The organism is Paenimyroides marinum (genome assembly GCF_900108395.1).
Classification (GTDB): domain Bacteria; phylum Bacteroidota; class Bacteroidia; order Flavobacteriales; family Flavobacteriaceae; genus Flavobacterium; species Flavobacterium marinum.
Genome location: NZ_FNXE01000001.1, coordinates 1 through 115,343, shown reverse-complemented (window position 1 = coordinate 115,343; position 115,343 = coordinate 1). Strand labels below are relative to the sequence as shown.

At 34.6% G+C, this 115,343-nt stretch carries 100 protein-coding genes and 5 tRNA genes (1 of these 105 running past the window's edge); 62 read left to right on the top strand and 43 right to left on the bottom strand.

Annotated elements, in window-relative coordinates; all coding sequences use genetic code 11:
* Positions 1-665, top strand: partial view of a tRNA (adenosine(37)-N6)-threonylcarbamoyltransferase complex dimerization subunit type 1 TsaB gene (gene tsaB, locus BLW20_RS00535; RefSeq protein ID WP_091095236.1) — the 3' portion only. Its footprint begins 1 nt before the window's first position; 665 of the gene's 666 nt are visible here — the last part of the coding sequence; only part of the start codon is in view: it crosses the left edge, with 2 bases visible at positions 1-2; the stop codon is at positions 663-665.
* A gap of 36 nt (positions 666-701) precedes the next feature.
* Here tsaB and BLW20_RS00530 read toward each other — a convergent pair whose 3' ends face one another.
* Genes BLW20_RS00530 through BLW20_RS00520 form a run of 3 tightly spaced genes read right to left on the bottom strand, consistent with a single transcriptional unit; the run spans position 702 to position 4,308 of the window.
* A complete protein-coding gene (locus BLW20_RS00530) occupies positions 702-1,358 on the bottom strand; it encodes a hypothetical protein (RefSeq protein ID WP_091095234.1) in 657 nt (218 codons plus the stop codon).
* A 10-nt stretch (positions 1,359-1,368) separates the two neighbouring features.
* Positions 1,369-3,351 carry a thioredoxin domain-containing protein gene (locus tag BLW20_RS00525; protein ID WP_091095232.1) on the bottom strand — a complete coding sequence of 661 codons (1,983 nt, stop codon included), beginning with the start codon at positions 3,349-3,351 and terminating at the stop codon, positions 1,369-1,371.
* Between the two features lie 54 nt (positions 3,352-3,405).
* On the bottom strand, positions 3,406-4,308 hold the full coding sequence (locus tag BLW20_RS00520) for a NifU family protein (RefSeq protein ID WP_091095230.1): 903 nt from the start codon (positions 4,306-4,308) through the stop codon (positions 3,406-3,408).
* Between the two features lie 183 nt (positions 4,309-4,491).
* On the opposite strand from BLW20_RS00520, the gene BLW20_RS00515 reads away from it, so the two are divergent.
* A complete protein-coding gene (locus BLW20_RS00515) occupies positions 4,492-5,523 on the top strand; it encodes a PorP/SprF family type IX secretion system membrane protein (protein WP_091095228.1) in 1,032 nt (343 codons plus the stop codon).
* Between the two features lie 492 nt (positions 5,524-6,015).
* On the opposite strand, the gene BLW20_RS00510 is transcribed toward BLW20_RS00515, so the two are convergent.
* The 3 genes from BLW20_RS00510 to BLW20_RS00500 all read right to left on the bottom strand — a co-directional run bounded on the left by BLW20_RS00510 (position 6,016) and on the right by BLW20_RS00500 (position 11,635).
* On the bottom strand, positions 6,016-8,229 hold the full coding sequence (locus BLW20_RS00510; RefSeq protein WP_091095226.1) for a redoxin family protein: 2,214 nt from the start codon (positions 8,227-8,229) through the stop codon (positions 6,016-6,018).
* Positions 8,226-9,140: an ABC transporter ATP-binding protein gene (locus BLW20_RS00505; protein WP_091095223.1), complete on the bottom strand. Its 915-nt coding sequence runs from the start codon at positions 9,138-9,140 to the stop codon at positions 8,226-8,228. The genes BLW20_RS00510 and BLW20_RS00505 overlap by 4 nt, the downstream gene beginning before the upstream one ends.
* 86 nt (positions 9,141-9,226) lie before the next feature.
* Positions 9,227-11,635 (bottom strand): TonB-dependent receptor, encoded by a 2,409-nt coding sequence (locus BLW20_RS00500; RefSeq protein ID WP_091095220.1) that lies wholly within the window; start codon positions 11,633-11,635, stop codon positions 9,227-9,229.
* A 192-nt stretch (positions 11,636-11,827) separates the two neighbouring features.
* Here BLW20_RS00500 and argS point away from each other — a divergent pair, with 192 nt between their 5' ends.
* Positions 11,828-13,615 carry an arginine--tRNA ligase gene (argS, locus tag BLW20_RS00495; protein WP_091095218.1) on the top strand — a complete coding sequence of 596 codons (1,788 nt, stop codon included), beginning with the start codon at positions 11,828-11,830 and terminating at the stop codon, positions 13,613-13,615.
* Positions 13,616-13,789: 174 nt separating this feature from the next.
* On the opposite strand, the gene BLW20_RS00490 is transcribed toward argS, so the two are convergent.
* Genes BLW20_RS00490 through BLW20_RS00475 form a run of 4 tightly spaced genes read right to left on the bottom strand, consistent with a single transcriptional unit; the run spans position 13,790 to position 18,183 of the window.
* Positions 13,790-14,677, bottom strand: coding sequence for a DNA-methyltransferase (locus tag BLW20_RS00490; RefSeq protein WP_091095216.1), 888 nt, complete (start codon positions 14,675-14,677; stop codon positions 13,790-13,792).
* A complete protein-coding gene (locus BLW20_RS00485; protein WP_091095214.1) occupies positions 14,670-16,430 on the bottom strand; it encodes an ATP-dependent nuclease in 1,761 nt (586 codons plus the stop codon). Before BLW20_RS00485 ends, BLW20_RS00490 begins: the two co-directional genes overlap by 8 nt.
* A gap of 3 nt (positions 16,431-16,433) precedes the next feature.
* Positions 16,434-17,273, bottom strand: a complete 840-nt coding sequence (locus BLW20_RS00480) for a type II restriction endonuclease (protein WP_091095212.1) — start codon at positions 17,271-17,273, stop codon at positions 16,434-16,436.
* On the bottom strand, positions 17,257-18,183 hold the full coding sequence (locus BLW20_RS00475; protein ID WP_091095211.1) for a DNA adenine methylase: 927 nt from the start codon (positions 18,181-18,183) through the stop codon (positions 17,257-17,259). Before BLW20_RS00475 ends, BLW20_RS00480 begins: the two co-directional genes overlap by 17 nt.
* Positions 18,184-18,480: 297 nt before the next feature.
* Between BLW20_RS00475 and ffh the strand changes: the two genes are divergently transcribed.
* From ffh to BLW20_RS00450, 5 genes are all read left to right on the top strand, one after another.
* A complete protein-coding gene (gene ffh / locus BLW20_RS00470; RefSeq protein WP_091095209.1) occupies positions 18,481-19,824 on the top strand; it encodes a signal recognition particle protein in 1,344 nt (447 codons plus the stop codon).
* A gap of 101 nt (positions 19,825-19,925) precedes the next feature.
* Entirely contained in the window at positions 19,926-20,813 is an 888-nt protein-coding gene (locus tag BLW20_RS00465) for a bifunctional 5,10-methylenetetrahydrofolate dehydrogenase/5,10-methenyltetrahydrofolate cyclohydrolase (protein ID WP_091095207.1), read from the top strand.
* A 225-nt stretch (positions 20,814-21,038) separates the two neighbouring features.
* Positions 21,039-21,374 carry a cytochrome c gene (locus tag BLW20_RS00460; RefSeq protein ID WP_091095205.1) on the top strand — a complete coding sequence of 112 codons (336 nt, stop codon included), beginning with the start codon at positions 21,039-21,041 and terminating at the stop codon, positions 21,372-21,374.
* Between the two features lie 100 nt (positions 21,375-21,474).
* Positions 21,475-23,238 carry a MutS-related protein gene (locus BLW20_RS00455; protein ID WP_091095203.1) on the top strand — a complete coding sequence of 588 codons (1,764 nt, stop codon included), beginning with the start codon at positions 21,475-21,477 and terminating at the stop codon, positions 23,236-23,238.
* Between the two features lies 1 nt (position 23,239).
* Complete coding sequence (locus tag BLW20_RS00450) at positions 23,240-23,785, top strand: HutD family protein (protein WP_091095201.1); 546 nt, start codon at positions 23,240-23,242, stop codon at positions 23,783-23,785.
* 117 nt (positions 23,786-23,902) lie between these two features.
* On the opposite strand, the gene BLW20_RS00445 is transcribed toward BLW20_RS00450, so the two are convergent.
* Both BLW20_RS00445 and BLW20_RS00440 read right to left on the bottom strand, forming a co-directional pair.
* On the bottom strand, positions 23,903-24,667 hold the full coding sequence (locus tag BLW20_RS00445) for a T9SS-dependent choice-of-anchor J family protein (protein WP_091095199.1): 765 nt from the start codon (positions 24,665-24,667) through the stop codon (positions 23,903-23,905).
* Between the two features lie 180 nt (positions 24,668-24,847).
* A complete protein-coding gene (locus BLW20_RS00440; protein ID WP_091095197.1) occupies positions 24,848-27,877 on the bottom strand; it encodes an Ig-like domain-containing protein in 3,030 nt (1,009 codons plus the stop codon).
* 140 nt (positions 27,878-28,017) lie between these two features.
* Between BLW20_RS00440 and BLW20_RS00435 the strand changes: the two genes are divergently transcribed.
* From BLW20_RS00435 to BLW20_RS00365, 13 genes are all read left to right on the top strand, one after another.
* Complete coding sequence (locus BLW20_RS00435) at positions 28,018-28,632, top strand: hypothetical protein (RefSeq protein ID WP_091095194.1); 615 nt, start codon at positions 28,018-28,020, stop codon at positions 28,630-28,632.
* Complete coding sequence (locus tag BLW20_RS00430; RefSeq protein ID WP_091095192.1) at positions 28,633-28,923, top strand: winged helix-turn-helix domain-containing protein; 291 nt, start codon at positions 28,633-28,635, stop codon at positions 28,921-28,923.
* 57 nt (positions 28,924-28,980) lie between these two features.
* On the top strand, positions 28,981-30,354 hold the full coding sequence (locus BLW20_RS00425) for a DUF4153 domain-containing protein (protein WP_091095190.1): 1,374 nt from the start codon (positions 28,981-28,983) through the stop codon (positions 30,352-30,354).
* A 5-nt stretch (positions 30,355-30,359) separates the two neighbouring features.
* On the top strand, positions 30,360-31,001 hold the full coding sequence (locus BLW20_RS00420) for a hypothetical protein (protein ID WP_091095188.1): 642 nt from the start codon (positions 30,360-30,362) through the stop codon (positions 30,999-31,001).
* A gap of 74 nt (positions 31,002-31,075) precedes the next feature.
* On the top strand, positions 31,076-32,158 hold the full coding sequence (locus tag BLW20_RS00415; RefSeq protein ID WP_091095186.1) for a chorismate mutase: 1,083 nt from the start codon (positions 31,076-31,078) through the stop codon (positions 32,156-32,158).
* Positions 32,159-32,164: 6 nt separating this feature from the next.
* The gene (rsgA, locus tag BLW20_RS00410; RefSeq protein WP_091095184.1) at positions 32,165-33,130 is read left to right on the top strand and encodes a ribosome small subunit-dependent GTPase A; all 966 of its coding nucleotides are present in this window, start codon (positions 32,165-32,167) and stop codon (positions 33,128-33,130) included.
* Positions 33,130-33,582, top strand: a complete 453-nt coding sequence (dtd, locus tag BLW20_RS00405; protein WP_091095181.1) for a D-aminoacyl-tRNA deacylase — start codon at positions 33,130-33,132, stop codon at positions 33,580-33,582. The genes rsgA and dtd overlap by 1 nt, the downstream gene beginning before the upstream one ends.
* 28 nt (positions 33,583-33,610) lie before the next feature.
* Complete coding sequence (locus BLW20_RS00400) at positions 33,611-35,515, top strand: DUF3857 domain-containing protein (protein WP_091095179.1); 1,905 nt, start codon at positions 33,611-33,613, stop codon at positions 35,513-35,515.
* Positions 35,516-35,521: 6 nt separating this feature from the next.
* Positions 35,522-37,429 carry a DUF3857 domain-containing protein gene (locus tag BLW20_RS00395; protein WP_091095178.1) on the top strand — a complete coding sequence of 636 codons (1,908 nt, stop codon included), beginning with the start codon at positions 35,522-35,524 and terminating at the stop codon, positions 37,427-37,429.
* A gap of 388 nt (positions 37,430-37,817) precedes the next feature.
* Positions 37,818-38,144, top strand: coding sequence for a nucleotide pyrophosphohydrolase (locus BLW20_RS00380; protein WP_091095172.1), 327 nt, complete (start codon positions 37,818-37,820; stop codon positions 38,142-38,144).
* 101 nt (positions 38,145-38,245) lie between these two features.
* On the top strand, positions 38,246-39,475 hold the full coding sequence (locus tag BLW20_RS00375) for a 3-phosphoshikimate 1-carboxyvinyltransferase (RefSeq protein WP_091095169.1): 1,230 nt from the start codon (positions 38,246-38,248) through the stop codon (positions 39,473-39,475).
* Between the two features lie 131 nt (positions 39,476-39,606).
* Positions 39,607-39,993, top strand: a complete 387-nt coding sequence (locus BLW20_RS00370; protein WP_091095167.1) for an START-like domain-containing protein — start codon at positions 39,607-39,609, stop codon at positions 39,991-39,993.
* Between the two features lie 41 nt (positions 39,994-40,034).
* The gene (locus BLW20_RS00365; protein ID WP_091095165.1) at positions 40,035-40,871 is read left to right on the top strand and encodes an aminotransferase class IV; all 837 of its coding nucleotides are present in this window, start codon (positions 40,035-40,037) and stop codon (positions 40,869-40,871) included.
* On the opposite strand, the gene BLW20_RS00360 is transcribed toward BLW20_RS00365, so the two are convergent.
* The 5 genes from BLW20_RS00360 to BLW20_RS00340 form a co-directional block, all read right to left on the bottom strand.
* The gene (locus BLW20_RS00360) at positions 40,861-41,421 is read right to left on the bottom strand and encodes a YqgE/AlgH family protein (protein WP_091095163.1); all 561 of its coding nucleotides are present in this window, start codon (positions 41,419-41,421) and stop codon (positions 40,861-40,863) included. The two genes, BLW20_RS00365 and BLW20_RS00360, sit on opposite strands and share 11 nt — an antisense overlap.
* An 82-nt stretch (positions 41,422-41,503) precedes the next feature.
* Complete coding sequence (locus tag BLW20_RS00355) at positions 41,504-41,809, bottom strand: HU family DNA-binding protein (RefSeq protein WP_091095161.1); 306 nt, start codon at positions 41,807-41,809, stop codon at positions 41,504-41,506.
* A gap of 117 nt (positions 41,810-41,926) precedes the next feature.
* Positions 41,927-42,871 carry a methionyl-tRNA formyltransferase gene (fmt, locus tag BLW20_RS00350; RefSeq protein WP_091095159.1) on the bottom strand — a complete coding sequence of 315 codons (945 nt, stop codon included), beginning with the start codon at positions 42,869-42,871 and terminating at the stop codon, positions 41,927-41,929.
* Positions 42,871-44,763, bottom strand: a complete 1,893-nt coding sequence (locus BLW20_RS00345) for a RecQ family ATP-dependent DNA helicase (RefSeq protein ID WP_091095157.1) — start codon at positions 44,761-44,763, stop codon at positions 42,871-42,873. Before BLW20_RS00345 ends, fmt begins: the two co-directional genes overlap by 1 nt.
* 34 nt (positions 44,764-44,797) lie before the next feature.
* Positions 44,798-45,331: an AAA family ATPase gene (locus BLW20_RS00340; RefSeq protein WP_091095155.1), complete on the bottom strand. Its 534-nt coding sequence runs from the start codon at positions 45,329-45,331 to the stop codon at positions 44,798-44,800.
* A 113-nt stretch (positions 45,332-45,444) separates the two neighbouring features.
* Between BLW20_RS00340 and BLW20_RS00335 the strand changes: the two genes are divergently transcribed.
* From BLW20_RS00335 to typA, 8 genes are all read left to right on the top strand, one after another.
* Positions 45,445-45,732: a DUF493 family protein gene (locus BLW20_RS00335; RefSeq protein ID WP_091095153.1), complete on the top strand. Its 288-nt coding sequence runs from the start codon at positions 45,445-45,447 to the stop codon at positions 45,730-45,732.
* Between the two features lie 5 nt (positions 45,733-45,737).
* Entirely contained in the window at positions 45,738-46,541 is an 804-nt protein-coding gene (locus tag BLW20_RS00330; protein WP_091095150.1) for a DUF4290 domain-containing protein, read from the top strand.
* The gene (gene murA / locus BLW20_RS00325) at positions 46,541-47,854 is read left to right on the top strand and encodes a UDP-N-acetylglucosamine 1-carboxyvinyltransferase (protein ID WP_091095148.1); all 1,314 of its coding nucleotides are present in this window, start codon (positions 46,541-46,543) and stop codon (positions 47,852-47,854) included. The genes BLW20_RS00330 and murA overlap by 1 nt, the downstream gene beginning before the upstream one ends.
* 126 nt (positions 47,855-47,980) lie before the next feature.
* On the top strand, positions 47,981-48,496 hold the full coding sequence (locus tag BLW20_RS00320; protein ID WP_091095146.1) for a hypothetical protein: 516 nt from the start codon (positions 47,981-47,983) through the stop codon (positions 48,494-48,496).
* Between the two features lie 243 nt (positions 48,497-48,739).
* A tRNA-Glu gene (locus BLW20_RS00315) sits at positions 48,740-48,814 on the top strand.
* 28 nt (positions 48,815-48,842) lie between these two features.
* Positions 48,843-48,914 (top strand) — tRNA-Glu (locus BLW20_RS00310).
* A 156-nt stretch (positions 48,915-49,070) separates the two neighbouring features.
* Positions 49,071-49,322 carry a 30S ribosomal protein S20 gene (gene rpsT, locus BLW20_RS00305; RefSeq protein ID WP_091095144.1) on the top strand — a complete coding sequence of 84 codons (252 nt, stop codon included), beginning with the start codon at positions 49,071-49,073 and terminating at the stop codon, positions 49,320-49,322.
* A 99-nt stretch (positions 49,323-49,421) separates the two neighbouring features.
* Complete coding sequence (gene typA / locus BLW20_RS00300; protein ID WP_091095142.1) at positions 49,422-51,221, top strand: translational GTPase TypA; 1,800 nt, start codon at positions 49,422-49,424, stop codon at positions 51,219-51,221.
* A gap of 78 nt (positions 51,222-51,299) precedes the next feature.
* Here typA and BLW20_RS00295 read toward each other — a convergent pair whose 3' ends face one another.
* From BLW20_RS00295 to mutS, 9 genes are all read right to left on the bottom strand, one after another.
* Positions 51,300-51,932 carry a hypothetical protein gene (locus BLW20_RS00295; RefSeq protein ID WP_091095140.1) on the bottom strand — a complete coding sequence of 211 codons (633 nt, stop codon included), beginning with the start codon at positions 51,930-51,932 and terminating at the stop codon, positions 51,300-51,302.
* 57 nt (positions 51,933-51,989) lie between these two features.
* Positions 51,990-53,264 (bottom strand): rod shape-determining protein RodA, encoded by a 1,275-nt coding sequence (gene rodA, locus BLW20_RS00290; RefSeq protein ID WP_091095138.1) that lies wholly within the window; start codon positions 53,262-53,264, stop codon positions 51,990-51,992.
* Entirely contained in the window at positions 53,251-55,170 is a 1,920-nt protein-coding gene (gene mrdA / locus BLW20_RS00285) for a penicillin-binding protein 2 (RefSeq protein ID WP_091095136.1), read from the bottom strand. The genes rodA and mrdA overlap by 14 nt, the downstream gene beginning before the upstream one ends.
* Positions 55,167-55,673, bottom strand: coding sequence for a rod shape-determining protein MreD (locus tag BLW20_RS00280; protein ID WP_091095134.1), 507 nt, complete (start codon positions 55,671-55,673; stop codon positions 55,167-55,169). The genes mrdA and BLW20_RS00280 overlap by 4 nt, the downstream gene beginning before the upstream one ends.
* Positions 55,666-56,496, bottom strand: a complete 831-nt coding sequence (gene mreC / locus BLW20_RS00275; protein WP_091095132.1) for a rod shape-determining protein MreC — start codon at positions 56,494-56,496, stop codon at positions 55,666-55,668. The genes BLW20_RS00280 and mreC overlap by 8 nt, the downstream gene beginning before the upstream one ends.
* Positions 56,497-56,510: 14 nt before the next feature.
* A complete protein-coding gene (locus BLW20_RS00270) occupies positions 56,511-57,539 on the bottom strand; it encodes a rod shape-determining protein (RefSeq protein ID WP_091095130.1) in 1,029 nt (342 codons plus the stop codon).
* A 43-nt stretch (positions 57,540-57,582) separates the two neighbouring features.
* Positions 57,583-59,115: a bifunctional phosphoribosylaminoimidazolecarboxamide formyltransferase/IMP cyclohydrolase gene (gene purH, locus BLW20_RS00265; RefSeq protein ID WP_091095128.1), complete on the bottom strand. Its 1,533-nt coding sequence runs from the start codon at positions 59,113-59,115 to the stop codon at positions 57,583-57,585.
* 82 nt (positions 59,116-59,197) lie between these two features.
* Positions 59,198-59,803 (bottom strand): HPP family protein, encoded by a 606-nt coding sequence (locus BLW20_RS00260; RefSeq protein WP_091095126.1) that lies wholly within the window; start codon positions 59,801-59,803, stop codon positions 59,198-59,200.
* A gap of 204 nt (positions 59,804-60,007) precedes the next feature.
* Complete coding sequence (mutS, locus tag BLW20_RS00255) at positions 60,008-62,611, bottom strand: DNA mismatch repair protein MutS (protein ID WP_091095124.1); 2,604 nt, start codon at positions 62,609-62,611, stop codon at positions 60,008-60,010.
* Between the two features lie 89 nt (positions 62,612-62,700).
* On the opposite strand from mutS, the gene BLW20_RS00250 reads away from it, so the two are divergent.
* On the top strand, positions 62,701-63,237 hold the full coding sequence (locus BLW20_RS00250; RefSeq protein ID WP_091095122.1) for an RNA methyltransferase: 537 nt from the start codon (positions 62,701-62,703) through the stop codon (positions 63,235-63,237).
* 3 nt (positions 63,238-63,240) lie between these two features.
* Here BLW20_RS00250 and folK read toward each other — a convergent pair whose 3' ends face one another.
* A complete protein-coding gene (folK, locus tag BLW20_RS00245) occupies positions 63,241-64,377 on the bottom strand; it encodes a 2-amino-4-hydroxy-6-hydroxymethyldihydropteridine diphosphokinase (RefSeq protein WP_091095119.1) in 1,137 nt (378 codons plus the stop codon).
* 77 nt (positions 64,378-64,454) lie between these two features.
* Entirely contained in the window at positions 64,455-66,281 is a 1,827-nt protein-coding gene (locus BLW20_RS00240) for a helix-turn-helix transcriptional regulator (RefSeq protein ID WP_091095118.1), read from the bottom strand.
* 204 nt (positions 66,282-66,485) lie between these two features.
* On the opposite strand from BLW20_RS00240, the gene BLW20_RS00235 reads away from it, so the two are divergent.
* The 9 genes from BLW20_RS00235 to sppA all read left to right on the top strand — a co-directional run bounded on the left by BLW20_RS00235 (position 66,486) and on the right by sppA (position 83,154).
* Entirely contained in the window at positions 66,486-67,106 is a 621-nt protein-coding gene (locus tag BLW20_RS00235) for a hypothetical protein (RefSeq protein WP_091095116.1), read from the top strand.
* Positions 67,107-67,156: 50 nt separating this feature from the next.
* Positions 67,157-67,546 (top strand): HU family DNA-binding protein, encoded by a 390-nt coding sequence (locus BLW20_RS00230; RefSeq protein ID WP_091095115.1) that lies wholly within the window; start codon positions 67,157-67,159, stop codon positions 67,544-67,546.
* A gap of 414 nt (positions 67,547-67,960) precedes the next feature.
* Complete coding sequence (locus tag BLW20_RS00225) at positions 67,961-72,652, top strand: PKD domain-containing protein (protein WP_091095113.1); 4,692 nt, start codon at positions 67,961-67,963, stop codon at positions 72,650-72,652.
* A gap of 168 nt (positions 72,653-72,820) precedes the next feature.
* Positions 72,821-74,662, top strand: coding sequence for a T9SS type A sorting domain-containing protein (locus tag BLW20_RS00220; RefSeq protein WP_091095111.1), 1,842 nt, complete (start codon positions 72,821-72,823; stop codon positions 74,660-74,662).
* Positions 74,663-74,833: 171 nt separating this feature from the next.
* The gene (locus BLW20_RS00215) at positions 74,834-75,253 is read left to right on the top strand and encodes a hypothetical protein (RefSeq protein ID WP_091095109.1); all 420 of its coding nucleotides are present in this window, start codon (positions 74,834-74,836) and stop codon (positions 75,251-75,253) included.
* Positions 75,254-75,255: 2 nt separating this feature from the next.
* A complete protein-coding gene (locus BLW20_RS00210; RefSeq protein WP_091095107.1) occupies positions 75,256-76,743 on the top strand; it encodes a T9SS type A sorting domain-containing protein in 1,488 nt (495 codons plus the stop codon).
* A 171-nt stretch (positions 76,744-76,914) separates the two neighbouring features.
* Complete coding sequence (locus BLW20_RS00205) at positions 76,915-78,819, top strand: T9SS type A sorting domain-containing protein (RefSeq protein ID WP_091095105.1); 1,905 nt, start codon at positions 76,915-76,917, stop codon at positions 78,817-78,819.
* A 130-nt stretch (positions 78,820-78,949) separates the two neighbouring features.
* Entirely contained in the window at positions 78,950-80,935 is a 1,986-nt protein-coding gene (locus BLW20_RS00200) for a T9SS type A sorting domain-containing protein (protein WP_091095103.1), read from the top strand.
* A 446-nt stretch (positions 80,936-81,381) separates the two neighbouring features.
* Positions 81,382-83,154: a signal peptide peptidase SppA gene (sppA, locus tag BLW20_RS00195; protein ID WP_091095101.1), complete on the top strand. Its 1,773-nt coding sequence runs from the start codon at positions 81,382-81,384 to the stop codon at positions 83,152-83,154.
* A 54-nt stretch (positions 83,155-83,208) separates the two neighbouring features.
* On the opposite strand, the gene BLW20_RS00190 is transcribed toward sppA, so the two are convergent.
* Positions 83,209-83,454 (bottom strand): hypothetical protein, encoded by a 246-nt coding sequence (locus BLW20_RS00190; RefSeq protein WP_091095099.1) that lies wholly within the window; start codon positions 83,452-83,454, stop codon positions 83,209-83,211.
* 90 nt (positions 83,455-83,544) lie between these two features.
* Here BLW20_RS00190 and BLW20_RS00185 point away from each other — a divergent pair, with 90 nt between their 5' ends.
* From BLW20_RS00185 to BLW20_RS00100, 18 genes are all read left to right on the top strand, one after another.
* On the top strand, positions 83,545-85,116 hold the full coding sequence (locus BLW20_RS00185; RefSeq protein ID WP_091095097.1) for an NAD(P)/FAD-dependent oxidoreductase: 1,572 nt from the start codon (positions 83,545-83,547) through the stop codon (positions 85,114-85,116).
* Between the two features lie 62 nt (positions 85,117-85,178).
* Positions 85,179-85,952, top strand: a complete 774-nt coding sequence (locus BLW20_RS00180) for a 3'-5' exonuclease (protein ID WP_091095095.1) — start codon at positions 85,179-85,181, stop codon at positions 85,950-85,952.
* A gap of 11 nt (positions 85,953-85,963) precedes the next feature.
* Entirely contained in the window at positions 85,964-86,575 is a 612-nt protein-coding gene (locus BLW20_RS00175) for a fumarylacetoacetate hydrolase family protein (RefSeq protein ID WP_091095093.1), read from the top strand.
* A complete protein-coding gene (locus tag BLW20_RS00170; RefSeq protein ID WP_091095091.1) occupies positions 86,575-87,837 on the top strand; it encodes a CinA family nicotinamide mononucleotide deamidase-related protein in 1,263 nt (420 codons plus the stop codon). Before BLW20_RS00175 ends, BLW20_RS00170 begins: the two co-directional genes overlap by 1 nt.
* 101 nt (positions 87,838-87,938) lie before the next feature.
* Positions 87,939-88,175, top strand: a complete 237-nt coding sequence (rpmB, locus tag BLW20_RS00165) for a 50S ribosomal protein L28 (protein ID WP_091095089.1) — start codon at positions 87,939-87,941, stop codon at positions 88,173-88,175.
* Positions 88,176-88,203: 28 nt separating this feature from the next.
* Positions 88,204-88,392, top strand: coding sequence for a 50S ribosomal protein L33 (gene rpmG, locus BLW20_RS00160; RefSeq protein WP_091095086.1), 189 nt, complete (start codon positions 88,204-88,206; stop codon positions 88,390-88,392).
* 10 nt (positions 88,393-88,402) lie between these two features.
* Positions 88,403-88,555: a DUF4295 domain-containing protein gene (locus BLW20_RS00155; protein WP_091095084.1), complete on the top strand. Its 153-nt coding sequence runs from the start codon at positions 88,403-88,405 to the stop codon at positions 88,553-88,555.
* A gap of 130 nt (positions 88,556-88,685) precedes the next feature.
* Positions 88,686-89,639, top strand: a complete 954-nt coding sequence (gene ftsY / locus BLW20_RS00150) for a signal recognition particle-docking protein FtsY (protein ID WP_091095082.1) — start codon at positions 88,686-88,688, stop codon at positions 89,637-89,639.
* A complete protein-coding gene (locus BLW20_RS00145) occupies positions 89,639-90,064 on the top strand; it encodes a hypothetical protein (protein WP_091095080.1) in 426 nt (141 codons plus the stop codon). Before ftsY ends, BLW20_RS00145 begins: the two co-directional genes overlap by 1 nt.
* A complete protein-coding gene (locus BLW20_RS00140; protein ID WP_091095078.1) occupies positions 90,054-90,371 on the top strand; it encodes a DciA family protein in 318 nt (105 codons plus the stop codon). The genes BLW20_RS00145 and BLW20_RS00140 overlap by 11 nt, the downstream gene beginning before the upstream one ends.
* Positions 90,372-90,444: 73 nt before the next feature.
* Complete coding sequence (locus BLW20_RS00135; RefSeq protein WP_177165002.1) at positions 90,445-91,755, top strand: T9SS type A sorting domain-containing protein; 1,311 nt, start codon at positions 90,445-90,447, stop codon at positions 91,753-91,755.
* Positions 91,756-91,847: 92 nt separating this feature from the next.
* Positions 91,848-92,378, top strand: a complete 531-nt coding sequence (gene idi / locus BLW20_RS00130) for an isopentenyl-diphosphate Delta-isomerase (RefSeq protein WP_091095074.1) — start codon at positions 91,848-91,850, stop codon at positions 92,376-92,378.
* Positions 92,379-92,381: 3 nt separating this feature from the next.
* Positions 92,382-92,792 carry a 6-pyruvoyl trahydropterin synthase family protein gene (locus tag BLW20_RS00125; protein ID WP_091095073.1) on the top strand — a complete coding sequence of 137 codons (411 nt, stop codon included), beginning with the start codon at positions 92,382-92,384 and terminating at the stop codon, positions 92,790-92,792.
* A gap of 68 nt (positions 92,793-92,860) precedes the next feature.
* Positions 92,861-93,874: a type I phosphomannose isomerase catalytic subunit gene (locus BLW20_RS00120; RefSeq protein ID WP_245725251.1), complete on the top strand. Its 1,014-nt coding sequence runs from the start codon at positions 92,861-92,863 to the stop codon at positions 93,872-93,874.
* A gap of 5 nt (positions 93,875-93,879) precedes the next feature.
* Positions 93,880-94,146, top strand: coding sequence for a hypothetical protein (locus BLW20_RS00115; protein ID WP_091095071.1), 267 nt, complete (start codon positions 93,880-93,882; stop codon positions 94,144-94,146).
* 81 nt (positions 94,147-94,227) lie between these two features.
* Positions 94,228-94,301 (top strand) — tRNA-Thr (locus BLW20_RS00110).
* A 35-nt stretch (positions 94,302-94,336) separates the two neighbouring features.
* Positions 94,337-94,410 (top strand) — tRNA-Thr (locus BLW20_RS00105).
* Positions 94,411-94,445: 35 nt separating this feature from the next.
* A tRNA-Thr gene (locus BLW20_RS00100) sits at positions 94,446-94,519 on the top strand.
* 233 nt (positions 94,520-94,752) lie between these two features.
* Here the strand turns inward: BLW20_RS00100 and BLW20_RS00095 are convergent.
* The 6 genes from BLW20_RS00095 to BLW20_RS00070 all read right to left on the bottom strand — a co-directional run bounded on the left by BLW20_RS00095 (position 94,753) and on the right by BLW20_RS00070 (position 102,391).
* Positions 94,753-97,071 (bottom strand): GumC family protein, encoded by a 2,319-nt coding sequence (locus tag BLW20_RS00095; RefSeq protein ID WP_091095069.1) that lies wholly within the window; start codon positions 97,069-97,071, stop codon positions 94,753-94,755.
* 2 nt (positions 97,072-97,073) lie between these two features.
* Complete coding sequence (locus BLW20_RS00090) at positions 97,074-97,856, bottom strand: polysaccharide biosynthesis/export family protein (protein ID WP_091095067.1); 783 nt, start codon at positions 97,854-97,856, stop codon at positions 97,074-97,076.
* A 7-nt stretch (positions 97,857-97,863) separates the two neighbouring features.
* Positions 97,864-99,753, bottom strand: coding sequence for a polysaccharide biosynthesis protein (locus BLW20_RS00085; RefSeq protein ID WP_317039266.1), 1,890 nt, complete (start codon positions 99,751-99,753; stop codon positions 97,864-97,866).
* An 88-nt stretch (positions 99,754-99,841) separates the two neighbouring features.
* On the bottom strand, positions 99,842-100,582 hold the full coding sequence (lptB, locus tag BLW20_RS00080; protein ID WP_091095064.1) for an LPS export ABC transporter ATP-binding protein: 741 nt from the start codon (positions 100,580-100,582) through the stop codon (positions 99,842-99,844).
* Positions 100,583-100,586: 4 nt separating this feature from the next.
* Positions 100,587-101,399: a twin-arginine translocase subunit TatC gene (gene tatC, locus BLW20_RS00075; RefSeq protein WP_091095362.1), complete on the bottom strand. Its 813-nt coding sequence runs from the start codon at positions 101,397-101,399 to the stop codon at positions 100,587-100,589.
* Positions 101,400-101,422: 23 nt separating this feature from the next.
* Entirely contained in the window at positions 101,423-102,391 is a 969-nt protein-coding gene (locus BLW20_RS00070; protein ID WP_091095062.1) for a KpsF/GutQ family sugar-phosphate isomerase, read from the bottom strand.
* Between the two features lie 91 nt (positions 102,392-102,482).
* On the opposite strand from BLW20_RS00070, the gene BLW20_RS00065 reads away from it, so the two are divergent.
* Complete coding sequence (locus BLW20_RS00065; RefSeq protein ID WP_091095061.1) at positions 102,483-104,678, top strand: ATP-dependent DNA helicase RecQ; 2,196 nt, start codon at positions 102,483-102,485, stop codon at positions 104,676-104,678.
* 57 nt (positions 104,679-104,735) lie between these two features.
* On the opposite strand, the gene prfB is transcribed toward BLW20_RS00065, so the two are convergent.
* Positions 104,736-105,837, bottom strand: a protein-coding gene (gene prfB / locus BLW20_RS00060) for a peptide chain release factor 2 (protein WP_143037707.1) whose coding sequence is annotated in 2 segments (ribosomal slippage) — positions 104,736-105,773 and positions 105,775-105,837 — 1,101 coding nt in all. Because the reading frame shifts where the segments join, the coding sequence is not laid out codon by codon here.
* A gap of 63 nt (positions 105,838-105,900) precedes the next feature.
* Here prfB and BLW20_RS00055 point away from each other — a divergent pair.
* Together BLW20_RS00055 and BLW20_RS00050 are read left to right on the top strand one after the other, a co-directional pair.
* The gene (locus BLW20_RS00055) at positions 105,901-106,320 is read left to right on the top strand and encodes a DUF6146 family protein (protein WP_091095057.1); all 420 of its coding nucleotides are present in this window, start codon (positions 105,901-105,903) and stop codon (positions 106,318-106,320) included.
* 33 nt (positions 106,321-106,353) lie between these two features.
* Positions 106,354-106,674 (top strand): DUF6787 family protein, encoded by a 321-nt coding sequence (locus BLW20_RS00050; protein WP_091095055.1) that lies wholly within the window; start codon positions 106,354-106,356, stop codon positions 106,672-106,674.
* A 5-nt stretch (positions 106,675-106,679) separates the two neighbouring features.
* Here BLW20_RS00050 and BLW20_RS00045 read toward each other — a convergent pair whose 3' ends face one another.
* The 4 genes from BLW20_RS00045 to dnaA all read right to left on the bottom strand — a co-directional run bounded on the left by BLW20_RS00045 (position 106,680) and on the right by dnaA (position 109,978).
* Entirely contained in the window at positions 106,680-107,393 is a 714-nt protein-coding gene (locus BLW20_RS00045; RefSeq protein WP_091095053.1) for an SAM-dependent methyltransferase, read from the bottom strand.
* Positions 107,394-107,412: 19 nt separating this feature from the next.
* A complete protein-coding gene (locus BLW20_RS00040; protein WP_091095051.1) occupies positions 107,413-107,988 on the bottom strand; it encodes a hypothetical protein in 576 nt (191 codons plus the stop codon).
* A 92-nt stretch (positions 107,989-108,080) separates the two neighbouring features.
* The gene (locus tag BLW20_RS00035) at positions 108,081-108,539 is read right to left on the bottom strand and encodes a low molecular weight protein-tyrosine-phosphatase (RefSeq protein ID WP_091095049.1); all 459 of its coding nucleotides are present in this window, start codon (positions 108,537-108,539) and stop codon (positions 108,081-108,083) included.
* Complete coding sequence (gene dnaA / locus BLW20_RS00030; RefSeq protein WP_091095047.1) at positions 108,539-109,978, bottom strand: chromosomal replication initiator protein DnaA; 1,440 nt, start codon at positions 109,976-109,978, stop codon at positions 108,539-108,541. Before dnaA ends, BLW20_RS00035 begins: the two co-directional genes overlap by 1 nt.
* Before the next feature lie 166 nt (positions 109,979-110,144).
* Here dnaA and BLW20_RS00025 point away from each other — a divergent pair, with 166 nt between their 5' ends.
* Positions 110,145-110,543 carry an acyl-CoA thioesterase gene (locus tag BLW20_RS00025; protein WP_091095044.1) on the top strand — a complete coding sequence of 133 codons (399 nt, stop codon included), beginning with the start codon at positions 110,145-110,147 and terminating at the stop codon, positions 110,541-110,543.
* 68 nt (positions 110,544-110,611) lie between these two features.
* Positions 110,612-111,316 (top strand): hypothetical protein, encoded by a 705-nt coding sequence (locus BLW20_RS00020; protein WP_143037706.1) that lies wholly within the window; start codon positions 110,612-110,614, stop codon positions 111,314-111,316.
* A 148-nt stretch (positions 111,317-111,464) separates the two neighbouring features.
* Here the strand turns inward: BLW20_RS00020 and BLW20_RS00015 are convergent, their stop codons facing one another.
* The 3 genes from BLW20_RS00015 to bshC all read right to left on the bottom strand — a co-directional run bounded on the left by BLW20_RS00015 (position 111,465) and on the right by bshC (position 115,031).
* Positions 111,465-112,073 (bottom strand): IMPACT family protein, encoded by a 609-nt coding sequence (locus BLW20_RS00015; RefSeq protein WP_091095040.1) that lies wholly within the window; start codon positions 112,071-112,073, stop codon positions 111,465-111,467.
* 60 nt (positions 112,074-112,133) lie between these two features.
* Positions 112,134-113,015 carry an SDR family oxidoreductase gene (locus BLW20_RS00010; protein WP_177165001.1) on the bottom strand — a complete coding sequence of 294 codons (882 nt, stop codon included), beginning with the start codon at positions 113,013-113,015 and terminating at the stop codon, positions 112,134-112,136.
* 432 nt (positions 113,016-113,447) lie between these two features.
* Positions 113,448-115,031, bottom strand: a complete 1,584-nt coding sequence (gene bshC, locus BLW20_RS00005) for a bacillithiol biosynthesis cysteine-adding enzyme BshC (protein WP_091095038.1) — start codon at positions 115,029-115,031, stop codon at positions 113,448-113,450.
* Positions 115,032-115,343 lie beyond the last annotated feature (312 nt).

Sequence of the window (115,343 nt, the reverse complement as noted above, 5' to 3'; positions counted from 1 at the left end):
TGGTTTATATTCTAAACATTGAAACGGCAACAAAAAACTGTTCGGTAAGTTTAAGCAAAAACGGTGAAATAATAGCTGTAAAAGAACTGTCTGAAGAGCAATTTAATCACGCAGAAAAATTACACAGCTTTATAAAAGAAGTTTTAAATGAGGTGCAGATTTCTTTAAACGACCTAAGTGCTATTGCGGTAAGCAAGGGGCCAGGGTCTTATACAGGATTACGCATTGGCGTTTCAGCGGCAAAAGGCTTGTGTTATGCGTTAGATATTCCTTTAATCGCCATTGATACCTTAGCGGTTTTGGCAGAACAATTAGCTATTGATTCCGGGTGTATTGTTCCCATGATTGATGCAAGAAGAATGGAAGTTTTTACTCAGGTATTTGATAATAAATTGCAGCCGGTATCAAACGCAGAAGCTTTAATTGTAGAGGAACATTCTTTTTCAGATCTAACTGAAACCATCCATTTGATCGGAGATGGAGCGTTAAAATGTACAACGGTTTTAACAGCCGAAAAATTTGTATATCATCAGGATATTATTTATCCTTCGGCAAAACAAATGGGTAGGCTGTCCTATAAAAAATACACAGAAAATGCTTTTGAAGATATGGCTTATTTTGAGCCTTATTACCTGAAAGATTTTATGTTAACCACAAAAAAATAAGACTTCAAAAATTATTTTTGAAGTCTTATTTTTTTTTTAGATCGTAGCAAGGAAATTCCCTAACTTAATCATATCTGTATCGTTTTCTTTAATTTTATTTTCTTTGTAGAATTTTTTAATGGCATCTGCTTTACCGGGAATAATTTTATCTAACGTTTTTTGTTTCCCATCAAATTCAAACGTTTGATTGTTGTACGTAATAAAGTATACCTCTCTGTTTGGCTTGTAACTTGCCTGTGTGTCTTTTTCGTAGCTGTTAGTCGCTTTCTGCGCAGGGATCAACTTAATGCTTTGAAATTTAGAAATCTTTACATTTTTGTTTTCTACTAAAACCTGATGGTATCTTTCATAAGAAGTTCCACCTAAATTATAGGTGAACAATTCATAAACACTACCGTCTTGAAAAGCAAAATGGGTGTTTTTTTCTTTAATCAATTCTAAAACATCACTGCCGTTTTTGTATTCCATAATGTCGGTATAGGCATTGTATCGAATAAGAAAATCCTGTGATCCTTTATTTACTTTGGCATTCTGGTAATTCTCATTTAGAAATTTAGAACCTGCAATGGCAGCATCATTAAAATCTGCACTTTTTCTAAAAGTTAATGTAGATCCGCCATCTTGTATGGTTACTTGTGCATTTGATGCTAAAGAGAATAATCCTAATGAAAGTATAAAAACTGCTTTTTTCATTTTTTTAAATTTAATTAATTTCGGTTATATCATTGGTCTGAATTCTACAACTGTTTAAATTGCAAACCTGAAACTTTTTATCCTGATTTTTATAGTCGCCTAAAATAGGAAGATTTAACGAATTATCTAAAATTATTTTAAACGTATTTTTCTTGTTGATTGATTCAACTTCTTCTTTTGTACCATTTTTTACAATGATGTATTCAAAAGTACGGTTAAATATCAAATCGTTTGTTAACCATTCTGAAAAAGCACTCGCGTATTCAATTTGTCCAATTATTCTATTGGTCATTTCTCTTGCAAGTGTCATGAAATAATTGTTCTTAAAAATAATTCCTAAATAGAATAAATTTCTTGACATTAAGGCATTTGCAGATGGAATAACATTGTCTTCTATTTCAAAAATTGTGCCAATTGCCTTGTTTTTACCCGATTTAAAAAATACTTGCTGTTCGTCAAAAAAGAAATCCATTGCCTGGAAGAGTAAACTTTTTGCAAACTGCAGATGTTCGATCTTTTGTGTATGGTTAAACAAATGAATGAATGCTTCAATTGTAAAAGCGTAATCGTCTAAATTTCCGTCTATATAAATCGTGTCTTTTTTGTAAGTATGACCTAAATGGTCATTTTGATAGGCTTTGAACTGTAAAAAATCAGCCAGATTATTAATAACATCGTCTAATTCTTTTGATGGAATGATTTTTTTTGCCGACAATAAACCTGAAAGTAATAAGGCGTTCCATGAAACAATAATTTTATTGTCTAACAACGGCTTCTTTCTTTTCTGGCGGTTTTTAAACAACACTTGTTCCCATGTTGATTTTAATTGCAACACTTGTTCTGCATTTCTATCAAATTTCTTGGAAATAGTATTTATGTCATCTTTTTGAAATAAAACAAATGCATCGGCTTCGTGCCAAAATCCATCAGTATTTATTGAAAAAACTTCTGAAAACAACTCCCATTCTTCTTTATCGATTAATTGTTTTAACTCCTCTTTTTTCCAAAAATAATAAGCTCCTTCTTGCAATTTATCATCGGTATTGTAACTGTCGGCATCGTAAGCCGCGTAAAATCCGCCCGATGTATCCTGCCAGTTAGTAAGAAGAAACTGCACGGTTTTGGTAACAATTTCTTTGTAAAGTACATTGTTCGATGTTAAATAAGCATTGCTGTAAGTGGTTAATAATTGTGCGTTATCGTACAACATTTTTTCAAAATGCGGGATATGCCATTTATGATCAACGCTGTAACGGGAAAATCCGCCTTCAATCACATCAAACAACCCGCCGTAAGCCATTTTTGTAAGGGTCAGTTCCACGTGGTTTCTTATAAAAGAATCATTGTTTTCGATGCTGAATTGATACAGAAAATTCAAATTGGTAGGCATCATAAATTTTGGAGCACGCAGATAACCGCCAAATTCAGAATCAAAACTTTTTTTCCAGTTTGTAAGTAAAGGTTCTAAATTGAAATTTGACGGTTCTTTTGGATAAATCTCCAATGTATTGTTGGCTAATTCAATACCGTTTTTTAATTTTTCGGCATAATCGTACATTTTTTCGGGATTGGTTTGAAACAAATCGTTTAATTGCTCCAACACATCTATCCATTGTTCTTTTGGAACATACGTGGCTCCCCAAACCGGTAATCCGTTGGGTAAAGCAACAATGTTTAGCGGCCATCCTCCTTGTTTGGTCATTAGTTGTAAAGCCTGCATATAATATGCGTCAATCACGGGAAATTCTTCGCGGTCTATCTTAAAACTCGTAAAATGAGTATTCATTACAGCTGCGACATCGTTATCTTCAAAACATTCTTTTTCCATAACGTGACACCAATGGCAGGCAGCATAACCAATACTGATGATCAAAAGTTTACCTGTTTGTTTTGCTTTTGCCGTATTTTCATTGTCCCATATTTGCCAAAAAACAGGATTGTTAGCGTGTTGAAGCAAATAGGGAGAATAAGAACCGCTTAATTGATTTTGCATTTTTAATTGCTTTTAAATGAAATAAAAAAGGTTGAGAAACTCAACCTTGATTTTTTAACCGTTTAGTGCTTCAACAATTATGTCGTTATTATGTAGCATTTGGCGTAACATATTTTCTATACCGTTCTTTAAAGTAAATGTTGAAGACGGACAACCGCTGCAAGCACCTTTTAACGTTACGGTAACGCGTTTTGTTACATCATCATAATTTTCAAAAGTAATGTTTCCCCCATCAGACTGAACGGCCGGTTTTACATATTCTTCCAGGATATTTACAATTTGTTGCGATGTAACGTCTAAATTTTCGAAATATTCTTCTTGTTGCTGTACGTGTTCTTTTGTTTGAGAAATAAGCGATTCACTGATCACTGTTCCTCCATTTTCAATAAATTGTTTAATAAACGTACGGACTTCAATGGTGATTTCGTCCCAAGAATAGCTGTCGAATTTTGTCAGTGAAACATAATTCTCATCAATAAAGACCTCTTTAATATAAGGTAGTTTAAAAAGTTCTATTGCTAAGGGTGATGGCTTAGCTTCGTCGATATTTTTAAATTCAACAGCGGTTTTAGTAAGCATTTTATTGGCAACAAATTTTAATACCGCAGGGTTCGGCGTGGTTTCACCATACACCGTAACAGGGATTTTTTTTGTTGTTTCGCTTTCGGTTTCAATCAATACTTTACCGCCGTTTGTAACAAAATCTTCAATTTGTTGTTTTACTTCGTCTTGCACATCAGCCCATTCAACAATAGAAAAACGTTCTACAGCAACAAAATTTCCTGAAATATAAACTGTTTTTACAAAAGGCAGATAAAATAATTGTTTGGCTAATGGAGAGTTTGATGTTTCATCTATATTTTTAAACTCAAAATTAGAGCCGTAGCTGATAAAATCTGGAAATTCAAACTTGATTATCGCCGGGTTTTGAGTCTCTCTTATATTTATTTTAAACATTTTTTAAGATTTTTTTCAAAATTAACAAAGAAATATCAATTGAATATTTATATTTGGAATTTAAACGTAAAATTAACATATTTGAATTCGGAAAAATTGTTAGATATATTTTAAACTTACTATATGGTATATAATAGTTTTTTATATATTTGTTAACCATTTCTAAAGAGAAAAAAAGAATTTATGAATATATTTACTAAATCTTTATTAGTTGCTATATCTTCATTATTTGTATCACAAATAAGTAGTGCACAAGAAGGGATTTCTGTGTATCAAGATTATTTAACAGATAACTATTATTTAATTCACCCTTCAATGGCAGGTATTGCCAACTGTGCAAAAGTTCGTTTAACCGCACGTCAGCAATGGTTTGGTGAGAAAGATGCACCAGCCTTGCAAACCGCAAGTTTTAATACGGCAATTTCCGAAAGATCAGGTGTTGGTATTATCGCATTTAATGATAGAAATGGATATCACAAACAAGTTGGGGCTAAATTAACCTATGCTCATCACATTACTTTTTCACGAAGTGATTATGATTTGAATAAATTGTCTTTTGGGGTAAGTGCAGGAATGGTGAATTCGCAATTAGATCAAACCGAGTGGGGGCATGACTTTGATCCGTCTGTAAACGGTAGTGAATTAAAATACAATTATTTTAATGTTGACGCAGGGTTGTCTTACCATTTTTTAGATTTCTATGCACATGCAACAGTTAAGAATTTAATTACTTCGGATCGTGAGATTTATTCGGATATAGAAAGTGATAATTTAAGAAAATATATTGTGTCAGCTGGATATGTGTTTTCTAAAAACAGAGGATATAGATCGTACAGAGACCAAGGGTTTTCTTGGGAGCCATCTGTGTTGTTTCAATATACCGAAGAAACACAGGAAAAAATGTTAGATTTGAACCTGAAAATGTATAAGGAATTTTCTAACGGACAGTTTTTTGCCGGTATTTCTTACAGAACAATGTTTGATCAGGTAGAATATATGAAAGATAGTGGAGATGAAGTAAAAAAACAAGGCTATCATTCAGTTTCGCCAATTTTAGGGGTTAAGTTTAAAAATATTTTGGTTGGCTATACGTATTCTCACCAGTTTGGAGACGTACGTTTTGCTAATGGAGGATTTCATCAGCTAACACTTGGGTTTAATTTCTTATGTAGAGAAAGTAATTATAAGTGCGATTGCCCGTCAGTTAACTTTTAATGATATAGTGAAAAAATCTCGGTATTTATCGGGATTTTTTTGTATTTGAATAAGAATATTAAAATTAAGATAAACCTGTTGTGCATTTGGACAAAAATTCGTCAGTTCGAGTAAAAATCTGAAAGATTTTGTATCGGGAACTAAATAAAAAGACTTCTCGATACAAAATTTCTTCCACTTGGTTACAGAAATCTCATTCGAAGTGACGTTAGTTGATATTTTTCGTTTCTTAAATGCACAACGAGTTAAGTGATATATTATATCTTTTTATGATAGTCTGCAATTATATAAATTATCCATTTTAAATTGTTGATTTTGTTTATTCCAACGAAAGAGGAATCTCAATAATTTAAGATTTCTCTACTTCGACCGAAATAACAAAGAATCCCTTATTAGATTGACTAATTACCTGCCAGGTAAAATAAAAACCGATTGAATTTCAATCGGTTTTTGTTATTAAAAAAGTCTTTATAATTTTAAGGTTTCTCTGAATTATTTCTTTCCAATCACTTGATTTAACATCACTTTAAAGTTAGAATTGTCTGGAAAAGGAAAATTGCTGTTGATTATTTTTCCTTCGGGATCAATAACAATAAAGCGTGGAATCGAATTTAACCTGTAAAAATCATTTAAAGCTTTTTGATTTTTTGCAAATAACTGCACTACGTTTTTATCGTTTAATTTTACCTTTTTGCGCCAAGCACTTTCTTTTTGATCAACGCTTAATGAAATAAATACCACGTCACTACCTTTGTTATATTCAATAGCGTGTTTTTCAAAATAATCTGCCTGATAAATACACGGACCACACCAACTTGCCCAAAAATCTAAAACAACAAATTTACCTTTGTAATCTTCTAATGTTTTTGGTTGATTATCAGTAGTGATCGCTTCAAAAGACAGAGCCTTGCTACCAGTTGTTAAACGCTTTTTATCTTGGATAAATTTAGAGTAATAATTATGAGTTCGCTGGTCTTTTATGAGCGGAAGAAACAATTCTTCGTAACGATTTATTTCGTTTAAATCGTTTACGTTTGGCAGTTTGTCTTCTAAAATAATTTTCGCCAATTGACTTTGCAATGTTGTATTTTTCAAATTACCCAAACCGTTTCTGTATTTCGTTAAAATATCTCCATCCGAAGTATCCTTACTTAACAATTCGTAAATTTTAAAACGGTAATATTCTGCATTTTCTGCTTTTGCTATAAAATCTTCGTTTGGCTTAAAATCAATATTTAAAACATCCTGAATACTTTTGTTTTTATATTCGTTTTTAGGATTAGATCTGGCTAAAGCATCTTTATATTGCATCCAGATTAAATTGTATTTGTAATATAATTCGTTTTTAATAATTTCGGTATAATCATCTCTAATAACAAAATTATCGCTGGTGTTAAATTTGTTAACCGTTTTTAAATCTTTCTTGTAACTGTTTTTTAAAAGAATAATGATAAGTTCGGCATTGTTTTCACTACCATCATTGGCTAATTTTTTAATGTAACCAACATCACCTCCGAGTTCTACATTTAACGAGTTTTCTGCTAAACGAGTTCCTAATATTTTAAACGATTGATTTTTTGTTTTGTCTGGAAACTGAATTTCTACTACATCATTTTTAGAAAACAAAACAGATGCTTGCATCTCTCCTTTATCACTCCACCAAGCCAAACGGTATTTTTTCAAAGGTAAATCATCTTTAATAACCTTATGGAAACGGTGGTCTTTTACCTCAATGGTTTGTAGCGTATCGTTCATCGTTCCATCTAAAAGATAAATTGTACTAATCATAGAATTTTCAGGAACACTACCTTTTATTACCGTTTCGTAGCTTTGTATCATTTGGGTAGGATGGTTTACATATAAAAACAAACCAAACAAAAGTAATGCAGGTACAGCATAATTTATAAGAATAGTGTTTTTGTTGCTAAGCCATTTTTTGTTTTTAAAAACGTACCAAAACGTAATTATAAATAGAATAATTACAGTTGCTATGATACTTAAATATTCATTATACGTTAGCCAATAGCCTAAATCGCTCGATGCTTTTAAGCTGAGGTCTAAAACAATGGTAGGAAACCATTTTGGCAGTAAACCAAAAGTGCTTAAAATAGGAGCAACAAGTAAAGAACCAACACCAATTATTATGGAAACAAATAAATTAGAAAAACGAACCGATACTGCATAAATTAAAGCTAACAGAAAACCGGTACCTAAAGATAAACTAACGGTCTTTTTTAGTAAAAAAAACCATTGAATATCTAAAATATACATTTCTGTTTTGGGCGAAATTAAATACGTAAATGTAGCCGATGCTACAATGCCTAACATAAATATTAAAATGCTGTAAATACAAATTTGGTATGCTTTTAAAAATTTGGCATTTAATAAAACAGCACGTTTAACAGGTTGTGTTTCTATTAATTGCCACGTATTGTTTTTGTGTTCTAACTGCGTAATTCGAGCTGCAGTTACAATAATAATTAGCGGATAAAATAAATTTATAAAAGGTGTTGTTTGCAAATCATACGTATCAAAAAATATGTAAACAGGTTCGGTAGCTTCTGCTTTCTCGGTAAAATAACTGTAAATACTTACGCCCGTACTAATTAAGAATGTAATTATAGCTAATATAAATGCGGTAGTTTGAATGCCCGAGTGTTTTAGTTTTATATTTTCGGCTGCGAAAGCTTTAAAAAATTTCATCATAGTGTTTTTATTTGTTTTGTTAAATCAATAAACCATTCTTCTAATCCGCCTTGTGGCTGAATTTTGTAAACCGATATATTGTGTTGTGCTAAAAAGTTTACGAAAGACGGAATTTCTTCTTTGCTTGAAAATTTAAGCTGAATTTCGTTTTCGCTGATTTGAATACAATCGGGATATTGTTGTTGGATAATATTTAAATGTTGGTCTAAATTTGCAACTTCAACCACAATTGAAGCCTGACTGTTTTTGGCTTTTAACTCGTTCATCGTTCCCTGAAACTGAAGTATGCCATTGTGCAAAATACCAACATGTGTACACAATTTCTCCACTTCGGCTAAAATATGGCTCGATATAAAAATAGTGATGCCTTTTTCACGATTCAGTTTTTGAAGCAGTAAACGTATTTCTATGATTCCTTGTGGATCCAGTCCGTTTACCGGTTCATCTAAAATCAACAGTTTAGGATCGTTAATCAAAGCCATTGCAATGCTTAATCGTTGTTTCATTCCCAGCGAATATTTTTTAGATTTAATATTTTTGGCATGATCCAATCCTACCAAATCTAACACTTCGTTAAATTTTGAATCGTTGGTATCTTGCAATTTTGCAACAAATTTTAAATGTTCCAAACCGGTTAAATGTGCATACAAAGTAGGCGTTTCAATGATACAGCCAATTTGCGAAAAAGCGAAAGGAAGTTGTTCTTGCAGCGGTTTTCCGAATAAAGATATTTCTCCCGGATTTTGCTCGCCTAATAATCCTGTTATCAGTCGAATGGTGGTTGATTTTCCTGCACCGTTTGGTCCTAAAAATCCGTAAATACTTTTTTCGGGAACCTGTATCGATACTTTATCTAATAGTTTGTGGTATTTGTTGAACTGAAAGCTCAGCTCGTGTGTTTCTATGATCATTTTTAAGAATTTGGTTAAATACGAAAATAAGCTTTTTTAACATAATACAAAAACCGATTGAAGAACATTCAATCGGTTTTTGTATATTAAAAGAATCCGCCGGAGTTTTGAACTTCGTTTTTGTCACGGGTTTTACGTTGCAAGGCACGGTTCTTTCCGCTGCCAAACATATATTGGAAACCAACAAATAATGATTGGCTTTCCCAGGTAAATACACCTGTTTGCGGGTAAGGGGCATCGCCTTCAAAACTTGCTTTCATGGTATTAAACACATCGTTGAAACGCAAGCTTACATTGGCATTATTTTCCCAGAAGCTGTAACGCAATCCGGCATCCATCTTATACATGGCTTTCATGGTTCCGTTAATGTCTTTGGCATCGCCACGATAAAATCCGAATAAGGAGGCACGGAATGCATTGGTAATTTTGAAATTATTATTCATTCGGGCATTAAAAACACCGTTGTCAATTTCTCGTTGTTGTAGTTCGCCTTCGTTCGTGTCAGGGTTTAAAACCGTAACAATCCCTCGTTGATTTCTGAAATAATATTCCACACTTGGCTGAATATCCCACCATTTTGTAATTTTATAGTTAGAAGATAATTCGGCACCGTAAGCGGTAGATTCGTCAAAGTTTCCGTAACTCATGACCATTTTCTTTTCGGCAATGGCTTCGGGAGATGAAGTATCTAAATAAAATGTACGTTCAATAGGGGCGTTAATCATTCGGTAATAAGCTCCGAAAGTAGCACTTCCCTTTACGCCAAAAACCTTGGTGTAATTAAATTCTAACGAATTGGTAAACTGCGGTTTCAATTGCGGATTACCAATCTGCACTACGCGTGGTGTACTGTAATCGCGAATAGGTCTGGTTTGCCAAACATTTGGTCGGTCAACTCTTCTACTGGCACTAATTTGGAAAAAATCGGTTTGGGTAGGTGTATAGCTTAAAAAGGCAGATGGATAAACGGTTAAATAATCGTCTTTAAAATCGGCCGGTTCTGTACCAATGATGTAATTAGCTTCTACGTTATACTTTTCTAAGCGGGCACCAATTTGATAACCCCATTTGTCATACTTTGAACCAAAAGTAGCATAAGCCGATGCTATATCAACATTGTATTCAAAACTGGCAGGCTTGCCTAACGTATTTGTGGTTGTGTATGTATTGTCAATACCGGTGTTGCGGTATTCAGCACCTACTTCTAATTTTGTTTTTTCGTTAAATGGATGTACGTAATCTAAATTCGCCTGAACAGCATCAACCGTATTGTCGCTATAATCCGTGTACGGATTGGTACCTTGGTTTAAAATATCAAAATTTCCACCCTGATCGTTGTTGGTCTTGCTGTAATTTACTTCAAAATCTAACGTTTGGCCGGCTGTAGCGAACAATTTCTTATAAGCGGCATTGTAAATTTGCGACTGATTAGATCCTTCATACTGGTCGGTTTGCAGAAACAAGGGATTGTTGGGGTAAAAAATAGTGTTGCCCACCGTACCAATTCCGTCAGCGTATGTTTGATTGGTGTAAAATGAAAACGTGTTTTTATCGTTAGCATACACATCGAATCCTACCTTAAAGGTGTGCGTTTTATTGTCGTTTACTATATCAAAACGTTGCTCGCTCATATCATCTAACTGTGTCATCATCCCGTCGTTAAATGTTTTTTGATCAGAATAATTGTAGTTCCCGAAAAAGTTCACTTTCCCTTTGCGGTAATTCAAATCGATACCCTGATTAAACTTAGGAACTTTTGCAAACGTGATGTTTCCGTTGTAGCTTCCGTTAAAACCATCCTGCATGTTTTTCTTCAACACAAAATTAATCATCCCCGACATTCCTTCCGGATTGTATTTTGCCGATGGATTGGTGATAAGTTCAATTTTGTCGATTGCATTAGACGGAATTTGTTTCAGCAAGGTTTTAGGATCTAATTGCGTGGGTTTTCCATCGATTAAAACACGTACATTTTGATTGCCCCGCATGGAAATATTTCCATCTTGATCTACGTTAACCGACGGAATGTTGTTCATGATATCCGAAGCTGATGCACCGGCGGTAGATAAATCTTTTCCCACACGAATCACTTTTCGGTCAACCAATTGTTCCATAGTGCTGCGTTCTGCATCAATAACTAATGTTTCCAAAACTTCTTCATCGGTTTCTAAAGCAATTGTTCCCAAATCAACCGTTTTTTGGGCAGATAAATTCACTGTGTGCTTATAGGTTTTAAACCCAATGTATTCTACCGAAACTTCTACTTGCGTATTTGGCAGATTGGTAATGGTGAACGATCCGTCTTCATCGGATAAATCGCCCGAAATAATTTGTCCGTTTGCCGAAATAGCAACCGAAGCAAAACCAACAGGCTCATTAGTAATTTTCTCGGTAATTTTTCCTTTTATTATTCCGTCACCGTTTGTGGGTTGTTGTGCCCAGACACTTGCAGAAACAGCCATAATAAATGACAGGGTTAAGTACTTCTTTTTCATTTTTGTTTTTATTTTGTATGATTTTAAGCGGTAATCAAAATTGATTTTCCACTCAATTTATTGTTTGATGAATTAGTCTATGTTTAGATTAAAATGTTACACCATAAAGAAAAAACATTCGGTTATTTTTAATAAATGGTAAAACAACTAAAAGTTTTATCTTTGCATCTTAATAATTTAAAAAATCATACAATGTCTTTACAAGAAATTTTAACGCCGTATATACAGCAGGCAGTTCAGCAATTATTCGATTTAACAATTGATAAAGTGGAATTTCAGGCTACGCGACGAGATTTTGAAGGAGATGTTACTATGGTTGTTTTTCCACTGGTTAAACAGTTGAAAGGAAATCCTGTTGAAATAGGAACAAAAATTGGAACCTTTCTGACAGAGAATGTTGATTTGGTTTCAAAATTCAATGTGGTTCAGGGCTTTTTAAACATCGTGATTGATGATAAATATTACACACAATTTTTCAATGGTATTTTAAACGATGCAACCTTTGGATTTTCTACTCAAAAAGAAAACGAAAAGGCGGTAATGGTAGAATACGCATCACCAAATACCAATAAACCTCTACATTTGGGACACGTTCGTAATGTGCTGTTGGGTTATTCGGTGGCTCAAATTTTAAAAGCAGCCGGTAAAAAAGTATATAAAACGCAGGTTATTAACGATCGCGGAATTCATATCTGCAAATCGATGTTGGCTTGGGAAAAATTCGGAAACAATGCAACACCAGAATCTACCGGGTTAAAAGGCGATAAGCTGGTTGGTAATTATTATGTGGAATTTGACAAAGCTTACAAAGCCGAAATCAATCAATTAATTGAAAAAGGTTTGACCGAAGACGAAGCCAAAAAACAAGCGCCATTAATTTTAGAAGCTCAGGAAATGCTTCGTAAATGGGAAGCAGGCGATGAGCAGGTTGTGTCACTTTGGCAAAAAATGAACCAGTGGGTTTATGCTGGTTTCGAGGCAACTTATAAAAACATTGGCGTAGATTTCGATTGTAATTATTATGAGAGCAATACCTATTTGTTGGGGAAAGATGTGGTTGAAGAAGGTTTGGCAAAAGGAATTTTCTATAAAAAAGAAGATAATTCGGTTTGGATTGATTTAACTCCGGATGGATTAGACGAAAAATTGGTGTTGCGTTCAGACGGAACTTCGGTTTACATGACGCAGGATATTGGAACGGCAATTCAGCGTGTAAAAGATTTTCCTGATGTGGGCGGAATGGTTTATACCGTTGGTAACGAGCAAGATTACCACTTTAAAGTTTTGTTCCTAATTCTTAAAAAATTGGGTTACGATTGGGCTGAACATTTGTATCATTTATCGTACGGAATGGTTGATTTACCTTCGGGAAAAATGAAATCGCGCGAAGGAACCGTTGTAGATGCCGATGATTTAATGAACGATATGACGGTGACTGCCAAAGAAATTTCAGAAGAATTAGGTAAGTTAGATGGATTATCAACCGAAGAAAAAGACAATTTGTACCAAATGATTGGTTTAGGCGCTTTGAAGTATTACATTTTAAAGGTGGATCCTAAAAAACGTATTTTGTTCGATCCAAAAGAATCGGTAGATTTTGCAGGAAACACCGGTCCGTTTATTCAATATACCTACGCTCGTATTCAGTCTATTCTTCGCAAAGCCGATTTTGATTATAGTTCTGTCGTACTGAACGATAACGAAGTATCTCTTCACGAAAAAGAAAAAGAATTAATTAAAATAATAGCACAATTTCCGGAAGTAATTCAGCAAGCAGCCAAAACATACAGTCCGGCATTAATTGCCAATTACACCTACGATTTGGTTAAAGAATACAACTCGTTTTACCAGTCGGTTTCTATTTTAGGAGAAGCAAATCACGATAAAAAAGTATTCCGTGTGCAATTATCAGATAAAGTAGGGCAAACGGTTAAAAACGCCTTTGCTTTATTGGGAATTGATGTTCCGAATAGAATGTAAAAAATACGAAAACGCCTCTTTTGAAAGGGGCGTTTTTTTTTGTTTTTTTTGAATTTACTCTTTTTAGTATATTTCGAAATAATATTCTTTTTTATTAATTACTTCAATATTATTTTTCCTAATGGAGATCTTTTAAAGATAAATTATTGTTGTTTTTTTTATAATCACAAAAAACTACCGCTTATACAGTTTTAATTCTGTTTTATATTGATCTTTTGGTTCTTCTAAAATAAATAATTCAAGTTCATTTTTATCGTTGAAACCACCAATTTTTTGTCTGTAAAGAACAGATATTTTAGGATTTTCAATCTCGATTTTTCGGTTTTTGCTTATTGTCAAAAACTCTTCTTCTTGGTCAATTCCTAAAAATCGTCTGTTTGCCAAATTTGCCGCAATTCCTGTTGTTGAACTTCCTGTAAATGGATCTAAAATCCAAGCATTTGGCTTTGTTGAAGCCAAAATAAGTCTTGTCAAAACCGATAATGGTTTTTGTGTTGGATGTTTACCACAAGATTTTTCCCAAGGTGCAATCGCTGGTAACTTCCAAACGTCTTTCATTTGTTTATCGCCATTCAATTGTTTCATCAGTTCATAATTGAAGTAATGCGGAACTTTTTCGTTTTTTCTTGCCCAAATTATTTGTTCAGTTGAATATGTAAAGTAACGACAAGAAAAATTTGGTGGCGGATTTGTCTTTTCCCAAGTAATAATGTTGAGAATTTTAAAACCTAATTCGGTCAGAATTTGACCAACCGAAAAAATGTTGTGCATTGTTCCACTAATCCAAATCGTTGCATCATCTTTCATTTTATCCCGAACCAACGAAAGCCATTTTCTGTTGAAATCGTTGATAAATTCAAATCCTTCGGATTTGTCCCATTTTCCCTTGTTTACACTTACAATTTGCCCATTTTTTATTGACAAACCATTATTAGAAAGAAAATAGGGTGGATCTGCAAAAACCATATCAAACTTATGTTCAAATTGAGATAAAAGTTCCATTGTATCTCCGTGAAGAAGATAGAAATTTTTGTCTTTGGATTTGAAAAATGGTTTAAGCATTTGTTGGTAATGTATAATTTATAACTTCAGCTATTTTTTCAAAGAGAGGAATAAAGTGATTAAAATCTTCTCTTTCCAAGTTATTTATATTTTTAATTATTGTGGATTTTATTGAATCAATTTTTAATTCATCAAATCTTTTAAAGTTTTCTCCTCTATGTTGAGTTAGTTCTATCCCTAATTTATTTTCTAGGGTATCATCAGAAAATAAATATTCTATAAATGTTTTCTTCTCGAAATAGACGGCAGAGTCAATTCTTGATTGAGGAATTGGAAGAATTACAATATTATTATTACCTTTTTTACAGTGAGTATCATCAACAACTTCAAAACTATGATCGGAAATAATTTTTTTCTTTTGTTGTTGCCCTGCATAATCATTGTCTAATATTCCGATGATTACATTTTTAGAGGTGTTATTTTTTACCTTATTACCAACCACACCTTCACCTCCACCTCCTTCAATTTTAATAGTGTCATTATAAAGTTCCGTTCCATATAATTTTTCAAAGGCTTTTTTTAAAATAGAAACATCAGAAGTTCCTTCACAAAAAATTATTGGTTTATCATTTTCTTTTAGTAATTCTTCTAACTTTTCCTTTTCTTTTTTAGCATCACTTAATTCCTTCATTACATTGTAATGATTTTCATCAATTTTTTTTAAGTGAGATTCCAAATATTCCTCTAATTGTATTGGAATAATTTTTTTCTTGTCCTTCTCAAGAAATAATACATTGTCAAATTGAGATATAAGAGTTGAATTATGAGTAATTATAAAAATTTGTTTATTATTTTCTTGTGAAACTTTTTCTAAGTGTTTATATAATCTGTGTTGATGGTTAAAATGCAGATGAGAATCTGGCTCGTCCAACATCAAGACATTTAATTTGAATTGTTCATAATCACCATAAGCTAACACTGATAGTATATTTAATACATTTATAGTACCACTTCCTAATTGGTTTATTTCAACTTCTGTTTTTAAAACCTCATTTTTAGAAAAAATCTTGATATAACTATCTTCGTCTTCTAATCGTTTAGAGAATGAGATGTCACCAATGTTTAGGATATTCTTAATTGTGTCTTCTATTTCTAATAATTTATCTTCCTTAACCTCTTTTTTTATTTTTTTTCGTTCTGGAGAAATAGCATAAAGTAAATTTCTAATTATCTCATTTGCTTTAGATTCACGTAGCTTATTTAAAATATATCCTTTAGAGTATTGTGGCTCTTTATTTGGCAGTAAGAATATTGGGTTTATATAAGTAAATAAAAATATTTCTTTGAAATCAGAGCCTAAAGGTATGCCTAGTAAGTCTGATATTTTTTTTGAAATATCAGGTCTTTGATTTGGTTCTTTGCAAAGTTGAAAATTAAGGACTTGACCTTTAGTTGTTTTTAAGAAAATTATCGGTAGAATAATTTCATTAGTACCATCTGATATAGTAAGGGTGATTTCAAAATCTTTCTTAGATTTATTTTTAAATAAATTCTGAAAATCTAATATTCTTAAAAAAGATATATCATCAATAGTAAAACTAAAAAATTGAGAAGCATAAAATGAACTTGATTGATTATTTGTTCTATCTTTTAGAAATTTTTGAAATGCCAACTGCCAAAGTCTAAGGGCATCAAGAATAGTTGATTTTCCACTATTATTCTCACCGATAATTAAATTAAAGTTTGGATCAAAATTAATTTCAATTTCGTTATAACATTTAAAATTCTTTACACTTAATTTAGATATGTACATATTTTAAAATTCTAAAATTTCTTCCTTTTGAATTTTCTTGATAAAATCTTCAAGCGTTATCAAATTGTACAAACTCGGAATTATGTTATATGCTTCTTCCAATTTGTTCTTAGCAGAAAACCAACCTTGTCCGTCAGTTATCCAAACAAATTCGTAATTAGGATATTGATTTATTTTTGGTGCAACATCGGAATAAGCTCTTGCAGTTTCATTCAATTTTGAACCGCCACTATTATAATAATTGGTTTCAATCAGGTAGGTTTTCTTTTTGGTTTTGATGACAAAATCAAATCGTTTTACATCAGCTCCTAAGCTGATAATTTCAGGAAAAATAGTATTGTTCACTTCCTTTTTATAGAAAACATCAGCCTTGTCAAAAATCAAAGAAACAGCTTTTGACATATTATCTCCACCTCTGTTTTTTCTGGCGTTTGTATCTAAACCGACTTCGATTCCGAAAACGTAATCTACCAAATTTGTAACGTCTTTATTTCTAAAAACCTCTGCTAATCCTGTTTCTTCTATGTATTCCAAAATCAATTCAGGCGATGTGAAATAAGAATCAAGTAAAACAATTTTGCCTTTGTTGTTGAAAGTTTTGGCTTTTTTGTTTTTACGAATGGCAATCAGAATGTCCAAAACTTCAAAAACTTTCGGATTTTCGTCATAAAGTTCGTTTACAGCTTCTTTTAAATTTTCTTTTCCAATCAGATAATTTAACTGATTGAGTTTAATTGAAATCTTATTTACGTTGCTTTTTATTTTTTTAAAATCAGTAAAATAATCAAGCGTTGCGTTGGTTTCCGAAAGTTGAGATAAGAATATTTTAAATTGCTCTGACATATTCTTGATTAGCTGTTTGGTTTGTAATTAGTAATTCCGTTAACTTTCCTCTTTTGTCAGGATTTGCATTTATATTCCTTTTTGCTTCGACTCGTTGAATATTAAAGTCAGAATATAGCTCATCAAAGAAATTATCATTTTCGTCTTTTCCCTTTACATCCGAATTGCTTAAAATCCAAGTAAGATTTAAAACGTCTAATTTTGAACAAAAATCTCTCAAACGAACTTGTTCGTTGTCGTTAAATTCATCTTTCGCATACGAATTAAAACTTGAAGTTTCGCTCAACGGTTTGTAAGGTGGATCAAAATAAAATAGTGAATTTTTGTCTGCGTAATTTAATGTTTGCTCAAAATCTCCGTTCAGAATTTCAACTTTTTGCAGAGCCTCACTTACAGCTAAAATATTCTCTTTGTCGCATATTGTTGGTTTTTTATAACCGCCCATAGGGACATTGTATTCATTTTTTCTATTCACTCGATACAAACCATTAAAGCAAGTACGATTGAGAAAAATAAACAAAGCGGCTTGACCACTTTGCTCTTCTTTTCTAGAGTTATAAAGTTCTCTTTTTTTGTAGTAATAGACCTTTTTATTGTCTTCGTTCCCTTCTAAACTGTGAAATTCGTCTTGCAAAATTTGAAGAATTGAAATCAATTCTTTTGGATTCGAAGCGATAGTTTTGTAAGTATTTATTAAATCTTCGTTGATGTCGTTAATTACTGCTTTTTCAAGTTTTGGGAAATTGTTTAGCATCCAAAATAAAACCGCACCGCTTCCAACAAATGGCTCGATATATGTAAATTTCTGTTTCGTCAGTTGTGTTGGCAAAATTCGTTCAATGTCTTTTATTAGCTGGGTTTTACCACCTGCCCACTTTAAAAACGGTTTTGCTGTTTTTATATCTGTCATTGTAATTTAATTCAGTTATGCACTTATACGCCTCAAATTTACAATTTAATTTTTTTTAAGAATATAGTTTAGACTTTAATTTTAAGGCATTTGGCTGATAGTAGTCCTAAATAACATATTTTACTAATCTTTAGGTTTTAAAAGACAGGATATTTCAATAAAACTAAAATTGATTATCTCGTTTTCGTTCTCATTTGTTTTTGTACTTCATAGATAAAAAATAGTAACTGAAACAAAATCTTGATACATCTTTTACTTTATTGTATATTTGCACTTTAGTTATAATACGAAAAAAGTATGTTTGATAATTTAAGCGATAAATTAGACAAAGCCTTTCATATATTAAAAGGTCACGGAAAAATTACAGAAGTCAATGTAGCCGAAACCTTAAAAGAAGTGCGTCGTGCCTTATTAGATGCCGATGTTAATTTTAAGATTGCCAAAGATTTTACCAATCGCGTAAAAGAAAAAGCCATTGGTCAGGATGTATTGACGACCTTGCAACCGGGACAATTAATGGTTAAAATCGTTAAAGACGAATTAATCGAATTAATGGGTGGAGATGTTGCCGGAATCAATCTTTCAGGAAATCCGTCTGTTATTTTAATGTCGGGTTTACAAGGTTCGGGTAAAACCACTTTTTCCGGAAAATTAGCGAACTTCTTAAAAACAAAAAAGAATAAAAAACCATTATTAGTTGCTTGTGATATCTACCGTCCGGCGGCTATTAACCAGTTGCACGTGGTGGGAGATCAGATTGGTGTAGAGGTATATTCTGAACCTGAAAACAAAAACGCTGTTTCTATTGCAACCAACGCCATTGAACATGCTAAGAAAAACGGTTTCAACGTGGTCATTGTCGATACAGCCGGTCGTTTGGCGATTGACGAGGAAATGATGAACGAGATTGCAAACGTTCACGCTGCCATTAAACCACACGAAACGTTGTTTGTTGTAGATTCTATGACTGGGCAAGATGCTGTAAATACGGCAAAAGCGTTCAATGACCGATTGAATTTTGACGGAGTTGTTCTTACAAAATTAGATGGTGATACGCGTGGTGGAGCTGCGATTTCTATTAAATCTATCGTAAACAAGCCAATTAAGTTTATCGGTACGGGCGAGAAAATGGATGCAATTGATGTGTTCTACCCCGATCGTATGGCAGACCGTATTTTGGGTATGGGTGACGTAATCTCTTTAGTAGAGCGTGCACAGGAACAATATGATGAAGAAGAAGCCCGAAAGATCCAAAAGAAAATTGCCAAAAACGAATTCGGTTTTGACGATTTCCTAAGTCAGATCCAGCAAGTGAAAAAAATGGGATCGATGAAAGACCTCGTAGGAATGATTCCCGGTGTGGGTAAAGCGTTGAAAGATGTTGAAATAGAAGACGATGCTTTTAAACACATCGAAGCGATCATTCATTCAATGACACCTGCCGAGCGTAAAAAACCGTCGCTTTTAGATGTAAAACGCAAACAACGCATTGCCAAAGGTTCCGGAACCGATGTACAACAAGTAAATCAATTGTTGAAACAGTTTGACCAAATGGGTAAAATGATGAAGATGATGCAAGGTGCTCAAGGCAAAAACCTGATGCGAATGATGGGGCAGATGAAAGGTATGGGAATGAAATAATTTTTTCGAAAATTTTAAAAATCTAAATAAATCCTGCAAGGTTTCCAATAACTTTGTAGGTTTTTTAAATTCATACAAAACAACTACAAACAACAACACACATGCAATTATTAGACGGTAAAAAAGTATCGGAAGAAATTAAAAATGAAATTGCTGCCGAAGTAGCTCAAATTAAGGCACGCGGAGAAAAAGTTCCGCATTTAGCAGCGGTTTTAGTGGGTAGCAACGGAGCAAGTTTAACTTATGTAGGCAGTAAAGTAAAAACCTGCGAAAAAATTGGTTTTGATTCCACGTTGGTTTCCTTGCCCGAAGAAACAACAGAAGAAGAGTTATTAGCAAAAATAAATGAATTGAACAATAACGACGCCATCGACGGATTCATCGTTCAGTTGCCATTGCCAAAACACATTGATGAGCAAAAGGTTTTAAACGCCGTTGATCCCGATAAAGATGTAGATGGTTTTCACCCGGAAAACTTCGGTCGTATGGCGTTAGAGTTGGAGTCTTTTATTCCGGCAACGCCTTTTGGTATTTTACAGTTGTTAGAACGTAACAAAATCGAAACCAAAGGTAAAAATGTGGTAGTTATTGGTAGATCAAACATTGTTGGTAAACCAATGAGTTTATTGATGAGCCGTAAAGCCTATCCGGGAAATGCAACCGTAACTTTAACACACTCGGCTACACAAAACATTGAAGCCATTACCCGCGAAGCCGATATTGTAATTACTGCTTTGGGGGTTCCTGAATTTTTAAAAGCCGATATGGTTAAAGCCGGAGCGGTTATTGTCGATGTGGGTATTACACGTGTTGCTGACGAAACCAACCCGAAAGGTTACGTAATTAAAGGAGATGTAGCTTTTGATGAGGTTGCACAAAAAGCATCGTGGATTACTCCGGTACCGGGTGGTGTAGGTCCTATGACCATTGCAATGCTTATGAAAAATACGTTGATTGCCAGAGAACGCAGAGCAAAGAAAATAAAATAATTTTTGATAATAGAAACCATCTCGAAAGAGGTGGTTTTTTTGTTTGAAGAATATAATACAGTCTTTTTAGTAAACGACAAAAATTAAACATCTGTTTGTTTCAGACAAGACCTAACAGGTTTTTAAAACCTGTTAGGTCTGAAAATCAGTAAATTATTTTTTATAATGTTTTTTGTCGTGTACCAAATTAAAAGAATTATATTTATTGTATAAAAATCTTTTTATATGCGAAACCTTTTGGTATTGACAATAATTCTTTTGATAAATTTCAGTTGTAATTATCCTAAAAAAGATTCAGAAAATTTTGTATTAGATTATAATTCGCAAAGACTGGAAAAAACAGGTGAAGTTCTTTATTCAAAATTTTGTATAGCGTGTCACGGTTCTAAAGCAGCAAACGACAATTTTTTTGTAGGAAATATTAAAAATGATAAATACGAATTATCTTTTTTAATAGATTATATCAATCATCAAGACAGCCTACTTCAACATAAAAACCAATTGACTGTCAAAATAAAAGAAGAATACAGTAACATTGTTATTTACATAGGTTTAATCTAACAGAGCAAGAGGTAAAAGCAATTGTATATTATCTAAAAAACTAAAACCATCTCATTTGCGAGATGGTTTTTTTGTAAGTACTTTTAAGCAAAAAATAATCATGTATTCTGATATTAGCAAACAGCAGCAAAACATTTTATCTAAGTTAAAACAAACAGCAGTTTGGTTAAGTTGGTCAAGAATTATTTTGCTGGCAGCAGCAATTTATCTTTTTTATTTAATGATGTACCAACGCAACGAATCATTAGGTTGGTGGGCGTTTGGTTTGTTAGTGGTTTTTATTGTCGCAGTGAATGCATATCTCAAATTGCAGGGAAAAATAAAATATCATACTACTTTAAAAAAGATCAATGATGATGAAACAGCTTTTTTAGCAGGTACAAAAACATTTGATGAAGGTGCGGAGTTTCAAAACCCGCAACACGCTTATTCGTATGATTTGGATTTATTCGGTAAAAACTCCATTTTTCAGTTTCTTAACCGCACCGGAACATCTTTAGGGAAAAAGCAGTTAGCCAAGGATTTGCAAAGTATTCCTTCTCAGGAAATCATCAAAAACAAACAAGAAGCTATAAAAGAATTAACCGGAATGATTGGTTTTCGTCAGCATTTTCAAACATTAGCACAATTGGCAGGAACCACAGAACAAGAAGATGCGGCAATTAAAAACTGGACATCGTCTGCAATAGACAAACCCAACAAACTATTTTTGCTACTGGCAGTTGTCATTCCCGTTTTGTTCATTGGCTCGTTAGCCGCACTGATTTTCGATTGGCATCCGCTGGCGTCAAAATTAACCATGTTTTTCTTCTCGATGAACTTGTTAATGGCAGGATTAATGATGCAATATATTTCTAAAGAAATAGGAAAAAGTGATAAAATAGCCAACAGTTTACAGCAATATGCTAAAATGATTCAGGTGTTTGAAGCTACTGTTTTTCAATCAAAGGGATTAATCGAAATTCAGAGCAGATTGGAAACAAATAATCAAAGTGCAACAAAAATTGTAAATCAGCTGGCAAATTTGTTTGAAAAATTGAACACAGTTGCCAATCTGTTTATTTTTATTGCGTTTAACGGAACGTTTCAATACCATTTTTGGGTACATAAAAAAGTAGTGGAATGGAAAGTGAAAAACCAAAAATATTTATGGGATTGGATTCAAATCATCGGGGAAATAGAATCGTTAAACAGTTTGGCGAATTTTGCTTACAATAATCCGGAATATCAATATCCGGTACTCAATCATCAAGCAAAAATATCGTTCAATGATCTGGGACATCCGTTGATTTCAAAAGAAAAACGCGTTCGCAATTCCATAGACTTTTCACAAAAACATTTTGCGATACTTACGGGCAGTAATATGAGCGGTAAAAGTACGTTTTTACGTACTGTGGGTATTAATTTGGTTTTAAGTTATGCCGGCACACCGATTGATTGTACCCAGGCATCGGTTGATCCGTTGCCGTTATGGGTATCTATGCGGTTGACTGATTCGCTTTCTGATAGCGAATCGTTCTTTTTCGCAGAAGTAAAACGATTAAAGCAGATTGTCACCGAAGCGGAAAATCAATCCGTTTTTGTTTTGTTAGACGAAATTTTAAAAGGAACCAACTCCGACGATAAAAAGACGGGAACTATTGGTGTTATTGAAAAGTTACATCAGTTAAAAGCAATGGGAATGATCGCTACCCATGATTTAGAAGTGTGCCAAACCACCGCTCGTTACCCTGAAACAATGATAAATAAACGTTTTGAAGTGGAAATAATTAACAATGAGCTCCATTTTGATTATTTGCTGAAAGACGGCATCTGCCAAAATAAAAACGCTACATTCATCATGAAAAAAATGGAGATTATTTAAAATGAAGATCACACATATATCAAAAAATAATATCGAGGCGAATAGTTGGGATGGGGGTAAAACCTATGAATATTTTATTTATCCGCCTGGATCGAATTATTCAGAACGAAATTTTTTGTTTCGGATAAGTGCGGCGTCTATTGAAAAAGAACCATCATATTTTACCAGATTTGAAAATTTCAACCGTTTTTTGGTGATGTTAGATAATGATTTGAACATTCAAAGAAATAGGGTAGAAGAACATTATTCCAAACAAGAAATTTTTAAATTCGATTCTAACGATGAAATAATTTCTTATTCTAAAGGCAGCGATTTTAATTTAATGGTGCATCAAAGTATTAAAGATGTAAAGGTGTTTTTACTGAACGGCACCATGAATCAGCGGGATTCTTTTCAGTTTTTATTTGCAAAAGAAGAAGCCTTAGTAAAAGTAAATCAACAGGAAATCTTGTTAAAAGCAAATGATTTATTAGTCATTGAAAATACAGAGGAAGAAGAGATTCAGATTCATTCAGACACAACGATTATTGCTGGGAGTTTAACCTAAAAAAATAGCCGGACCTAAAGCCCGGCTATTTCATTTTTGAGTGGTTTTTCTTTTTTGTGTTTTCTTTTTTGTGTTTTCTTTTTTGTGTTTTCTTTTTTGTGTTTTATTTTTTGTGTTTTATTTTTTGATCAATTTATAAGATGCCTGAGCACCGTCGTTTGTAATTACTGTAACAAAATATAAACCGTTAGCAGCTGTTTGTAAATTAATTTGTCTGTTAGAAGTTGATAAAACTTTTTGTCCTAAAGAATTATAAACGTCAATTTGTTTAACATCTAACTCTGTTTCTACATTAAAAATCCCTGTAGTTGGGTTAGGATAAACAGTTACTTTACTTGTATCAAATTTAGGAGCACTGGCAGTAGCAGATTTCCATTCAACATTGTCTATCGTAACGCCTTGATGTACCCCTGTATAAGTAAATTTAAAAGCAATATATTTATGTCCCGCATTTGCAGGAATCGCAGTAGTAGTGTATGTACCACCGTTAGGGGTAGGAGTTGTTATAGCTGAAAATGTGGTATAATCAGTATTATCGCTCATGGTACCTATTTCAAGGTTCTCATTATTATTTGGAGTTGCCGTTGTTAAAACGTACTCTAATAAATGGTTTCCATCAATTGTTGATAATTCTGGAGAAATTAAATATATAACTCCACCAGAAGTTGGAGCACCCCCGCTGTAAAGTGTAGCACCATCATTTCCCATAAAGTAAACAGTCGCATTACTTGTCCAGCATGAAGGTAAAGCTGTTATACCATCAAAGGTTTCGTTAATAGTTGCAACAGCACTACACTGACTATTTGCATTAAAAGAAACTAACCCGATAGCTAATAAGCATACAGATGTTAAGCGTTTTTTGTTGAAGTAAAAGTTATTCATAATTAGATTATTTTAAATTAACGGAACAAATTTATTTATATTAAATCTAAATAAAAAATAAAAATTGAAAAAAAATTAGTTTTTATTTTTTTGTGCATCAGCTTGTATTTTTTACATCAAAAAATTATAAAAGAAGCTGGTAAAAAGACAGCTTCTCTTATAATTGATTTTTTGGGGAGGTTATTTTTTAATTAATTTATAAGATGCCTGAGCACCGTCGTTTGTAATTACTGTAACAAAATATAAACCGTTAGCAGCTGTTTGTAAATTAATTTGTCTGTTAGAAGTTGTTAAAACTTTTTTCCCTAAAGAGTTGTAAACGTCAATTTGTTTAACATCTAACTCTGTTTCTACATTAAAAATTCCTGTAGTTGGGTTAGGATAAACAACAACTTTGCTTGTATCAAATTTAGGAGCACTGGCAGTTGTTGTCCATTTAATGTTGTCAATAGACACTGCTTGGTGTTGTCCGTTAGATGTGAATTTAATAGCAACATATTTATGACCTGTATTTGCCGGAATATAAGCTGATGAATGTGTACCTACTGAAGGGTTGAAAGAGGTTCCAACAGGGACAAATGTTGAAAAATCAGTATTATCTGTCATTGTACCCACTTCGATATCTGATGAAGTTGCATTTGTTGAAACAATATCAAATTCTAATAAATGATTTCCGTCAATAGTTGATAATTCCGGAGTAACAAGATAGATAGGATCGTTTGCACTCATAAAACTATATAAACTAATGAACTGATTTCCCGAAGCATCATCATCTAAATCAGCCATAGGAGCAGTTTTGTTAGATGTCCAACAATTTTCAGGGAATGCAGTAAAGGTTTCAAAATCTTCGTCAATAGTTGTAACAGCATTGCACGAAGGGTTAGACGAAGTATTAACTGTAATGGTTATTTCTCCATAAACTGACGTATCTGCAACAGAAGTAGCACGAATAGTTACTGTTCCATCTGCAATTGCGGTAACTAAACCAGTATTATCAACCGATGCAAAACTGTTTCCTGATTGCACAGACCAAGTAACATTTTGGTTCGCTGTAGAAGGCAAAACAGCAGCTTCTAACTGCAAAGTTCCATTGATTGTTGTAATTGTTGCAGGGATATTATTTAATGTGTTAACCACAACTGAATTAGTGTTTTGAATTGTTTTATAAATACAACGAACAGCATGTCCCTGACCTCTCATTGCACCAGCAGCAGGATTTGCCATAGAGCTTCCTATATAAAAATATTTTGCTCCTGTAGATGATGTTGTTGAACTCCAAAAATAACCTCTTTGATCAACAAAAGTATAGTTTCCTGTTGAAGAACTTCTGTATCCGGAAGCTGGTAATTTTAAATTACTAGCAAAAGCAGAGGTAGGGTTATTAATGCTTTCTGTACTTTGAATACTTGTCCAATCACTTTGAGTAGGCATTTTCCAACCTGCACCAATCGCTTTACATGGGTCACATCCGTCAGTAGAAGAAATAGTAGAAGGAGATGTTGCTGACCAGGTATCTGTTAAGGTACCGCCGTCCCACCAATCAGTACTTGATCCAATGATAAACGAATTATTTGTAGAAGTTAGACCCGTAGGATCATTTGGACTTGGGACTGAAGTTGTTGTTGCAATTCTTTTTTCATGTCCATCATTCCAACGTCCCCATTGATAAACATCTCCGTAACTTAAAGTATCAGCCATTGATGTTGCTACTTGTGAACTTCCTAAATTTTGTTGAAGCCAAATGTTTCCATCAGCTCCTCTAACGGTAGTTAAAGTAGTAGAAACCCCATCGTATGTAAATGTTACGCAACCGGTATCTCCTGCATTTGGTCCCGGATTAGTACATGCTGTTTGAGGAATCGGTTCCCAAGAAGCATCGTCCCAATAAAATCCAGCCCATGATGTGCCTGGGTTACGAATAGCCAGTCTCGCATTTGAGGGTACTGTTGTAGGTACTGTAAGAATTCTTTCGGCTGTAGGGTCGGTATAAGAACTATTTGTTACATTAATGGTTTGTATTATTACAAATGTAGAAGCATTAGTAATATCTGTAATGTAACCGAAATCTAAATCGCCAGGTCCAGAATTTGCTCGTAGTTTAAATCTGAATTGATGCGTTCCTGCATTGATATTATTCACTTCAGGCATAACAACGATGGACTGTAAATTGGTACCATATCCAAATTGATATATGTTGTTTGTACCTGATGCCGGACTTGTAGTTGAAATTATTTGGTTTGCACCTGTTGCTGTACTGATACTGTTCCAACAATCCGGAACCACTCCCATATTGCAGCAAGTTAAGCTGGGAGCATCAAAGTCTTCATAAAAACTACTAACTGCCGTACAAGGCGTTGGAGTATTAACTACCACATTGATTTCATCATACTGTGTTGGATCTAAAACAGAAGTTGCCCGAATAGTTGCTGTGCCGTTTGCAATAGCGGTAACCAAACCTGTATTGTCAACCGATGCAAAAGTAGTTCCCGATTGTACAGTCCAAGTAACATTTTGGCTAACAGTAGAAGGTAAAACAGCAGCTTCTAACTGCAAAGTTCCGTTGGCAGTTGTAATTGTTGCAGGAACATTGTTTTGAGTAGTTACAGTTACAGATTGTACAGAAGATGTGGCAGATTCCCATATTATATTATCTAATAATATTGCACTAATATTACCCCCAGGATTTAATTTTATTGCAATATAGTCATGCCCTGCTGTCGCAGGAATTGCAATGGAAGTATAGGTTTGATAGGTAGTTGTAAGAGCTATGGGACTACCTACAGGTGAAAAATTAGCGACACTTGTCTGGCTGTCTAAGGTGCCTATCTCCAGCGTAGAACCTGCACCCAAGCTACTCAATAATCTAGCATCAAATTTTAAATGATAGTTTCCGTTTATTGTGCTTAATGCAGGAGATATAAGATAACGTCCTCCCGGTTGATTAACATTCCCCATTATTACAGCTACATTATTAGGAGTAGAGGTTCCATCGTCCATAATATAAGCAGAACCTGAAACAGTGCTTGGATCTTTTACAAATCCCCAACAATTCATTGGAAAAAATGCGGTTCCCACAGGAAAAGAAGAAAAATCTTCATTAAGTGTCGCAACTGGCGTGCAGGTTTGACTGTTTGCATTAAAAGAAAGCAAACCGGTTAGTAATAAACAAAAAACAGAAAACAGTTTTTTGTTTAGGTAAAATTTATACATGATTAGTAAAAGTTAAAAAATTGATTTGGCAAAATTATTTGTATTAAGTCTAAATAAAAAAATAAAAGCAAATAAATTTTTATTATTTCTCTTTGTTATTTAATTTTTTCAAATAACTTTGTTTTTCAAAGTGAAAATATATGGATCAAAAAGTTTCTGACGATTTAGCACATATCCGTTCAATGATGGAACGATCATCACGGTTTATTTCATTAAGCGGATTATCCGGAGTAGGGGCAGGTATTGTTGGTTTGGTAACTGGCTTGATTGCTATGTACTTTACTAATGGTAAAATTCAATATGTAAGAAGTAATCATATACAACCCTATGAAAGTTATATGGTGAAATTTCTAATTTTATTAGGTATATCAGCTTTATTATTGGCAATTTCCTTCGGTTGCTTTTTTACCATTCGTAAAAGTAAAAAACTGGGTTTACAAATTTGGACAGCTACAACCAAAAAAATTTTAGTTCAATTGGCTGTACCTTTAATGGTTGGGGGTATTTTTGTTTTAGCATTGTTACAGTATAATTTATATGGATTGATTTCCGGTGCAACATTAATTTTCTACGGATTGGCTTTGGTTAATGCAGAAAAATATACCTATTCGGATATTAAATATTTAGGATTTCTTGAAATTATTTTGGGTGTTCTTTCTTTATTTTTTATTGGAAAAGGCTTGTTGTTCTGGACAATTGGCTTTGGAGTTTTACATATAATTTATGGTGTTATTTTATACCGAAAATATCAGTAAATGAGTATTATCAGCGGTTTAAATAAAGAATTTGAAAGTAGGGTACGGTTAGGAATGATGTCGGTTCTTATGGTAAACGACTGGGTGGACTTTACCGAAATGAAAAACCTTTTGCAGGTTACCGATGGTAATCTGGCAAGTCATTCTTCTGCATTGGAAAAAAATAATTATATCGAAGTAAAGAAAGAATTTGTCGGCAAAAAACCACGAACATCATATAAAATTACAACCATGGGAAAAAAAGCTTTTCAAGAACATTTAGCGTTTTTAGAAAAAATGATGAAACAGTAAACTTAAAATTTTTTATCAATAAACTTTGAAATTCAAAGTTCTTTTAATTTAATAATTATGAAAAAACAATTTTTAATTTTTATCAGCACCGTTTTGTTCGCCGTCTTGTTTTATAATCAGGAAGTAGGCGTAAACCTTTCCATTTTTGCTTTAATCTTGTTAGGGTTCAATTTTTCTCAAAAGCCCGATCTTTTAAAAGATAAAAAAGCATTGATTTTAGCTTCGTGTGTGGTTTTAAGTAGTTTGTCAAATGCTTGGTTGTTTACTTTTACAACGTTTATCTCGGTTATAATTTCGTCGTTTGTGTTTAGATATTATTCGGTTAATCCTAAACTAAAATTACTTTCGCAAGCGTTCATAAATGCATCGAATTGGTTTGCGGCTGTTGTTCAGATCTTCCAAGTTGATGATTGGTTTCAGTACGATAAATCAAAACCTCAAAATACGTTTTCGAAAATCTTTTCGTATTTTATTCTTCCTTTTTTAATTTTATCGGTCTTTTTTGGAATTTATGTAGCTTCCAGTGATACGTTAAGCAATTGGTACCATCGATATGAGTTGGATATCAATAGTGTTATTTTAATTTTGGTTTCCGTTTTAGGATTCTATTTTAGTTTTGTGTTTTGGAATGCAAAGATTTACAACGCTTTTAAAGTTTTAGATCGAAGTTTGCGTTTAGATTTTACAAATCAGGATAAAAAACAGATAAAACCAACTTTCGAATTTTTAGAAATCGATTTTGAAAAACGAAGTGGCATCATCACATTAATTTGTTTAAATAGTATGTTATTTGCTTTCATCATTATTTTTAATGTAGAACATTTTCAAACCACTTCACAACAGTTTTCCGCATACAGTTCCCGAATTCACAATCAAATCAATTCGCTTATCGGATCTATTGTTCTGGCAATGATGGTTATTTTATTCTATTTTAAAGGAGCTTTAAACTTCATTCAAAACAATAAAATACTTCTTCTTCTATCAAAAATTTGGTTAGGTTTAAATGGATTTTTAGTTATTTCGGCAGCAATTCAAAATTCGGTTTATATCGACGCTTTGGGATTGACTTATAAACGTTTGGGAGTTTATTTATTTTTGATTTTATGTATAGTGGGATTGTTTTATTCGTATCAAAAAATAAATCTGCAAAAAACGAATTTCTATTTGATTGATAAAATGACCTGGGCTGTATTTTATTCTTTAATTGGTTGTTCGCTGCTTAATTGGGGAAGTATTGTTACGCGTTATAATTTACAGAAAGAAACAGTTGATTGGAACTATTTAGTTTATAATTTGTCGGGAAATGAAAAAGATCTGATAAATTATTATAAGGAAAAGAATGTTGCAATTCCCGAAGATATTTTAAATAGATTAGAATATTTTGATGAGTTACCGTTATTATCGAAACAGTTGTATTACAATAATTTTTAAAACAAATGATAAAAGCATTTATTAAAAAGTTCAATTTAAAAGGATATCTATTTTTATTGATAGTTTGGATTCTTATTCAAATATTCACATTTTATATTTTTCCGTTTTTTATTATTCCATTTATTTGGTTATTATTCATACTTTTCTTTTTAGTATTAATAATAAGGAATTTAATTATTGCAATTAAAAATAGAAATGTTCCTTTAATTGTTAATCAAAGAATGGTAAAATTAATGGTTAATGTAATCTTATTTGGTTTAACTTTTTACGGATTAAATTATATACCGCAGCTGATTATAGAGAAAGTAGATTGGGTTGTACTTTATAATCACAGAAAAAATATTATTGATGAAGTTAAGAATAACAAATTGCAACCGAATGTCTCTTACAATGATTTTATGTGTGAGCTTCCTTACGAATTTCCGATTGTTTCAAACGGAGGAAATGATATTGCAATTTATTACAACGATGAAAACGAATATACTATTGAATTTTATGTTTTCAGGAATTTTTTTGACGCTCCATCAACTAAAATAATATATTCTGAAAATCCAGAGAATATTAATTATTTCGAAGAAAAGATTAAGAGAGATCCTACTAATAATTGGAAGATTAAAAATAATTGGTACAGAATATATGGCGATTAAAAAAAACGTGATATAATTTGTGTGTTAAAGATGTAAATTGGATTATTTTACTGAAATATCCTTAAATTTGCGGTATGACAAAAATAAGCGAAAAAGCTTTGTGGTTTAAAGAATTATCGGGTGATAAGCCGTTGGTTATTGCCGGGCCGTGCAGTGCCGAAACTCCAGATCAGGTGTTGGAAATTGCACATGCCATAAAAAATATGGCAACCATTTACCGTGCAGGAATCTGGAAACCGCGTACGCGTCCGGGTGGTTTTGAGGGCGTGGGAGCTATTGGCTTAAAATGGTTACAGCAGGTTAAAAACGACACAGGTTTGCTTTTGGCTACCGAAGTAGCAACCGCTGAGCACGTAGATTTGGCATTGGCTCACGATATTGATTTGTTGTGGATTGGTGCACGAACCACGGTAAACCCGTTTGCAGTTCAGGAAATTGCTGATGCGTTGAAAGGAACCGATAAAATGGTTTTTATAAAAAATCCGGTGAACCCTGATTTAAGTTTGTGGATTGGTGGTTTTGAACGTTTGCAGAATGCAGGCATCAAAAAGTTAGGATTTATCCACCGCGGGTTTTCAAGTTATGAAAAAATAAAATACAGAAATAAACCTGAATGGCAGATTCCAATTGATTTGCAGATTCGTTTTCCCGAAATTCCATTGATAAACGATCCGTCGCACATTACCGGAAACAGAGATCTGATTCAGCAAGTAGCTCAAAAAGCATTGGATTTGAATTTTGACGGCTTGATGATTGAAACACATTGCACACCTGATTCAGCATGGAGCGATGCGGCCCAACAGGTAACACCTATGCAGTTAGGTGCTGTTTTGTCTGAATTGGTTTTACGGGATATATCCAGTCACGAAGATTCTTATTTGCACGAAATGCAGAGGTATCGCACCAGAATTGATGATATTGATACGCAAATTTTAAAATTACTGAAAGACCGTATGCAAATAGCCGATGAAATTGGACTGCTGAAAAAGGCTAAAAATGTATCGGTATTGCAACCCGAACGCTGGCAGGAAGTTTTAATTAAAATGAAACGCGAAGGCAAAGAAAATAAATTAGGAGAGGCATTCATCACTTCGTTGTTTAAAGCGATACATGATGAAAGTATTACCCGCCAAGACCATATAATCAACAGAAAATAAAAGTGAATGACCGGAATTGTTTATAAATCTACAGGTAGTTGGTACACGGTAAAATCGGATACGAACGAGTTTTTTGAATGTAGAATCAAAGGAAAGTTTAGAATGAAAGGTATTAAAAGTACCAATCCTGTTGCAGTAGGCGATAAGGTTGATTTTGAACTGGACACCACTTCCGATACCGTTACAGGAGTCATTACAACTATTCACGACCGGAAAAACTACTTAATCCGCAAATCGGTTAATCTTTCTAAACAAGTTCACATCATTGCGGCAAATATCGATCTTCTTTTTATTTTGGTAACAATAGATAATCCGGTAACCACAACAAGTTTTATAGACCGTTTGCTGGTAACTGCCGAGGCGTATGATATTGAAGCGGTTTTAATTTTTAATAAAGTAGATACCTTTTCAGAAGAAACCTTGAACGAACAGTTGTATCTGCAATATATTTACGATAAAATAGGATACAAATGTATGCGTGTTTCGGCTGTCGAAGGAAAAGGTCTGGAAGCATTGAAAGAATTAATGAAAGATAAAGTTTCAATGTTCACGGGGCATTCCGGCGTTGGTAAATCAACATTGGTAAATGCATTGGAAGTTGGTTTGAATCTGAAAACAAAAGAAATATCCGAACAACATCAACAAGGACAACATACCACGACTTTTGCTGAAATGTACGATTTAAGTTTCAATGCAAAAATTATAGATACACCCGGAATCCGAGGGTTTGGTATTGTTGATATGGAACCACAGGAAGTAGGTGATTATTTCCCTGAATTTTTCAAATTAAAAGATCAATGTAAATTCAATAATTGTCTGCATAGAGAAGAACCTCATTGTGCTGTGAAAGATGCCTTGGAAAACGATGAAATTTTCTGGTCGCGTTATAAAAGTTATACCCAGATTTTAGATGGTGACGAAGAAACGTATCGCACCGATGCTTATGGAAACGGGAAAAATCAGGAAGAATAATGAAAGCAGTAATACAACGGGTTTCGCAAGCTTCGGTAACTATTGGCAATGAAAAAGTGGCTGCTATAGGTCACGGATTATTGGTTTTAATAGGGATTGAAGATACCGATGCCCAAGAAGATATCGATTGGCTGACCGCCAAAATTGTCCAGTTACGCATTTTTAATGATGAAAACGGAGTGATGAATCATTCGGTAAAAGATGTGAACGGAGATGTTATTGTGGTAAGTCAGTTTACATTGCACGCATCTACTAAAAAAGGAAATCGTCCATCGTATATAAAAGCATCTAAACCCGATATGGCCATTCCGTTATACGAAGCTTTTGTTGCGTCGATGGAAAAATCAATAGGAAAAAAAGTTCAAACCGGACAATTTGGTGCCGATATGAAAGTAAGCCTTGTAAACGATGGACCTGTTACCATAATTATTGATACAAAGAATAAAGAGTAAAAACATAATAATAAAACGCTAAACACTTATGAAACGGATCTTATTAAACGCTTTTTTAATAGGAAGTTGCTTACAAATAAATGCACAAAAAAAGATTGATATTTCTTTACCAAATGTTCCAAAAGATTTCTTTGAGAACACAAACAAGGTAATTATAGATCGAACCGAAAATAACGAAATACTATCGCAAACTACTTTAAAACAACGATTTTCTGAAACAAACTGGATTGTAAACGAAAAAGGATTAAACGATCTTGATTTATCTATTGTTTACGATAAATTTTCGAAACTTAATAATCTGGAATTCAAGATATACAATAGAAAGGGTGAGTTGGTAAAAACGTATAAAGAGAAAGACTTTACCGATTCCAGTTTAGCCGATGGCTTTTCGATTTTAACGGATAACAGAATTAAAAGTTTAAATCCGGCGTATTTTGACTATCCGTTGTACACAAAGTTTGATTATGAAAGAGAAGAAGAAAATACCATTCATATTCCACCATTTTCTCCAATTCAATCAGCAGATGATCGTGTGGTACAAGCTTCTTATCAGCTTACTTTTCCAAAAGGATTTTCAATTAAAAAAACAGAGAAAAACCTAACGGACTATAAAATTGTTGCAGAAGAAAATCAAAACTCAATATCTTATAAAGTATCAAACCTAATTGCCCCTGAATATGAAGAATTAAATGTTCGCTACACTAATTTATTGCCGCTTGTTCGATTCTCTAACAACATGTTTTCATTAGGAAACGTAAAAGGTAAGGCTGATAATTGGAATGAGTTTGGTATTTGGTATTATGATAATTTCTTAAAAGGATTAGATCATTTGCCCGAAAGTACCATTGCTAAAATGAAAGAACTTACTAAAGATGCAAAAACCGATGTAGAAAAGGCACAGATTGTATTTGAATATATGCAAAATAATACGCGCTACATTTCGGTTCAGGTAGGTTTGGGTGGTTGGAAACCTTTCCCCGCCAAAGATGTTGATAAATTAGGTTATGGCGATTGTAAAGCGTTAACCAATTATACAAAAAGTTTGTTGGAAAGTGTAGGTGTAAAATCATATTATACGATAATCCATGCTTCGGATCGAATTGTTGATATCGACGAAAATAATATTTCGTTACAGGGCAATCACGTTTTACTGACCCTGCCAACTCCTGAAGGAAATTTATTTTTAGAATGCACCAGTCAAAAAATACCGTTTGGTTATTTAGGATCATCAACAGATAACAGAAAGGCTTTGGTAATTAAACCAGATGGAGCCTATTTTATTGAAACACATTCTACAAAAGAAGATAAGAATGTTTTAAAAGCAAATTTTATTGTTGATTTAACTAATCTGCAAAAGGTAAAAACGAAAGTTAATTTCGAAAATAAAGGGTCTTTCTATAATAATATTTACTCATTAAATAGTAACGATAAAAAAGAGATTAATAAATATGTGAAAAATGTATTTTCGGGCTTAAAAGATTTAAATGTTGTTGATTATAAGTTTACGAACGATAAAGCTGAATACATTTTTAACGAACATATAGATTTAGAATCGGCTTTCATTGGATCAAAAATGGGTAATGATTACATGATTGCGGTTAATTCGTTTTTTCCAGTTGCTTATTCTGTAAAGAAATATAAAAACCGAAAAACTGGTTTTAGCATCACACGCGGAAAAACAGTTAATTTACAAACCGAGTATATTCTTCCTAATGATATGCAGGTTGATTTTTTACCAGAAAGTAAAACGGTTGAATCAAAATTTGGTAAGCATGTATTAACTATAAATAAAAAAGAAGGAAAGATAATTGTTGAAGAAAACTTCATTTTAAAATCGGGCGATTATACTAAAGACGATTATAGTTTGTACGAAAAGTTTATTGCAGATGTTGTTCAAAACAATAACAGCAAACTAATATTATCAAAAAAATAAAACACAATGAAAAATATAGCACTACTAATTATGGTTGCATTTTCTTTATCAGGGTATGCACAAGAATATAAAATTAAAAAAATTACCGCAGATGATTTTAAAGAAAAGAAGTATGCAAATGATAACGTAGCAACCGCAGTTGTTGAATATAATATTGGGAATACCTATTTCGAAGTTGCAGGCGGAAATTATCAACTTGTTACAATAACCAAAACAAGAATTAAAATTATTAATAAAGATGGTTATGATTACGCAACAGTAAAAGTTCCCTTATACAGAGATAGATCTACCAGAGAGTTTTTAACAGTTTCGAATGCGTTCACTTATAATTTAGTGAATGGAAATGTAGAAAAGACTAAATTAAAAGATGATGGAGAGTTTTTAGAAAAAGTAGAAGGAAATCATTTTTTGGCAACCTTTACCATGCCTAATGTAAAAGAAGGCAGTATTATAGAATATACAACAAAAGTTACCTCTCCTTATTTTACATATGTGCCAGAATGGTATTTTCAGTTAAGAATTCCTGTTGTTTACAGTGAGTATTCGTTAACATTGCCTTATTCTTTAATTTTTCTAAAATATATTAAGGGAAGTGCGAAGATAAATCAGATAACAGTTGGCGATAAATATACATATAAAGCAAAAAATGTTCCTCCTTTAAGAAATGAGAGTTTTGTTGCTAATATTAATAGTTATCGTTCATCGGTAGTCCATTCTTTTAGCGGATATAGAGATAAAAGTGGATCAATAAGAAAAGTAGCAGGTACTTGGGAAGATGTTGTTAAAACCATTGCTGAAAATGAAAATTTTGGAAAACAACTAAAAAATATATCTTCTTTTAAAGAAATAGCCATCCCTATAATTGAAGGAAAAAGTTCTGACGAAGAAAAAGCAGATGCTATTTTTAAATATGTGCAACAAAATTTTAATTCAAACCAAAATACGGCACTTTACACATCACAAAATTTAAAAGACACCTACAAATCTAAAATAGGTAATAGTGCCGATTTAAATTTATTGACTATAGCATTAATGAAAAGTGTAAATATTAAAGCATATCCTATAATATTATCAACCAGATCTCGCGGGATTTCTTATTTGCCAACTATAAATGCGTTTAACAATGTCATCATTGGTGTTGAAATTTTTGGAAAAACTTCTCTTTACGATGCTTCAAACAAATACGCCAGTAAAGACATTTTACCCATTCATAATCTTAACTGGATGGGAAGGTTAATACATGACGACGAAACTTCTAAGGATGTACTTATAGAACCTAAAATAAAATCACGTTATGGTGTTAGTGCGAGTTTAAAAGTGAATTTAACCAATCATTCAATCGATGGTAAGTTTAGAAGAAGTTTTAGTAATTATGAAGCTTTTGTTGCTAGAAACAGATATGAAAATTTATCAAACGATAAAATTGCTAAAATGATTGAAGAAACATTTGGATCAGAAATAGAAAATTATGCCATTAACAACTTAAATGATCTTGCAGAAAATGTAGAAGAATCATTTACCACCACTAGAGAATCTAGTTTTGATGTTATTGGTAATAAAATTTATTTAAAACCATTGCATATTTTTGGTATTCAAAAGAATCCGTTTAAGGAGGAAGAACGAAATTATCCAATAGATTTTATTTATCCACAAACAAATGCGTGTACCATAACTTATGAAATCCCTGAAGGTTATGAAGTTGATTTTTTACCAGCCAGTAAAAAGTTTGTAACAGGTTCAAACAGTATTTCAGCATCGTGGTATGTTACTAAAGATGAAAAACAAATAAAAATCAGATATAATCTTGATTATAATATTGCATTTATAGATTCTAAAGAATACCACGATATCAAGAAGATTTTTGATGAAGTAATTAAATTTAAAGACGAAAAAATTGTTCTTAAAAAAATATAAAGAATAATGCTTAAAAAAATTCTTTTATATACGGTAATTTATATGGTAATTTCATTTGTAATGAGTTATGATGAAATCCAGTGTGCTTTTGACGGAGAAGGTTTATGCTGGTACAATTTAATCGGAAAATATATTATTTTTATACTGTTAATATTAGTGTTTGATCAATTCATCAGACCTAAAATTTTTAAGCGATGAATAAAAAAATAGCCTATCTGATTGCCGGATTGATTATTTATTTCATAATAGGAATGATTATGAGTTACTTCAGTTATTCTTTTATAAATTGGAGATTTGTAATTTTTTGGACAATTTGTATGACAATAGCAGATTTTTTTTTCATACGAAATATAAAACAATGGTTATCTAAAAACAAAACAAGAGAATAATGGATATAAAAAATGCACAATTAGCTGTTGACAACTGGATAAAAGAACACGGCGTTCGTTATTTTAACGAGCTGACGAATATGGCACAACTTACCGAAGAAGTAGGAGAGGTGGCCCGAATCATTGCCCGCCGTTACGGCGAACAGTCTGAAAAAGAAAGCGATAAAAACAAAGATCTGGGCGAAGAATTAGCCGATGTTGTTTTTGTGGTTTTGTGCTTGGCAAATCAAACAGGAGTGGACTTACAAGCCGCTTTTGATAAAAAAATGGATGTAAAAACAAAACGCGATCACGACCGTCATCATAATAATGAGAAGTTGAAGTAAACCAACCTGCAAGGTTTTACAAAGTGCAACAATCTAAACCTTGTGGTTTTATTTTTAAATTGCAACAAGAATTTAAATCTTACAGAACAGTATAGCAAATAATGGACATAACCCTTGAACTGAAAAAACGTATCACAAACCAACATTTAACGATTTCAGGATCTAAATCTGAAACCAACCGTTTGTTATTGCTTCAGGCGTTATATCCGCAGCTAAAAATAGAAAATACTTCTAATTCTGATGATTCTGAAGTAGTGAAAAACGCATTGTTTACATTAAATGAATCCACAGAAATAAACGTACATCACGCCGGTACCGCCATGCGTTTTTTAACGGCTTATTTTGCTACTCAAGAAAATAAACAGACTGTTTTAACCGGTTCTTCCCGAATGAAAGAACGCCCGATTAGTGTTCTGGTCGATGCATTATTACAATTAGGAGCTGATATTTCGTATGTCGAAGAGGTTGGTTTTCCTCCGTTAAAAATCATCGGAAAAAAAATCACAAAAAATAAAGTCACTATTGATGCCAACGTAAGCAGTCAGTACATAACGGCATTAATGCTTATAGGCTCAACTTTACCCAACGGAATTGAAATCAATTTACAAGGCAATTTAACATCGTTGTCCTACATTAATATGACGCTTTCTGTGTTGCATTCGTTAGGGTTAAAGGCTGCATTTAACGATAAAATCATCAAAATTCCATTTGAGAAAGAAATTAAAAAAGATGTTTTTATTGTAGAATCAGACTGGTCTTCAGCTTCGTATTTTTACAGCATCATAGCCTTGTCAGCTGTAGGAACAAAAATTACGTTGGGATATTTCAGGCAGAACAGCTTTCAGGGCGATTCGGTTTTGCCTGAAATATATAAGAATTTTGGCGTACAAACAACGTTTCAAAATGCTGAAATCATTTTAGAGAAAACGTCAAACGTTAAAACTCAAACGTTTAATTTTGAATTAAACAACACGCCCGATATTACCCAAACGCTTATTGTAACGTGCCTGGGATTAGGTATGACCTGTAATATATCCGGACTACACACACTAAAAATAAAAGAAACCGACCGTTTACAGGCATTAAAAAATGAATTGGAAAAATTTGGAGCTGCGGTTGCTATAACTAATGATTCCATTCATTTAAAAAATAAAGTTGCTTTTTCAATTAATCCGGTTGAAATCGAAACGTATCAGGACCACAGAATGGCAATGGCATTTGCTCCGCTGGCTTTAAAACAGCCGTTGATTATAAAAAACGCAGAGGTGGTTTCAAAATCATATCCTGACTTTTGGAATGATTTGAAAGCTTTAGGATTTTGTATAAGTTAAATTAGAGAAGGAACAGTTTTTATCATAAAAAGACAACATAGTTTTATAGTAAAATAGTTTTTATAAATTTAATTCTTAACAAAAATTTGGTAATCGTATTATTTTTTATATATTTCAGAAAAAAATAAACTATGAAAACAAAATTTGATATAGAGTATTCTATAACGGCTTCGCCACAGTTGTTATATCAATATATTTCAACGCCATCAGGATTAACAGAATGGTTTGCTGACGATGTAAACTCGCGGGGCGAATTTTTTACATTTATTTGGGGGGATAGTGAAGAAAAAGCCAAATTGGTAACAAAAAAATCCGATGAAAAGGTAAAATTTCGTTGGTTAGACGAAGACGATGCAGAAACAGAATATTTTTTTGAATTAAGAATTGTGTTAGATGAATTAACTAAAGATGTTATCTTATTGGTAACCGATTTTGCCGAGGATGATGAAATCAAAGACCAAACCCAGTTGTGGGACAATCAAATATCCGATTTGAAAAAAATATTAGGGTCGGCATAAATTAAGCCTTATATTTGCTCTGAATTTTCAGAGCTTTTTTTATGATTAATTTTAACGGAAATTTAGTTGCACAATCGGGCGAAAATATTGAACAAAACAGAGGTTTTTTATTTGCTGATGCTGTTTTTGAAACTTTAAAAGTATTAGACGGAAAAATTCTTTTTTTCGAAGATCATTATTTTAGATTGATGGCAACTATGCGGATTTTACGTATGGAAATTCCGTTAGAATTTACTTTAGAGTATCTTGAAAGCGAAATTTTAAAAACCACAAACGCCTTACATCTTTCAAATGCGCGGGTTCGTTTAACTGTTTACAGAAATGCCCGTGGAAAATATGTTCCACAAGAACAAACCGTTGGTTTTATTATCGTTGCCGAGCCTGCACAAATCCTTTATTCAAATGATGATTCAAAATACGAAGTAGAACTTTTTAAAGATTTTCATATTTCAAAACATTTATTAAGTACTTTAAAAACAACAAGTTGTTTGGTAAATATAACCGCTGGTATTTTTGCTAAAGAAAATAATTATGAAAATTGTTTATTGATCAATGATGATAAAAATGTTATTGAAGCTATAAACGGAAACCTCTTTGTTGTAAAAGATCATGTAATTGCAACGCCTCCGGTTTCCGATGGTTGCAAAAACGGAATTGCCCGCAAAAAGATAATCGAAATTATTAAAAAAACCGAAGGTTTGGTGTTTGAAGAACGTTCCGTTTCTCCGTTTGAATTGCAAAAAGCCGACGAGCTTTTTATTACAAATATTATAATGGGTATTCAGTCGGTAACGCAATACCGTAAAAAAATGTTCATAAACACTATGGCAAATAACCTGTTGAAAAAACTAAATGCTCAAATCCGATTTAATTCATAACAGGATCTTCCGGAGCATTTGCCCAGATGATGAATTCGTCGCCAAGTTCAATCATTAATTCTCGCCATAATTTAGAAGGCGTTTTTTCTAATAAATTATTTTCGAACTGGTTTTCAATGCATGTCCACGATTTTGCGTTGATTTCTTCCTGCAATTGATTTTCATCCCATCCACTGTAACCCAGAAAAAAACGGATATCTTTTTGAGAAACCTTGTTTTGCTTTAAAAGTTCGAACAAAACTTCATAATCGCCACCCCAAAAAATACGGTCTTTAATTTCAATACTGTTTGGTATTAACGATGGAATGGTGTGTATAAAATACAAATTGTCAGTTTCAACAGGACCGCCATCATAAATTCTGAAATTGGTACGTGCCTCGGGTAAAATGTCTTGCAGTGATAAATCTAACGGTTTGTTTAAAATAAAACCCACACTTCCTTTCGCATTATGTTCAGCTAATAGTAAAACGGCTCTACTAAAAACTGTATCTAATAATATCGAAGAATCGGATATTAATAGTTTTCCTTTAGTTGGTTGTAGTTTTTTCATAGCTTTTTATTTTAAAAGTATAAAAAAAATATAAAAAAAACCACGCTTTTCAGGTGGTTTTTCATTCTTCAGCAAAGAAAAATTATTTTTTCTTTTTAGCACCAGCTTTAACAGGAGTGTTAACGGCACCGTCTAAATCAGCACCAGCTTTAAATTTAACTACTTTTTTAGCAGCAATTTTGATTGTTTTACCGGTTTGTGGATTTCTACCTTCTCTTTCAGCTCTTTCAGATACTGACCATGAGCCAAAACCTACTAATGAAATTTTATCTCCTTTAGTTAAAGTTTCACCTACATTTTTTAAAAATGATTCTAAAGCTGATTTAGCAGCAGCTTTACTAATGCCTGCATCTCCTGCAATTGCGTCGATTAATTGTGTTTTGTTCATAATAATTTTTTTATTGAGTTAATCTTAACATATACAAATTTAAAAGTTAAATTCATTTATACAACTTTTTTTAGTAAAAAAGTATAAAAAAACACAAAAAAAAAGCGGTAAAAAGGCCTAAATGCAGTGTGCATCGTCTGAAAATTGCATTCCGTTGAGTAATTCTGCGGTTTTCATTTTCTTTTTTCCGGGAAATTGTATGGATAAAATTTCGATAAATCCATCAGGTGTAGTTATTTGAATTGTTTTTTTTGTGGTTAAGAATTTTCCTGAGGTATAATCATGTTTCTCTTCTAAAAAAGTTACGTTGTGTAATTTAATGTTCCATTCGTTTTCCCCATCAACTAAAATAGTATAGGCAGATGGGTACGGATTTAATCCGCGAATCAAATTATAAACGTCTTTTCCTGGTTTGCTAAAATCTATTCTACAGTTTTCGCGGTTTAATTTATAGGCCGTTTTTCTGTCTTCTACAGGTTGCAGAATTGTTTTTACCTTATTGCTTTCAATTAATTTTAAAGTATCAATAACCGTTTCTGCTCCTAAAACCATTAATTTATCATGTAATTCACCGGCTGTTTCGTTAGCTGCTATTTCTGTTTCTTTCTTTAATATAATGGCACCGGTATCAATTTTTTCATCAATAAAAAAGGTGGTAACTCCTGTTTTTTCTTCACCATTAATAATTGCCCAGTTAATTGGTGCAGCACCCCGATAATCGGGTAATAAGGAGGCGTGTAAGTTAAAAGTTCCCAGTTCTGGCATGTTCCAAACCGCTTTAGGTAACATTCTAAAAGCAACAACAATCTGTAAATTGGCGTTTAATGCTTTTAATTCGGTCAAAAAATCTTCGGATTTTAAATTTGTTGGTTGTAAAATGTTCAAGCCTTTTTCCTGTGCGTAGATTTTTACGGCTGATTGATTTAATTTTTGTCCGCGGCCTGCCGGTTTATCAGGTGCCGTAATAACAGCCGCAATTTCATAGTTGTTTTTGTAAATAGTGTCTAAAATTCCCACCGCAAAATCGGGGGTTCCCATAAAAACAATTCGTAATTTTTTCATTATAATCTTATATATGTGGCATTTTTGTAAAGGTATTCACTTTCTTCGATTAATTCTTTTAATGCCTGTGCTAAATATTCGGTTTTGTTAAGGTAGATCGTTTTTAGATCAGATAATTCAAAAACATGTCCTTCGGGATACGTTTTTAATTCTTTTTTAATGGTTTCTAATAAATTATTCTGCTGGTTTTTCTTCTGAATACAAACCGAACACTTTCCGCATTCGTCGTTATATTCTTCATCAAAATAATTTAAAAGGATCCGGTTTTTGCAAACAGTTGTGTTGGTAACATAATTCAACATAGCCTGAAACTGCTGGTTTTTAATATAATTAAACTGTACCAGATTCTTGGCAATACGATTTATGGTAATATCATCTTCTCTAATTTCGTTTAAAATAATATTGGTATCATTCGGAGCTTGGGTAAACGTGCAAAATCCTTTTAAAACCCATGATTCTATTGTTTCAACAATTTTATTTGAAGGCATTTTGGTGTGTTTCGATAAAAGATCAATATCAATTGATGTTTCTCCTTCCTGAATGCTCCGGTAATGATGCAAAATACTTAAAAACAAAACCTCTTCTAACGAATGATTACTGAAATAATGAATGGCATCGGTAGAATTTATCAAAAAATGAATGTAGCTTTTGTATTTAAAATTTTGTTCAAAGGTAAGTACCGATTGCCGGCCTAAAAATTCAAAAGCATGAAATGTTTTACTTACGGGCAGATTGTATTTTTGACAAAAATCTTTAAAATTAAATCGGATACTTTCGTTAAAACCTTCGCCGTACGCAATTTGAAAATGATTTACGAAACGCTTGTAAACCAGTTTTATAAAATCGGTTTCTAAGTGATTTAATTCGTGAAAATTTTGAGCTTCGCTTACGCTGTATGAATTCAGTAACAAAGTAGCAAACGATTTTTCACCATCGCGCCCCGCACGCCCTGCTTCCTGATAATAACTTTCTAAATTGTCGGGTATATGCAAATGAATCACATTGCGAACATTGGGTTTGTCTATTCCCATTCCAAAAGCATTGGTAGCAACCATTACTAAAGTGGTTTCGTCGATCCAGTTGTTCAGTTTTTGTTTTTTAGTTTTAAAATCCAATCCGCCATGAAAAAAATCGGCAGAAATACCGTAAGATTTCAAATTCCCGGCTACTTCAATAGTTGCTTTTCGGCTTTTTACATAGATGATTGCCGGCGATGAAGCCTTTTTTAAAATTTGAAGCATCAGTTCTTCGGTATTTTCTTGCTGATATACACCGTAATAAATCTCGTTTCGCAAAAAAGATTTTTGAAAAACCTGTGGATTTTTTAATAGCAAACTATCGATAATGTCCTGCTGAACCCTTTTGTTTGCAGATGCTGTTAAGGCGATAAAGGGAATTGTGGGCAGCCATTCTTTTAATTTTCCTAACTCTAAATATGCCGGACGAAAATCGTGTCCCCATTGCGAGATGCAATGTGCTTCGTCAATAGCTACTAAATTTATGGGTAGTTGAATAATCCTGCTTAAAATCCATTCATTTTTTAGTCGTTCAGGAGCAATGTATAAAAACTTGTAATTTCCGTACATTGAATTATCTAACAAAGTTGAAATTTCTTCTATTGATAAATTTCCGGAAATAGATAAAGCTTTGATGTTTTGTTCTTTTAACCGGTTGATCTGGTCTTCTATCAATGCAATTAGTGGAGAAATAACCAAACAAATTCCGTTGGTCATTAATGCGGGTACCTGAAAACAAATGCTTTTTCCGCCGCCGGTTGGCAGTAATGCAAGGGTGTCGTTTTTTTGAACAACCGATTCTATAATCTGTTCCTGTGGAGCTCTGAAAGCATCATAACCCCAATATTTTTTTAAAATGTGTAATGCCTCAAACAAAACAATGTGTTTTTTCTTTAAAAATAAAGAAAAATTATAAATTTTTCAATATAAAATTTACTCTTGTTTCCAAATCCGATTTTGGGACTTCAATTAGTTCATAACCATATTTTTCGTATGTTTCTACTAAGTGGTTATGAATAAGTTTTGCCTGTTCAAAATTCTCGTAACGTTCATTGTCGCTTACATAGATTTTTTCCCAGGGCGGTAAAATAAAAATTTTAGAATAGCGGTTTGTTTTACAGGCTTCATCAAAAAAAGCGGGGTAAGCATCACCTATATAGTGCATATAAGCTAAAACATCGGGAATACCACGGTCTATAAAAACACAATCTGCTGGTTCTTTTAGTGCATTGTTGAATTGCTGAATGCGTCCTTTTAAAAGTAATTCGCTAAACAATAAAGGTTCTTTTAAAAACAACTGATCAATTCCGGTTTTTTGTGCTTCTAAAGTAACCTGGCGCGAAATTTCGGGATAACACGTATATCCTTTTGTTATCAGTTCATTTATGATTGTAGTTTTTCCTGAACCCGGTCCACCAATAAGTAAAATTATCTTTTTATTCACCTTAAAAAAATCAAAATGCAAAATTACACATAAAAATTAAGTTACTTTCATTTAACAACCATAATTAGTATTTTTATCTTAATGTAACGTATATTTGTACTAATTTTTATTTTATGAAAGAGAATACAGAAGAATTCTATACACGCCTTAAAAGCGAATTAGAAAACACAACAGAAAAGTGGCCAGCCGAATATTTATATAAGTTTATTGTACCTGCCGATGAGGCTAAAATTGCCCGGATAGAAAAGGCTTTTAACAATATGGGAGCTGTTATAACAAAAAATAAATCAAAAAACGGAAACTATTCAAGTGTATCAATAAACGTGGTGATGCCTAATGCCGATGCCATCATTGAGAAATACAAAGAAGTTTCAACTATCGAAGGAATCATTTCCCTGTAATTTATATGAAATTTAATCCAACAGAAGCAATAAAAAGTTTAGAGTACAATACCGATCGCAGAGATTTGGTGTTGCCTGAATATGGTCGCCATTTGCAAAAATTAATCGATCAGGTTATTTTAATTGAAGACCGTAACGAGCGTAACAAAGCTGCCCGTGCCGTAATTGATATTATGGGAACGATTAATCCGCATTTACGTGATGTTTTAGATTTTCAACATAAATTATGGGATCAATTGTTTAAAATGTCGCGTTTTGAATTAGATGTTGATTCTCCGTATGAAAAACCTAAAGCCTTAACCAATTTTAACGAGCCTATTTTGATAGATTATCCTAAAAATAATCAAAAATACCGTTATTATGGTTCTAACATTGTTGATATGATTAACGAGGCAATTACCTGGGAAGATGGCGAACGCAAAGAAGCTTTAATTATGGTTATTGCCAACCACATGAAAAAAAGTTACGTGAACTGGAACAATGAATCGGTTAATGATGCAGTGATTTTTCAGCATTTAAAAGAATTATCAAAAGGCGTCATTGATTTAACAAACGGTTTAGATGATAACAATAATGCGGTAAATTTAATGAAGCCAAACAGCAGAAACACCCAGTTTCAAAATCGGAATGCTTCGGCCGGAACCAATAATCGCAATAACACCCAGTTTCAAAACCGAAACAATTCCGGCAACAACCAGCAACGTAACAACCCGAACAACAAACAAAACAATAACAACGGAAACCGATTTGTAAAAAAATCAACCCCAAACAATAATTCATCTAAAAATACGAACAGAAACACAAATTAATGGGAACTTTTAAAATTGAAGGCGGACACCCGCTAAACGGGGTTGTACAACCACAAGGAGCGAAGAACGAAGCGTTACAGATCTTATGTGCTGTGTTACTAACCGATGAAAAAATTACCATCTCTAACATTCCTGATATTATCGATGTTAATAAATTAATTGATTTATTAAAAAACTTAGGTGTTGTTATTGAAAAAATAAACCGTAACAGCTATAGTTTTCAGGCAAATAATGTTAATTTAGACTATTTAGAATCAGATAAATTTAGAGAAGAAGGTAAGGCGTTGCGCGGATCTATTATGATTGTGGGGCCGCTTTTGGCACGTTTTGGAAAAGGATACATTCCTAAACCCGGAGGCGATAAAATAGGACGCCGCCGGTTAGATACCCATTTTGAAGGATTTATCAACTTAGGGGCTACTTTCAGATACAACCGCGAAGAGTATTTTTACGGCGTAGAAGCACCTGACGGACTAACCGGAGCCTATATGCTGCTTGACGAAGCGTCGGTAACAGGTACGGCAAATATTGTAATGGCAGCTGTTTTGGCAAAAGGCGTAACAACAATTTATAATGCGGCATGTGAACCTTATTTACAGCAATTGTGCAAAATGCTGAACAATATGGGAGCAAAAATAACAGGTGTTGGTTCAAATTTATTAACCATTGAAGGTGTCGATGAATTATCAGGATGCGAACACCGCATTTTACCCGATATGATTGAAATTGGCTCGTGGATTGGTTTGGCAGCAATGACCCGTAGCGAAATAACTATTAAAGATGTTAGTTGGGAAAATTTAGGCGTTATTCCTTCAGCTTTTAGAAAATTGGGAATTACCATAGAAAAGGTTAACGACGATATTTACATTCCGGCTCATACCAACGGATACGAAATTAAAGGCGATATAGACGGATCGATCTTAACCATTTCCGACGCTCCCTGGCCAGGATTAACCCCCGATTTGCTGAGTGTGATTCTGGTGGTAGCTGCTCAGGCAAGAGGCGAAGTATTGATTCATCAGAAAATGTTTGAATCCCGCTTGTTTTTCGTGGATAAACTCATTGATATGGGTGCTAAGATTATTTTGTGCGATCCACACAGAGCCATCATCATCGGTCACGATTTCAAATCGCAGCTAAAAGCGACCAAAATGTCATCTCCGGATATTCGTGCCGGAATTTCCTTATTAATTGCGGCGCTATCTGCAAAAGGAACAAGTATCATTCAGAACATTGATCAAATTGACCGCGGATACGAAAACATCGATGAACGTTTAAGAGCTTTAGGAGCAAAAATTGAGCGTTTAGATTAATATATTAAACAAAAGAGCCTTTTTAAAGGCTCTTTTGTTTTAACTATTGAAAAATAAATCCTAAATAAAACAATGAAATATTTTTTTTGTCTTTTACCTTTTTTATTGGTGTGCTGCACTTCAAAAATGAATATTGAGGAACAATATGAAGAAACTTATCAATTGAAGTTAAAAGAAAATAATCTGTTAATCAATAGTTTACAAAAGAATCTAAATGATAAAATTAGTAATCAATTTGATTTGCTGAATAGTAAGAAAATACAAAAGTGTGACAGTATATCGAAAGAATATTTTGATTATTTACAAACTGTTGAAAAAGAAATTGAAATAAATGGTTTCGAAATATTTTTTGAAGGCGATGATTATTCCAAAAAAGGAAAAACATACATTGAAGAATCTAAAAAATATTTAACTGAAATTGAACGGTTAACAGAATCGGAAAACCTTATAGAAAGAATGAATTTGATTTTTAATACTAAAGAAATAGAACCATATAATGATGGAATGTATTTTTATTATCTTGACTATTATTTTAAAGGATTTCCAAAGATTCAATCCATCGCTTTTATAAATGATAGAAGAAAAGCCATTTTAGAATTTGAAAATGAATTGATTGACGAACTAATTATTAGAAGTAAATAGACCAAAATAAACACCATACCGCTTTTAAAAATTGAAATAGTCCCGTAGTTTAAATACTAAAAAGAATATTGAAAGAAGAAATGTTGTTAGTTTTGAAATTTTCATTTGCCAATTCAAAAAATATACAGATATTTGCACTCGCTAAGAAAAAGCAATAACGTTCTTTTTTTTACACAGAAAAAGCAAAAATAATTTGTAGGTTTTAAAATAAATACTAATTTTGCAACCGCAAATACAAATAATGGTCCGTTCGTCTAGGGGTTAGGACGCCAGGTTTTCATCCTGGTAACAGGGGTTCGATTCCCCTACGGACTACCAAGGTTTTTATCAATCCTTAAAAATTGATGGCCCGTTCGTCTATCGGTTAGGACGCCAGGTTTTCATCCTGGTAAGAAGGGTTCGATTCCCTTACGGGCTACTGTTAGTTGTAAATAAGTTTTGTAAAATAATAGTTAGTGTCTCAATTATTATTTTATTAGTTAAAACCAAAGTGATTGAAATTCAATTGTGGGAGGTTTTTCTTTTTTAACTAAAAGTTTTTAAAATAATTATTACAATTAAAAAAGATTAAAAAATGGCAAATCACAAGTCAGCTTTAAAAAGAATCAGAAGCAACGAAAAGAAAAGAGTGTTAAACAGATATCAACACAAAACAACTCGTAACGCAATCAAAGCTTTACGTTTAGTTGAAAACAAAGCAGAAGCTACTGAAAAATTAGTTGTTGTTACTTCTATGATTGATAAATTAGCGAAAAAGAATATCATTCATGCTAACAAAGCAGCTAACTTAAAATCTAAATTAACTAAGCACGTTAACGCATTATAATAACGTATTTAGATTAAAGATAATAACACCCAAGCTCTCCTACCCGAGAGCTTTTTGTGGTTAAACAACTGACCACAAAATTACAAGAAATCTATTTTTATGACTCAGATTAGAAACATCGCAATTATTGCACACGTTGACCACGGAAAAACGACCATGGTTGACAAAATTATGTACCACTGTCAATTGTTCAGAGAGAATGAAAACACTGGTGATTTGATCCTTGATAACAATGATATTGAAAGAGAACGCGGAATCACCATTGTTTCTAAAAACGTATCGGTTCAATACAAAGGAACAAAAATCAATATTATTGATACCCCGGGGCACGCGGATTTTGGTGGCGAAGTAGAACGTGTTTTAAATATGGCAGATGGTGTGCTTTTGATTGTTGATGCTTTTGAAGGACCAATGCCCCAAACCCGTTTCGTTTTGCAAAAAGCCATTGAATTAGGCTTAAAACCATGCGTGGTAATCAACAAAGTGGATAAAGAAAACTGTACACCAGACGAAGTTCACGAAAAAGTATTTGACTTGATGTTTGAATTGGGTGCGGAAGAATGGCAGTTAGATTTCCCTTCGGTTTATGGGTCAGCAAAAAACAACTGGATGAGTACTGACTGGAAACAGCCAACCGATTCAATGGAACCGTTATTGGAAATGGTTATTGACCACGTACCGGCCGCTGAAGAAAAAGAAGGAACTCCACAAATGTTGATTACATCGTTAGATTATTCATCGTTCACAGGCCGTATCGCAATTGGTCGTTTACACCGTGGCGTTTTACGTGAAGGAATGAACATATCTTTGATAAAACGTGAAGGAGGCGTTGTAAAATCAAAAATTAAAGAATTATACACTTTTGAAGGTTTAGGCCGTATGAAAGTGACCGAGGTGAAAGCCGGGGATATTTGTGCCGTTGTAGGAATTGAAGGTTTTGAAATTGGTGACTGTATTGCCGATTACGAAAATCCTGAAGGATTAGAAACCATTAAAATTGATGAGCCTACAATGAGTATGTTATTTACCATTAACGATTCGCCTTTCTTTGGAAAAGAAGGAAAATACGTTACTTCTCGTCATATTAAAGAACGTTTAAACAAAGAATTAGAGAAGAATTTAGCATTACGTGTTAACGAAACCGATTCAGCTGATAAATTCATGGTATTTGGTCGTGGAGTATTGCATTTATCCGTTTTAATTGAAACAATGCGACGCGAAGGATACGAATTACAAATTGGTCAGCCACAAGTAATCATCAAAGAAATTGATGGCGTAAAATGTGAGCCGATAGAAGAATTAACAATCGATATTCCTGAAAACTTATCTGGTCGTGCGGTTGAATTCGTAACATTGCGAAAAGGAGAAATGCTTTCAATGGAACCACGTGGCGAACGTATGATTATTGTTTTCAATATTCCTTCTCGCGGAATCATCGGATTGCGTAACCAATTGTTAACAGCAACAGCGGGTGAAGCAATTATGTCGCACCGTTTCTTAGAATATCAGCCATACAAAGGTGAAATTTCCGGACGTAATAATGGTTCGTTAATTTCTATGGAAAACGGTAAGGCCATTCCTTATTCAATTGATAAATTACAAGATCGCGGCAAATTCTTTGTTGATCCAAATGAAGATATTTACGAAGGTCAGGTAATTGGAGAAAATTCTCGTTCTGACGATATGACGGTAAACGTTACCAAAACGAAAAAACTAACCAACGTACGTTCGTCCGGAGCTGATGATAAAGCACGAATTGTTCCGGCAATCAAGTTTTCATTAGAAGAGGCATTGGAATACATCCAAAAAGATGAATACGTTGAAGTAACTCCAAAATCGTTGCGTTTACGTAAAATCTACTTAAATGAAAACGACCGAAAACGCTATAAGATAGATTAAGTTTTGTCTATTTTTACTAAAAGAAAGCCGTCCTGATTTTTTATAAATGGGACGGCTTTTGACTAACATAAACAAAAATTACTTAATCTCTGCTTTTTTTAATTCTAATTCTTGTTGGCTTACCTTTAATTTTAATTCTGAAACTTTAGTTTCTAATTTTACCAGTTTAGATTTTTCTTTGATTTCTTTTTGAGCATCTAATTTGTTTTTCAATTTTTTTAGTTCAAAACTGTTTTTTGCTTCCTCTAACTTCATTTCGGCTTTGCTTAAATCACTTTCAGCTTTTTTAAGTTTGTCTTTTGCTTTGGTAACATTCTGAATTTTTTTAGCGGCAACTTTATCGGCTTTTAGCTTTGCTTTTTGTTCTTTTTCAAAATTTTTCTGAGCTTTTTGAGCAGCTTTTGCCTCGGCTTCGGCTTTTTTCTTAGCAGCCTTTGCAGCTTTTGCTTCTTGTTTTGCTAATTCTTCTTGTGCCTTCTGTTTGGCTTTTTCTGCTTTTAAAATATCTTCTTCGTAGTTCGATTTAGTAGTAACAGAAGATGATGTTTCTATGTACTGTTCTTGATTATTTGTGACCTTATCAGTATTATTTTTCAGAGTTTCTAAAGGTTCTGTGTCTATTGTAGTTTTTTCTGAAGTTAAACTTTCTTGTGCCGATACTGATATGCTGATCCCTAAAACCATTGCTAGTAGATAAATACTTTTTTTCATAATTCTCTATTTATTTAATTTCTAAATTTAATGTTGTTTTCTCAAAATGTGTGCCAATTACCATTCGTTCACTTTATTTGCATCTAATTTTAGAAAGATAAATAACAATAAGGTAAAGGCAATTAAACTGGATCCACCGTATGAAAAGAAAGGTAACGGCACGCCAATAGTTGGAAAAATACCGATTAACATGGAAATGTTAACAAAAAAGTGCATGAATAAAATGGCGGCTACACAGTATCCGTAAATCCGGTTAAAGTTGTTTTTTTGTTTTTCTGCTAAATAAGTAACTCTAAGTATCAAACTTAAAAAGCAAACTACTACAGAAAGGGATCCTACAAAACCCCATTCTTCGCCAACGGTGGTAAAAATATAATCGGTGTGTTGTTCGGGTACAAAGCCGCCTTTGGTTTGTGTACCTTCTAAATATCCTTTACCTGTCCATCCGCCTGAACCAATGGCTATCATTGATTGATTAAGGTTGTATCCTTCTTTTTTCATATCAACATCTTCACCAATCAATACATTGATACGATCTTTTTGATGAGGTTCCAGAACATTTTCAAAAACATAATCAACTGAAAACACAAAACCACTCATCACAACTGCCAAAATTGCATATATAAACGGATTTCTGTGAATGCTTTTATTGTATATAAAGTGTATAATGCATCCTAATAAAATTAAGACCAGTAAAATTACCGGTTTTATGACCAATGCTAAAATAAATAAAAGAATGGCGAAAAATCCGGTCCAAAGATACCAGGCGGGGAAGCCTTCTCTGTACAAAACAAGGAAAAATACCATAAAAATCATCGCAGAGCCTGCATCGGGTTGTAACATGATAAATGCAACAGGAAGAAAAATAATGCCCATGGCAATTACTTGTTCTTTTAATGTTTGAAAGGTTGTCTGACTTTCGGTAATGTATTTAGAAAGAAATAAAGCGGTACCAATTTTTGCAAATTCTGAAGGCTGCATACTGATCCCCCCAAATTGATACCAGTTTGTTTGTCCCTTAATGGTTTTTCCAAAAATAAATAATCCCATTAATAACAGAATGCCGATGATATAAAAAATTAAGGAGTACTTTTCGTATGTTTTAGCATCTAATGAAAGAATGATAACAATTACAGGAAGGGTGATGCCAATAAACAGAATTTGCTTTCCGTAAATTTGACTTAAATCAAAAATAGAAGTTTCTTCAAGCGGTAGCGAAGCAGAGTAGATATTCATCCAACCAAAAAAAACCAGTGCAGTATATAAAAATATACTTAACCAGTCTATGTTTGCAATGACACTTTGGTTTTCTAAATGTTTAGTTTTTACCATTTTGTTTCGCCTTTAGTTGTAACTGACGTTCTTTTTCTAAACGTTTTAATCGGTCCTTTTCTTCTTTTTGTTTGTCTGAGATATCTCTTAAAACGTAATTTGCAGACAAATCACCTTCTAACATTCTTTTTTCTAAATCGGTACGGGTGATTTCTCCTTTCAGGTATTTTTCAATCATTAACGATGCAATTGGTCCTGCCCAACTTGCACCCCAACTACCATTTTCAATAAACACGGCAACGACAATTTTTGGATTTTCTTTAGGCGCAAAAGCTAAGAAAACAGAGTGGTCTTGTAATTTTGTTTTCTCTCCATCAACCATAGCGAAGTTTTCAACAGTTCCGGTTTTTCCGCAAATTGCAATATCAGGAATTTGTAAACGACTTGCAGTACCTGTTCTGTACACTTCTGCTAAACCTTCAATAACCGGACGAAAATATTGTTTATCGATTGTTGTTTGTTTTCTTTGAACAAAAGATTTATCTATTTGCTTATTTTCGATTTTTTTGATGATATGTGGAGTAAAATAATGTCCTTCGTTGGCAACCGCACACATTACATTGGCTAATTGAATTGGAGTCATAACAATTTCTCCCTGACCTATAGCATTTGATATAATGGTAGTACTTTTCCACCCGCCATTAGGATACCATTTTTTGTAAAATTCAGAACTTGGAATGTTTCCTTTTTGTCCCGATGGTAAATCGTAACCCATATAATCATCCAGTCCAAAACTTTTTAAGTGACTGTACCAGGCATCTACACCTTGTGCCGGTGTTGGATATTTGTTTATAATCCTCATAAACGTTTGAGCAAAATAGGTGTTACATGATTTTGCAATGGCAGCGTGTAAATTCCAGCTACCCGCGTCGTGACAAGCCATAAAAGCTCCACGGGCGTAATGAAAACCATGAGAACAGGGAAAACGGGTTTCGGTATCGATCACTTCTTCCTGCAGACCAATTAATCCGGTTAAAATCTTAAAAGGGGAACCGGGTGCAAATTGTCCCTGTAACACTTTATCTAAAAAAGGTTTACCCGGAATGCTGTCTATAGCTACATAATTTTTTGAACGATCACGACCAACTAATAATTTTGGATCATAAGAAGGAGCAGTTATTAATGCCAGAATTTCTCCTGTTTTGGGTTCTATAGCTACAATACCGCCACGTTTGCGAATCATTAATTCTTCTCCGTATTTCTGTAAAGCACCGTCAATGGTTATGGTTAAATCGTTTCCTTTTACGGCAATGGTGTCATAAATACCTTCTTTAAAAGGACCTATCTCTTTGTTGAATTTATCTTTTTGAATGTAATGCACACCACGGATTCCCCGCAAATCTTCTTCGTAAGCTTGTTCCACACCTCTGATTCCGATTAATTCACCAGATTTGTAATAAGGCTTTCTTTCCAGTTCCATTTCATTAATCTGACGGATGTATCCAAAAACATTGGCTGCATAATCTACCTGATAATCGCGCAGATTTCTTTTCTGAATGTAAAATCCTTTAAAATGGCGGATTTTTTCCTGAAAGGCGGCAAATTCCGTTTTGGTTAATTGTGCCAGAAAAACAGATGGAAGCCGGGGAGAATAAACCTTTGCTTTTTCTATTTTTTTTATAAAATCATCTTTGGTGATTTCTAAAATATTGCATAGCTCCAGCGTGTCGGTATTTTTCATTTCACGCGGAATAACCATAATATCATAACTTGGCTGGTTGGCTACTAAAAGCTGTCCGGTCCGGTCATAAATGTAACCGCGTTCGGGATATTCATATACAATTTTCAGGGCGTTGATGTCGGCTTTTTTTAAGAAAGAATCATCGACAATCTGTAAATAAAAAAGCCTTGCCACAATGATTATTGCAGCTGTCAGTACAATTATGGGAAACAGAAGTTTTCTCATCTTCGTGGCGATTTAATTAATCCTATTATTAAGAAAATCAATAAAATACTGAAAATGGAAGAAGTAATAATACGCAATAGTATTTCCCATATAAAGTGAAGGTTAAAAATTTCGAGAACGATTAATACGGTATGATGAATCAATACGCTTGTTACCACGTACGTAACCAGTTCTGACGAAATTTTATCGGTAATGCGCATCATGTGAAATTCGTAACTATAACCAAACGACATTTTCAACAGATTTTGCCTAACAAATGCCAGAGTGATACAGGCTGTGGTGTGAACACCGCCCGAGTTGTTGAAAATATCTAAAACCAAACCTAGCAAAAAGCTGAAAATCAAAAACAAATGGCGGTTGACATTTAACGGATACAACAAAATGAATAAAATGTACGGGTAAGGCGTTATGAATCCAAAAAAGTGGATATTGTTAAATACTGTTACCTGAAAAAATACAAGAACAATAAAACGCAACGTATTTAAAACAGTAGTATTATTCATTTATTGTTTCTTCTTCAAGTTCTAAAATTTCTTTAATGTGTACGTTTTCAATTAAGTAAACCGAACTAATGTTGGTCATGTCATTAAACAAGCGCACGCTTATGGTGTAAAAATTGGAATTTTTTGATGTGTAAACCTTATCAACCAACCCAACAGGTATGTTTTCGGGAAAAATAGTCGAAATTCCCCCGGTTACAATAGAATCGCCTTTGTGTAATGCTGCCAGTTTGGGTATATCAACAAGCTGCACATAACCTGTGTTTTTACCGTCCCAGGTAATGGTACCAAAATGATCGGTGTTGCTTATTTTCGCACTAATTTTTGTATGCGTGTTAAGAATACTTTGTATAGTGGCATAATGATTAGATACATTTTCAACAATTCCTATGACTCCTTTAGAATTGATTACTCCCATATCTTTTTTAACACCATTTAGCTTTCCGCCTTTTATCGTTAAATAATTGTCTTTTTTAAAGAATGAATTTTTAATGATTTTTGCATGAAACAATTTGTAATCTTGTGCAATACGGATTGAAGGATTCACAGCAAATGTACTGTCAACAATTAATGCACTGTTGTATAAAATTTGTTTCATGCGGGCATTCTCTTCTGCCAAACGGTTGTTTTCATCTTTTAAATGAAGGTATTCAGTAATGTTATTTGTTTTTTCATAAACCGTACCCGAAACAACGTTGGCACTGTGAAACATTTGGCTTTGATGATAGGAGTGTGTCTGCGTTGTTAAATACAATGAAACTACTAAAAGCAGCAAAAACAGTAGCCTGGTACTGTTTTTAGATATAAAATAAATGATTTGCTGCATATTCTATGGCGGTTTTATTTTATAAGAATGCTCTTAAATTTCTCAATGTTTTTAAGCACAACTCCGGTACCGCGAACCACGGCACGTAAAGGGTCTTCGGCAATATATACTGGTAAATCTGTTTTTTGAGAGATGCGTTTGTCCAATCCTCTTAACATAGATCCACCACCAGCTAAATAAATACCCGTGTTGTAAATGTCGGCAGCTAATTCCGGAGGAGTTTGTGACAAGGTTTCCATAACGGCATCTTCAATACGCTGGATTGATTTGTCTAATGCTTTCGCTATTTCACGGTACGATACATTCACCTGTTTTGGTTTACCCGTTAACAAGTCACGACCTTGTACCATTAAATCTTCCGGTCCCTGCTCTAAATCTTCAATGGCAGCACCAATTTCAATTTTAATTTTCTCTGCAGTACCTTCACCCACAAATAAATTGTGTTGGGTACGCATATAGTAAATAATATCGTTCGTAAAGACATCGCCGGCGATTTTTACCGATTTATCACAAACAATACCGCCTAAAGCCAAAACAGCAATTTCAGTAGTACCACCACCTATATCAACAATCATGTTACCTTTAGGTTGCATAATGTCCACACCGATACCGATTGCTGCTGCCATTGGTTCGTGAATCAGATATACTTCTTTACCGTTTACGCGTTCGCACGATTCTTTAACGGCACGCATTTCAACTTCGGTAATACCTGATGGAATACAAACCACCATGCGCAATGCCGGTGTGAATAGTTTCTTTTTTAATGCCGGGATACTTTTAATGAACAAATTGATCATTTTCTCAGAAGCATCGAAATCTGCAATAACACCATCTTTCAACGGACGTATGGTTTTGATGTTGTCATGTGTTTTTCCCTGCATTAAGCTGGCTTCTTTACCCACAGCAATTATTTTTCCTGATACGCGGTTACGAGCAACAATAGAAGGGCTGTCAACAACAACTTTTCCGTTATGTATAATTAAAGTATTTGCAGTACCAAGGTCCATAGCAATTTCCTCGGTCATGAAATCAAAAAATCCCATATATTTTTTTAATGGTGTTAAGTTAAACTATTCCGTTATATTTTTAATGTTTAAAGTGACGAATACCTGTGGTCACCATTGCCATTTTGTTTTCGTTACAATAATCAATACTTAAATTGTCTTTAATAGAACCACCTGGTTGAATAACTGCTGTAATTCCGGCATTTTTTGCAATTTCCACACAATCAGGGAAAGGAAAAAAAGCATCACTTGCCATAACAGCGCCGTTTAGATCAAAGGCAAAAGAATTTGCTTTTTCAATAGCCTGACGTAAGGCATCAACACGAGATGTTTGTCCTGTACCAGAGGCACATAATTGTTTGTTTTTAGCCAATACAATTGTATTTGATTTGGTGTGTTTACAAATTTTTGAAGCAAACAATAAATCTTCAATCTGTTCAGTCGTAGGTACTAAAGTGGTAACGTTTGTTAAGTGTTCTTTAGTATCTGTAACGTTATCTTTATCTTGTAATAAAATACCGTTTAAACATGTACGAACTTGTGTTTTAGGCAGTTCAACATCTTTTATTACCAAGATAATTCTGTTTTTCTTTTCTTGTAAAATGGTCACAGCATCATTGTCATACGATGGTGCAATAACAATTTCGCAGAACAATTTATTAACTTCTTCAGCTGTTGCTTTGTCAATGTTTCCATTAGCAATCAATACCCCGCCAAAAGCAGAAGTTGAATCGCCAGCCAGCGCAGCTAAATAAGCTTCTTTCATCGTTGGTTTTTGAGCCACACCACATGCGTTATTGTGTTTCAATATAGCAAACGTAGGTGCATCAGCTTTAAATTCATTCATTAAATTAACAGCGGCATCAACATCTAATAAATTGTTGTAAGATAATTCTTTTCCGTGTAATTTATCAAACATTTCGTCAAAATTTCCAAAAAAAGTTCCTTTTTGATGTGGATTTTCTCCATAACGTAATGTTTGTGCTTCACTTTCACTGATTTTTAAAATAGGTTCTTGAGCCTCTTGGTTAAAATAGTTGAAAATAGCTCCGTCGTAATGAGATGAAGTATGGAATGCTTTTGTAGCTAAATATTTACGTTGAGCCAAGGTGGTGGTACCGTTTCCTTCTGTGTAAAAGTTTAAAAACGTAGCGTATTCTTCAACAGAAGCAACAATTACCGTGTCTTTGAAATTTTTAGCTCCGGCACGAATTAATGAAATTCCGCCTATGTCAATTTTCTCGATGATGGCTGCCTCATCAGCACCCGAAGCGACTGTTTTTTCAAAAGGATATAAATCAACAATAACTAAATCAATTTGCGGAATAGCATAATCTTTCATTTGCTGAACATCCGTTTCGTTGTCTTGCCTGTTCAAAATTCCTCCAAAAACTTTAGGGTGTAACGTTTTTACACGACCGCCTAAAATAGAAGGATACGATGTTACCTCTTCTACAGGAACTACCGGGATACCTAAATCTTTAATAAATGTTTCGGTTCCGCCTGTTGAATAAATTGTAACGTTATTTTTATGCAATTCTCTTACAATTGGCTCTAATCCGTCTTTATCAAATACCGAAATTAATGCCGATTGAATTTGTTTAGTTGTATTCATTGATTGTTTATGTTGTTAAGGTGCAAAAATAGTATATGTAATTGATTTAATGAAAATTATTTGTGTTGATTTTTGCCACATTTTATCTTTTAAAATACGGTTGATTTTTTTTGTTAAACAAGATGCGTTTAAATACGATAAACGATTTTGTGGGATATTGTCTTTTTGGTGTGATGTTATTGAAAATCAATGCTGCCAAAAACAGAATAAAGATGCCGGTAATTACCGGAGAAAAAACATACTCATACCCCAAATTGGTAATTGCCGGACCGCCTGTAACGGCAATTAAAGCGGTGGCACCACCGGGTGGGTGTAGTGCTTTTGCCATTTGCATACCGATAATTGACACAGAAACAGCCAGCGGTGCGGCAATCCACAAATAATCGCCTAACAATTTGTACGAACTAACACCTACAATTGCCGAAATAATGTGACCTAAAAATAAATTTCTGGGTTGTGCCAAAGGACTGCCGATATTTCCGTAAATTAAAACAGAACTTGCACCAAATGAACCGATTAAAAGTGTCAGGTCGTATTTAGAAAGGTAATGGTAGTTCAAGTAGCAAATCAAACCAAGACCTACGAATGATCCTATAAAAGACCAAAAATGTTCTTCAAAATCAATCAGTGTTTCTTTATACAACAGATACCGTGTGCGGCGGTATGTTTTCGTTTTTTTTATTGGCATTTCTATGGCGTATTTATGCTTGTTTTTAAACCTGCGAAATTAGCAATAAAAACAATCTCTTAGCTGATTATTGATAAAAAAACAATCAAAAAAAGCTGTTGGGTTGTGAATAATGCATTTATGAATTTTTTTGCTAATTAAGTGAACATCTTTTGCCAACAATAAAAAGCATTATTTACAAAATAGTAACTGTTTTTATACAATTTACTTCTTCAAAACCACCTTTTTGATTTCGTTTAACTTCATTAAGGCTTCAACAGGGGTTAGCGTGTTGATGTCTAAATTTACAATTTCCTCTCTGATTTCTTCTAAAATGGGATCGTCTAATTTGAAAATGGATAATTGTAAATCATCTTGTTTCAGAGCATCTTGAGTACTTTCGGTTTTATGGCTTGCCTCTAACTTCTTTAAAATTTTCTGTGCTTTTTGAACGACTAAATTCGGCATTCCTGCCATTTTTGCCACGTGGATTCCGAAACTGTGTGCACTTCCACCTGGAACTAATTTTCTTAAAAACAACACATTATCTTTCAGTTCTTTTACCGAAACGTTGTAGTTTTTAATGCGTTCAAACTGTTCGTGCATATCGTTGAGTTCGTGATAATGTGTGGCAAATAACGTTTTGGCTTTTTGCGGATGTTCGTGAATGTATTCGGCAATTGCCCATGCAATAGAAATTCCATCATAAGTGGATGTTCCGCGACCGATTTCATCTAATAAAACCAAACTTCGGTTGGTTAAATTATTCAGAATAGAAGCCGTTTCGTTCATTTCCACCATAAAGGTCGATTCGCCCATAGAAATATTGTCCGATGCGCCTACACGTGTGAAAATTTTATCAACAATTCCCATTCTCACGAAACTCGCCGGTACAAAACTTCCCATTTGTGCCAATAAGACAATCAATGCCGTTTGACGCAAAATAGCTGATTTACCCGACATATTCGGTCCGGTAATCATAATGATTTGTTGGGTGTCGGTATCTAAATACACATCGTTTGCGATGTAAGGTGTACCAATCGGCAACTGTTTTTCAATAACTGGGTGACGGCCGTTTTTGATTTCCAAAATATGGTTTTCTTCTAAAACAGGACGAATGTAATTATTTTCCGTAGCCAACTGTGTGTATGATTGCAAACAATCCAATTGAGCGACTAATTGTGCATTGAGCTGAACCGGTTGAATATACTGCGAACACCACATAATGAATTTCTCATAAATTTCTGCTTCAATCTTAGAAATACGTTCTTCGGCACCTAAAATTTTGGCTTCATATTCTTTTAATTCTTCTGTAATGTAACGTTCTGCACTAACCAATGTCTGTTTGCGGATCCAATCTGCAGGAACCTTATCTTTATGCGTATTTCTAACTTCGATATAATAACCGAAAACGTTGTTAAAGGCTACTTTCAACGAAGGAATTCCTGTGGCTTCGCTTTCTCGCTGTTCAATAGCTTCTAAAAACGATTTGCCCGATTGTGAGATATTCCGCAGTTCGTCCAGTTCTTCGTTTACCCCATTGGCAATCGCATTTCCTTTGTTCAGTGCCACCGGAGCATCGGCAGAAATAGTGGTTGAAATTTTTTCACGTAACAATTCACAAGCATGCAGGTTGTCGCCAATTACTTTCAGCGCATCGTTTTTAGATTGCAAAGCTGTTTCTTTTAAAGGAATAATCGCATCCAGGCTTTCCTTTAAAATGACAAATTCACGAGGAGAAATTTTTCCGGTTGCCAGTTTGGAAATCAATCGTTCCAAATCGGAAATCTGTTTGATCTGATATTGAAAACTCTGTAAAACTTCGGGATTTCCTTTGAAATAATCCACCACATCAAACCGCTTGTTAATAGCATCAATGTCTTTTAAAGGCAATGCCAGCCAGCGTTTTAACAAACGTCCGCCCATGGGCGACAGTGTTTTGTCGATTACATCCAAAAGCGTGGTAGCGTTTTCGTTTGCCGAACCGTATAGTTCCAGATTGCGAATCGTAAACCGGTCCATCCACACGTAAGCATCTTCGGCTATGCGTTGGATATTGGTAATGTGCTGTATTTTATTGTGCTGCGTTTCAGATAAATAATATAAAATCGCTCCGCACGAAATAACGCCTTCCTGCAATTCATCAATTCCAAAACCTTTTAACGAGTTGGTTTTAAAATGACTGGTCAAACTTTCGTTGGCATAATCGTCTTTAAAAATCCAGTCTTCCAGATAGAACAAATTGAAATCACTGCCGAAATGATGCAGAAAATTATTTTTGTTGCCTTTTTGAACCAAAACTTCGCTCGGTTTAAAGTTTTGAAGTAATTTATCGACGTATTCTTCGTTACCTTGCGACGTTAAAAATTCGCCCGTGGAAACATCTAAAAAGGCAATTCCTATGTTTTTTTTACCAAAGTGTAATGCCGCCAAAAAGTTGTTGCTTTTAGATTGCAACACTTCATCGTTAATGGCAACACCCGGTGTAACCAATTCGGTAACACCACGTTTTACAATGGTTTTAGTCATTTTTGGATCTTCTAACTGATCACAAATAGCCACGCGTAAACCTGCTTTTACCAGTTTGGGTAAGTACACATTTAAGGAATGATGTGGGAACCCTGCCAACTCGGTTTCGCTGCTGGAGCCCGCTCCGCGTTTGGTTAAGGTGATTCCTAAAACTTTTGCAGTTCGCACGGCATCTTCGCCAAAGGTTTCGTAAAAATCGCCCACTCGAAACAACAAACACGCATCGGGATATTTCGTTTTTATCTGATTGTATTGCTGCATGAGCGGGGTTTCTTTTTTTACTTTTTCCTTTGTTGCCATTGTTGAAAATTTTAACTACAAATATATCATAACTATTACTAATAGACAAAAGTGTGAAAATTATATCTTTGTAGGATATTTTAAGCAAAATGAAAAAACTAATTTTAGAAGAACTCAATAGAAAGAATATCGACGAATTTAAACAAGCAGAGAAAACACCGATTATTGTAGTACTTGATGATATCAGAAGTTTGCACAATATTGGTTCTTTCTTTAGAACCTGCGATGCTTTTTTGGTTGAAAAAATCTATTTGTGCGGAATTACCGCAGCACCGCCTAATAAAGAAATCCACAAAACAGCTTTAGGTGCAACCGATACGGTGGAATGGGAATATGTAAAAGAGGTAATGGACGTTGTGCAGCAACTAAAAACAGATAAGGTGCAAGTGATTTCTATAGAACAAGTAGAAGGTTCCGTAATGCTGAATGATTTTAACGTGCAACCCGGTGAAAAATACGCTTTGTTTTTTGGCAACGAAGTCAAAGGGGTTCAACAGCAAGTGGTTGATAACAGCGATGTGGTTATTGAAATACCACAATTAGGAACAAAACATTCGCTTAATGTTTCGGTAAGCGGCGGTATTGTGATCTGGGATTTTTTTCAGAAGATGCAGGTTCTTCCATAAAGGTTATTGCTTTATCTTTTGATTGATAACATTCAGTACTTTTAAATAATCTTTGTGGTTTTCAACAAAATCTATATTGGTTACATCTATAATCAGTAGTTTTTCTTTAGGAAGCGTTCCGATATATTCGTTGTAACTTTTGTTAATGTTGTTTAAATAATCAGACTGAATATTTTCTTCGTACCCGCGATTCCGTTTTTTAATGTTCGCTAATAAATTATCAGTGTTCTGAGAAAGGTAAATGTATAAATCGGGCTTGGTAATTTCTTTATACATCACATCAAAAACAGTGCGGTACAATAAAGCTTCGTCTGGCTCAAGAGTAACCTGGGCAAAGATTAACGATTTGTAAATATAGTAATCGGTAATTACAAAATCATTGAAAAAATCGTGTTTACCTAAGGCAGCGTGTAATTGTGTGTATCTGTCGGCAAGAAAAGACATCTCTAATGGAAAAGCGTATCGTTCAGGCTCTTTATAAAACCTGGGTAAAAACGGATTGTCGGCAAAACGTTCCAGAATAGTTTTGGCATTGAAATCCTGTGCTATTTTTTGTGCTAAAGTGGTTTTTCCCACGCCGATATTTCCTTCGATAGCCAGGAAATTCAACTGCTGGAAACAATAATTCTCTTTAGGCAAATGAATGTCTGATACTTTTTTAATTTCTGACGAGTCATTGCAATTTGCCAATAGTTCACGTGTGGTTTGTAATAAAAGCGGATGTTTCCAATCAAAAATAAGATCGTTTAAAGGCTCCAACACAAACTTTCGATGCTGCATTTGCGGGTGGGGAATTTGTAAATCGGGAGCATTCAAAACCAAATCGTTAAAATAAACAATATCGATATCAACGGTTCTGGCCTGGTAACTATCGGTTGTTTTCTTCTCCCTGCCTAATTTCTTCTCGACCTCTTTTAAACGGATTAAAAGATCTTGCGGCAACAAATGCGTGTGAATTAAAATACACATATTATAAAACGGAAAACTGTCAAAACCCCACGAAGGCGTTTCGTAAACAGCCGATGCCTGCGTTACAAAACCTATTTCGTTGTGAATAAGATGAACGGCGTTTATAAGATGGTTTTTCTTATCGCCTAAATTACTTCCTAAAGCTAAAACTACTTTGTTATACCTATGCATGGTACAAAAATAGTCAGAAAAGCTTAAAAAAGAATATTTTTAGATCGTGATAAGGTAGGGGACAGGACATTTTATCATCAGGATACCTGTGAAGCCTCTATAGCAATAAACGGTTGTTTTTCTTTTAGGTTTTCTTTTTCTTTCTCTTTTTTTAAATAGAAAGAAGGGCTTATTTTTGTTTTTTTTAGAAACGCCGAAGAGAAACTTCGGGCACTGGTAAACCCTAACTCTCGGGCAATTGCCTCTATTTTTAGTTTATACCATTTTTTATCGGTAACCGATGCTTTCAAAAAATAATCAATCCGTAAATCGTTTAAATAATCTGTAAACTGTTTTGCTTTTGTCTGGTTAATGTATTTGGAGATATACGTGCGGTTACTATTCCATTCGGTTGCCAGGTCGTTTAGGGTAATACACCGCAGAAATTGCTTTTCTTCTTCAAAAGTAGTTACGCGTTGGGTTAACTCGTCCCATATTTTTTTGCTGAAGTGATTGTTTTCTTTGGTTTCCTCTGTTTCTACTACCGTTTCCGAATACCGAGCCCATTGGTAACCGGCAAGCTCTTCTGTCTGGTTAATGGTAACTATATTATACAGTTCATCATTTTCAACAGTGTCCGGTTCTTGCTGCACGCGTCGTTCTTTAAGTAAATTGTTGTAATTTTTTAAGTACATACGTTTTTTACGGCTGTTGCGTATTGCAATAGTGAACAGGAGCAACACAATAGCTCCGCCTGCAAGGGCAATGTAAAGCGTAAAAATTCCTTGTTTGTTTAAATCTTTCTCTAAACGTTCTTTATCAGCCAGTAATTCCTGAATATCAAATTTGTAATGCAAGGTTCCGGAAAGCGACTGATATTCTTTTTGTAAATACTGCATTACCTCTATCATACGGTTGGTGTAAAACAATTCCTCGTTCACGTTGTTTTGTGTCCGGTAATGGTTTATCAGGTACGTGTAAGCTTCTTTAATTTCCGGGTTGCTATACTTATGATCTTTAAAAATGGCATCGGTCTTTTTAAAATAAACCACCGCATTTTCTTTATTGTTTAATTGCTGGTAATTTAACCCCATATAATAATAAAGGGTAGCCAGGTTTGCAAAATCGTTTTTTGAGCCAATGGCGTCTATCTGATTCTTTAACAGGGCAACGCTTTCTGTATAGTGTTTTTCGCGGTACATATTTAATGCCAGCACATAGTTAAAATAAGAAAGCTTATATGCAACATCATCAGCTCTTAACAAGTTTTTCTTGTTTAAACCTGTTTGTATAAGATTTGTGCTTTCGGCATAGTTGTTTAAATAATATAAAGCAAACGCTTCGCGGTATAACGAATTAAAATAGCCTTGCACATGGCTGTAATCTGTGCTTTTTTGATAGTACATTCGTGCCTGGTTAAAATATTGGTACGCTTTGTCATATTCCTGTATATGAAAATACACCAGCCCAATACCGTAGATGCTTTTATAATAAACATAAGGTTCTTTTTCTTTGTCTATTTTGTCTAATGCCAGTAATTCGTATTTCAGCGAATTAATGTAGTCTTTTTCATAATAATAATTGGTGGCTTTGGTTTGTAAGGCTCTTATATAATAAAATTCGGGTAGTTTTTTAGCAACATTAAATAAGCTGTCTATATAAATATGGGCAATTTTAGCAGAAGGTTCATAGCCTGAAAGCTTGTAATAAGCCTCAAACAAATGTGCTGTATGTTGTTCTTTTTTGGCTTTATTCAAATACAACTGCAAAAAAAATCGGTAAGAACCATCTTCTCTGTTGGCTACATTTAAGGTGTCATTTAGCTGTTTAAAGGTAAAAGAATCTTCGTTATATTTTAAAAAAGACTGACCATTTACAGAAAAAAACACCAAAAAAAGGACTAAAAAAAAGTAATATTTTAACATATATACGCTTTTATTTTTCTGCAAAGTACAATTTTATGCTGATACTACCAAAAAAAAGTGTTGTTGATAATCAGTGTTTTAAGTCGTTTTTAACTGCAAATTGATCAATCTGCATAACAACTTTTTGCACAAAGTTTGGTTAAATGATAATTTTGAGATACTTACAAAACAATTTTTATAAACCATTTTAAAAAGTATTACCCCATGAAAAATTATTACCTGTTATTTTTATTGTTAACCATAACCATTTCCTGTTCGGAAGATTTTAATGAGTCTGCCGAAACCGTTTCTTTAGAAAATTATGCAACCAACAGCGTGCAGGCAAATGCACCCATTAGTTTAAACACTATTGTTTCACAGTTGGTATCGGGCTATACGGCGGTAGTTTCAGAAAACACCCCCGCAACACTTACCCAAAAAATAACGTTGTTAGACAGTGTTTCTTTACAAAACACCGCCTTTTTACAAATTAAACCGGCAGGTTACACCCTGATAAGTAACACTCAGGCTCAACGTTTTTTACAGAATTATGAAGAAGAATATACCGTATTAAACACTTCGGCAGCAGTTAACGACTATTTTGAACTGATTATCGCAGAAGAGGATAACCTGACTACCATAATGGGATGGGTGAATACAGATACCGTGCTTACCAATAATGAAAAACAGTTGTTGCATTTTATTATTAGTTGCCTGGACAACAATCCGCCACCGGGTAGCGGAGACAATGATTGGAGTAAAAAAATGATTGTTGCCGCTACCTTAGGCTTTAACCAAAACACAGCACAGGCAGTATTTAATGCATCATTGCTTATTGTGTATTAACACCGCCAACAGAACATAAAGAAGAAATTAACCCTAAAACCAATAAAAATATGGCAATCAAGTACAAATTAATCGAAAAAGGAGAGCCGGGCGTAGTAGGCGGCGGCACCAAAAAATGGTATGCAAACATTGTTACCGATGGCGAAGAAACAATAGACGATTTGGTAAAAGCTATTGAAAAATTCAGTGCATTGAGCGAGGCAGACATCCGCGGCGTTATCATTGCTTTGGAAAACGTAATGCAAGATGCCCTTGCCAACGGTAAAATTGTACGTTTAGACAAAATCGGTTCGTTGTATCCTTCCTTGTCAAGTGAAGGTACGGCTACCCCCGAAGAGTTTAATGCACAAAAGCATGTGCGTAATATAAAAGTAAATTACCGCCCGGGCAAACGCCTTTCAGACAGTATGAAAGCCGCTGTGTTACAGCGGGTAAAATAGTATTTTTTTAAACACCTATGTATTTGTTGTTTAAACCACGTGTGCTTTAGTTAGTTGGCACGCGTGGTTTTACTAAAAAGCACGTTAGGTTTTGTTCAAAAGCACACGTGGTTTCACTCAAAAGCAGGCGTGGTTTTATCTAAAAGCAGGCGTGGTTTAAAAGTATTTCTTTTTAAAGGGTAAAATAGCCACAAATGCACAGATAATAAAGTTCAAAGGTTAATGTCCGAAGTCATAACGGAACACTATACGCATAGGAGCATTTTATAACACCAACACCACTTATTCCCTCCTTGAGGAGGGTTAGAGAGGTACAAAAATAGCATGTAAAAACCAATTAGTAACCTTTAAACTACCGGTTTAGGTATCGGTAGCACCCGGATAACATATTTTTTTAATTAAAACATTCAAAAAATGACGAAAATTACGAAACCGCCCATTCGGGCATTGGGCATCATACTGATGTTCCTGTTGTCTTTACAATTAAAGGCACAAACAACAAATACCCCTGTACTTACCTGGGATCAGGAAGTAGGGTGTATAGAGTACGATGACGAACGCAGTTTACCCTATGTTTACTCATTTGAAAGTGTAGAAAACGCAGAATGCTTGCGCTTTTGCGAAGGCAGCATGGTAAATTATACACTGCAGGCAAATAATGTACAGCAGGTAACCTGGCAGCCAACCGGTGGTACGTTACAAGCCGGAAGTACCAATACCAATGCTGCGGTACAATGGGGCAGTTCGGGTATGGGAAGTCTTACAATTACTATTTCTTATACCAACGGTATGGTTGATATACGTACTATATGTGTAGAAAAAATAGTAAGCCCTAAAGCCGAATTTAAAATCAATGGTATAGATCCGGATCAGAGGGAGTTTTGTATAGACATGCCTATTTCGTTTGACAACCTTTCAACAACGAATAATGGCTCAGATATCGTACATTATTTCTGGGATTTTGGAGACGGTACTACATCTTCTTTATTTGAACCCACCCATGCATATAGTAATGGAGGGCATTATGCAGTACGGTTAACCGTTACCAACAGTTGCAATTGTACCTCGGAATACGTAATGAAAATTGATATTAGCGATGTTAAAGCCATTGAAATTACCTGTGCCAATGTAACTTGTGAATTTGATCAGGAAACTTATGAGGCAAATGATGGTTGTGGTGGCGAGTGGGAGGTTATAGGTGGCACTGTAGTTGGTGGCGGTACCGGTAATCCTTTTGTCACTGTAGTTTGGGATCAGGTAGATCCTGAAGACGGCTTTGGATATGTAAGTTATAAATCAGATTGCGGATGTCCGTACTGGAATACCGTAAAAATTCCGGTGGTATTACACAACGGCATCATTAAAGGACCCGATATTATTTGCGAAGGCAAACAAGGCAGGTTTAACTTACCGCAATGGCCAGTAACCGAGTTTGACTGGGCGTTAGACGGTAACCCTAATCATCAGCAGTTGGTATATGTAGATCACCGTAACGAAGTGGTTGTAGACGGTCTGGTTCCTGGTGATTATGTATTGTCTGTAGACTATAAGAATACGTTGTATGAAAACTGTGTTGGTACAGCCAAAATACATTTTACCGTAGTAGAAAATGTTGAGGTGGTTACAAGCGGATCATTAACTTTTTGTACAGGTACTTCCAAATCGTTTAGCAGCAGTAACGGTCAGCCGGTAACCTGGCAGATACGTTTAGGCGAGGCAGTAGTATATACGGCTACCGGTGTAAGCACTTCTTATACTTTTAATACAGGCGGTACCTATGTGGTAACGGCAAACCAAGGCGGTTGTGAAAGCGAACCTGTGGTAATAGATGTTATTGCTAAACCTACGGTTCCGGGAGGAATCAGCGGACCTGATAAAGTGTGCTTAAATGTACCATACATTTATTCTGTAAGCGAAGACGATCCCGAGGCGGTATATGTATGGAGTGTGGTTCCTGCAGCCAATGGTTCGGTAGTAGGCGGTAACGCAGGTACGCAAGCCGAAATTATCATTACAGCACCAACAGCAACCGTACGTGTGGTAAAACAATATACCAAAAACGGCGTTACCTGTTATTCAGACCCGGTTGATTACGCGGTGAGTCAGTTAGTACCTAACCCAACCATTATAAACGACAGCGGATTAACCCTGTTTTGCCCAAGCAGTGTATATACGTTTACTGCCAATATGAATGGTTTTGTGGCAGATCATATAGAATGGGAAATTGTAGGAGTACAGTCTCCGGGTAATTATACCACAAACTTTGGTAACGTTATAGACGGTATTAACAGTGCTACTGCAACCGTAAGTTTTAACGAAATAAGCAATGGTGTAAATACCGGTGAACTACGTTTAAAAGTTACCAAATGCGGTGTTACTACCACCAAAACATATACGGTAACGGTAGTATCGCCGCCTACATTAACGGTGTCTTTGGATAATATATGTCCCGGAGATGATTCTTTCCCGGTTACTGTAACCACAAGTGCATCAAGCGGTACGCTGGAATTTAGATACAGCAACAATCAGGGAGCTATTCATACCGAATCATTCAGTACTTCGGGTACTCACACGTTTAGTATTCCGCAGGAATTTGTTGCAAGTACAACAAATTCTGTTGGTGCCACTTTAATAGTTACCTTAAAAGAAACCAGCGGCTGCCAGCAAAAAGTAACAGTAAACCAACCGGTATTAATACTACCTTTAGTAACGGTAGAAATATACCTTTCTAAACGTACGTTATGTGAAAGCAGTACTACCGATAGTGTTTCTATTACCGCAACGGTATCTACCGGTATAACGGCAACTACAGATTTTGCATGGTATAAAGACAATGAAACGACACCTTTTGAGACCACTAACGGTGTTGCGGGAGCTACCATATCGGTAAACGAAACCGGTACTTATTATGTAGTGGTTACCGATACCAATGGCTGCGAAATAAAATCCAAGCCAAAAGGGATATCTGATTATTGCGGATCTTCCGGAGGTGGTTGCTTTGGTGTAACCCCAACATTGACTTATGACTGGATAAATTGCACCACCGTAGAAGTAACAGCAACCTACACATCAATGACTAATGTTTCCGGTTTTTATTTTACGGCTTCCGAAGGTGGAATTATTGATCCGGTAGTTACTAACCCAAACCCAAACATTTATGTGGCTCAGATACAGTTTACCGAACCCGGAGGGCACAATGTAGGCGTACAGACAAATTACACGGATTGTGGGGCTGTTGGACGCTCGTCAATTAACATTCCAAAAGCATATAAACCCGATTTAAGATACGAAGTGGTTTGTAACGGCGATGGTACGTATGATGTTATATTGTACAATAACAGCAAATTGTATTTAATTGATATAGGTGATATTAATTTTTCCTATACGGGACCGGGAGTACCGGCAGCACCGCCAACCGCACAAAGTGTAACCATACCAAACCTTACGGCGGGTACATATACGTACAACTTAAAATTATCTACAAATTTACAATGCAGCGATTTATCAAGTACATTATATCCGTCGCCAGAACATGATGTAGATATACCGGACTGTGAAACAGAGATAACCTTTACATTACTGCCACAACCGGTACTTAATTTTTCGTTGTTGCCACAGTATTGTGCCGAAGAGCCTATTACCTTAACCATAGGTTCGCCGCAACCCGGTTACGAATACAGCTGGTGGTTTAACGGTACCCACTATAAAGTAGACGGCACCGGTGCTGTTGACATTAATGTTTCGGAAGAAGGCTCTTTAGGAATTACTTTAAAAGCTTTGGCACCTGATGGTTGCGAATATTCAAGTGCACTTCAAACTACAACTATTAAAAAGGCAAACTTTTTTGGTAGCATCAGTCCTAATCCGGTAGATGCCTGCGAAGGCAACGTACCTGCATTGAGTTTTAGTCCGAATCCTTTTACTGCCACTCCTACAAGTGTGATCTGGATGCACGATGACCAGCAGGTAGCCACCACCGCTACCTATACCCCAACCGAAAGCGGCAGCTACTGGGCGGTATTGGTAAACGGCGACGGTTGTAAGTTTTATGGCACAGTAAACAATCCGGCAATAGTAACGGTACGCAAACCGCCGTTTGTAAGCATTAACGGCAACACCAGCGTGTGTTTTGGCGAAGACACCGTGCTAACCGGTATTGTTACCGACCCTACTGTTGAACACCGCTGGGTAGGTTCCGGTTTACCGTTTGGCTACACCAACTGGGTAACGGGTATAGGTACAAACCTTAACGTACCGTTAAACGGTTTGGCAACAGGTACTTATACCTATACCTTACACGCCCGCCCTGTAAGCGACCCAAGCTGTGCCAGCCAGTTTACGGTAACCGTAACGGTACACCCGCAGGTAACCGCACCAACCATTAGTTATGTGGTAACAAACTGCCAGCCGTACACCCTGCGTTTAACCGCCAGCGGTCCGGCAGCAGGCACCTATAACTGGAGCAACGGCATGACGGGGCAAACCATAGAAGTACTGCACGGCGGTGCCTACAGCGTAACCTATACCGCACCAACAGGCTGCAGTGCCACAGGGTATAATAACAACATACCACACAGCCCTGAACGTGCCTTGTGGGTTGTGCCAACAGGCTGTTACGGCTTGTGTGGTTACAGAGGTTACTTAATAGGACCTTGGGGGCAGTACGCAGGCTTTGAATGGAGTGTAGATGGTATGGTACTGCAAACAGGTACAGGTACCATTTTAAACCAATCTATTGTGCAGCCGGGCCACTATCAGTTAGCAGTTACACAAAACGGCTGTACCTTTTACAGCAGCACACCGTTTATTGATCCGGGTGCCTGCAGCCGTGCCGCTAATACCGGCAGCAGTAATGTTGTGACAGCTTTTGCATTATCGCCTAACCCGGCGGTTGATGTAACCACGGCAAGTTACGATACCGGCACCCAAAATGCCACCGCCATTACGGTACACGATGTTACCGGGGTACAGCGTTTACAGCAAAACGTAAGCGGCACCACTGGCGAAGTACTGTTAAACGTAAGCCACCTGGCACCGGGTACCTATCTGGTAAACCTGCATGCAGGCGGCACCGTAGTAGCACAACAAAAATTAATTAAAAAGTAAGCTTTAAGCATTACAAACTCCGCCAGAGTTACAACTCTGGCGGAGTTATTTTAATTTTTTTTTATTATTTTTATAACACCAACACCACTTATTCCCTCCTTAAGGAGGAGGAATAATTGTCCCCTTGAGGGGACTTTAGGGGTGTCAATCAACTTAAAACAAAAAACTATGCAAAATACATTACATAAAAAAACAAAACTCCTCTTACTACTACTATTCCCCCTTTGGGGGTTAGGGGGCTACTCCCAAAACTACCAATGGGATTGGGCAGTAAGTGGCGGAGGTACTTATGGAACCTTAGGTTTTGATAATGACTCCCAGCAAATTTACGATATAAAAGTGGGTAGCGATAATAATTATTATTTTATAGCCACTATAAAAAATGGTACGCCACAATTAAATGGACAACCGGTTATGGTTTACAGCCCCAATAACAGTATAGCAGGGGGGCGTAACGATATCTTTTTGTTTTCTACCACAAATACCGGCACCATACGCTGGAGCCAGGCAATTGGCGGAGGTGCTGATAATATAGCATATAATTTGGTGTTAGACAGCAACAATAATGTTTATATAGGTGCCTTTCTTAGATGTTATGCGAATGATCCAATACATTTTAGTGCGTCGGAAACTATAACAGCTGTTTATCAAACCAATTATTTGGTTAAGTATGACAGCAACGGTGTTTTTCAAACCAAAAAAGCGTTGCAGGGAACCGTAGCAAATGTAAACCTTGGTGTAGGACAACTTTTTGATCTTGTAATAGACAGCCAAGACCAGTTGCATTTTGTAATAGGGCTTCAAAAAGGAACTCATTTAGACGGCAACGTTACAGTACCTAACAATATAACCACTTATCAATATTTTGTAGTAAAATATGATGCCAATTTAGATTATATAAGTAGTATCTTGCTTCCGATAGCTGATGGTACCGGATTTCCCGGAGTGGGACCTGGACAACGTTTTGCGTATGATGAAAATTTAAACCGGTACTATATGGCAGGTATGCGTTCTTATAATATTACGGCAGCATTAACACCCTTAACTTATGGTGGCAAGCCTTTTTCAGAGCGTGCCTATATATTGGCAATAAATGGCAGTAATGGCACAGAGGTTTGGAGAAGGGAAGTGTATTCTCAATATTTGAACGGCGAACCTGCGGTTCACAATTTTAGTTCTTTAGTAATAGACAGTAATTCAGATGTGTATGTAGGTGGTCAAATTTGGAGAATGCTTAATGAACAAAACCTTAAAATATATGACTCCTATAACCCTGCAACCACTACTTATACCTTTACGCCCACTCCTCATACCAATTTGCCAACGGTTATTAAATTTAACAGCAGTGGTATGGTACAGTGGGTAAAAACCCCTACGGCATTTGCACCTAATTTTACATCAAATGTTATAAATACCCATTCTAAAGGACTTGCAATTAATGGCAACGAAATAGCCTTTGGCAGCAGCGAATCTTATTTTATATGGGACAGTTTCTCTAAAAACAACCCGCAATTTTACCAGCCTGATCCAACCTTATTGCGTTTTAACAAACAAACCGGTACAACTTTAGGCATGCACGATATAAAAGGTGAAGCTGGTACTCCTTCCTATATGAGGGCAGTAGCTGTTGATAATAATGGTAATTATGTAGTAGGTGGCGGTTTTTCTGGTCAGTTATTTACAAATGCAGGTGGTAATGTATCAACTATTACTTGCTCAGGGTATCATAATTTCTTTGTAGCCAAACTTACCAACCCGTTAAGCAATGAAGAGTTTAACAAACTAAACGTAAGCGTGTACCCCAACCCAACCACAGATATAGTAAACATAGAAACCGCAGAAACCCTGCAAAGCTATGAGGTGTATAACGTATTGGGTCAGCAAATACAAACAAGCAACTTTAACGGCAGCACCCAGATAAACCTGCACGGTGCAGCACCCGGCACCTACTTTATAAAAGTAACCACCACCCAAGGCAGCAGTGCTAAGGTAAAAGTGGTTAAAAAGTAGTTTTCTTAATAGTAGAATGTATATTGTATTAACGTATAATATACATTCTATTTTATAACACAAACACCCCCACACCCCCCTCAAGGGGACAATAAGTGAATTCCCTCCTTGAGGAGGGCTAGGGAGGTGTAAACAAATCAACGATTAATCGATTCAACAAAATATACAATTATGCAAAAAACAATACACAAAAATAATATCCCTTGTCATCCCGAACGAAGTGAGGGATCTCATTCTCTAATCCGCAAATTACCTCATTGGCTAATTTTCTCATTCTTATTCATCAGCCTATCGGGCTACGCCCAACCCTACCAGTGGGACTGGGCAGTAAACGGCGGCGGCAGTTTAGGTGAAAGCGGCTGGTATTACCAGGTAGAGCAAATTTTTGACATACAGGTAGGTACCGACAATAACTATTATTTTACAGCCCAAATAAAAAACGGTACCCCACAATTAGGCGGGCAGCCGGTAACGGTATACGGCAACCAACTGGGTGGTAACGATATTTTTATTTTCTCAACCACTTGCGACGGGCAGGTACGCTGGAGCCAGGCAATTGGGGGGGGGTGTTTGACGCAGCCTATAAAATAGCGTTGGATAGTAGTAATAATGTATATGTGGGAGCGAATGTAAGAAATGAGGTAAGTACTGCCTACCCAACCCATTTTAGCCCAACCGATTTTTTACCCCCTTGGCCTACTGATCCAAATGCAATAGATGCTGCTTATAAAACGGCATATTTGGTTAAATACGATACCAACGGGCAGTTTCAATGGAAAAAGGCATTACAAGGCGATGTTAATTTATATAACAAAGATTCCTTTATTTACGATATTACAATAGACAGCAATGATAACATTCATTTTATAGCTGGTTTTTTAAACGGGACTCATTTAGACAATACCATAACAGTACCTTCTACATTTACAAATGCTTATCAATATTATGCAGTAAAGTTTGATACTGCAGGTAATTATAATAGTACTTTATTACCTGTTACAGGTCATTTTGCAGAACCAAGTTTTACTTTTAGGTACGATGAGCCCCGCAACCGTTACCTTATAGGTGGTTTTCGTTCAAGAGTAAATGCTAACGAAGACATTCCTTTAACCTACGATGGCACGGCATTTACCGAAAACGCTTATATACTGGCAATAGATGCCACCAACGGCAACGAAATCTGGCGTCGTGAAATGGAAGCAACAGCAATTGCAAATGACAACCGCATTTACGATTTGGTGGTTGACGAAACTAATGGAGATATTTATATAAGCGGTAAACTTGTTGCAACGGGACAACCTGGTGAGTATATTAGAATAAAAGATCCTAAAAATACGTCAGCCACACCTTTTACATTTAATATAGCGGTTTGGGGCAACATGCCTTTTATAGCAAAACTAAACAGCAGCGGTACTGCACAATGGGCACGTACACCAAGTGGTTATACTTGGAGTACAGCCCAGACAGGAGATTATTGGGGCTTTGGTTTGGCATTGCGGGGTGGCGAGGTGGCCTTTGCTACTATGGGCAGCCATACCATTTGGGATGGATTTAGCATCAACCGCCCGCAAGGTCACCAAAGTGATCCTATGTTAATGCGTTTCAGTAAACAAACCGGTAATGTTTTAGCTATGCACGACATAGAAGGCAGCACAGGCAATAACCACATGCTAACTGCCGTGGCTGTAGATAACGATGGCAACTATGTGGTAGGTGGTTGTTACCAGGGTAATTTGTTTACAGGCGGTGGCAATGTTGGTTTATTAGGCGCTATTGGCAAATACGATTTCTTTGTAGCCAAGCTGGCAGCCAGCGTTTGCGGTACATCTGTAAGCAATGAAGAGTTTAACAAACTAAACGTAAACGTGTACCCTAACCCAACCACCGATATAGTAAACATAGAAACCGCAGAAACCCTGCAAAGCTACGAGGTGTACAACGTACTGGGGCAACAAATACAGAAAGGCAACTTTAACGGCAACACCCAAATAAACTTACACGGTGCAACCGCAGGTACCTACTTTATAAAAGTAACCACCACCCAAGGCAGTGCCGATACGGTAAAAGTGGTTAAGAAGTAGTTTTCTTAATAGTAGAATGTATATTGTATTAACGTATAATATACATTCTATTTTATAACACAAACACCCCCACACCCCCCTCAAGGGGACAATAAGTGAATTCCCTCCTTGAGGAGGGCTAGGGAGGTGTAAACAAATCAACGATTAATCGATTCAACAAAATATACAATTATGAAACAACAACTACATAAAAATAATACCCCTTGTCATCCCGAACGAAGTGAGGGATCTCATTCTCTAATCCGCAAATTACCTCATTGGCTAATTTTCTCATTCTTATTCATCAGCCTATCGGGTTACGCCCAAAACTATCAATGGGACTGGGGTCTTACAGGTGGGGGCAGCACAGGCGAAATTGGTTGGAACTATCAAGCAGAACAAATTTTTGATATTGCCATAGACAGCAACAACAATTATTATTTTTTGGCTAAAATAAAAAATGGCAGCCCCCAGTTAAACGGACAGCCGGTAACAGTATACGGCAACCCACAAGGAGGTAACGATATTTTTTTATTTTCAACCACCAGTAGCGGTACGGTACGTTGGAGCCAGACAATAGGTGGGGGTGGGCTTTTTGATGCAGCCTATAAAATTGCTTTAGACAGCAACAATAATGTATATGTGGGTACAACCTTAAGTGTTGCTAATGCAAATAAGCCGGTACATTTCAGTCCTACAGAAGCTTTACCGGGAACAGCTGCCTCACCAAGTACTTTTAGCGACTATTTTAAAACCACTTTTTTGGTAAAATACGATACCAACGGGCAGTTTGTATGGAAACGAGCCTTACAAGGTGATGTAAATAATTACAACAGCGATTCTACAATTTTAGATATATTGATAGACAGCAATGACAACATTCATTTTATAGCAGGTCTTTATCATGGTACACATTTAAACAATACGGTAACAGTACCAACTACAAGTACAGGCTACCAGTACTATTTGGTACGTTACACCACTGCAGGGCAGCTAATAAACAGTATGTTGCTGCCTGTGGCAGACGGTACGGGGTTTGTCCCTCCCAGTTTTACTTTTAAGTTAGACGAAGCCAATAACCGTTACTACATAGCCGGTTTTCGTTCATATAATAACGCCGGTGAAGACATACCGCTAACATACAGTGGTTCTGCATTTACAAAAAATTCATATATACTGGCTATAAATGCTACCAACGGTAACGAAATCTGGCGTCGTGAAATTGACACAGAATCTGTTACTTCAGATGATAATCGTCTTTACGATTTAGTTGTGGATACCAATGGTGATATCTATATCTGTGGTAAATTATCCCGAGGATCTAATAAATATATAAAAATTATTAATCCTAAAAACCCTACCAATAACCCCTATAATTTTACTTTTGATGTAGCCTACGGTCTTATGCCCTTTATTGTTAAATTAAATAAAAATGGTGTGGTGCAATGGGCACGTACACCAAGCGGCTACAACTGGGGGCCGGCAATAACAGGTTCGTATTATGCTTTTGGTGTTGTAATTAACGGCAATGAAGTGGCATTAGCGACTGATGGATCTAATACTATTTGGGATACTTTTAATATTACCCGCCCCCAAAATCACCAAAGCGACCCGTTGTTAGTGCGTTTTAATAAACAAACCGGTGCGGTGGTAGGTATGCACGATATAATGGCAAGTGGTGGAAATATACAAAAAATGACTGCTGTAGCCGTTGATAATAATGGTAATTATGTAGTTGGGGGCTGTTTTATGGGCAATATATTTACCAATAACTTTAACGGCATACCCGAAACAGCAACTAACGGCACCTACTATGATTTCTTTGTAACCAAACTTACCAACCCATTAAGCACCGATAAGTTTAACAAGCTAAACGTAAACGTGTACCCTAATCCAACAAATAATATAGTAAACATAGAAACGGCAGAAACCCTGCAAAACTACGAGGTGTACAACGTATTGGGTCAACAAATACAAAACGGCAGCTTTAACGGCAACACCCAAATAAACTTACACGGTGCAACAGCAGGTACCTACTTTATAAAAGTAACCACAGTACAAGGCAGTACCGCTACGGTAAAAGTGGTTAAGAAGTAGTTTTCTTAATAGTAGAATGTATATTGTATTAACGTATAATATACATTCTAAATTTTATAATACCAACACCACTTATTCCCTCCTTGAGGAGGGCTAGGGAGGTGTAACCAACCATTAAACAAAAGAAATTATGCAAAATAAACTACACACAACAATAGATCAGCCCAAACCGTCACTTCGAGCGAAGTCGAGAAGTCAGCATCTCATTTCCAAATTAACACATTTCCAAATTTCCAAATTATTAATATTAGTATTGTTCCCCCTTTGGGGGGTAGGAGGCTACGCCCAACAATACGATTGGCAGTGGGCACTAAGTGGTGGCGGTGATATAGGAGGAACAGGGTTGGGATTTTCGGACGAACAAATTTACGATGTAAAAGTAGGTACCGATAACAACTACTATTTTATAGCCACAATAAAAGGAAACAGCAATACACAGCTTAACGGACAGCCCCAAACGGTATATAACGTACCAAACGGCGGTGAAGATATTTTTTTATTTTCTACTACCTGCGACGGACAGGTACGCTGGAGCCAGGCAATTGGTGGCGAACACAGTGACCGTGCCTATAATCTGGTATTAGACAACAATAATAACGTATATGTAGGGGCTTATGTAACAGGTGGTAGCAGTTACAATATTCACTTTAGTCCTAACACTGCACACGATATTACACCCTTTCCAGCAAATATGGATGCCCACAAACGCATTTATCTGGTAAAATATGATAATAACGGCGTGTTTCAAGGCAAAAAAGCGTTACAGGGAACTGTGAATGGTTCTATAGACCGGGAAGCGGTTATATTAGACCTTGTTATTGACAGCCAGAATAAATTACATTTTATAGTAGGTCTACTAAATGGTACACATTTAGACAACCAGGTAACCGTGCCTTCACAATATGTATATGAACCCTCTACTGGAATTCGTCATTTTCAATATCTTTTGGTACAATACGATACCAATTTAGATTATGTAAACAGCATGGTATTGCCTATAGAACCAACATCGATATTTGAATTTGGAACGACCCGCTTTGCTTATGACGAAACATTAAACCAATACTACATAGCAGGTATGCGTTCTATTGAAAACAGTCCGCCCGTACCTTTAACTTATAATGGAGCACCGTTTGTAGAACGTTCCTATATACTGGCATTTTACGGTGTAAACAGTACTACAGGTGTTGACGGAGATGAAGTATGGCGTCGGGAAATTTATGCCGATCCTGTAAATAACCAATTATCAGATAATCGTTTTAATTCTTTAATTATTGATAATAATTCTGATGTTTATTTTGGTGGTAGTATATATCAAAGTGCAAATGCACAAAATCCTGTAAAAATATACGACCCTACCGATACAAACGTGCAGCCTTATTTATTTACTCCCGGAGCCGATTGGACCATACCAATGATTGCTAAACTTAACAGTGATGGTGATGTACAATGGGCACAGGCAACAGCAGCCTATAGTTCTGGGGTCTTAGGACCTGCACCACGACGTGCAAAAGGTATTGCTCTTACTGGTAATGAAGTAGCTTTTGGTGTACAAAGCGGTGGTGATTTTTGGGATACTATAGAAATAGTACGTCCAATAATAAATTATCAACCAGACCCCGTATTAATCCGTTTTAATAAACAAACCGGGGCAGTATTAAATGCACACGATATAAAAGGAGAAGCAGTAAGTACTAAACAAATGACAGCTGTTGCTACAGATAAAGACGGTAATTATATTACCGCAGGTACTTTTAATGCTAATTTGTTTATGAACAACACATTGGGGATAACACCTTTGGTAAGTACCGGTGAGGCCGATTTCTTTGTAGCCAAGCTCGCAGCCAGCGTATGCGGTACCACAGTAAGCAATGAAGAGTTTAACAATTTAAACGTAAACGTGTACCCCAACCCAACCACCGATATAGTAAACATAGAAACCGCAGAAACCTTGTTTAATTATGTAGTTTACGATATAAACGATCGTGAGATACAAAACGGTATGTTTGGCAACAACACCCAAATAAACTTACACGGTGCAACCGCAGGTACCTACTTTGTAAAAGTAACCACCACCCAAGGCAGTAGTGCTACGGTAAAAGTTATTAAAAAGTAAATTTTAAGCTTTAAGCAGTAAGCTATAAGCAAACTCCAACAGGGTTTTAAACCCTGTCGGAGTTATTTTACTTTTTTTTTATAATGTCATATTGAGTATTGAAGTGAGATAAAGATTATCAATATAACAAGGCGGTATTATTTTTTCATTGAGTGTCAACGTATTGAAAAACAGTCAAAATCAAATACGAACGCAGTGAGCGATTATTTGATTTACTGTTTAAAAGACAAGTTGACCAAAGAAAAAATACAACCTTGATTTTTTGGTTCTTTTGTATCAAGACAAAAGAACATATAACCTAAAACAAAAGAAACTATGCAAAATAGAACTACACAACGCAATCATTTAATGATTAACTTTTATTTTTTGTAACTACAAAACAAATAATTTGTAACATTTTCAGAAATTTGCATACTAACAGAAAAGATTAAATAACAATTAAAGAAATGAATTTTTTAAAAAATGTATTGGCAACATTCGTAGGGATCATCCTGTTTTGTATGGTGTCTTTTTTCTTGTTGCTGATTGTAGGTGTAGTTGCAGCGGCAGGTTCAGGCGGCTCGTCAAAATCAACAAAGAGTAATTCAATTATTAAATTAGATTTAGAAGATGTTTCCAACGATTATGGCGGAAGCATTTATATTGAAGATTTCGATTATAAAGAAACCAATAACGATGGTTTGATAAACGTTTTACAGGCAATTGAATATGCCAAAACCGATGATAAAATTAAAGGGATTTCAATAGAAAATAATTCCTCTTATTTAGGATTGACACAACGCAAAGCAATTGTTGATAAATTAAATGAATTTAAGAAAACCGGCAAATTCGTTGTAGCGTATTCCGATTTTTACACGCAAGGCGAATATTATTTGGCATCGGTAGCCGATACGGTTTATATGAACCCAATGGGAAGCATCGATTTTAAAGGTTTAGCATCCGAGGTTTTGTATATGAAAGATTTACAGGAAAAAACCGGAATTAAAATGGAAGTTATCCGTCACGGAAAATACAAAAGCGCCGTTGAACCGTTTTTACAGCAGCACATGAGTGATGAAAACCGTGAGCAATTAACCGTTCTTTTAAACTCTATGTGGGATGCCTATGTGGGCGATGTTGCTAAAAACCGTAAAATTTCGGTTGAAACCTTAAACGATATTGCAACCAACTTAAATGCACGTAATGCAAATTTAGCACTGCAGAATAAGTTAATCGATAAAATCGCATACATCGACCAATATCAAAACGGAATTAAAAAAGCATTAAACATAAAATATGACGATGACATCAACGAAATTGAAATTTTAGATTACATTAACGATGTTAATTTAAATATCAAGAAAATTTCTGCCAAAGACCAAATCGCGGTTATTTTTGCCCAAGGTGATATTAAAGAAGGCGAAGGAAATGTAAATACAATTGGCGAAGGATCTATTAACCGTGCGCTGAAGGCAGCCCGTAAAAACGACAAAATTAAAGCGGTTGTTTTACGTGTAAATTCTCCTGGGGGAAGTGCATTGACATCAGATATCATCTGGCGTGAAATTGAACTGACTAAAAAAGTGAAACCCGTAATTGTTTCAATGGGCGATGTGGCTGCATCGGGCGGATATTACATTTCGTGCAACGCAAATAAAATTTTTGCCGAACCGGGTACCATAACAGGGTCGATCGGCGTTTTTGGAATGATTCCTAACTTTAAAAATGTTGCTGAAAAATTTGGAGTAAATTCTGAAGTCGTTACCACACACGAAAACGCATTAGGGCATAGTTCTTTTAAAGACATGTCGCCGAAATACAGAGAAACCGTTACAGAAAGTATTGAAATTATTTACGATACATTCATTTCGCGCGTAGCAGAAGGAAGAAAAATGGATAAAACCAAAGTTGATGAAATTGCACAAGGCAGGGTTTGGACAGGAACCATGGCTAAGGAATTAGGCTTGGTTGATGAACTGGGAAGTTTAGATGACGCCATTACTTATGCCGCTAAATTAGTGAACAGTACCAATTATAAAGTTTCTCTTTATCCGGAATACAAAATAGAAATAGGCGATTTGTTCCGCAAGTTTTTAGGTCTGTCTGTTTCAAGTGTTAAAGAAGAGGTGATTAAAAATGAAATCGGAGCAGAAAATTACGAACTGTTACAACGTATGAATTACATCAAACAATCAGAAGGTGTTCAGGCAATGTTGCCTTATCAGTTGAACATCAAATAATTTAATGTTTACTTACTCAACGAAAAATCCTTTGGCGTAAACCAAAGGATTTTTTTATACAATCTCCGAATATAATTCTCCCCGATGAGGTTTTAAAACATCGCGTAATTTTCGCATCAACTCATCATTTACCACCATAAAAGCAATGCTGTGAAACTCGTTTATTTGTTCAAAACCGGTAATTTCAATCGGTAAGCGTTCTATCTGGATAAATTCTTTTAAATGAATTTCCTGATGTTCAGCGGTTTTCAATGCATCAGGACCTCTGAAATCCCAAATTAATTTTATCTGTCGTTCCATATTCTCAAAGTTTTCGTAAATTTAAAACAACCTTTTCAACAAATCTATAATTAACGTACTTTTGTAGTTTCAAATTTGCTTTATAAAAAAATGCCTCAAGAAATACAGTTACAAGTCCTTCCCGAAATAGCAGCAGCCAATCATTTGCTGGTAGATTTTGTTGCAAAGTTAACACATACGCCTGCAAACGAAATTCAGCACATTACCATTTTAAAACGTTCCATTGACGCCCGCCAGAAACAAGTGAAAATTAATTTAAAGGTTCAGGTATTTTTTCAGGGCGAAGATGTAGTGCATCGCAACATTGATTTTCCAACCTATAAAAATGTAAAAAAGGCACCGGTTGCCATTGTGGTCGGTGCAGGTCCTGCTGGTTATTTTGCGGCTTTGCAGTTGATAGAATTGGGTGTGAAACCCATTGTAATTGAACGTGGTAAAGAGGTACGTGGCCGGCGAAGAGATTTAAAAGCAATTAATCGGGATCATATGGTCAACCCCGATTCCAATTATTGTTTTGGCGAAGGAGGTGCAGGAACGTATTCCGACGGAAAATTATACACCCGCTCTAAAAAACGCGGTGATGTCAATCGTATTTTAGAATTATTGGTTGCTTTTGGTGCGTCACAGGATATTTTGGTAGAAGCACATCCGCATATAGGCACCAATAAACTGCCAAAAATTATGGAAGATATGCGTCATAAGATTATTGAATTTGGCGGAGAGATCTTATTTGAAAAACGGGTAACAGATTTTATAATCACCAATAATGAAATAAAAGGAGTTTTTTTGCACACGGGAGAAACTCTTGAAGCATATCAGGTCATTTTAGCAACAGGTCATTCCGCACGGGATATTTTTGAATTGTTAGACCGAAAAAAGGTTTTAATAGAGTCAAAACCGTTTGCATTGGGTGTACGTGCAGAGCATCCGCAGACGTTGATCGACAGCATTCAGTATTCATGCGATTTTCGTGGTGAATTTTTACCTCCGGCACCTTATTCCATTGTAAAACAGGTCAATGGTCGTGGGATGTATTCGTTTTGTATGTGCCCGGGTGGTGTTATTGCGCCATGTGCTACCGATGTGGAAGAAGTTGTTACCAACGGATGGTCGCCATCGAAACGCGATCAGGCAACGGCAAATTCAGGAATTGTAGTTGAATTGAAATTAGAGGATTTTAAACCTTATCAGAAATATGGGGCTTTGGCAGGAATGTATTTCCAGAAAGAAATAGAGCATACCGCCTGGAAGCTGGCAGGTAAAACGCAACAAGTGCCAGCACAGCGAATGGTTGATTTTTCTAATAAAAAAGTTTCTGAGTCATTACCTAAAACATCGTATGTTCCCGGAGTTGTTTCAACAGAATTAGGCGATGTTTTTCCAAAGTTTTTGACGGGAATCATGCGTCAGGGGTTTCAGGAATTTGGTAAAAACATGAAAGGCTATTTTACCAACGAAGCTATTTTACATGCCCCCGAAAGCAGAACATCGTCACCGGTACGTATCCCGAGAAACAATGAAACACTGGAACATCTGCAAATAAAAGGCTTGTACCCATGTGGCGAAGGTGCTGGTTATGCAGGCGGAATTATTTCTGCTGCGATTGATGGTGAAAAATGCGCCATAAAATGTGCCGAACAAATTTTTGGATATAGAAATTAAATAAATTAGTTTAGGTTGAGCTTTAAATAGCTTTAAGCCTTAAACATTAAACAAAACAAATAATGGAATTAAAATTAAACCGCCCGATTTGCTTTTTCGATTTAGAAACAACGGGAATAGATGTAGCAAAAGATAGAATTGTAGAAATAGCAATACTAAAAGTTTTTCCGAACGGAAATAAAGAAAGTAAAACCTGGTTGGTGAATCCTACAATTTCTATTCCTGCACATGCAACGGCAGTACACGGAATTACCAATGAAAAAGTGGCAAACGAACCAACATTTAAAGAACTGGCTTCACAGGTCTATAATATGATTAAAGATGCCGATTTGGCAGGATATAATTCTGATCGGTTCGATATTCCTTTATTGGCAGAAGAATTATTGCGCGCAGAAGTTGATTTTGATATGAAAAATCGTGTTTCTGTAGATGTTCAGACAATTTTTCATAAAAAAGAAGAGCGTACGTTGAGTGCCGCTTATAAATTTTATTGTCAAAAATCGTTAGAAAATGCCCATTCGGCGGCAGCTGATACCGAAGCTACGTACGAAATTTTAAAAGCACAATTAGATCATTACGATGATTTAGAAAACGATATGAAAGCACTTTCTACCTTCACTACGCGTAAAAAATCGGTTGATTTTGCAGGATTCATCGCCTTGAATGAAGAAGGACAAGAGATTTTTACCTTTGGAAAGCACAAAGGAGCTCTGGTTGATGATGTTCTGGATCGCGAACCCGGCTATTTTGGCTGGATACAAAATGCCGATTTCCCGTTATACACTAAAAAAGTGTTGACAGGTATTAAATTGCGAAAATTGACGAATAAGTTTTAAATATAAAACGTATGAAAATAATCTGCGTAGGACGTAATTATATCGACCATATCAATGAACTTTCTAACCAAAAACCAGAAGAGCCGGTCATTTTTATGAAACCTGATACATCGGTTTTAAACAACGGTTTTCCGTTTGTGATACCCGAATTTTCAAACGATGTACATCATGAATTGGAAGTGGTGGTAAAAATCAATAAAGTAGGGAAGTACATTCAACCAAAATTTGCTCATAAATATTACAGTCAGATTGGTCTGGGAATTGATTTTACAGCCAGAGATTTACAAGTAAAATTAAAACAAAAAGGACTGCCTTGGGAAATAGCCAAAAGCTTTGACGGCGCAACTGTTTTAGGAACTTTTGTTGATAAAGATCAGTTTGATGATTTGCAAAACCTATCATTTCAATTAGAAAAAAACAGAACGGTTGTTCAAAGCGGTAATACTCAGGATATGTTATGGAAAATTGACGAGCTTATTGCTTATGCATCACAATTTTTTACGTTAAAAACGGGTGACGTCATTTTTACAGGAACTCCGGCAGGTGTTACAAAAGTAAATCCCGGAGATGAATTAGAAGGCTTTCTGGAAGATCAAAAATTGTTAAGCGTAAAAGTGCTATAATGAAAGCGGCTATTGTTACCATTGGCGATGAATTGTTGATTGGGCAAGTAATTGATACCAACAGTGTTTTTATTGGTAGTATGTTAGAAGAGGTTGGTTGTTCTGTTATTGAAAAGGTAGCTGTTAAAGATACAGAAACAGCCATTTTTGAAACGATGAGTCGCTATCAAAATCAGGTAGATTTGGTCATTCTCACCGGCGGATTAGGTCCCACAAAAGACGATGTGACCAAAAAGACCTTTGCAAGGTATTTTGATGATGAGTTGGTATTACATAAAAAAGTTTTCCTCCACGTAAAACAGTTGATGGAACAATTTTACAAACGTCCCATTTCAGAAATGAATATTCAGCAGGCTTATGTTCCTTCAAAATGTAAGATTTTGTTTAATGAGGTTGGTACAGCTCCCGGAATGTTAATGGTTAAAGAGCAGACCACTTTTGTATCATTGCCCGGTGTACCTTACGAGATGAAGTATCTGGTAACCGAAAAATTACTACCTTATATTACAAAACACTTTCAATTAAACGCCATTGTTCACACCACCGTTTTAACCGCAGGAATAGGAGAGAGCCTTTTGGCAGAAAAGATAGAACAGTGGGAAAACAGTTTGTCTGCTCTTGATATAAAACTTTCGTATTTACCGCAATTCGGAATGGTTCGATTGAGATTGAGTAAAACCGGAACAGATGAAGAACAAATAAAGCAGCAAATTCATCATAAAATGGAAGAATTAGAGCAGCTGATCCCTGATTTTTTTATTGGAATATCTAACGCCTCTTCTTTATTAGATGAAGTTTCCCGATTATTGAAAGTACATCAGCTAACCATTGCCACGGCAGAAAGTTGCACCGGAGGAAGTATTGCCCGGCAGCTCACATCATTAGAAGGCTCGTCGGCTTATTTTAAAGGAAGTGCCGTAACGTATGCCACCGAATCAAAAGTGCAGGTGTTGGGAGTGCAGCAACATATAATTGATACCTTTAGCGTGGTAAGCGAAGAAGTAGCAAAAGAAATGGCAGTAGGGGTGAAAAAGTTGTTTCAAACAGATATTGCCGTTTCAACCACGGGCAATGCCGGGCCATTAAAAGGCGATTCCGAGAAAGAAGTAGGCACGGTTTGTATCGGAATTGCCACACCTGAAAAAACAGAAACAGTGACCTTTAATTTTGGTCAGCCCCGTTCTAAAGTGATTGAAGCAGCCGTTCATAAAGTATGGTTTTTGCTGTATCAATATTTAAAGCAGAAAAAATCGGCTATCTGATTCCTGACGACTGTCAACTGAAAAACAAAATATAAAAGAATAATTTGTTTAAATAAAAATTAATTTGTTACTTTGCACCCTGATTTTAAAAGTAAGAAATAATGTCAAGAGTTTGTCAAATTACAGGAAAGCGCGCGATGGTTGGAAACAACGTATCACACGCTATGAACAAAACTAAGAGAAAGTTTTCTGTTAACTTAGTAAAAAAGCGTTTCTACATCGCTGAAGAAGACAGATGGGTAACTTTAAAAGTATCTACATCTGCATTAAAAACAATTAACAAAAAAGGTATTGCAGCAGTTTTAAAAGAAGCTAAAGCAAACGGATTATTAAAGTAATTCAGTTCACCATTAAAATTTTATCAAGATGGCAAAGAAAGCAAAAGGAAACAGAATTCAGGTAATTTTAGAATGTACTGAGCATAAAGCAACTGGATTACCAGGTACATCACGTTACATTACAACAAAAAACAAAAAAAATACTCCGGATAGAATGGAAATCAAAAAATTCAATCCAATCTTAAAAAGAGTAACAGTTCATAAAGAAATTAAATAATTTTTGAGTCATGGCAAAGAAAACCGTAGCAACATTACAAGGAGGTTCTAAAAAATTAACCAAAGCTATTAAAATGGTTAAATCTCCAAAAACAGGAGCTTACACATTTGTTGAAGCAGTTATGGCTCCTGAATTAGTTGATGAATTTTTAAAACAAAAATAATCATTCAACAACAAGAAATTTTCAAAGATCACCTATTTTAGGTGATCTTTTTATTTTTACTATATATGATATTTGTCAAAGAATAATTTAATTAATATCAGTATATTTGTTACTTAAAAAATTGTAGAATATGAGTTTTTTTAAGCGTTTATTTTCATCTGAAAAAAAAGAAACACTTGATAAAGGGCTTGAAAAGTCAAAAACATCTTTTTTTGATAAATTGTCAAAAGCCGTTGCAGGAAAATCAAAAGTAGATGATGAGGTTTTAGATGATTTAGAGGATGTCTTAATTACTTCAGATGTTGGAGTAAACACCACCCTAAAAATCATTGACCGTATCGAAGAACGCGTTGCCCGCGATAAATACCTTGGAACAGATGAATTAAATAAAATTCTTCGCGAAGAAATTTCAGGATTGCTTTCTGAAACCCAATCTGGAGAAGCCACCGAATTTGAAATTCCAAAAGATAAAAAACCGTATGTAATTATGGTGGTTGGCGTAAACGGTGTTGGTAAAACAACAACTATTGGCAAGCTGGCGTATCAGTTTAAAAAAGCGGGTCACAAAGTAGTTTTAGGTGCGGCAGATACGTTTCGTGCTGCTGCAATTGATCAGTTGCAGATTTGGGCAGACCGCGTGGGCGTTCCCATCGTAAAACAACAAATGGGATCAGATCCTGCATCTGTGGCATTTGATACGTTAAAATCTGCTGTGGCTCAAAATGCAGATGTGGTCATTATCGATACTGCCGGACGTTTACATAACAAAATCAACCTGATGAATGAGTTGACCAAAGTTAAACGCGTGATGCAAAAAGTTGTTGGTGATGCGCCGCACGATGTAATGTTGGTTTTAGACGGATCTACCGGACAAAATGCTTTTGAACAAGCCAAACAATTTACTGCAGCAACCGAAGTTTCATCATTAGCGGTTACCAAATTAGACGGAACGGCAAAAGGTGGTGTAGTTATCGGTATCTCTGACCAATTCCAAATTCCTGTGAAATACATCGGAGTAGGCGAGGGAATCGAAGATTTACAGGTTTTTAATAAGTACGAATTCGTAGACTCATTCTTTAAATAATGAAAAAAGTAATTAGTTTCATCGTATTCGCTGTTATTGTAGTTTCCTGTTCAAAACCAATTTCTACTGAAGAATTAAAAAATTTAAACGGATATTGGGAAATCAGTGAAGTAAAGACAGTCGATGGCAATACCAAGAAGTTTCAGTCAAACAACAATGTCGATTTTTTTGAGTTGAAAGATTTAAAAGGAATCCGCACTAAAGTAATTCCACAATTAGACGGAAAAAAACAATCAAACGGTATTCAGGAACATTTTTCAGTAATTGATTCGGCTAATGCCACTTATTTAAAATACACTACCGAATATGCCAAATGGACAGAAAAAGTAGAGAAATTATCTGCTGATGTGCTGGTCATCATCAACGCAAACGATATAAAATATACATATAAACGATTTACACCCATTGAGATAAATGAACAATAAAAAATTCAATCCTTATAAAAGATTACACGAAGGATCTTCGGTGCAAAACGTACTGGGTAAAATGATCGAGGGGTACAATCTGGAAAAGGGGTTTGATAAATTAAACGTTCGCGAAGCCTGGATAAAACTATTGGGGCCCGGTGTAGCAAGTTACACCAATTTGGTAGAACTGCGTAGAGATACGCTTTTTGTATCGCTTTCTTCAGATGTTTTAAGAGAAGAATTAAGCTACGGAATTGATAAAATCATCTGTATGATTAATGAAGATCTGGGAAAGGAAGTTGTAAAAAAAATAATCTTAAGGTAAACTCATAAATTTTATGAGTTTTTTTTACGTGTTTTGTTTTTTATTTGTATATTCGGTTAAAATACAAAACATTATGAAAAGAAAAATACTTTTAGCAACAGTTTTATTTGCATCGTTAAGCGTTTTTGCACAAAAGTTTGAAAACCGTGCCTCTTTTTGGGCAAAACCGGGTAATACAGAAAACACCAAACAAATATTTGGCAAAGCCACGACAGACAATCAGTCCAATCAATCGTTAACAACATCAATCGGAGCAGGAAGCTCAAATTTTTATGTGGTTTTTAAATCAGAAGACCAAGTAGAAAAAGATTTGATGGATTTTACATTCACTTGTTATCAACATACCTTGACTACGCACAATATTAATTATACAGATGTGCAAAAAGTGGAAGAGAAAAGACGTACAGGTGCTATTGTAAAATACGGTTTCGATTTTCCTAATGCAAACGGCGATAAAAATTACGTAACCATTGTTGACCAGCCAAACGATTTAACAAATGTGTACGAGGTTATTTATGTAAACGATGCTTTCACAGAATTAGACCATCAGCAAATTCAAACTTATTTATCGGTGAATTATGGAATTTCGTTAATAAATTCAGGGAATTATTTTGATGTCAACGGAAAACAAATCTGGAACAACAACTTAAACCCTCAATACAATAACGCCATTACCGGTTTAGGCCGCAGCGATTATTTTAAATTGAATAAGACTGAAACAGTAAATTCTGTTGACAAACGATTAGAAATCCGTACCACTGATTTTAATGATAACGAGTATTTGTTTATTGGTTCAAATAACGAAAACAACGCTTTTGAACAATCAAACGGATATGAAATTTTACAATCATCTTGGTTGGTACAAACAAATACAAAATCAAATTTAACCACTATTAAAGTAAATTTAGGTAATGCGTTAAAATCAACCGGAACGTATGAATTGTTAATCAATCCACAGGCAACCGAATTTGTAAATAACGAGCATGTTTTAAAAGTACAGGGTAAAGTTGATGGAACGTACTTGGTTTTTGAAAACGTGTTATTTGATGCAGACGGCAATGGTTTCGATACGTTTTCTATTGGATATACAACCACAGCAAAAGAAAGTATAAAACCAGAGGTTGTTTCTGCAAACACATCTCGTGTAAATGCTTATCCAAACCCGGCAAACATCAATGAAACAGTCAGCGTATCTTATAATTTTGGCAAAGCTACTAATTTAAATATTCACGTATTCACGGTTGATGGCAAGCTCATTAGCAAAAAAGAAATCAATAACATTGATCATTATGTTTTTGATACTAAATTTAATGCAACCGGCGTATATTTAATTGTATCGACTTATAACGGAGAAGTGTCCACAAATAAAATAGTTGTCAAATAAGTAAATTTAAGTTCGTTTAAAACGCCCTTTTTGCAAAGGGTGTTTTTTATTCGTATTAATTGTAGTAAATTTGAATTTTACTTTAGTACGATATGACAGCCGAAGAACAAGTGATTTTAGTGAATGAAAACGATGAGCCTATTGGTTTGATGGAAAAGATCGAAGCTCATAAAAAAGCGTTGCTGCACAGAGCCTTTTCGGTTTTTATTTTAAACAATAAAAATCAAATAATGTTGCAACAGCGTGCTGCAGGCAAGTATCATTCCCCTTTATTATGGACCAACACTTGTTGCAGTCATCAGCGCAAAGGAGAGACCAATATTCAGGCAGGTAAACGACGATTACGTGAAGAAATGGGCTTTTCGGCAGAATTAAAAGAATTGTTTTCATTTATTTACAAAGCCCCGTTTGACAATGGTTTAACCGAACACGAGTTAGATCACGTAATGATTGGATATTTTAATGAACAGCCGGCAATTAATACAGAAGAAGTAGAAAACTGGAAATGGATGGATATCGAAGAAATTAAAGAAGATATGCAGCAACATCCTGAAATTTATACCGCCTGGTTTAAAATTATTTTTGAGAAGTTTTATCACTTTATCGAGGCACAGAAAATTTAATCTATGAGAGTTACCGTTTGCAGAAAAGCACATTTTAACGCCGCACACCGTTTGTATCGTAAAGATTGGACAGATGAAAAAAATCAGGAAATTTTTGGTAAATGTAACAATCCAAATTTCCACGGGCACAATTATGAGTTAATTGTAGAAGTAACAGGAACGGTGAATCCGGAAACAGGTTATGTGATTGATATTAAAGATTTAAGCGATATGATTTATGAAGAAGTAGAACTTCCGTTCGATCATAAAAATTTGAATCTTGATGTACCGGAATTTCAAGAATTAAATCCCACGGCAGAACACATAGCTTATGTAATTTGGCATAAAATACGCAAACGACTTCCTTTAAAATTAGATTTGGAAATCATTTTGTACGAAACGCCGCGAAATTTCGTAAAGTATTGCGGTTTATAATAATTTTAGAAAAATCATTTAATAAAATTTGTAAATTGCACACTTAATTTTACGCGAACGTATTTAATTTGAATTCAACAAAACAACATATAAATAATCCACTAAACACTACCGGTTTTAAGAGTTATCCACTTCATTTTCAGCCTATTTTTAAAGAGCGGATTTGGGGTGGCAATAAATTACAATCGATAGGAAAAAAACTTCCGGGCAATAACATTGGCGAAAGTTGGGAAATTTCTATGATAGATACCGATGTTAATATCATTACTGATGGTGTTTATCAAGGAAAATCATTGGCAGAATTGATTGATTTGTATCCAAACGAAATATTGGGAACCAAAGTATATCAAAAATACGGTAAACAATTTCCTTTGCTTTTTAAGTTTTTAGATGCAAAAACCGATTTGTCTATTCAGTTACATCCAAATGATGAATTAGCAAAAAAACGTCACAATTCTTTCGGAAAAACAGAGATGTGGTACATTATGCAGGCAGATGAAAATGCACGCATAATCTTGGGTTTTAAGAACGACAGTTCGTCAGAAGAATATCTGGAACATTTAGAAAATAAAAGTCTGCCAAGCGTTTTGCAAGAATATTACGTTAAAAAAGGCGACGTGTTTTTCATAGAAACCGGAACAATTCACGCTATTGGCGGTGGTGTCTTACTGGCAGAAATCCAACAAACATCAGACATTACTTATAGAGTATATGATTGGGATCGGGTAGATGAGCAGGGAAAGGCACGGGAACTTCATGTTGATTTAGCTTTAGAAGCTATTCATTATGGAAAAAGAAATCCAAAAATAGAATATGTAAAGCAAGAAGATCAATCCGTAGAATTGGTAGACTGTCCTTTTTTTACCACAAAGATTATTTCTTTAACCACAGTTTATAAGGTTCAAAAAAGTAACGATTGTTTTTTGGTGTACATTTGTACCGAAGGAAGCGCAAAATTGTCTATAGATCAAGAATCTTTTGATATTAAACAAGGAGAAACCATCTTGGTTCCGGCACAATTAAGCCAATTTGAATTAAAAGGAGAAGCAACATTATTAGAAGTATTTATAAATAAAATATAATTATTATGGCAAACATTAGAAATTTAAAAAAAGATATCAATTTTGTTTTAGGAGATATTATAGAAGCAGTTTACATTTGGGAGATGTCAACATCAGGAAAACCAACAAATGAATCTGAAGCAATTATAGATGAAGCAATTGAAAAATTTGATTCGTTAATTGCTCGTGTAAATGATAAAAAAGCTGAAAACAAAAAAGCACATTACAAAGCAATTTATTCAGATTTAGAAGAAACTGCTACTCAATTAGTTGAAAAAATTAATGCGTTATAGTTAAAAAAAACTGATAAAAAAAGTTACGGTAGCTCTTGCAAAATCAAAAAACAGCAGTATATTTGCAACCGTAAATGAGTCGCCTCTGTAGCTCAGCTGGCTAGAGCAGCTGATTTGTAATCAGCAGGTCGTGGGTTCGAGTCCCTCCAGAGGCTCCGGTTCTTAAAAATAAATTGAAAATATTGTATATGCCTCTGTAGCTCAGCTGGCTAGAGCAGCTGATTTGTAATCAGCAGGTCGTGGGTTCGAGTCCCTCCAGAGGCTCCGGTTCTTAAAAATAAATTGAAAATACATTTTATGCCTCTGTAGCTCAGCTGGCTAGAGCAGCTGATTTGTAATCAGCAGGTCGTGGGTTCGAGTCCCTCTAGAGGCTCTGTAATTTAAAAAAAAACAGCTTAGATTTTTCTAAGCTGTTTTTTGTTTTATTATGAATTGTGGGACTTAATTTTTTTTAGAAAGAACTAACTTACTTTCCCTTAAAAAATATAATGGTATTGTGGATCAAATATAATACGTAATGTTTTTTTATATTGGTATTAAATTTATTATAAGACATTCAGTAAAAAGCCCAAAAATTAAACAATTTTTGGGGCTTTTTTAAGCTTTTTAATAGATCCCTAATATCCTTTTCCAGAAAGGTTTATCTTCTATTTTAGAGCCATAGCCATAACCGTAGCCATAACCATAACCTTTTGTAACATCTGAATCATTTAATACTAATGTTAATTTGCTTAGTTTGTTTTCTCTGTATAGCTCGTTTGGAATTCGCAACATTTCCTTGTCAATTTTATTTGCTCTGACTACATAAATAGTTGCATCAGCGTATTTACTAATCAAAAGAGTATCGGTTACTAAACTTACCGGAGCTGTATCGACAATAATGTAATCGTATTGAGTTTTTAACTGATCAAAAATATCTTTTATTTTCTTATTCATTAAAATTTCAGTCGGATTTGGAGGAATTGATCCAGACGATAAAACATCAAAATTTTTGTAACCCTCTACTGGAATGATATAATCATTTAAACTTTTTCCATTTGAAGTGATATAATTAGATACCCCTAAAGGATTTACTTTTATATACTCATATATTTTAGGATTTCTTAAATCTAATCCCATTAACAATACTTTTTTCTCAGATAAAGAAAAAGTAGCCGCTAAATTTGCTGAAACAAAAGTTTTTCCTTCTCCTGAGATAGTTGAAGTTAAAAAGATAACTTTACATTCATCTTCGTTTTTATCAGATAAAATAAAATCTAAATTTGTTCTAACAATTCTAATAGCTTCTGCAGCACTTGATCTGCTACTTAATTCCATTAACTGGTCACTTGTTTCAGATGTTGGTATATCACCCAAAAACGGAATATTTGAATTATCTGTAATATCAAATCGGGTTTTAATTTTTGTATCTAAAAGATTCTGGATATAGATTACAATAAATGGTATTAATGCACCTAAGATTAAAGCCGCTAATAAAACGATCATTGTTTTTGGAGCTACGGGTTTGTCGGTAGCAATAGCTTTATCAATTACTTTTGCGTTTAAATCTGTTGCCGCTAATGTAATGTTTGTCTCTTCTCTTTTTTGAAGCAGGAATAAATACAAAGCCTCTTTTACTTTTTGTTGGCGGTCAATAATTCTAAACTCGCGTTCTTGCTTTGGAACTTGTGACAGTTTAGATTGCATCTCGCTTTCCTGACGTTTATAATCATTTCTGATTATTTGTAGCGAACTTAGATTTCTTTTTAAACTTGCAACCAAATTTGATTTTAATGAACGGATTTGTTGTTCTAACTGAATGTAATTTGTGTTTTCTGAAGTAGCACTAACTGATATTCTCTGTTTTTCAAGAATGAGCTGATTGATTTCCTGAATCAAACCTTCTGATGAAACATCGCTTGCTAATAATCCCGAAGGAACCAAATCATCATATTTTGTTTTTGCAATATGATTAATTACTTCATTAACAATGTTAATTTTAGTTTCGTTTTCTAATGCAGATTTTTCTACTGAAGATAATTTGTCTAAATACAATTTTACTTCTGTTTCTATATCGGATAAGGTATTTGTTTTTTTGTATCCTTCAACTTGCGATTCAACATCACCTAATTCTTCTGCTATTAAAAGTAATCGGTCTGAAATAAAATTAGCTGTATTTTCAGATATAAACCTTTTATCTTTAATACCGGCTAAATTATAATTAAATATTAATGTGTTTAAGAAATCGGCAGCTTTTTCAGGTGTTTGATCTATTATTGAAACATCGATTACGCTTGATGTCTTGCTACTTGGTGCAACATTTAAGTTTTTCTGGTACGCTTCTGCTTGCTGCATCTTTGGAAACACATTGATTTGTATTTCACTAATTTCACCAATCGGCATTAAGCTATTAATGACAAAAGTTCCGAATTCTGATTTTATTGATTTTCCAAAGGTACTTTTGCCTATTTTTTGGTCATTTACAGATACATTAAACGAATTTTCTTCAAAATTGCTGATTTGAATAGTTATTACCTCTGTAACGTTATGTTCGTTCCAAACAAGTTTAACGGGTGTATTTTTATATAAATCCTTAGCAACAACTTGTGAATTGTCAATGTATTGAATATTAAAATTTAATGAGTCTAACGTGTTGTAAATTAATGTTCTTGATTTTAAAATTTCAATTTCGTTCTCAATATTATTTTTGCCGTTACCTAAGATGCTCATTTCTGAAAAAGCACTTAACTGATTCGCTAAATCATTGCTTTTTTCATCTTTAATCAAAATTTTAGTGGCTATATTATAGCTTTTAGGTGTAAATTTTAAATATAATACCGCACAGATAAGAGTTAAAAAAACACTTAATACAAACCATCTCCAATGTGATAAATATTTAAATAACTCTTCTTTTAAATTAATTGTATTATCTTGTTCTTCAATCATGGTTATTTTTTGGTATTAGTAAGAATTAAAGCGGTTGTAGTTAATAATAGCGATATTGCTGTCATATAAATTGAAACGTTAGGTCCCACTGCCGATGAATTTACTCGTGTTTTGTTAGGTTCTACATAAACCATATCGTTTTGACGTAAATAGTAAAATTCTGAATTTACAAAATCAGGTTTAGTTAAGTCAACCCGGTACGTTTTTAATTCATTGTTTTCTTCCCGGGTAATTAATATATTATCTCTTTTTCCGTAAATTGTTAAATCACCTGAAAGTGCTAAAACTTCGGGTAGAGAGACCCGTTCAGAAGAGATCGTATGAACCCCAGGGCGATTAACTTCTCCTTTTACCGAAACCTTAAAATTCATTATTCTAAGATTGATAATTGGATTCGTAATGTATTGAGAGATTTTCCCTTTTAAAGTTTCAACAACTTCTTGTTTTGTTTTGTTGCCAATATTTATAGAACCAATAACAGGGAAATCGATATTTCCGTTTTTATCAACCAGATACAATTGTTGCTGTCTTTGTGCAGTACCAGATTGGTTTCTGGGGTCAACAGATAAATTAGTTGTTAAATTAAAAGGTTCTGCAGCCTCAGGATTAGTAGCAGAAACAATAATCATTAATAAATCGTCAGGCTTTATGGTAGTTTCAAATTTATTAAGAGCAATAGGCTGTTGGTTATCTATATCTTGATAATATACTAATTGTTCCCGGGAAACACAAGAACATAATAAGCTAGCTGATAGAATGAAAGGGATAATAATCTTTTTTCTCATATAATAATTAATCAAGTTTTTCAAAAGTTGAATTCAAACTTTTAAATTCAGGTACAATTTTTTTCATAGTTGCAACAGTATCTATTACCAGATAAGCAGTAGCACGTTTTTTCAATTCTTCTATTTGCTCAGATATAAATTCGTAATCTTCATGTATATCTTGTGCAATCATGATTTTTTCATGGTGCGTAGGTAATGTAGTAGCACTGTCGTTTAACAGTTCTTCATACAATTTCTCTCCCGGACGTAATCCTACTACTTTTATTTCAATATCTTTATCGGGCTCTAAACCTGCTAATTTAATCATTTTCTTAGCAAGATCAATAATTTTTACGGGTTTTCCCATATCAAAAATATAAATTTCTCCGCCGTTCCCCATAGAACCTGCCTCTAAAACCAATTGACAGGCCTCTGGTATGGTCATAAAATAACGAATGATATCTGGGTGTGTAATTGTTATAGGTCCGCCATTTTCTATTTGTTTGGTAAATAAAGGAACCACCGAACCGTTTGACCCCAAAACATTACCAAAACGCGTAGTAATATATTTTGTAGTAGTAGTATTTTCTTTTTTTAATTTTTTCGCTAATGATTGTACGTATTTTTCAGCAATACGTTTGCTTGCTCCCATTACGTTACTTGGATTTACTGCTTTGTCTGTTGATACCATTACAAAACGTTCTACTTTGTGTTTTAGAGACAAATCTGCCATATACTTACTACCTAAAACATTGGTAAAAATAGCTTGTTGCGGATTCATCTCCATTAACGGAACGTGTTTGTATGCTGCGGCATGATATACAATATCAGGTTGATAATCATTAAAAACCTTATCTAGCGAATCGTAATTTCTTACATCGGCAATTATGCAGATTATTTCTGCTGATGTGTTACATTTAGTAATTTCTAAAGAAATTTGGTGCAATGGCGTTTCTGCCTGATCTAACAGAATTAGTTTTTTAGGATTAAAGGCGGCTACTTGCCAAACAATTTCACTTCCGATAGAACCTGCTGCCCCAGAAACCAGTATTACTTTGTCTTTTAACTGACCTGAAATTTGACAGTTATTAATTTCTATGGGTTTACGTTCTAATAAATCTTCAATTTTTATTTTTCGGATATTAGATGCAACTTTTTTCTGATTGCTTAAATCGGTTAAACGAGGTAAATTATATACTTTTATATTGTATTGTAAACAATCTTCAATAATTTCTATTTTTTCGTCTTTTGAAAGATTTTCTTCTGCTATAATTAAAGTGCTTGCTCCCAAGCCCCTAACTAAAACCGGTATTTTGCGGGTTTTACCAATTACTGGTACATCTAAAATACGGTTATTGAAGCTTTTTGTAGATGGATTTATAAACCCTTGTAATTTATACTTTCTGGGTATTTCTGTATTGATTGCATTGGCTATGGCAATCGCTCGTTCATCATTTCCATAAATGACAGCTTTAATTAACTGATTCTTGCCACTTGAATAAGTTGAAAAAAAATCAAAACTAATTTTGACAATTAATCTGAAGAATACTAAAATACAAAAGACAATGGCTATACTTAGTAACAATTGGGTGTTTAAAAACAGGCGCTTGTTATAAATTAAACCAACGGTAACATTTGTAATATATAGTACAATAAAAGATAAAAGCTCAACAAAAAACAATTTTGCCGCATCATTTACAGTGGTATGTCTAACAATACCTGTAAAAGTTTTAAAATATAAAAAGAAAAAAGCATGAACAGCTATGAAAAGCAGAAAAACAAGAGAAGCAGGTAAAAGAGACTCAAATTCTATCCCAACTCCTTTAAGGATCAAATGCCCCATTAGAGCTGAAAAAATAACAATACATATATCAATAGAAAAAATAATCCATCGGGGTAAGTATTGGATCGTTTTCAAATACGAAATATTTTTTTCAACACTATTTAGCATAGCTTAAAGTTTTCTTGGTTCTGCAAAACTATTGTTTTTTTATTTTAATTAAAAACTAAAATTCTAATTTCTTTTTTCTCAATTCAAAATTCTGTCCTAAATACACTTTCCTTACCATTTCGTCTTCTGCTAAATCTTCAGGGATTCCGGCTTTAAGGATGCCGCCTTCAAACATTAAATAAGTCTTATCGGTGATGGCTAACGTCTCCTGTACGTTGTGGTCGGTAATTAAAATACCGATGTTTTTGTTTTTTAACTGAGCTACAATTCTTTGAATGTCCTCAACAGCAACAGGATCAACTCCTGCAAAAGGCTCGTCTAATAAAATAAATTTTGGATCGGTTGCTAATGCACGAGCAATTTCCGTTCGCCTGCGTTCTCCACCTGAAAGTAAATCTCCGCGATTGGTTCTAATGTGCTGTAAGCTAAATTCATCAATAAGCGATTCCATTTTAACTTCTTGCTCTTTTTTAGAAAGTTTGGTAAGTTGTAATACAGAAAGAATGTTATCTTCGATACTTAATTTTCTAAAAACCGATGCTTCTTGTGCCAGGTAACCAATACCGTTTTGGGCACGTTTGTACATGGGATAGTTTGTTATGTTGAGATTATCTAAATAAATGTTGCCCGAATTGGGTTTAACCAATCCCACAATCATATAAAATGATGTTGTTTTTCCGGCACCATTTGGACCCAACAACCCCACAATTTCGCCCTGATTTACTTCAACCGAAATACCTTTTACAACTTTCCGTCCTTTATATGTTTTAATTAAATTATCGGCTCTTAACTTCATTAGGTTACTTGTTTATTGTGGCTGCCTGTTTCTCTTTTTCGATGTTGCGTTTCGTAATTATTTTTGCAACAATAATACTACATTCATATAAAATAACCAACGGAATTGACACAATAGTTTGACTGATAACATCCGGCGGAGTTACAATGGCAGCTACAATTAATATTAAAACATAAGCATATCGGCGATATTCTTTTAAAAACTTATCGGTAATTAAGCCCAAATAAGTTAAAAAGAAAATGATAATTGGCAATTCAAAAACCAAACCGGTAGCAAGCGATGTAGTTTTAACAAGACTAATATACGAATTAATATCGATTTGATTTTCTACAATGCTGCTAATGGTAAAATTGGCTAAAAAATTGATGGACAAAGGAACCAATACAAAGTATCCAAAAATCACCCCTAAAAAGAATAGGATGCTTGATACAAAGATGAATAATTTGGCATATTTGCGTTCTTTTTGATACAGTGCCGGACTGATGAATTTCCAAAATTCCCACAATATAAAAGGAAAAGCAATGATGAAACCGGCACTGATACACGTCCAGATCATCACTGATAATTGTCCTTCCATTGCCCGGTTTTGAATTACAAAGGGTAATTCACTGTTACAGAACGATTGGTCTAAGTCATACTTCTGTGCAAGTTCGCAGAAAAACTGATAGGTTACAAAATCACCATTTTTGGGACCAAAAATAATGACATCAAAAATAAATTCGTTAAAAAAAACAGCAATTACCGATGCTATTAAAATAGCAATGCAGCTGCGTACTAAAAGCCATCTTAATTCCTCTAAATGGTTTAAGAATGACATTTCTTTATTGGTTTTATTATTTTTCACGAAACAATTCCTTCTTTTAATATATCGTGTAAATGAATAATACCCGCATATATATTGTTGTTAGTAACCACAAGTTGTGTAATTTGAAACGATTCCATGATGTTTAAAGCCTCTTCAACCTTAGAATTAACATCTATGGTTTTAGGATTTTTGGTCATGATGTCTTTAGCAGTTATAGTAGATAACTCGGTAGTTTTTTCAAGCATTCTGCGAATATCGCCATCGGTAATAATACCTTTAATCTCGTTTTCTTCCAATACCGCAGTTACACCTAAACGCTTGTTTGAAATTTCAAAAATAACTTCTTTAATAGTTGAAGAAGTATTTACTGCGGGTTTGTTGTTTTTGTCTAATATATCCTTAACCCGTAACAACAGTTTTTTCCCCAATGCACCACCAGGGTGAAATTTAGCAAAATCGTTTGCTGTAAATTTCTTCATTTCAATTAAAGCAACAGCTAAGGCATCGCCCAATGCCAACTGAACAGTTGTACTTGTGGTTGGAGCCAAATTGTTGGGGTCAGCCTCTTTTTCTACAAAAGCATTAATGATGAAATCGGAATTTTTCCCTAAAAAAGAAGATGCATTGCCAGTCATTCCTATTAAAATATTGCCATCGCGTTTTAACAACGGAACCAAAATTTTGATTTCCGGACTGTTGCCGCTTTTAGAAATACATAGAATAGTATCGTCTTTTGTAATGATCCCTAAATCACCATGAACGGCTTCTGCCGCATGCAAAAACAATGATGGAGTACCTGTAGAGTTTAATGTGGCTACAATTTTTTGACCAATGTGTGCACTTTTGCCAATTCCGGTAATAATTAATCTGCCTTTTGTGTTAAATATTGCCTTAACCGATTTTATAAAATCATCATTTAAAAACTCGATAGCCTTTGTAATAGCATCACTCTCAGCTTTTAAAGTTTCTTTTGCAATATTTAATATGTTAAAATTAGTGTTCAAAATACAATCGTGTTATGTAAACTTTGCTAAAACTAAAAGATTTGTATATCTTTATGAATGCAAATTTAGGTAAAATCGCACAATTAAAAACATGAAATCAATCGAAATTGACTTACATAAAGAATTAAAGAAATATTTCGGATTCAGTCAGTTCAAAGGACTACAAGAACAGGTAGTAAACAGTATTATCTACGGAAATAACACTTTTGTTATTATGCCTACCGGTGGTGGTAAATCACTTTGCTATCAATTGCCGGCATTGGTTTTAGAAGGTACAGCAATTGTTGTTTCTCCGCTTATTGCTTTAATGAAAAATCAGGTAGATGCGGTAAGGGGCTTATCAAATGAAATTGGAATAGCACATGTACTGAATTCTTCATTAACAAAAACAGAAATTGCACAGGTTAAAGACGACATAAAAAACGGAATTACCAAACTGTTATACGTTGCTCCTGAATCGTTGACTAAAGAAGAATACGTAGAATTTTTAAATTCGGTTCCTTTATCGTTCATTGCTATTGACGAAGCACATTGTATTTCTGAATGGGGGCATGATTTTAGACCAGAATACAGAAATCTACGAAATATCATTAGAAAATTAGGCGATATTCCAATAATTGGTTTAACAGCAACCGCCACTCCTAAAGTTCAGGAAGATATATTAAAAAATCTTGAGATTCCTGATGCCAATGTATTTAAGGCGTCTTTTAACCGACCTAATTTGTATTACGAAGTACGCCCTAAAACAAAAAATGTAGAATCTGATATTATCAAATTCATCAATCAGTTTAAAGGAAAATCAGGTGTTATTTACTGTTTAAGCCGTAAAAAAGTAGAAGAAATTACTCAGATTTTACAAGTAAACGGAATTTCGGCTGTTGCATACCACGCAGGGTTAGATGCAAAAACGCGTGCCAAACATCAGGACATGTTCTTAATGGAAGATGTAAATGTTGTGGTGGCAACCATTGCTTTTGGAATGGGGATCGACAAACCCGATGTACGTTTTGTAATTCATCACGATATACCCAAATCATTAGAAAGTTATTATCAGGAAACTGGCCGTGCGGGTCGTGATGGAGGTGAAGGATATTGTTTGGCTTATTATGCCTATAAGGATATAGAAAAATTAGAAAAATTTATGGCAGGTAAACCACTTGCCGAACAAGAAATAGGTTATGCGTTGTTACAAGAGGTTGTTGCATATTCTGAAACCTCTATGTCACGTCGTAAATTTCTGCTTCATTATTTTGGTGAAGAGTTTGACGAAATAAACGGTGAAGGTGCCGATATGGACGATAATTCCCGTAATCCAAAATCAAAATCAGAAGCACAAGACCAGGTGGTTCTTTTATTGAAAACCATCAAAGAAACCAAACAGATTTATAAGTCAAAAGAAATTGTTCTCACGTTATTGGGTAAAATTAATGCCGTGATAAAATCATATAAAACCGACGCACAACCTATTTTTGGAAAAGGTAAAGATTTTGATGATAGATACTGGATGGCATTAATCCGCCAGGTATTAGTATCAGGTTTAATATCAAAAGATATAGAAAGTTATGGTGTACTAAAAATCACGAAAGAAGGAGAAGGTTTTCTTAAAAAACCAACTTCTTTTATGATGACCGAAGATCATAATTATGATGATTCAAAAGATGAAAACATCATAATCAATGCAAAATCATCAAATGTTGCTGATGAAGTTTTGGTGTCAATGCTAAAAGATTTACGTCGGAAAGTTGCTAAAAAAATGGAAGTTCCGCCGTTTGTAGTTTTTCAGGATCCATCTTTAGAAGATATGGCATTGAAATATCCTGTAAAATTAGATGAATTGGCAAACGTTCACGGAGTCAGCGAGGGGAAAGCTAAAAAATACGGTAAAGATTTTATTGATTTAATTAGCAGGTATGTTGAAGAAAATGACATCATTCGTCCGGACGATTTAGTGGTAAAATCAACAGGAGCAAACTCAGCCTTAAAATTATTTATCATTCAAAGTGTCGATCGTAAGTTGTCTTTAGAAGATATTGCAGCGGCAAAAAGCTTGGATATGGACGCATTGTTGAAAGAAATGGAACAAATTGTTTATTCCGGCACGAAATTGAATATCGATTACTGGATTGAAGATGTTTTAGATGAGGATCAGCAAGATGAAATAAAAGAATATTTCATGGAAGCAGAAAACGATTCGATAAAAACAGCTTTAAAAGAATTTGACGGTGATTACGATATAGAAGAACTCCGTTTAATGCGCATAAAATTTATTAGCGAAGTGGCTAATTAATAAAAACACCCCTCTGAAAATATTTTCAGAGGGGTGTTTGTTTAAGAATAATTGCAATTAATTTTTTTCCTCTTTCTGCCCCATCATCATTAAATAGGCTTTCAAAAATGGTTCAATTTCGCCATTCATAACACTGTCAACATCGCTGGTTTCAAATTGTGAACGAACGTCTTTTACCAGTTTATAAGGATGCATCACGTAATTTCGTATTTGTGATCCCCATTCAATTTTCATTTTATTGGCTTCAATTTCATCGCGTTTTGCCTGACGTTTCTTTAATTCAATTTCATACAATTGCGATTTTAACAATTGCATCGCCTTGGTTTTGTTGTCAAGCTGTGAGCGTGTTTCTGAATTTTCAATAATGATTCCGGTAGGATGGTGGCGTAAACGAACTGCTGTTTCTACTTTATTTACATTTTGACCTCCGGCACCTGATGACCGCATGGTTTCCCATGAAATATCCGATGGATTGATCTCAATTTCAATAGTATCATCTGCTAAAGGATACACATAAACGGATGCAAAGGATGTGTGTCTTTTCGCGTTGCTGTCAAAAGGAGAAATACGAACCAAACGATGCACGCCATTTTCGCCTTTCAGATATCCAAAAGCAAATTCACCTTCAAATTCTAAAGTAACCGTTTTAATGCCGGCAACATCACCTTCCTGAAAATTGAGTTCTTTTATTTTATACCCATTTTTCTCGCCCCACATTAAATACATACGCATAAGCATTGATGCCCAGTCACAGCTTTCTGTTCCGCCGGCACCGGCAGTAATCTGCAATACGGCACTCATACTGTCGCCTTCGTCTGAAAGCATATTTCTAAACTCAAGATCTTCTATGAGCTCAAATGTTTTTTGGTACTGTGTTTCAACATCATCTTCAGAAGCGTCACCCTCTGCAAAAAACTCCATTAAAATCTGTAATTCTTCGGTGTTATTTTTTGCATTTTCATAGCCGTCAACCCACTTCTTTTTAGATCGGATGTTGCGTACAATGCTTTCTGCTTCTTTGGGGTTGTTCCAAAAATCGGGAGCAAATGTTTTTTCTTCTTCGTTTTGAATTTCGATTAATTTCTGATCGATGTCAAAGATACCTCCTTAACGCACCAAGGCGATTCATAAGGTTTTTAACCTGTTCTTGTGTTATCATTTCAAATAAATTTTTACAAAAATAAGCAACAAAATCCATATCTTTATATGAAAAAGAGATTATATGAAAGCAATTGGATTAATGATGGGAGTAATGCTTCTTTGTTTTGGATGTGCTTCTTCTCAAAACAAACCGTTAAAGCATGCAAGCGATGTAGATAAAAAAGGAACAACGGTTTTTGAGAACGGTTCGGTTAAAATATCCAATCCTGAAGTAGAATATGAGGTGGTAATTTTTGACAATCAGTTTGAACGGTGGTTTGTAACCAATGCCCGTCCGCGGGGATATTACAGTAAAACCTTTTTAGAAACCAAAAACCGATTGTGGGTTAACAATTTTAATTCAAAAAGCAGAACAGGTACAAGCGGATTTGATTATACCATTGATTACCAACCATCAATTGATTATGGATACGAAGTAAATTATATGCTGTATAATTATTTGTTGTATTTTCAGCAGGTTAATAATTTAAAATTAGATTAAATAATTGTAATTTTGCAGAAATAAAATGTGTTTATGGCATCGTTAAAAGAAAAATGGGGTATTACCTCTAATTTTCAATTTATTGTTATTTTATTGGTTTTTGCTATAACCGGCAGTACATCGGCTTATGTAACCAGACCCGTTTTAGAATGGATCGGTATTACAAAAGACAGTTTGCATCCATTAATTTATTGGCCTTTGTCGTTAATTTTAATATTACCGGTTTATAAAATACTATTAATTGTTATTGGAACACTTTTTTTTCAACATACTTTTTTCTGGAATTTTGTAAAAAAAATGCTGATTCGTATGCGATTAGGTTTTTTGTATGGAATAAAAAATAAGCAAAATTAATTTGCTTATTTTTTATGAAGTATAAATATACATGGTCTTTTATGTAAATCCATTTTGTGTTTTTTCCAGAAACTTACAGGTTTTGTCAGCATAATTTCGGTTGGTAAGGTTAAATCGCAAGCAACACATAACAAAGTGTTTGGATTTAAGGTTTGAACCATTTCTTCCATCAGTTGATTGTTTCGATAAGGCGTTTCGATAAAAAGCTGGGATTGATTGCGTTCAAACGACCATTTCTCTAAATTTTTTAACATTGCCTTTTTTTCTGATTTATCGATTGGAAGGTATCCGTTAAAAGTAAACGATTGACCATTCATTCCTGAACCCATCAATGAAAGCAAAATAGAAGAAGGTCCTACCAACGGAACAACCTTTATTCCTTTTTGATGTGCAAGACTTACAATAACCGCACCAGGGTCGGCAACTCCGGGACAACCGGCATCACTCATTAATCCCATATTTTTTCCTTCTAATAATGGTTGAATAAAAGATTGAATTTCTTTTTCATCGGTATGCTTGTTAAGCTCAAATAAGTTTAGTACCGACTGTTGTTTCTCAGGACACATTGCCTTGATGAATTTGCGGGCAACTTTACTGTTTTCAACTACGTAATCGTCAATCAGTGAAACGGCTCGTAAAGCACTTGCAGGTAAAACTTCGTTGGCAACGGTGTCGCCCAACATTACCGGAATTAAATATAAAGTACCAAAGGTTATCATAGGTTGGATGAAATTGTTTCTATTGTTCTAAAATTTCAGAAGGAACAACTTTTTCAAGTAACGTTTTCATTCTTGGATTATCAATTGTTATAAATTTCCAATTTTTTTTATCGTCTGTAGAACTTGCAATAATTTCTTTGTTGGCATTAATTTTAAAAAAACCAGTTTCTTGGTTGTAAATAACATTTTCTCTTCCAAATTTTGTTTCAAAAGAATTTAGCATCATTTGTAAACTGTTTTTATCATTTAAGTCAATATCAGTAAATTTCATTTCGATTGGAGATATTGTTTTTATTTTTATGTAATCAATATTTTCTAATTTTTTTACTTCACTTATTTCTTTAATTATAGGAGAAAAAATCTTGTACTCAATATTTGGCATTTTAAAAACGGCTTCCATTAAGTTTTTCATATTTTCTTTAGGAAAAACCTCGAACAATTTAGGATTTGCATATTCTAAAGCTTCATCAATCTTATTTTCTGAAATTAATTTACTGTAATTGATGAAATCTCTTTCAACATTTTGTTTTGTAGTTTGAGAAAATGATAAGTTTAAAGTAAATAGAAAAACTCCTAAGAGTAGTATTTTTTTCATTCTGAATAAAGTGTTTAGTAAATCTAATTATTGTTTTCAACAGCCAATATACAAAAAAGCCAACACAAAACTGTATTGACCTTTTGAATATTTTAAGCGTTTTCAATTTTCATCTTTATCTTCTCGCAAGCCTCGTTTAGCATTTGATATACATCATCAAAACCAGAATCGCCGCCGTAATAAGGATCGGGAACTTCCATGTTTTTATCGGGGTAGATTTCGTTTAAAATCAATTGTACTTTCTCCAATGCTTTTTCATTTGGTGCCAATCGGCACACGGTTTTATAGTTAGATTGATCCATCACATAAATATGATCGAAATGGTCAAAATCTTCTGGTGAAAATACCCGTGCACGCTGACTGGTTAAATCAATTCCGTATTTCTTTGCAATGGCAATAGAACGTTTATCCGGCAAGCTGCCTGAATGCCATGCTCCGGTTCCCGCTGAATCTACAAAAATGGTTTCTCCGTTCACCTTTGATTTTAAAATACCTTCAGCTAAAGGCGACCGGCAAATGTTCCCTAAACAAACCATTAAAATTTTTGTCATTACATGGAAAGTTTTTTGTTGATGTCTTCAAAATGAGCTTTGAATTCTTTATCGGTTTCTAATAAATTATCTACTGTTTTACAAGCGTGCAATACGGTTGCGTGATCGCGGCTTCCAATTTGAGAACCGATATTTGCCAACGATGATTTGGTATATTTTTTTGCGAAAAACATAGCTAACTGGCGTGCCTGTACAATATTTCTTTTACGCGATTTTGAACAAAGCGTATCAATATCCAGTTCAAAATAATCGGATACTATTTTTTGAATATAATCTATAGAAATTTCTTTGCGTACATTTTTAACGAATTTTTCAATTACGTTTTTCGCTAAATCAATAGTTACTTCTTTTTTATTGAAAGATGATTGTGCAATTAACGAAATAATGGCTCCTTCTAATTCGCGAACATTTGTTTTTACATTTTTAGCAACATATTCCACCACATCGTTAGGCATTTCAACACCATCTCGATATAAGATATTTTTCAAAATATTTACACGGGTTTCAAAATCGGGATGCATAATTTCGGCAGACAATCCCCATTTAAAACGCGATAATAAACGTTGTTCAATATCCTGCATATCAACAGGGGCTTTGTCAGAAGTTAAAATTACCTGTTTTCCGTTCTGGTGCAAATAATTAAAAATATGGAAAAATACATCTTGTGTACCCGATTTCCCTGCTAAAAACTGAATGTCATCAACAATTAACACATCGATCAATTGATAAAAATAGATAAAATCGTTACGAGTTTGTTTTCTGACCGAATCGGTATATTGCTGCATAAATACTTCGGCAGAAATATACAAAACTGTTTTTTCGGGATGTTTGTCTTTTATTTCAACTCCGATTGCATGTGCCAAATGGGTTTTTCCTAAGCCCACACCACCATAAATCAACAGCGGATTAAAAGCGGTTCCGCCCGGTTTATTGGCAACAGCCATACCGGCATTACGCGCCAAACGGTTCGATTCGCCTTCCAGGAAGTTATCAAAACTGTAGTTTGAATTTAACTGTGATTCAATTTTAACATTTCTGATGCCCGGAATGATAAACGGATTTTTTAATTCAGGATTTTTTGTTTGTACAGGAACATCTAATTCCTGCGTTTTAACAGGTTCTCTCTGGGTACTAGGTAATTGTTCGGTAAAAGGTTGTTTCTTTCCCGAAGTATTTTCCATTTTTACTTTATATACTAACTTTGCTTTAGAACCAAGCTCTTTAGTCAATGCAGATTTTAATACCTTTACATAATGTTCTTCTAAAAATTCATAGAAGAATTTACTGGGAACTTGAATGTACAAAGCATTTTCTGCCAACTCAATAGCCTCTATGGGTTCAAACCAGGTTCTGAACGCCTGGTCGCCAATGTTGTCTTTAATAAACTGAAGACAACGATTCCAAACAGATATTGCGGTTTCTTGTGTATAATCAAGCATTTTTTTAGAGATAATAGTGTTTTAATAGAGCTAATTAGAATACATTTACATTTACAAATATGTGAATAAAAATTGTCAAAAAAAATGATTTTGCTATTTGATTTTTAGAAATAAAATTGTAAGTAGATATTTATTTTAAATATAAAATTTTTGTAATTTAATTTTTATGCAACAACACAAAATTAACATACGCGTTCGTTACGCCGAAACCGACCAAATGGGCGTGGTTTATCACGGAAATTATGCACAATACTTTGAAATGGGACGCGTGGAATGGCTTAGAAATAAAGGGATTTCATATAAAGAGCTTGAAAAAAGCGGAATCATGCTTCCGGTGGTTTCATTGAGTATGAACTACAGAAAACCGGCGGTATATGACGATGAACTAACTGTTACAACCAAACTAAAATATTTAGGTGGAGTGAAGATTGAATTTGACTATGAAATCACTAACCAACAGGGCGACTTATTAACAACGGCACATACTGTTTTAGTGTTTGTTGATATGGAAACAAAACGTCCGGTTGCGGTACCTGATTATTTAGAAAAATTAATTAACGGATAATTTGTTAAAACTCAATAATCATTTTTATAAGTAAACTTTAAATCGTAACTTTTATTAAAATTATGATGATGAAAAAGTTTATTGTATTGATATGTTTGTTTTACTCAACCGTTTTTATGGCACAAACTCCTGTCGCCGTCAAAGCTCGCTTGTATAAACCTGTTGAAAAAGATGTAATTTCGATTCAACATAACAACCAACCTATTGAAAAATTAGGACAAAATGTTTATAAAACCTTTCAGTTGAAAGCAAATGACAGATTAACATTTTTTATTAATGACAATGTGGTAGAAACAATTGAAGTCTCGCAAAAAACGATTGACAGGAAAAGATTGAATATTTTATTGACCGAATCAACGGTTTTAGACGAAATAGAAATTGAATATACCAATCTGAATAATAAATTGGGATTAGATTCCGGGCAGAAATATACCAAAGCAGAACGGGCTGTCAAAAAAGACAATCAAATCACTTATAAAGATAATTATTCTGCTACGGGAAATATAAAATTAGATGGTTTGGTTAACAAGCTTTCGGGTAGATCAAAAGCGAACAAAAAAGCTCTTTCAATAGAACGGGAAATTGATGCAATGAACCGTTTTTTAGACGCTTATCCGGCTGATTATTTGTATGAAAACTATAAGTTGCCAAAAGAAAAAGCTCCATATTTCGCTTTGCAGATGATTAATTTTATTGATGACCAAACCAATTTAAAATCAGATGCTTTTAGAATGTTGATGGAAGAACAATTGTTAAATTTTAAATATGATTAATAGAAATTGCAACAGATTCACAGATTCATTTAAACAACCGGCAAATGTTTTATTTATAAGGGTCAGATACTATTTATTCAGTTTTAGATTTATCAACCAATAAATAATTTAATCTGTGCAGTGGTGGTAAATATATTAAGATGAAAGCTTAATCTTCTTTTTCATTGATTGAGACTTCAAAAATCTGGTTAAAAGCATTGAAGATTTCATCTTTTTGAGAAATCCGGCATGAAATTTCAATCAAACAATCCAATTCAAGGGTTTGGTTGACAATATTGATGTTTTTCTCTTTAATCACACGCATAACCTTGTTCATGTTTTTATAATCAAAACGAATCAAAAAATGTGAATCAATCGTTTTTTCAATAATTTCAGATTCTTCTAATGCCATTTGTGCAGCGGTTTTATAAGCAGTTACCAATCCGCCAACACCTAATTTAACGCCGCCAAAATAACGAACCACAACCACTAAAATATTGGTTACGTCAAACGATTGAATTTGTCCGTAAATAGGCATACCCGCACTATTGTTGGGCTCGCCATCGTCATTTGCACGATAGATTTTATTTTTTGTACCAATTTGATACGCATAGCACCAATGGCGTGCAGAAAAATGTTGCTTTTTAACTTGATCTAAAATTGTTTTCACTTCTTCTTCAGACTGTACCGGAAAAGTATAACCGAAGAATTTACTGTTCTTTTCTTTAAATAAAACTTCTTCGCCCGGCTGATCTATCGTTTTGTAAGTGTCTTGCATTTTTAAGCATTCATTTTATCATCGGCAAAATTAATAAAACATAAACGAAAAAGCATTAGGTTACTTACTCCCTTTTGCTTTAATCATTTGTTCTAAGGTATCCCACAATTCTTTAGGGATTTGCTCTAATAGATTAAATTGTCCGGCACCTTGCAGCCATTCACCGCCATCAATGGTAATGACTTCACCGTTGATGTATGCTGAAAAATCGGAAACCAAATAAGCAGCTAAATTGGCTAATTCCTGATGTTCGCCCACACGTTGTAATGGAACTTGTTTAGAAAGATCAAACTGGTCTTTTAAATCTCCGGGAAGCAGTCGGTCCCAAGCTCCTTTAGTTGGAAATGGACCTGGAGCAATAGCATTCATCCTAATGCCGTACTTTGCCCATTCTACCGCTAAGCTTCGCGTCATTGCCAATACACCTGCTTTCGCTGTTGCACTTGGTACCACATAAGCCGAACCCGTCCAGGCATATGTTGTAACAATATTTAGTACGGTTTTGTTCTTTTCGCCTTGGTCAATCCAATGTTTTCCTAAGGCTAATGTACAGTTTTTACTACCTTTTAGTACAATATCAATAATGGTATCAAACGCATTTGCAGATAAGCGTTCGGTAGGTGAAATGAAATTTCCGGCAGCATTGTTGACTAATATATCTGCTTTGCCAAAAGTGTCCAACACCATTTGCAACATATTTTCTACCTGATCGTAATGACGTACATCACAAGCAATCGGCAGGCATTTTCCGCCGGTTTGATCTTCTAATTCTTGGGCAGTAGTTTTTAATTTTTCTAAATCGCGGGACGTAATGGCTACTTTGGCACCTAATTCTAAAAAATAGGTGGTCATGGCTTTGCCCAAGCCACTACCACCGCCTGTTACAATAATAACTTTATCTTTTAACGCATTGTCGCGTAACATTTTCTGAGAAAAATCCATACTTTACTATTTGGTTGATAGGTAAATATACAAAAAAGTATGCGTGCATATAAATTTTTTTATTACAGATTTATATTTTTATCACAGATGCACGGATGATTATTTAAAATTTTGTGTTAATACAGAGGATACAAACCTCAATTTGATTAATAATTCATTGATAATTATAAGAGTTGGTTAATCCTGCAAGGTCTTTTTTTGACCTTGTAGGTATAAATTATCAAAAAAATTAAAGCTACAAGGTTTTAAAAACCTCGAAGCATCCAAACAATTCTTTAAAAATCAACAATTTATTAATCGAACTTAGATTACAAAGATCTTAGTCAGTTCGAGCTTATCGAGAACTTAACTTCTAGATACGCTTCACTGCGTTGCACTACTCGAAGCGACGTTCTACATACAATATTAAAATAAATCTGTGAATCTGTGGTATTATAGAACAATTATCGAATAATTTTGATCTAATGGATTTAACTTTTCAAGTAAAATATCAATCATTTCCTGACCAAATTCTGCGTATAATGTAGAAAAATTATCCACGCGTTCTTGTAAACTGTTATTAGGAAACAGTGCAATTTTTAAATCAAGCATTCGTTCTAATTCGTCTTGATTTTTTAATCGTTCGGCTTTAAAATAACGTTTTTCTAAATTTTCTAACCCTTTGATTTGCTTTTGTTCTTGCGCTTTTACAGCACCCAGAAATGACGGATGCGTTTTTTTGGTTAACGCTGACAAATCGTTAAATTGTTTTCTTAAAAAAGCTTTTTGTTGATCAAAATCAAATGCTTTTTCTGATAAATCGTGTGTTTTCTTTTGGGTGAATGGTTGTGTTTTTAAGAATAATTCTTCCCATGTTAGGTCTAATTTTTCTCGTTTGTTATTTTGTTTTTCAGTTGCTAATAAAACCGAGTTTCTTAACAACAACATCGGGAAAGTTGTATGATGCAGTTCGAATACTTTTTTTAATTCCAGCCAATATGCCAGTTCGCCGCCACCGCCGATATAACATAAATTGGGTAAAATAACTTCTTGATACAACGGTCGTAAAATGACATTTGGACTGAATTTTTCAGGATTGGAATCAACTAAATCTAAAATCTCTTCCCGACTGAATTTTAAATCCGTATTTAAGACTTTGTATTGATGCTCTTCAAACACAATGCGTTCTCTCAAATTGTTTTCTATATAAAACAGATTGATTTCGCGCGGATTGACCTGAATTAAATAATCGTTCAAAACAGGATAAGATTTTTCTACTTCTTTAATAGCAGATTGATGTAATAACTCTTCTTTTACGTGAGGTGTAAATAATTTTTTTAACTGGGCATCATCTCCATCAATAATAACCAGACCTTCATTTTTAAATAATTCATTAGCTAAAAATCGGGTGGCATCGGTTAAATTATTGTGTTGTAAATACGCTTTTTCAAATAAACTGGCCAGTTTTTTAGCATTATTTCCCAACGGAAGGTGTTGTTTAAACTGTTCAAAAACGGCTTCTAAACCATCAGTGTTTAATCGCCCTACAGGTCCTGAAGCTTCTTTATTCCAGTGGAACTTGATCCGGTTAAAATTAAAAAAGTTTATTTCTTCAAAATCGTGGTCTTCGGTAGCCATCCAATATACAGGTACAAAATTTTGTTCGGGATAGGTCTTTTTTAATTCCTTACACAAATTAATTACAGAAATAATCTTGTACAAAAAATACAAGGGGCCGGTAAATAAATTTAACTGATGTCCGGTAACAATGGTAAACGAATTTTCGTTTTCAAGAGTACGGATGTGTTGTAAAGTTGAATGTGATGTGTCAATTGATTGGTATTGAGATACCAATCTTTCAACCAATATCTTGCGTTTTTCAATGCTGAATGATTGCTTTTTGTCTTCGATCTGCAATTTAAAATGCTCCAGCGTAGGAAAACGATGGTATAATGAAGTTAACCGATTGTCTTGATTCAGATAATCGATCATCAATTTTGAAAAGTAGCCCGTTTGTGAATAGGGGATTGAAAACATAGTTTGTTTTTGATTTTTTCAAAGTTAACAAATATGTTATTAATCTATATACTATCTAAATTATAAATTATTGGTAAAAGTGAAACAGATTGTAAAATTATAAAGAACATCACTACTAACCGACTAACTTTTCAAAATTAAGGAGCTTCCCATTGTGGTTAGCTCCTTTTTTCATATTTTGGTTTTACGACAAATCAAAAATATGAGCAATAAAGATACAGAAAAGAAATTAGTCGGTCAGCCGATTTTCAAACAAATCATCAATTTTATTCCAAAAGATAAATTTGATATGCTTGTCTACAAGCATAGTTC

What these genes read in the sequence shown, in the direction of transcription:
- BLW20_RS00140 (WP_091095078.1), top strand. Translation starts at nt 90,054, where the DNA reads ATGAACAATAAAAAATTCAATCCTTATAAAAGATTACACGAAGGATCT.
- BLW20_RS00260 (WP_091095126.1), bottom strand. Translation starts at nt 59,803, where the DNA reads ATGCCAATAAAAAAAACGAAAACATACCGCCGCACACGGTATCTGTTG.
- BLW20_RS00510 (WP_091095226.1), bottom strand. Translation starts at nt 8,229, where the DNA reads ATGATGAAATTTTTTAAAGCTTTCGCAGCCGAAAATATAAAACTAAAA.
- BLW20_RS00025 (WP_091095044.1), top strand. Translation starts at nt 110,145, where the DNA reads ATGCAACAACACAAAATTAACATACGCGTTCGTTACGCCGAAACCGAC.
- BLW20_RS00420 (WP_091095188.1), top strand. Translation starts at nt 30,360, where the DNA reads ATGATAAAAGCATTTATTAAAAAGTTCAATTTAAAAGGATATCTATTT.
- BLW20_RS00440 (WP_091095197.1), bottom strand. Translation starts at nt 27,877, where the DNA reads ATGTATAAATTTTACCTAAACAAAAAACTGTTTTCTGTTTTTTGTTTA.
- BLW20_RS00095 (WP_091095069.1), bottom strand. Translation starts at nt 97,071, where the DNA reads ATGATTGAAGAACAAGATAATACAATTAATTTAAAAGAAGAGTTATTT.
- dtd (WP_091095181.1), top strand. Translation starts at nt 33,130, where the DNA reads ATGAAAGCAGTAATACAACGGGTTTCGCAAGCTTCGGTAACTATTGGC.
- BLW20_RS00170 (WP_091095091.1), top strand. Translation starts at nt 86,575, where the DNA reads ATGAAAGCGGCTATTGTTACCATTGGCGATGAATTGTTGATTGGGCAA.
- BLW20_RS00035 (WP_091095049.1), bottom strand. Translation starts at nt 108,539, where the DNA reads ATGACAAAAATTTTAATGGTTTGTTTAGGGAACATTTGCCGGTCGCCT.
- mrdA (WP_091095136.1), bottom strand. Translation starts at nt 55,170, where the DNA reads ATGAGAAAACTTCTGTTTCCCATAATTGTACTGACAGCTGCAATAATC.
- BLW20_RS00205 (WP_091095105.1), top strand. Translation starts at nt 76,915, where the DNA reads ATGAAACAACAACTACATAAAAATAATACCCCTTGTCATCCCGAACGA.
- BLW20_RS00175 (WP_091095093.1), top strand. Translation starts at nt 85,964, where the DNA reads ATGAAAATAATCTGCGTAGGACGTAATTATATCGACCATATCAATGAA.
- idi (WP_091095074.1), top strand. Translation starts at nt 91,848, where the DNA reads ATGACAGCCGAAGAACAAGTGATTTTAGTGAATGAAAACGATGAGCCT.
- BLW20_RS00145 (WP_091095080.1), top strand. Translation starts at nt 89,639, where the DNA reads ATGAAAAAAGTAATTAGTTTCATCGTATTCGCTGTTATTGTAGTTTCC.
- BLW20_RS00330 (WP_091095150.1), top strand. Translation starts at nt 45,738, where the DNA reads ATGAAATTTAATCCAACAGAAGCAATAAAAAGTTTAGAGTACAATACC.
- BLW20_RS00525 (WP_091095232.1), bottom strand. Translation starts at nt 3,351, where the DNA reads ATGCAAAATCAATTAAGCGGTTCTTATTCTCCCTATTTGCTTCAACAC.
- BLW20_RS00125 (WP_091095073.1), top strand. Translation starts at nt 92,382, where the DNA reads ATGAGAGTTACCGTTTGCAGAAAAGCACATTTTAACGCCGCACACCGT.
- BLW20_RS00185 (WP_091095097.1), top strand. Translation starts at nt 83,545, where the DNA reads ATGCCTCAAGAAATACAGTTACAAGTCCTTCCCGAAATAGCAGCAGCC.
- BLW20_RS00090 (WP_091095067.1), bottom strand. Translation starts at nt 97,856, where the DNA reads ATGAGAAAAAAGATTATTATCCCTTTCATTCTATCAGCTAGCTTATTA.
- rpmG (WP_091095086.1), top strand. Translation starts at nt 88,204, where the DNA reads ATGGCAAAGAAAGCAAAAGGAAACAGAATTCAGGTAATTTTAGAATGT.
- rpmB (WP_091095089.1), top strand. Translation starts at nt 87,939, where the DNA reads ATGTCAAGAGTTTGTCAAATTACAGGAAAGCGCGCGATGGTTGGAAAC.
- BLW20_RS00230 (WP_091095115.1), top strand. Translation starts at nt 67,157, where the DNA reads ATGGCAATCAAGTACAAATTAATCGAAAAAGGAGAGCCGGGCGTAGTA.
- BLW20_RS00040 (WP_091095051.1), bottom strand. Translation starts at nt 107,988, where the DNA reads ATGAAAAAAATACTACTCTTAGGAGTTTTTCTATTTACTTTAAACTTA.
- BLW20_RS00295 (WP_091095140.1), bottom strand. Translation starts at nt 51,932, where the DNA reads ATGAAAAAAAGTATTTATCTACTAGCAATGGTTTTAGGGATCAGCATA.
- BLW20_RS00515 (WP_091095228.1), top strand. Translation starts at nt 4,492, where the DNA reads ATGAATATATTTACTAAATCTTTATTAGTTGCTATATCTTCATTATTT.
- BLW20_RS00500 (WP_091095220.1), bottom strand. Translation starts at nt 11,635, where the DNA reads ATGAAAAAGAAGTACTTAACCCTGTCATTTATTATGGCTGTTTCTGCA.
- BLW20_RS00465 (WP_091095207.1), top strand. Translation starts at nt 19,926, where the DNA reads ATGCAATTATTAGACGGTAAAAAAGTATCGGAAGAAATTAAAAATGAA.
- BLW20_RS00485 (WP_091095214.1), bottom strand. Translation starts at nt 16,430, where the DNA reads ATGTACATATCTAAATTAAGTGTAAAGAATTTTAAATGTTATAACGAA.
- BLW20_RS00215 (WP_091095109.1), top strand. Translation starts at nt 74,834, where the DNA reads ATGCAAAAAACAATACACAAAAATAATATCCCTTGTCATCCCGAACGA.
- BLW20_RS00320 (WP_091095146.1), top strand. Translation starts at nt 47,981, where the DNA reads ATGAATATTGAGGAACAATATGAAGAAACTTATCAATTGAAGTTAAAA.
- BLW20_RS00380 (WP_091095172.1), top strand. Translation starts at nt 37,818, where the DNA reads ATGGATATAAAAAATGCACAATTAGCTGTTGACAACTGGATAAAAGAA.
- murA (WP_091095148.1), top strand. Translation starts at nt 46,541, where the DNA reads ATGGGAACTTTTAAAATTGAAGGCGGACACCCGCTAAACGGGGTTGTA.
- BLW20_RS00045 (WP_091095053.1), bottom strand. Translation starts at nt 107,393, where the DNA reads ATGATAACCTTTGGTACTTTATATTTAATTCCGGTAATGTTGGGCGAC.
- BLW20_RS00280 (WP_091095134.1), bottom strand. Translation starts at nt 55,673, where the DNA reads ATGAATAATACTACTGTTTTAAATACGTTGCGTTTTATTGTTCTTGTA.
- BLW20_RS00505 (WP_091095223.1), bottom strand. Translation starts at nt 9,140, where the DNA reads ATGATCATAGAAACACACGAGCTGAGCTTTCAGTTCAACAAATACCAC.
- BLW20_RS00010 (WP_177165001.1), bottom strand. Translation starts at nt 113,015, where the DNA reads ATGGATTTTTCTCAGAAAATGTTACGCGACAATGCGTTAAAAGATAAA.
- BLW20_RS00135 (WP_177165002.1), top strand. Translation starts at nt 90,445, where the DNA reads ATGAAAAGAAAAATACTTTTAGCAACAGTTTTATTTGCATCGTTAAGC.
- argS (WP_091095218.1), top strand. Translation starts at nt 11,828, where the DNA reads ATGTCTTTACAAGAAATTTTAACGCCGTATATACAGCAGGCAGTTCAG.
- BLW20_RS00425 (WP_091095190.1), top strand. Translation starts at nt 28,981, where the DNA reads ATGAAAAAACAATTTTTAATTTTTATCAGCACCGTTTTGTTCGCCGTC.
- ffh (WP_091095209.1), top strand. Translation starts at nt 18,481, where the DNA reads ATGTTTGATAATTTAAGCGATAAATTAGACAAAGCCTTTCATATATTA.
- BLW20_RS00475 (WP_091095211.1), bottom strand. Translation starts at nt 18,183, where the DNA reads ATGACAGATATAAAAACAGCAAAACCGTTTTTAAAGTGGGCAGGTGGT.
- BLW20_RS00335 (WP_091095153.1), top strand. Translation starts at nt 45,445, where the DNA reads ATGAAAGAGAATACAGAAGAATTCTATACACGCCTTAAAAGCGAATTA.
- BLW20_RS00370 (WP_091095167.1), top strand. Translation starts at nt 39,607, where the DNA reads ATGAAAACAAAATTTGATATAGAGTATTCTATAACGGCTTCGCCACAG.
- BLW20_RS00480 (WP_091095212.1), bottom strand. Translation starts at nt 17,273, where the DNA reads ATGTCAGAGCAATTTAAAATATTCTTATCTCAACTTTCGGAAACCAAC.
- BLW20_RS00225 (WP_091095113.1), top strand. Translation starts at nt 67,961, where the DNA reads ATGACGAAAATTACGAAACCGCCCATTCGGGCATTGGGCATCATACTG.
- folK (WP_091095119.1), bottom strand. Translation starts at nt 64,377, where the DNA reads ATGCATAGGTATAACAAAGTAGTTTTAGCTTTAGGAAGTAATTTAGGC.
- BLW20_RS00065 (WP_091095061.1), top strand. Translation starts at nt 102,483, where the DNA reads ATGAAATCAATCGAAATTGACTTACATAAAGAATTAAAGAAATATTTC.
- BLW20_RS00360 (WP_091095163.1), bottom strand. Translation starts at nt 41,421, where the DNA reads ATGAAAAAACTACAACCAACTAAAGGAAAACTATTAATATCCGATTCT.
- BLW20_RS00445 (WP_091095199.1), bottom strand. Translation starts at nt 24,667, where the DNA reads ATGAATAACTTTTACTTCAACAAAAAACGCTTAACATCTGTATGCTTA.
- BLW20_RS00240 (WP_091095118.1), bottom strand. Translation starts at nt 66,281, where the DNA reads ATGTTAAAATATTACTTTTTTTTAGTCCTTTTTTTGGTGTTTTTTTCT.
- BLW20_RS00460 (WP_091095205.1), top strand. Translation starts at nt 21,039, where the DNA reads ATGCGAAACCTTTTGGTATTGACAATAATTCTTTTGATAAATTTCAGT.
- BLW20_RS00520 (WP_091095230.1), bottom strand. Translation starts at nt 4,308, where the DNA reads ATGTTTAAAATAAATATAAGAGAGACTCAAAACCCGGCGATAATCAAG.
- rsgA (WP_091095184.1), top strand. Translation starts at nt 32,165, where the DNA reads ATGACCGGAATTGTTTATAAATCTACAGGTAGTTGGTACACGGTAAAA.
- BLW20_RS00055 (WP_091095057.1), top strand. Translation starts at nt 105,901, where the DNA reads ATGAAAGCAATTGGATTAATGATGGGAGTAATGCTTCTTTGTTTTGGA.
- BLW20_RS00400 (WP_091095179.1), top strand. Translation starts at nt 33,611, where the DNA reads ATGAAACGGATCTTATTAAACGCTTTTTTAATAGGAAGTTGCTTACAA.
- BLW20_RS00220 (WP_091095111.1), top strand. Translation starts at nt 72,821, where the DNA reads ATGCAAAATACATTACATAAAAAAACAAAACTCCTCTTACTACTACTA.
- BLW20_RS00155 (WP_091095084.1), top strand. Translation starts at nt 88,403, where the DNA reads ATGGCAAAGAAAACCGTAGCAACATTACAAGGAGGTTCTAAAAAATTA.
- BLW20_RS00455 (WP_091095203.1), top strand. Translation starts at nt 21,475, where the DNA reads ATGTATTCTGATATTAGCAAACAGCAGCAAAACATTTTATCTAAGTTA.
- BLW20_RS00020 (WP_143037706.1), top strand. Translation starts at nt 110,612, where the DNA reads ATGAAAAAGTTTATTGTATTGATATGTTTGTTTTACTCAACCGTTTTT.
- BLW20_RS00430 (WP_091095192.1), top strand. Translation starts at nt 28,633, where the DNA reads ATGAGTATTATCAGCGGTTTAAATAAAGAATTTGAAAGTAGGGTACGG.
- BLW20_RS00355 (WP_091095161.1), bottom strand. Translation starts at nt 41,809, where the DNA reads ATGAACAAAACACAATTAATCGACGCAATTGCAGGAGATGCAGGCATT.
- BLW20_RS00190 (WP_091095099.1), bottom strand. Translation starts at nt 83,454, where the DNA reads ATGGAACGACAGATAAAATTAATTTGGGATTTCAGAGGTCCTGATGCA.
- BLW20_RS00050 (WP_091095055.1), top strand. Translation starts at nt 106,354, where the DNA reads ATGGCATCGTTAAAAGAAAAATGGGGTATTACCTCTAATTTTCAATTT.
- BLW20_RS00200 (WP_091095103.1), top strand. Translation starts at nt 78,950, where the DNA reads ATGCAAAATAAACTACACACAACAATAGATCAGCCCAAACCGTCACTT.
- BLW20_RS00115 (WP_091095071.1), top strand. Translation starts at nt 93,880, where the DNA reads ATGGCAAACATTAGAAATTTAAAAAAAGATATCAATTTTGTTTTAGGA.
- mreC (WP_091095132.1), bottom strand. Translation starts at nt 56,496, where the DNA reads ATGCAGCAAATCATTTATTTTATATCTAAAAACAGTACCAGGCTACTG.
- BLW20_RS00395 (WP_091095178.1), top strand. Translation starts at nt 35,522, where the DNA reads ATGAAAAATATAGCACTACTAATTATGGTTGCATTTTCTTTATCAGGG.
- BLW20_RS00435 (WP_091095194.1), top strand. Translation starts at nt 28,018, where the DNA reads ATGGATCAAAAAGTTTCTGACGATTTAGCACATATCCGTTCAATGATG.
- BLW20_RS00250 (WP_091095122.1), top strand. Translation starts at nt 62,701, where the DNA reads ATGAAAAAACTAATTTTAGAAGAACTCAATAGAAAGAATATCGACGAA.
- purH (WP_091095128.1), bottom strand. Translation starts at nt 59,115, where the DNA reads ATGAATACAACTAAACAAATTCAATCGGCATTAATTTCGGTATTTGAT.
- BLW20_RS00180 (WP_091095095.1), top strand. Translation starts at nt 85,179, where the DNA reads ATGGAATTAAAATTAAACCGCCCGATTTGCTTTTTCGATTTAGAAACA.
- BLW20_RS00490 (WP_091095216.1), bottom strand. Translation starts at nt 14,677, where the DNA reads ATGCTTAAACCATTTTTCAAATCCAAAGACAAAAATTTCTATCTTCTT.
- BLW20_RS00530 (WP_091095234.1), bottom strand. Translation starts at nt 1,358, where the DNA reads ATGAAAAAAGCAGTTTTTATACTTTCATTAGGATTATTCTCTTTAGCA.
- rodA (WP_091095138.1), bottom strand. Translation starts at nt 53,264, where the DNA reads ATGGTAAAAACTAAACATTTAGAAAACCAAAGTGTCATTGCAAACATA.
- BLW20_RS00270 (WP_091095130.1), bottom strand. Translation starts at nt 57,539, where the DNA reads ATGGGATTTTTTGATTTCATGACCGAGGAAATTGCTATGGACCTTGGT.
- BLW20_RS00365 (WP_091095165.1), top strand. Translation starts at nt 40,035, where the DNA reads ATGATTAATTTTAACGGAAATTTAGTTGCACAATCGGGCGAAAATATT.
- lptB (WP_091095064.1), bottom strand. Translation starts at nt 100,582, where the DNA reads ATGAAGTTAAGAGCCGATAATTTAATTAAAACATATAAAGGACGGAAA.
- rpsT (WP_091095144.1), top strand. Translation starts at nt 49,071, where the DNA reads ATGGCAAATCACAAGTCAGCTTTAAAAAGAATCAGAAGCAACGAAAAG.
- BLW20_RS00235 (WP_091095116.1), top strand. Translation starts at nt 66,486, where the DNA reads ATGAAAAATTATTACCTGTTATTTTTATTGTTAACCATAACCATTTCC.
- tatC (WP_091095362.1), bottom strand. Translation starts at nt 101,399, where the DNA reads ATGTCATTCTTAAACCATTTAGAGGAATTAAGATGGCTTTTAGTACGC.
- BLW20_RS00015 (WP_091095040.1), bottom strand. Translation starts at nt 112,073, where the DNA reads ATGCAAGACACTTACAAAACGATAGATCAGCCGGGCGAAGAAGTTTTA.
- mutS (WP_091095124.1), bottom strand. Translation starts at nt 62,611, where the DNA reads ATGGCAACAAAGGAAAAAGTAAAAAAAGAAACCCCGCTCATGCAGCAA.
- sppA (WP_091095101.1), top strand. Translation starts at nt 81,382, where the DNA reads ATGAATTTTTTAAAAAATGTATTGGCAACATTCGTAGGGATCATCCTG.
- ftsY (WP_091095082.1), top strand. Translation starts at nt 88,686, where the DNA reads ATGAGTTTTTTTAAGCGTTTATTTTCATCTGAAAAAAAAGAAACACTT.
- typA (WP_091095142.1), top strand. Translation starts at nt 49,422, where the DNA reads ATGACTCAGATTAGAAACATCGCAATTATTGCACACGTTGACCACGGA.
- BLW20_RS00450 (WP_091095201.1), top strand. Translation starts at nt 23,240, where the DNA reads ATGAAGATCACACATATATCAAAAAATAATATCGAGGCGAATAGTTGG.
- dnaA (WP_091095047.1), bottom strand. Translation starts at nt 109,978, where the DNA reads ATGCTTGATTATACACAAGAAACCGCAATATCTGTTTGGAATCGTTGT.
- bshC (WP_091095038.1), bottom strand. Translation starts at nt 115,031, where the DNA reads ATGTTTTCAATCCCCTATTCACAAACGGGCTACTTTTCAAAATTGATG.
- BLW20_RS00415 (WP_091095186.1), top strand. Translation starts at nt 31,076, where the DNA reads ATGACAAAAATAAGCGAAAAAGCTTTGTGGTTTAAAGAATTATCGGGT.
- fmt (WP_091095159.1), bottom strand. Translation starts at nt 42,871, where the DNA reads ATGAAAAAATTACGAATTGTTTTTATGGGAACCCCCGATTTTGCGGTG.
- BLW20_RS00375 (WP_091095169.1), top strand. Translation starts at nt 38,246, where the DNA reads ATGGACATAACCCTTGAACTGAAAAAACGTATCACAAACCAACATTTA.